This window comes from Paraperlucidibaca wandonensis (assembly GCF_042677145.1).
Classification (GTDB): Bacteria; Pseudomonadota; Gammaproteobacteria; order Pseudomonadales; family Moraxellaceae; genus Perlucidibaca; species Perlucidibaca wandonensis.
This window is the reverse complement of record NZ_JBHTIT010000001.1, coordinates 1,149,848-1,265,190: the sequence shown is the minus strand read 5'-3', so window position 1 is coordinate 1,265,190 and position 115,343 is coordinate 1,149,848. Positions and strand designations below refer to the sequence as shown.

The 115,343-nt window shown below is 52.2% G+C and carries 103 protein-coding genes and 1 pseudogene (2 of these 104 running past the window's edge); 53 read left to right on the top strand and 51 right to left on the bottom strand.

The features are described 5' to 3' along the window. From ACFQ0F_RS05865 to ACFQ0F_RS05830, 8 genes are all read left to right on the top strand, one after another. Positions 1–395, top strand: partial view of a bifunctional transcriptional activator/DNA repair enzyme AdaA gene (locus ACFQ0F_RS05865; RefSeq protein WP_379070074.1) — the final stretch only. 448 nt of this gene lie to the left of the window's left edge; only the last 395 of its 843 coding nucleotides appear in the window; its start codon lies off the left edge, out of view; the stop codon is at positions 393–395. A gap of 69 nt (positions 396–464) precedes the next feature. Further along, entirely contained in the window at positions 465–905 is a 441-nt protein-coding gene (locus ACFQ0F_RS05860; protein WP_379070071.1) for a GNAT family N-acetyltransferase, read from the top strand. A gap of 99 nt (positions 906–1,004) precedes the next feature. Next, positions 1,005–1,523, top strand: coding sequence for a hypothetical protein (locus ACFQ0F_RS05855; protein WP_379070068.1), 519 nt, complete (start codon positions 1,005–1,007; stop codon positions 1,521–1,523). A gap of 485 nt (positions 1,524–2,008) precedes the next feature. Continuing rightward, entirely contained in the window at positions 2,009–3,679 is a 1,671-nt protein-coding gene (locus tag ACFQ0F_RS05850; protein ID WP_379070065.1) for a hypothetical protein, read from the top strand. A 552-nt stretch (positions 3,680–4,231) separates the two neighbouring features. Then, on the top strand, positions 4,232–5,536 hold the full coding sequence (locus tag ACFQ0F_RS05845; protein ID WP_379070062.1) for an OmpA family protein: 1,305 nt from the start codon (positions 4,232–4,234) through the stop codon (positions 5,534–5,536). A gap of 15 nt (positions 5,537–5,551) precedes the next feature. After that, positions 5,552–7,138, top strand: a complete 1,587-nt coding sequence (locus ACFQ0F_RS05840) for a hypothetical protein (RefSeq protein WP_379070059.1) — start codon at positions 5,552–5,554, stop codon at positions 7,136–7,138. Further along, a complete protein-coding gene (locus ACFQ0F_RS05835; RefSeq protein WP_379070056.1) occupies positions 7,139–7,969 on the top strand; it encodes a hypothetical protein in 831 nt (276 codons plus the stop codon). Between the two features lie 166 nt (positions 7,970–8,135). After that, a complete protein-coding gene (locus ACFQ0F_RS05830; RefSeq protein ID WP_379070053.1) occupies positions 8,136–8,423 on the top strand; it encodes a hypothetical protein in 288 nt (95 codons plus the stop codon). 80 nt (positions 8,424–8,503) lie between these two features. Here the strand turns inward: ACFQ0F_RS05830 and ACFQ0F_RS05825 are convergent, their stop codons facing one another. From ACFQ0F_RS05825 to ACFQ0F_RS05815, 3 genes are all read right to left on the bottom strand, one after another. Then, positions 8,504–8,911, bottom strand: coding sequence for a hypothetical protein (locus ACFQ0F_RS05825; RefSeq protein WP_379070050.1), 408 nt, complete (start codon positions 8,909–8,911; stop codon positions 8,504–8,506). 40 nt (positions 8,912–8,951) lie between these two features. Beyond that, a complete protein-coding gene (locus ACFQ0F_RS05820; RefSeq protein ID WP_379070047.1) occupies positions 8,952–10,226 on the bottom strand; it encodes a hypothetical protein in 1,275 nt (424 codons plus the stop codon). A gap of 915 nt (positions 10,227–11,141) precedes the next feature. After that, entirely contained in the window at positions 11,142–11,552 is a 411-nt protein-coding gene (locus tag ACFQ0F_RS05815) for a hypothetical protein (RefSeq protein ID WP_379070044.1), read from the bottom strand. A gap of 151 nt (positions 11,553–11,703) precedes the next feature. Here ACFQ0F_RS05815 and ACFQ0F_RS05810 point away from each other — a divergent pair, with 151 nt between their 5' ends. Continuing rightward, positions 11,704–12,870, top strand: a complete 1,167-nt coding sequence (locus ACFQ0F_RS05810; RefSeq protein ID WP_379070042.1) for a hypothetical protein — start codon at positions 11,704–11,706, stop codon at positions 12,868–12,870. Positions 12,871–12,934: 64 nt separating this feature from the next. Here ACFQ0F_RS05810 and metE read toward each other — a convergent pair whose 3' ends face one another. Then, positions 12,935–15,226: a 5-methyltetrahydropteroyltriglutamate--homocysteine S-methyltransferase gene (gene metE, locus ACFQ0F_RS05805; protein WP_379070040.1), complete on the bottom strand. Its 2,292-nt coding sequence runs from the start codon at positions 15,224–15,226 to the stop codon at positions 12,935–12,937. Positions 15,227–15,335: 109 nt separating this feature from the next. On the opposite strand from metE, the gene ACFQ0F_RS05800 reads away from it, so the two are divergent. Next, the gene (locus ACFQ0F_RS05800) at positions 15,336–16,217 is read left to right on the top strand and encodes a LysR family transcriptional regulator (protein ID WP_379070037.1); all 882 of its coding nucleotides are present in this window, start codon (positions 15,336–15,338) and stop codon (positions 16,215–16,217) included. A gap of 92 nt (positions 16,218–16,309) precedes the next feature. On the opposite strand, the gene gdhA is transcribed toward ACFQ0F_RS05800, so the two are convergent. Then, on the bottom strand, positions 16,310–17,653 hold the full coding sequence (gdhA, locus tag ACFQ0F_RS05795; RefSeq protein WP_379070034.1) for an NADP-specific glutamate dehydrogenase: 1,344 nt from the start codon (positions 17,651–17,653) through the stop codon (positions 16,310–16,312). A 332-nt stretch (positions 17,654–17,985) separates the two neighbouring features. Here gdhA and katG point away from each other — a divergent pair, with 332 nt between their 5' ends. After that, positions 17,986–20,145 carry a catalase/peroxidase HPI gene (katG, locus tag ACFQ0F_RS05790; RefSeq protein WP_379070031.1) on the top strand — a complete coding sequence of 720 codons (2,160 nt, stop codon included), beginning with the start codon at positions 17,986–17,988 and terminating at the stop codon, positions 20,143–20,145. 10 nt (positions 20,146–20,155) lie between these two features. Here katG and ACFQ0F_RS05785 read toward each other — a convergent pair whose 3' ends face one another. Further along, positions 20,156–20,800, bottom strand: coding sequence for a response regulator (locus ACFQ0F_RS05785; protein WP_379070029.1), 645 nt, complete (start codon positions 20,798–20,800; stop codon positions 20,156–20,158). Between the two features lie 151 nt (positions 20,801–20,951). On the opposite strand from ACFQ0F_RS05785, the gene ACFQ0F_RS05780 reads away from it, so the two are divergent. From ACFQ0F_RS05780 to arsC, 4 genes are all read left to right on the top strand, one after another. Continuing rightward, positions 20,952–22,988, top strand: a complete 2,037-nt coding sequence (locus ACFQ0F_RS05780) for an ATP-binding protein (RefSeq protein WP_379070026.1) — start codon at positions 20,952–20,954, stop codon at positions 22,986–22,988. Positions 22,989–23,092: 104 nt separating this feature from the next. Further along, complete coding sequence (locus ACFQ0F_RS05775) at positions 23,093–25,033, top strand: CocE/NonD family hydrolase (RefSeq protein WP_379070024.1); 1,941 nt, start codon at positions 23,093–23,095, stop codon at positions 25,031–25,033. A 111-nt stretch (positions 25,034–25,144) separates the two neighbouring features. Continuing rightward, positions 25,145–27,205: a CocE/NonD family hydrolase gene (locus ACFQ0F_RS05770; protein WP_379070021.1), complete on the top strand. Its 2,061-nt coding sequence runs from the start codon at positions 25,145–25,147 to the stop codon at positions 27,203–27,205. A gap of 15 nt (positions 27,206–27,220) precedes the next feature. Further along, the gene (arsC, locus tag ACFQ0F_RS05765; RefSeq protein ID WP_379070018.1) at positions 27,221–27,625 is read left to right on the top strand and encodes an arsenate reductase (glutaredoxin); all 405 of its coding nucleotides are present in this window, start codon (positions 27,221–27,223) and stop codon (positions 27,623–27,625) included. Positions 27,626–27,627: 2 nt separating this feature from the next. Here arsC and ACFQ0F_RS05760 read toward each other — a convergent pair whose 3' ends face one another. From ACFQ0F_RS05760 to ACFQ0F_RS05750, 3 genes are all read right to left on the bottom strand, one after another. After that, the gene (locus tag ACFQ0F_RS05760; protein ID WP_379070015.1) at positions 27,628–28,611 is read right to left on the bottom strand and encodes an AraC family transcriptional regulator; all 984 of its coding nucleotides are present in this window, start codon (positions 28,609–28,611) and stop codon (positions 27,628–27,630) included. A gap of 44 nt (positions 28,612–28,655) precedes the next feature. Then, positions 28,656–29,750, bottom strand: coding sequence for a fatty acid desaturase family protein (locus ACFQ0F_RS05755; RefSeq protein WP_379070012.1), 1,095 nt, complete (start codon positions 29,748–29,750; stop codon positions 28,656–28,658). 105 nt (positions 29,751–29,855) lie between these two features. Beyond that, positions 29,856–30,890 (bottom strand): flavin reductase family protein, encoded by a 1,035-nt coding sequence (locus ACFQ0F_RS05750; protein ID WP_379070009.1) that lies wholly within the window; start codon positions 30,888–30,890, stop codon positions 29,856–29,858. 164 nt (positions 30,891–31,054) lie between these two features. Between ACFQ0F_RS05750 and fabR the strand changes: the two genes are divergently transcribed. After that, the gene (gene fabR / locus ACFQ0F_RS05745) at positions 31,055–31,696 is read left to right on the top strand and encodes an HTH-type transcriptional repressor FabR (protein ID WP_340674536.1); all 642 of its coding nucleotides are present in this window, start codon (positions 31,055–31,057) and stop codon (positions 31,694–31,696) included. Between the two features lie 14 nt (positions 31,697–31,710). Next, entirely contained in the window at positions 31,711–33,411 is a 1,701-nt protein-coding gene (locus ACFQ0F_RS05740) for a cation:proton antiporter domain-containing protein (protein WP_379070005.1), read from the top strand. Between the two features lie 99 nt (positions 33,412–33,510). Here the strand turns inward: ACFQ0F_RS05740 and ACFQ0F_RS05735 are convergent, their stop codons facing one another. The 13 genes from ACFQ0F_RS05735 to ACFQ0F_RS05675 all read right to left on the bottom strand — a co-directional run bounded on the left by ACFQ0F_RS05735 (position 33,511) and on the right by ACFQ0F_RS05675 (position 46,638). Continuing rightward, positions 33,511–34,695, bottom strand: a complete 1,185-nt coding sequence (locus ACFQ0F_RS05735; protein WP_340674534.1) for a pyridoxal phosphate-dependent aminotransferase — start codon at positions 34,693–34,695, stop codon at positions 33,511–33,513. A gap of 65 nt (positions 34,696–34,760) precedes the next feature. Further along, on the bottom strand, positions 34,761–35,693 hold the full coding sequence (locus ACFQ0F_RS05730) for an MBL fold metallo-hydrolase (RefSeq protein WP_379070002.1): 933 nt from the start codon (positions 35,691–35,693) through the stop codon (positions 34,761–34,763). Between the two features lie 33 nt (positions 35,694–35,726). Continuing rightward, the gene (locus ACFQ0F_RS05725) at positions 35,727–36,539 is read right to left on the bottom strand and encodes a phosphate ABC transporter ATP-binding protein (RefSeq protein ID WP_379069999.1); all 813 of its coding nucleotides are present in this window, start codon (positions 36,537–36,539) and stop codon (positions 35,727–35,729) included. After that, positions 36,536–37,411 (bottom strand): phosphate ABC transporter permease PstA, encoded by an 876-nt coding sequence (gene pstA, locus ACFQ0F_RS05720; RefSeq protein ID WP_379069996.1) that lies wholly within the window; start codon positions 37,409–37,411, stop codon positions 36,536–36,538. Before pstA ends, ACFQ0F_RS05725 begins: the two co-directional genes overlap by 4 nt. Then, positions 37,401–38,261, bottom strand: a complete 861-nt coding sequence (gene pstC / locus ACFQ0F_RS05715; RefSeq protein ID WP_340674530.1) for a phosphate ABC transporter permease subunit PstC — start codon at positions 38,259–38,261, stop codon at positions 37,401–37,403. Before pstC ends, pstA begins: the two co-directional genes overlap by 11 nt. Next, positions 38,242–39,048 carry a phosphate ABC transporter substrate-binding protein gene (locus ACFQ0F_RS05710; RefSeq protein ID WP_379069992.1) on the bottom strand — a complete coding sequence of 269 codons (807 nt, stop codon included), beginning with the start codon at positions 39,046–39,048 and terminating at the stop codon, positions 38,242–38,244. The genes pstC and ACFQ0F_RS05710 overlap by 20 nt, the downstream gene beginning before the upstream one ends. 49 nt (positions 39,049–39,097) lie before the next feature. After that, on the bottom strand, positions 39,098–40,168 hold the full coding sequence (locus ACFQ0F_RS05705) for a methyltransferase domain-containing protein (protein ID WP_379069989.1): 1,071 nt from the start codon (positions 40,166–40,168) through the stop codon (positions 39,098–39,100). Positions 40,169–40,181: 13 nt separating this feature from the next. Further along, the gene (locus ACFQ0F_RS05700; RefSeq protein ID WP_379069986.1) at positions 40,182–40,925 is read right to left on the bottom strand and encodes a DUF3047 domain-containing protein; all 744 of its coding nucleotides are present in this window, start codon (positions 40,923–40,925) and stop codon (positions 40,182–40,184) included. Positions 40,926–40,937: 12 nt separating this feature from the next. Then, positions 40,938–41,555, bottom strand: coding sequence for a TIGR04282 family arsenosugar biosynthesis glycosyltransferase (locus ACFQ0F_RS05695; protein WP_379069983.1), 618 nt, complete (start codon positions 41,553–41,555; stop codon positions 40,938–40,940). Continuing rightward, entirely contained in the window at positions 41,552–42,283 is a 732-nt protein-coding gene (locus ACFQ0F_RS05690) for a TIGR04283 family arsenosugar biosynthesis glycosyltransferase (RefSeq protein ID WP_379069980.1), read from the bottom strand. Before ACFQ0F_RS05690 ends, ACFQ0F_RS05695 begins: the two co-directional genes overlap by 4 nt. Next, complete coding sequence (locus tag ACFQ0F_RS05685; RefSeq protein ID WP_379069977.1) at positions 42,283–44,427, bottom strand: FAD-dependent oxidoreductase; 2,145 nt, start codon at positions 44,425–44,427, stop codon at positions 42,283–42,285. The genes ACFQ0F_RS05690 and ACFQ0F_RS05685 overlap by 1 nt, the downstream gene beginning before the upstream one ends. Before the next feature lie 60 nt (positions 44,428–44,487). Next, a complete protein-coding gene (arsS, locus tag ACFQ0F_RS05680) occupies positions 44,488–45,450 on the bottom strand; it encodes an arsenosugar biosynthesis radical SAM (seleno)protein ArsS (protein ID WP_379069974.1) in 963 nt (320 codons plus the stop codon). A gap of 90 nt (positions 45,451–45,540) precedes the next feature. After that, positions 45,541–46,638, bottom strand: coding sequence for an FAD-dependent oxidoreductase (locus ACFQ0F_RS05675; RefSeq protein WP_379069971.1), 1,098 nt, complete (start codon positions 46,636–46,638; stop codon positions 45,541–45,543). A gap of 110 nt (positions 46,639–46,748) precedes the next feature. Here ACFQ0F_RS05675 and mtnP point away from each other — a divergent pair, with 110 nt between their 5' ends. Next, on the top strand, positions 46,749–47,621 hold the full coding sequence (gene mtnP / locus ACFQ0F_RS05670; protein ID WP_379069968.1) for an S-methyl-5'-thioadenosine phosphorylase: 873 nt from the start codon (positions 46,749–46,751) through the stop codon (positions 47,619–47,621). Here the strand turns inward: mtnP and msrA are convergent. Together msrA and msrB are read right to left on the bottom strand one after the other, a co-directional pair. Next, positions 47,601–48,263, bottom strand: coding sequence for a peptide-methionine (S)-S-oxide reductase MsrA (gene msrA, locus ACFQ0F_RS05665; RefSeq protein ID WP_379069965.1), 663 nt, complete (start codon positions 48,261–48,263; stop codon positions 47,601–47,603). The genes mtnP and msrA overlap by 21 nt on opposite strands. Then, positions 48,263–48,799 (bottom strand): peptide-methionine (R)-S-oxide reductase MsrB, encoded by a 537-nt coding sequence (gene msrB, locus ACFQ0F_RS05660; RefSeq protein WP_379069962.1) that lies wholly within the window; start codon positions 48,797–48,799, stop codon positions 48,263–48,265. Before msrB ends, msrA begins: the two co-directional genes overlap by 1 nt. A 168-nt stretch (positions 48,800–48,967) precedes the next feature. On the opposite strand from msrB, the gene uvrB reads away from it, so the two are divergent. Next, positions 48,968–50,995, top strand: a complete 2,028-nt coding sequence (uvrB, locus tag ACFQ0F_RS05655) for an excinuclease ABC subunit UvrB (RefSeq protein ID WP_340674542.1) — start codon at positions 48,968–48,970, stop codon at positions 50,993–50,995. Positions 50,996–51,293: 298 nt separating this feature from the next. On the opposite strand, the gene ACFQ0F_RS05650 is transcribed toward uvrB, so the two are convergent. The 6 genes from ACFQ0F_RS05650 to ACFQ0F_RS05625 all read right to left on the bottom strand — a co-directional run bounded on the left by ACFQ0F_RS05650 (position 51,294) and on the right by ACFQ0F_RS05625 (position 57,178). Then, on the bottom strand, positions 51,294–52,400 hold the full coding sequence (locus ACFQ0F_RS05650; RefSeq protein ID WP_379069959.1) for an SMP-30/gluconolactonase/LRE family protein: 1,107 nt from the start codon (positions 52,398–52,400) through the stop codon (positions 51,294–51,296). Positions 52,401–52,494: 94 nt separating this feature from the next. Then, positions 52,495–53,238 (bottom strand): SDR family oxidoreductase, encoded by a 744-nt coding sequence (locus ACFQ0F_RS05645; RefSeq protein WP_379069956.1) that lies wholly within the window; start codon positions 53,236–53,238, stop codon positions 52,495–52,497. A gap of 14 nt (positions 53,239–53,252) precedes the next feature. After that, positions 53,253–53,945 (bottom strand): histidine phosphatase family protein, encoded by a 693-nt coding sequence (locus ACFQ0F_RS05640; protein WP_379069953.1) that lies wholly within the window; start codon positions 53,943–53,945, stop codon positions 53,253–53,255. Further along, positions 53,945–55,012, bottom strand: a complete 1,068-nt coding sequence (locus ACFQ0F_RS05635) for a phosphotransferase family protein (protein WP_340674515.1) — start codon at positions 55,010–55,012, stop codon at positions 53,945–53,947. Before ACFQ0F_RS05635 ends, ACFQ0F_RS05640 begins: the two co-directional genes overlap by 1 nt. 16 nt (positions 55,013–55,028) lie before the next feature. Beyond that, the gene (locus ACFQ0F_RS05630; protein ID WP_379069950.1) at positions 55,029–55,871 is read right to left on the bottom strand and encodes an SDR family oxidoreductase; all 843 of its coding nucleotides are present in this window, start codon (positions 55,869–55,871) and stop codon (positions 55,029–55,031) included. A gap of 74 nt (positions 55,872–55,945) precedes the next feature. Continuing rightward, positions 55,946–57,178 carry an acyl-CoA dehydrogenase family protein gene (locus ACFQ0F_RS05625; RefSeq protein WP_379069947.1) on the bottom strand — a complete coding sequence of 411 codons (1,233 nt, stop codon included), beginning with the start codon at positions 57,176–57,178 and terminating at the stop codon, positions 55,946–55,948. A gap of 78 nt (positions 57,179–57,256) precedes the next feature. Between ACFQ0F_RS05625 and ACFQ0F_RS05620 the strand changes: the two genes are divergently transcribed. Then, the gene (locus ACFQ0F_RS05620) at positions 57,257–58,186 is read left to right on the top strand and encodes a LysR family transcriptional regulator (RefSeq protein WP_379069944.1); all 930 of its coding nucleotides are present in this window, start codon (positions 57,257–57,259) and stop codon (positions 58,184–58,186) included. 31 nt (positions 58,187–58,217) lie between these two features. Here the strand turns inward: ACFQ0F_RS05620 and chrA are convergent, their stop codons facing one another. Beyond that, a complete protein-coding gene (gene chrA / locus ACFQ0F_RS05615; RefSeq protein ID WP_379069941.1) occupies positions 58,218–59,447 on the bottom strand; it encodes a chromate efflux transporter in 1,230 nt (409 codons plus the stop codon). Between the two features lie 78 nt (positions 59,448–59,525). Between chrA and ACFQ0F_RS05610 the strand changes: the two genes are divergently transcribed. Then, complete coding sequence (locus ACFQ0F_RS05610) at positions 59,526–60,647, top strand: aminotransferase class V-fold PLP-dependent enzyme (protein ID WP_379069938.1); 1,122 nt, start codon at positions 59,526–59,528, stop codon at positions 60,645–60,647. Positions 60,648–60,655: 8 nt separating this feature from the next. Next, the gene (gene gorA, locus ACFQ0F_RS05605; RefSeq protein WP_379069935.1) at positions 60,656–62,050 is read left to right on the top strand and encodes a glutathione-disulfide reductase; all 1,395 of its coding nucleotides are present in this window, start codon (positions 60,656–60,658) and stop codon (positions 62,048–62,050) included. A 59-nt stretch (positions 62,051–62,109) separates the two neighbouring features. On the opposite strand, the gene ACFQ0F_RS05600 is transcribed toward gorA, so the two are convergent. The 4 genes from ACFQ0F_RS05600 to ACFQ0F_RS05585 are packed head-to-tail and all read right to left on the bottom strand — an operon-like array spanning position 62,110 to position 65,877. Beyond that, complete coding sequence (locus ACFQ0F_RS05600) at positions 62,110–63,429, bottom strand: NADH:flavin oxidoreductase/NADH oxidase family protein (protein WP_379069933.1); 1,320 nt, start codon at positions 63,427–63,429, stop codon at positions 62,110–62,112. Positions 63,430–63,440: 11 nt separating this feature from the next. Next, the gene (locus ACFQ0F_RS05595) at positions 63,441–64,100 is read right to left on the bottom strand and encodes a DUF6989 domain-containing protein (protein ID WP_379069930.1); all 660 of its coding nucleotides are present in this window, start codon (positions 64,098–64,100) and stop codon (positions 63,441–63,443) included. 2 nt (positions 64,101–64,102) lie between these two features. Continuing rightward, positions 64,103–65,119, bottom strand: coding sequence for an NAD-dependent epimerase/dehydratase family protein (locus tag ACFQ0F_RS05590; protein WP_379069927.1), 1,017 nt, complete (start codon positions 65,117–65,119; stop codon positions 64,103–64,105). Then, positions 65,116–65,877 carry a TetR/AcrR family transcriptional regulator gene (locus ACFQ0F_RS05585; protein WP_340674505.1) on the bottom strand — a complete coding sequence of 254 codons (762 nt, stop codon included), beginning with the start codon at positions 65,875–65,877 and terminating at the stop codon, positions 65,116–65,118. Before ACFQ0F_RS05585 ends, ACFQ0F_RS05590 begins: the two co-directional genes overlap by 4 nt. 82 nt (positions 65,878–65,959) lie before the next feature. Here ACFQ0F_RS05585 and ACFQ0F_RS05580 point away from each other — a divergent pair, with 82 nt between their 5' ends. Continuing rightward, complete coding sequence (locus ACFQ0F_RS05580; RefSeq protein WP_340674504.1) at positions 65,960–67,087, top strand: hypothetical protein; 1,128 nt, start codon at positions 65,960–65,962, stop codon at positions 67,085–67,087. Continuing rightward, the gene (locus ACFQ0F_RS05575; RefSeq protein ID WP_379069923.1) at positions 67,084–67,905 is read left to right on the top strand and encodes an SDR family oxidoreductase; all 822 of its coding nucleotides are present in this window, start codon (positions 67,084–67,086) and stop codon (positions 67,903–67,905) included. The genes ACFQ0F_RS05580 and ACFQ0F_RS05575 overlap by 4 nt, the downstream gene beginning before the upstream one ends. Before the next feature lie 4 nt (positions 67,906–67,909). Here the strand turns inward: ACFQ0F_RS05575 and ACFQ0F_RS05570 are convergent, their stop codons facing one another. From ACFQ0F_RS05570 to ACFQ0F_RS05560, 3 genes are all read right to left on the bottom strand, one after another. After that, on the bottom strand, positions 67,910–69,097 hold the full coding sequence (locus ACFQ0F_RS05570; protein ID WP_379069920.1) for a GGDEF domain-containing protein: 1,188 nt from the start codon (positions 69,095–69,097) through the stop codon (positions 67,910–67,912). Between the two features lie 92 nt (positions 69,098–69,189). Next, the gene (locus ACFQ0F_RS05565) at positions 69,190–71,022 is read right to left on the bottom strand and encodes a long-chain-acyl-CoA synthetase (RefSeq protein ID WP_379069917.1); all 1,833 of its coding nucleotides are present in this window, start codon (positions 71,020–71,022) and stop codon (positions 69,190–69,192) included. A 105-nt stretch (positions 71,023–71,127) separates the two neighbouring features. Beyond that, the gene (locus ACFQ0F_RS05560; protein WP_379069914.1) at positions 71,128–72,285 is read right to left on the bottom strand and encodes an acyl-CoA dehydrogenase family protein; all 1,158 of its coding nucleotides are present in this window, start codon (positions 72,283–72,285) and stop codon (positions 71,128–71,130) included. A 175-nt stretch (positions 72,286–72,460) separates the two neighbouring features. On the opposite strand from ACFQ0F_RS05560, the gene ACFQ0F_RS05555 reads away from it, so the two are divergent. After that, entirely contained in the window at positions 72,461–72,967 is a 507-nt protein-coding gene (locus ACFQ0F_RS05555) for a hypothetical protein (protein ID WP_379069911.1), read from the top strand. Positions 72,968–72,976: 9 nt separating this feature from the next. Here ACFQ0F_RS05555 and ACFQ0F_RS05550 read toward each other — a convergent pair whose 3' ends face one another. Both ACFQ0F_RS05550 and ACFQ0F_RS05545 read right to left on the bottom strand, forming a co-directional pair. Further along, complete coding sequence (locus ACFQ0F_RS05550; RefSeq protein ID WP_379069908.1) at positions 72,977–74,332, bottom strand: ABC1 kinase family protein; 1,356 nt, start codon at positions 74,330–74,332, stop codon at positions 72,977–72,979. 38 nt (positions 74,333–74,370) lie between these two features. Beyond that, on the bottom strand, positions 74,371–75,240 hold the full coding sequence (locus ACFQ0F_RS05545) for an MBL fold metallo-hydrolase (protein WP_379069905.1): 870 nt from the start codon (positions 75,238–75,240) through the stop codon (positions 74,371–74,373). A gap of 107 nt (positions 75,241–75,347) precedes the next feature. Here ACFQ0F_RS05545 and yaaA point away from each other — a divergent pair, with 107 nt between their 5' ends. From yaaA to nqrM, 10 genes are all read left to right on the top strand, one after another. Further along, positions 75,348–76,142, top strand: a complete 795-nt coding sequence (yaaA, locus tag ACFQ0F_RS05540) for a peroxide stress protein YaaA (protein ID WP_340676392.1) — start codon at positions 75,348–75,350, stop codon at positions 76,140–76,142. Positions 76,143–76,257: 115 nt separating this feature from the next. Further along, positions 76,258–77,712, top strand: coding sequence for a glyceraldehyde-3-phosphate dehydrogenase (locus ACFQ0F_RS05535; RefSeq protein ID WP_340676393.1), 1,455 nt, complete (start codon positions 76,258–76,260; stop codon positions 77,710–77,712). Positions 77,713–77,854: 142 nt separating this feature from the next. Further along, a complete protein-coding gene (locus ACFQ0F_RS05530; RefSeq protein ID WP_379069900.1) occupies positions 77,855–79,189 on the top strand; it encodes a Na(+)-translocating NADH-quinone reductase subunit A in 1,335 nt (444 codons plus the stop codon). Positions 79,190–79,192: 3 nt separating this feature from the next. Next, positions 79,193–80,458 carry an NADH:ubiquinone reductase (Na(+)-transporting) subunit B gene (locus ACFQ0F_RS05525; protein WP_379069897.1) on the top strand — a complete coding sequence of 422 codons (1,266 nt, stop codon included), beginning with the start codon at positions 79,193–79,195 and terminating at the stop codon, positions 80,456–80,458. Then, positions 80,451–81,236 carry a Na(+)-translocating NADH-quinone reductase subunit C gene (locus ACFQ0F_RS05520; RefSeq protein ID WP_340676396.1) on the top strand — a complete coding sequence of 262 codons (786 nt, stop codon included), beginning with the start codon at positions 80,451–80,453 and terminating at the stop codon, positions 81,234–81,236. The genes ACFQ0F_RS05525 and ACFQ0F_RS05520 overlap by 8 nt, the downstream gene beginning before the upstream one ends. A gap of 2 nt (positions 81,237–81,238) precedes the next feature. Further along, positions 81,239–81,910, top strand: coding sequence for an NADH:ubiquinone reductase (Na(+)-transporting) subunit D (locus ACFQ0F_RS05515; protein WP_379069894.1), 672 nt, complete (start codon positions 81,239–81,241; stop codon positions 81,908–81,910). Between the two features lie 18 nt (positions 81,911–81,928). Continuing rightward, positions 81,929–82,546: an NADH:ubiquinone reductase (Na(+)-transporting) subunit E gene (nqrE, locus tag ACFQ0F_RS05510; protein ID WP_340676505.1), complete on the top strand. Its 618-nt coding sequence runs from the start codon at positions 81,929–81,931 to the stop codon at positions 82,544–82,546. Positions 82,547–82,558: 12 nt separating this feature from the next. After that, positions 82,559–83,797, top strand: coding sequence for an NADH:ubiquinone reductase (Na(+)-transporting) subunit F (gene nqrF / locus ACFQ0F_RS05505; protein WP_340676398.1), 1,239 nt, complete (start codon positions 82,559–82,561; stop codon positions 83,795–83,797). A gap of 1 nt (position 83,798) precedes the next feature. After that, a complete protein-coding gene (locus ACFQ0F_RS05500; protein WP_379069891.1) occupies positions 83,799–84,905 on the top strand; it encodes an FAD:protein FMN transferase in 1,107 nt (368 codons plus the stop codon). Then, entirely contained in the window at positions 84,906–85,142 is a 237-nt protein-coding gene (nqrM, locus tag ACFQ0F_RS05495; protein WP_340676400.1) for a (Na+)-NQR maturation NqrM, read from the top strand. Here nqrM and ACFQ0F_RS05490 read toward each other — a convergent pair. Further along, positions 85,139–85,447, bottom strand: coding sequence for a DUF962 domain-containing protein (locus ACFQ0F_RS05490; protein ID WP_340676401.1), 309 nt, complete (start codon positions 85,445–85,447; stop codon positions 85,139–85,141). The two genes, nqrM and ACFQ0F_RS05490, sit on opposite strands and share 4 nt — an antisense overlap. 206 nt (positions 85,448–85,653) lie before the next feature. Here ACFQ0F_RS05490 and ACFQ0F_RS05485 point away from each other — a divergent pair, with 206 nt between their 5' ends. From ACFQ0F_RS05485 to ACFQ0F_RS05455, 7 genes are all read left to right on the top strand, one after another. Next, the gene (locus ACFQ0F_RS05485; RefSeq protein ID WP_340676402.1) at positions 85,654–86,865 is read left to right on the top strand and encodes an acetyl-CoA C-acetyltransferase; all 1,212 of its coding nucleotides are present in this window, start codon (positions 85,654–85,656) and stop codon (positions 86,863–86,865) included. Positions 86,866–86,933: 68 nt separating this feature from the next. Further along, a complete protein-coding gene (locus ACFQ0F_RS05480; RefSeq protein ID WP_379069886.1) occupies positions 86,934–89,108 on the top strand; it encodes a 3-hydroxyacyl-CoA dehydrogenase NAD-binding domain-containing protein in 2,175 nt (724 codons plus the stop codon). 160 nt (positions 89,109–89,268) lie between these two features. Further along, positions 89,269–90,084 (top strand): MerR family transcriptional regulator, encoded by an 816-nt coding sequence (locus ACFQ0F_RS05475; protein WP_340676404.1) that lies wholly within the window; start codon positions 89,269–89,271, stop codon positions 90,082–90,084. Between the two features lie 117 nt (positions 90,085–90,201). Beyond that, on the top strand, positions 90,202–91,335 hold the full coding sequence (locus tag ACFQ0F_RS05470) for an OmpA family protein (RefSeq protein ID WP_379069883.1): 1,134 nt from the start codon (positions 90,202–90,204) through the stop codon (positions 91,333–91,335). Between the two features lie 81 nt (positions 91,336–91,416). Then, the gene (locus ACFQ0F_RS05465) at positions 91,417–92,088 is read left to right on the top strand and encodes a TetR/AcrR family transcriptional regulator (RefSeq protein WP_379069880.1); all 672 of its coding nucleotides are present in this window, start codon (positions 91,417–91,419) and stop codon (positions 92,086–92,088) included. Further along, positions 92,082–92,753 (top strand): uracil-DNA glycosylase, encoded by a 672-nt coding sequence (gene ung, locus ACFQ0F_RS05460; RefSeq protein ID WP_340676407.1) that lies wholly within the window; start codon positions 92,082–92,084, stop codon positions 92,751–92,753. Before ACFQ0F_RS05465 ends, ung begins: the two co-directional genes overlap by 7 nt. Positions 92,754–92,766: 13 nt before the next feature. Beyond that, complete coding sequence (locus tag ACFQ0F_RS05455; RefSeq protein ID WP_379069877.1) at positions 92,767–93,864, top strand: enoyl-CoA hydratase/isomerase family protein; 1,098 nt, start codon at positions 92,767–92,769, stop codon at positions 93,862–93,864. Positions 93,865–93,866: 2 nt separating this feature from the next. Here the strand turns inward: ACFQ0F_RS05455 and ygfZ are convergent, their stop codons facing one another. Further along, entirely contained in the window at positions 93,867–94,796 is a 930-nt protein-coding gene (gene ygfZ, locus ACFQ0F_RS05450; RefSeq protein ID WP_379069874.1) for a CAF17-like 4Fe-4S cluster assembly/insertion protein YgfZ, read from the bottom strand. Positions 94,797–94,923: 127 nt separating this feature from the next. Between ygfZ and ACFQ0F_RS05445 the strand changes: the two genes are divergently transcribed. Both ACFQ0F_RS05445 and ACFQ0F_RS05440 read left to right on the top strand, forming a co-directional pair. Next, positions 94,924–95,187: an FAD assembly factor SdhE gene (locus ACFQ0F_RS05445; protein WP_340676410.1), complete on the top strand. Its 264-nt coding sequence runs from the start codon at positions 94,924–94,926 to the stop codon at positions 95,185–95,187. Beyond that, positions 95,084–95,557: pseudogene (locus ACFQ0F_RS05440) on the top strand (hypothetical protein); the annotation flags it as partial. The gene ACFQ0F_RS05445 and the pseudogene ACFQ0F_RS05440, both read left to right, overlap by 104 nt. Before the next feature lie 43 nt (positions 95,558–95,600). Here ACFQ0F_RS05440 and nadB read toward each other — a convergent pair. After that, the gene (gene nadB / locus ACFQ0F_RS05435; protein ID WP_340676411.1) at positions 95,601–97,193 is read right to left on the bottom strand and encodes an L-aspartate oxidase; all 1,593 of its coding nucleotides are present in this window, start codon (positions 97,191–97,193) and stop codon (positions 95,601–95,603) included. A 182-nt stretch (positions 97,194–97,375) separates the two neighbouring features. On the opposite strand from nadB, the gene ACFQ0F_RS05430 reads away from it, so the two are divergent. From ACFQ0F_RS05430 to ACFQ0F_RS05395, 8 genes are all read left to right on the top strand, one after another. After that, a complete protein-coding gene (locus tag ACFQ0F_RS05430; RefSeq protein WP_379069870.1) occupies positions 97,376–98,767 on the top strand; it encodes a DegQ family serine endoprotease in 1,392 nt (463 codons plus the stop codon). A 138-nt stretch (positions 98,768–98,905) separates the two neighbouring features. Beyond that, the gene (lepA, locus tag ACFQ0F_RS05425) at positions 98,906–100,708 is read left to right on the top strand and encodes a translation elongation factor 4 (protein WP_340676413.1); all 1,803 of its coding nucleotides are present in this window, start codon (positions 98,906–98,908) and stop codon (positions 100,706–100,708) included. A 16-nt stretch (positions 100,709–100,724) separates the two neighbouring features. Further along, a complete protein-coding gene (lepB, locus tag ACFQ0F_RS05420) occupies positions 100,725–101,552 on the top strand; it encodes a signal peptidase I (protein WP_379069866.1) in 828 nt (275 codons plus the stop codon). Then, on the top strand, positions 101,525–102,295 hold the full coding sequence (rnc, locus tag ACFQ0F_RS05415; RefSeq protein ID WP_379072113.1) for a ribonuclease III: 771 nt from the start codon (positions 101,525–101,527) through the stop codon (positions 102,293–102,295). The genes lepB and rnc overlap by 28 nt, the downstream gene beginning before the upstream one ends. A 1-nt stretch (position 102,296) precedes the next feature. Further along, positions 102,297–103,250, top strand: coding sequence for a GTPase Era (gene era / locus ACFQ0F_RS05410; protein WP_379069863.1), 954 nt, complete (start codon positions 102,297–102,299; stop codon positions 103,248–103,250). 2 nt (positions 103,251–103,252) lie between these two features. Next, the gene (gene recO, locus ACFQ0F_RS05405; protein ID WP_379069860.1) at positions 103,253–103,987 is read left to right on the top strand and encodes a DNA repair protein RecO; all 735 of its coding nucleotides are present in this window, start codon (positions 103,253–103,255) and stop codon (positions 103,985–103,987) included. Further along, positions 103,984–104,742, top strand: coding sequence for a pyridoxine 5'-phosphate synthase (gene pdxJ, locus ACFQ0F_RS05400; protein ID WP_379069857.1), 759 nt, complete (start codon positions 103,984–103,986; stop codon positions 104,740–104,742). The genes recO and pdxJ overlap by 4 nt, the downstream gene beginning before the upstream one ends. Next, positions 104,739–105,191 (top strand): DUF6882 domain-containing protein, encoded by a 453-nt coding sequence (locus tag ACFQ0F_RS05395; protein WP_379069854.1) that lies wholly within the window; start codon positions 104,739–104,741, stop codon positions 105,189–105,191. Before pdxJ ends, ACFQ0F_RS05395 begins: the two co-directional genes overlap by 4 nt. Before the next feature lie 88 nt (positions 105,192–105,279). Here the strand turns inward: ACFQ0F_RS05395 and ACFQ0F_RS05390 are convergent, their stop codons facing one another. From ACFQ0F_RS05390 to map, 8 genes are all read right to left on the bottom strand, one after another. Then, positions 105,280–105,996 (bottom strand): SIMPL domain-containing protein, encoded by a 717-nt coding sequence (locus ACFQ0F_RS05390; RefSeq protein WP_379069851.1) that lies wholly within the window; start codon positions 105,994–105,996, stop codon positions 105,280–105,282. 93 nt (positions 105,997–106,089) lie between these two features. After that, on the bottom strand, positions 106,090–106,422 hold the full coding sequence (locus tag ACFQ0F_RS05385; protein ID WP_340676420.1) for an ArsC/Spx/MgsR family protein: 333 nt from the start codon (positions 106,420–106,422) through the stop codon (positions 106,090–106,092). Between the two features lie 3 nt (positions 106,423–106,425). Further along, positions 106,426–108,081: a sulfate adenylyltransferase subunit CysN gene (gene cysN / locus ACFQ0F_RS05380; protein WP_379069848.1), complete on the bottom strand. Its 1,656-nt coding sequence runs from the start codon at positions 108,079–108,081 to the stop codon at positions 106,426–106,428. Beyond that, the gene (cysD, locus tag ACFQ0F_RS05375) at positions 108,081–108,995 is read right to left on the bottom strand and encodes a sulfate adenylyltransferase subunit CysD (RefSeq protein ID WP_340676422.1); all 915 of its coding nucleotides are present in this window, start codon (positions 108,993–108,995) and stop codon (positions 108,081–108,083) included. The genes cysN and cysD overlap by 1 nt, the downstream gene beginning before the upstream one ends. Positions 108,996–109,021: 26 nt before the next feature. Further along, a complete protein-coding gene (dapD, locus tag ACFQ0F_RS05370) occupies positions 109,022–109,846 on the bottom strand; it encodes a 2,3,4,5-tetrahydropyridine-2,6-dicarboxylate N-succinyltransferase (RefSeq protein WP_340676423.1) in 825 nt (274 codons plus the stop codon). Between the two features lie 32 nt (positions 109,847–109,878). After that, a complete protein-coding gene (gene dapC / locus ACFQ0F_RS05365) occupies positions 109,879–111,078 on the bottom strand; it encodes a succinyldiaminopimelate transaminase (RefSeq protein ID WP_379069843.1) in 1,200 nt (399 codons plus the stop codon). 39 nt (positions 111,079–111,117) lie between these two features. Further along, complete coding sequence (gene glnD, locus ACFQ0F_RS05360) at positions 111,118–113,742, bottom strand: [protein-PII] uridylyltransferase (protein ID WP_379069840.1); 2,625 nt, start codon at positions 113,740–113,742, stop codon at positions 111,118–111,120. Further along, positions 113,739–114,533, bottom strand: a complete 795-nt coding sequence (map, locus tag ACFQ0F_RS05355; RefSeq protein ID WP_379069837.1) for a type I methionyl aminopeptidase — start codon at positions 114,531–114,533, stop codon at positions 113,739–113,741. Before map ends, glnD begins: the two co-directional genes overlap by 4 nt. 255 nt (positions 114,534–114,788) lie before the next feature. Between map and rpsB the strand changes: the two genes are divergently transcribed. Further along, on the top strand, positions 114,789–115,343 hold the 5' portion of the coding sequence (gene rpsB, locus ACFQ0F_RS05350) for a 30S ribosomal protein S2 (protein ID WP_340676427.1). It continues 186 nt past the right edge of the window; 555 of the gene's 741 nt are visible here — the first part of the coding sequence; its start codon is at positions 114,789–114,791; its stop codon lies beyond the right edge, outside the window.

Here is a 115,343-nt window from a genome sequence, read left to right as displayed (position 1 = left end):
TGTATAACGATTGGCCTCTCAGTTCGATCAGAGAAAATTTGGCATCTACGCGACACGCTATTGATGCCTTTTTTAGCAGTGACACAGCTTCCGGGCAAGGTCCGCTGTCGCTCCATGTGACAGGGACAAATTTCCAGATCGCCGTGTGGCGTGCTTTGTTGAAAATACCACCGGGCGCTGTGGCCAGCTATGCCGAAGTAGCCAGATCACTAGGCGCACCCAGGTCTGCAAGGGCTGTTGGTAACGCTATTGGAGCAAATCCAGTTGCTTTGCTGATCCCCTGTCACCGGGTTATACAGCAGAGTGGCGCGCTGGGGGGGTATCGCTGGGGGCCAACCAAGAAGCTTATGGTACAAACATGGGAAAAAATGCGTGATGAACCGGTTGCGCTATAACAATGCCATGCAACCGACGCTCGTATCTCGCGCGGCTGATGGCTGGCGTTAAGTGTTTAGGAGGGTTCAGTGATTGAGGAAGTATCTGAGAAAAATATAGAGGAAGTGTTACCTCTAATTAGAGCCTATCAAGAGTTTTACAAGGTGGCTGATATATCTGATCTGAAGAATAAAGAGTTTTTCTCTCAGTTTGGCTCTAGTAATTCATCGGGCTGCCAATTTCTATACAGAGATAATTCAGAAGCTGTTGGCTTTGCTACAGTATATTTTTCATATACATCAACGATTACAGCTAAGGTCGCCATACTAAACGATTTATACACTTCGCCAAAAATGCGAGGTAAAGGTATAGGTAAAAAACTTATTGAGCATTGTAGGGAGTTTGCAGCACAAAATCATGCCGCAAGACTTCAGTGGGTCACAGCTCTAGATAATGAGCAGGCACAAAAGTTATATGACTCACTGGATACCAAAAAGAGTACCTGGCACTTTTATGCATACAACACTTAACAAGCAGCGGCACAATTGCCCGCAAAAACCGCGGGCAGGACTTCGCTTCGCTCGCCCGTGCGCTGGGCGTTATGCGCTAGGCGTTCTTGGAGGTTTCTGATGGGAATGACACCAACCGAGTTCTTCGAATCATTCGTAGAAGGGAACGCGTATGACTGCAACGAATCGCCCGGCTGCGTTCGTCGAGCATTCAATGCGTCGGTGTCAGCGTCCCATCTAGCCGACCACTACTTTGAATTCAACCACCGCCATAATCCTGCTTTGGTGAGTGGATTCTCGGATATCGGAAAGTACGCAGCTCATTTGTCTAAAGAAACTGCCGGCGCGTTCAAAGATATTCGCAGCATAGCCAATGCATACAAACACTTATACACAGATTCGAGCAAAGGGCCTTCCGTTCACTCCACCGTAAACTCTTCCGGCTCAATTGAATCAGTCCTCATCTCCGACGATGAGGCTCTGTCTGGCCTAGATGAAGAGTATTTCCATGCTTCAAGCGAGGCTCCGGCTAGATCTGCTGTTGTCTTTAGAAGAAAGGACGGATCTCAGTCTGAGTTTTTGCCAGCGTTGAATGTAACCATCGATTATTGGCGCAACGTAATTTACGGTCGCGCATAACAAGTGGTTCAAATCACTCGCTCCGCTCGTTGGGACGGGCTAAAGCCCGCCTCTTAACCAAACGTTATGTTTTCCAAGCCCCGAAGGATACTATGGCATATCTTGTAAAAATCATTTATTCAACAGCTTAGCCATTAGCTTTTTCATTATCTGCTACATGCTAAATGAGCAGGTAGTATTGCTCGCTGGAAGAGTGTCCAAGGTTAGTTGATCACTACACAGGCTTTTTATCGGTTAAAGATGAGGCTCAAGCTCGCGCAATCGAAAACGCAATTAAGTCACAAGATCTAAAAGTGCAGAGAATGACTTATATGCAAATTACTGCGAGTGAGCGAAGGTTTCACGACCAGATTATGCATGCGCATATTGATTTAACTCATCAAGTGACGAAGAAAAGTTGGATGCCTTTGATTTGTAGAGTCCAGCACTTGTAAATATTTCGTTTGGCCTTAATCTAGATGCTATTCATTGAAAGGGAATTCATTATGAAGCTAAGTAAATTTGTTAGCGCCGTATCTGTTGCTATTGTGTTGAACGCTTGCGGTGGCGGTAGTTCTTCGGCAAAAACGGTCGTTGATGGTTCACCCACTACGCCCACCAATCCAACAACGCCTGAAACTCCAACTGAGCCTACGAAAGTTACTCCAGCTCCGGATGTGTCTGACGGCACTCCGGCAGGTTCTTTAACGAGAACGGCGGCTATGTCGAATTGCCAACTGACTCAAGCTACGGGAGGCTTTCCAGACCGTCAGCTGAGCATTACGGCAACGCGATTTGTGCAGGTCGTTGAGCAGGACATGACTGACCCTGCTAGTCAGCTAGCGGCTGAGAAATCAGTGCTCGTTCGCGTTGATGTAGTAAGCCCACAAGATGTGACATTACCCGCAAAGGCAGTCCTACAGATTGGTAATAGCTCAGGTAGCTGTGCTAGTTACGACTTAATCGCTGCTAACCAAACTGCTCCGACTGTTCGTGATGCCACGACATTGTCCAAAAGCTATGTAGCCCGTATTTCCTCTGTGGACGTAAGCAGTAGCTGGGCCGATTACCAAGTAGTGGTCGATCCATTACGCCAGTCCACGGCGTCTGCGGCTAACGCACTGTATGCGGCTGGGCCATTGCGCGTGCGACCTGCTGTTTCCGATAAATATGTTTACATGCCGATTAGCTTTGAGGGGCAAGTCGGTCAGTTTGCGACAGTAAATGAACTTGAAGGCCTTATTAAGCGTGTGTTTCCACAAAGCTCCGTAACCACTGTGACTGAGCCAGCACGTACGCTAGATGCCTTAGATAAAAATAAAGCGCTGCGTGTAGAGGGTGGTGTGTATGTTTTTGACTCCAAGATCATGGAGAAAGCCCTATTTGAGGCCGAGTTTGATTGTCTCTCTGACCACAATGTCGGAATTGAGCAGTTTCGGTTTGCAACCAAATGCTTAGCGGCATTTCCAAGCAATATTCGCTTTGTTTCAGGCTCAGCTAGTGTGCTTGGTGTGGCAACCGGGGTAGCGATGTTTTCAGAAAGCTTCACTGTCGTGGATAACAACGCAATCTCAGGTCCGTACAATGGATATTGGCTAAGTCGTGGGTCTGAAACTTTTATTCATGAGATGGGTCATGTGCAGTCGCTCGGTCATGCTAATTGCGGTGGCGTCGACCAAGTGGATAATGATCTTTATGCCGATGGCAAATTGGGGCCTATTGGTGTGGGCTATGACTCCGGGCGTGACTTCTACTTTCAGTCATCACGCGGTAGTTTTTTTGACATGATGTCCTACTGCAATAATGGATGGATGTCTGATAAGGGTTATCGCAAAGTCATTTCATTTAAGTCGGGTGACAATGATGAGCAAAGAGCTAGTGCACGCAGCACTAGTGGCGCCAGTGAAAGCTCGCCTCGAATGGTGTATTTAGCGAAGGTGAATGGTCAGTGGCGAGCACTGAGCTTTCCAGTGCCGCATGAGTTGAAGGCACTATTGCCAGTCCAGGTAAAGGCCTTGCTACCCACCGTCTTAAACGGCCTTGAGGTGAGTGTCTACAACACGGATACAGGCCCGATGCTTGATGGCCCATACTTCCTGAGCGCTACACCTGAAGTGTTGAGTAAGCTAAGGTTGCTAGGTCTGACTGATAGTGATTTAAGGCAGTTGGTGCGTTAGCGAAATGATAGGGCGCTATACGCCTAATTCTTACATTGGCGTCTGCAGTCACAAGCAGGTCTAGTGAGTCGCCTGATGTTGCTAGCCATCCAAAAATTTGTGACCCGTGAACTCATGCCATATAGAGGCTCATTTGCCCCCGAGCATCAGCGAATGACTGACGAGGTATGGCATGAGCAATTAAGAGGGGAGCGATGGCAAATACTTGCAGTGACTGGGTCGCGCACCTTTTTGATTTAATTGAATTGCCATCACCATTGTGATAAAAGTAAAATTCATCGCAAAATAATAATTACAGATGCTTCATGGACGAACATTTGGGCTTATGCCCATTTTGCTTTGCTCTGAGGTGCTCGCCATTCCTCAGGAGCGCTAGACTTGCCCCCATCCTCGCATACCCGATACTCGAAAGTATTTCGTACGACAGCCCTGGCTCTGGCCATTAGTTTAACTACTAGCAGCTGCGCCACGATCGAGAACTTCGCCAAGAACAACAGCAGCAACATAAACTGCATAGCCGGTGGCGCAGCGGGCGCTGCTTTAGGTGTAGCAATGGCTATGCTGACCAATCAAAACAATCAAGTCATTATTGGCAGCGCGTTAACTGGTGCTGTCACCGGCTGCGGTTTGGCATTGGTGTATAAAAGTCGTTTGAACAAGTTGGAGGAACTAGCGCGCGAAGAAAACCTCAATATGCAGCTGGAAACTTTGCAGACTGTAGGCAGTACGCCAGGTGCTGCTGCTGAAGACGCGGGTATTGTTGCGCAGATCGAAGACCAAGGTATGTTCTCGGTTGGCAGCGCCACACTCAGCGACAATGGTCGACGCCAAGTACGCAAGTTGGCTAGTGCATTTGCACCACAACCTAATCAGCCTAACTCCTCAGCTATTCTGGTTGTTGGCCACACCGATGCCACCGGTAGTGCGCAAGGCAATCAACAGCTATCTGAGCGCCGAGCTCGTGCGGTCGCTAGTATTTTGGCTGAGCAGGGCATCGCTCGTGATCGTATGTACTTTCAGGGGGCTGGAGCGTCTAGGCCTATTGCTGACAATAGTGACAGCCAGCTGCGTGGTAAAAACCGTCGCGTAGAGATTGTCGAGGTCAATGACCGCAGTACTCTGGTTAAGCGGGTCAATGCCGAGCAGAACAATCCTAAGTATCTGGCTCATGGCACGTCCACCAAGGCTGCCACTGTTACGCCGAAAAGATCTACAGAAACCACCAAGATATCAAGCGCCAAAACCCCTGAAAGCAAAATCGCACAGCCTCTATACGCAGGCAAGGTGATCGATTTTGCTGGTCAGCCTGCCATTGCTAGTAGTTGGACGCTGGGCCAAGCCATTGCCCCGAAAAACGGTGGCTTCACCCTTATAAGTAAGGCCAATGCGGCAGATATCCCGATGAGTAGTTGTGAGAGCGATAAGCCGCGGCAGGGTGGTGAGGTATTTAACTTAGCCAGTGGTCAGGCTCTGCAAACTCGTGCCACAACTGATTATCTTCCTGGCTACAACAACCGTGTCTGGGCGCAAAAAGTGAATGGCCACCTGGTGCTAATTTCTCCCGTATCCATCCTCCGCGATGATGCTGCAGTGGGTCGGCAACCTTTCGTGGAAGTGGTGCAGGACTATGCTGGCGGCAATCGTAAGGCGCAGATCAAGGTCAAAGCCATCGCTAACACCTACGAAGGTGAGGACCGCGTGCTCTATCGCGTGTTCATAACCGATCAGCAAGCACCCGTGTCCTGCATGGATGTTGTGTTCAGCAAAGGTAATTCGCAGGCAATAGACGGCATGTTGTTTTATCCGAGTAGTAATGGCGAAGCCTACAGCGCTAAATTTATCCCGGTTCGAACCTAATTTAAGGAGTTTAAAATGGAAGACTTTAGCTTCAGTGCGCTGATGGCCTTAGCTTGGGCCAATAAGTTGCTAACCAGCGCGGTGATTGCCACTCTGCTTTCGGCAATCCTTATTAAAGTGTACTGGGACACGGTTGGCTATTTTCTGATGCGCGTATGGCACGGCACCCCATTGATCGGCACCGTCGCGCGCCTAGCCAATGGTAGTACCAGTACCGATCAGAAGAAATGGCTACTTAGTGAAGCCTCACTGTGCAACAACTACTACGATTACTATCAGGATGTTGGGGTAAAAAATGCCGATTTCTACAATAAGTGCGGGTCCTATCTAGCTACTATCGGTGAGATTGGCCGGCGCGAGAGGCCAATCTGGGTAATGGTGCTAATTTTTCTACTGATCCTCTTTGAGGCGGTCGGCTTTGCCTATGTGCTAGTGCCCTTTATTAACCAGAATCTGTCATCCAATGATCAGGCTTATCTAGGTTGGATGGCTGCGTTTCTGCTGTCGATTATCTCCGCCGGCTTTGCTGAGGCCGCAGGACGAGCCATTCACCATAATTCGCTGGTCGCCAAAGCACGTCACTGGTGGGAGAGCGACCGGGATGTGAATAAGGTCACCCCATTGAAGCAGCTGCCAACTGTACAAATCGAGGTAAATGAGACGGATGAAGGTGGCAAAGATTACAACCGTATTTTGGCGCGTATCGTTACCAATCAAAGCGTAACTCCACGTTATGGCTGGATCGTTGGCTGCGCCCTAGTGGTTGTGATTATGGCCTGTGCGGCATTCGGTATCCGTGCCTACCAGCTCAAAAGTATCGAAACCGACATGGTTGGTAACCCAAGCGCGTTTGCTGAGCAAAGCTACGAAAGCAGCGCCAGCCCGTTCGAGCTGCCCGCAGACTCCGCTGCGGTAAATCAGGAGGCCAACGACAGCACATTGGCCGATAAAATGAGCGCTATTCGTAGTGCCTCGTTAATTACTTTTGTGGTGCTTTCGGTCATTTATGTCGCTATACAAGCTGTTAGTGTCTGGCTGGCATCGATCTTTGGTTTCGCCGGGGTCGAGTCTAAGCGTGCTTGGCAATACACTCATAAGTTCAACAATGCCGCTGAGCTTGAGCGATGGATGAGGAATCAGCGGGGTAGGATTGCTGCGCAAGCTGATCACAAGTTGCGCATGCTGCAGATGAAACTATCTAAACGAACCACGACTGACAGCGACGTACAATCTGCTCTTAAAGACGCCCACGGCCGCGACTTTAATGCTTATGTGTTACGTATGCAGGCAGAAGATGGCATTCATTGCTCGCAGCCCCAACCAAGCGCGTCGAGGGTTGAACAATCGACATTGAGTATGAGTAGCCTAGCCGTAGCGGTAGCGCCGGCTCTGGCGACGATAGAGGGCCATGAGTCAGCAGCAGGCTCGTCCGCACTCGGCACTGTGGATTACAACGTATTGCGCAGTTTAGATCTCACTAAAAGCAGTCACGAGAGGCTGGTCACTATTTGTGCCAACGGTGGCTACGACTTAGATACTGTCTTAGCGATTCGCGCCGAACAACAAAAACAGCAACTGTTGAAAGACTTTGATGAGGCCTAAATGAAGATCAAGACCCTTTATGCCTTGCTGCTATGCCTACCTGCCATTGGGCAGGCAGGTGAACGCAACGATATCCCTGATTGCTACGGCTATGCCAAGGTCAACGAATACCGCCAAACTAACTCTGGTCGTGAGCTGACAGTGATCGTCGATCAAACCGTTCCCATGCCTGAAAGTATCCAAAAAGCAGCATGGGGGCAGATTAATCGCTTTGTAGCACCAGGCGATAAGATTCGTCTGTATAGCTTTTCAGCCTTTCTGCCGAACCAGTTTATGCAGCTTCGCTTTGCTGGTGAGCTGAATAAACCTCTTGAGGGCAAAAAGCGTGACAGCATCGGTATGCAGTCACTGCGCACCTTCGACAAATGCATTGCGGATCAGCAAGCTTTCTTTCGCAAGAAGTTCGGCCAAACCTTCGTCTCCATCCTGCGCGGAGCATCGGATGATATTCCCCGTAGCGAGATCTTCCACTCACTCCGCGATATAGGTGATGACTTGGCTCGCCAGCCGGCCAATGAGCGCGTGATCTTGCTTATTTCTGACATGTTAGAGAACAGCGACTTCGGTAGCTTTTACGATAATAATCGCATACGTGACCTGCAGCCTCAGGCTGAACTGCAGAGGGTCAGGGATAAACTGCTGTTTGCCAATCTGCAAGGTGCGCGTGTGTATGTGGCAGGCGCTGGCTTGGTCACCAAAGATATTAAACAGGCCTATCGTTCCGGTAAGACCATGGAGCTGTTGCAGGACTTTTGGAAAGGCTATTTTGAAGGTTCTAACGCTAGCCTGATCGCATTTGGTTCGCCAAGCCTGAATGTCGATTTGAATTAATGGTTCTGACAAGTTGATTCGTTGGTTGGGATAGTTTGTCAATGTGGCGGCCTAATCTTCGACGCAGTATTAATTTTTTCTTCCGCTATTGCCGATTGTTGTGATAAGAACTATTAAAAGCACTCAACAAATATAATCTTATATACTTTATGTAAAGGAAATATAAATGAAAAATGAAATGCCACTTCCACAATATTATGATTTAGTGAGAACCATTGCACAAATTGGCGCTGTTATGGGTTGCTTAGCCGGTTTGGCGGCGATACTTGGTGGATTGGCATCCTTTCAATATGGGTTTATGCCAGGCATTAGCGCGCTCTTTGGCGGCGCTGTAACAATAATTTTTTCTTTGGCTGGTTTGGGCGTTACATATTCCTTCTTGTCAGTTGTTAAGGCTCAGATCGAGACAAGAAATGCAATTGTGAACTATACGTTACAAAAGCAAGACAGCTAGTAGGTAGAGAGATGTTGCCCTGCCGTTGGTACTGACAAATTAACTCGCTGATTTAGATTATTTGCCAGTACCAGCTGAGCCTACTCAGCAACTTGCCAACCATTTTCAGTCTTATTAAAACTGATTTTCTCCTCTTTAGATACTTTGTGACCTGCTTCAAAGCTACCAAACTGCATTTTAAGAGCCATAACGCCGAGCTCTGCTCCCATCCTGCCAAATGGTGATTCCTGTGACTCTTGCTTTAATTGCTGGGCCACCTCATGTAAACTTTTTTTGAATACCAACTCATATTTGACATCAGCTATATAAGTTTTAGAGTCCTTTTCGAAGCCATTTGTCTTTTCAAAGTTCTCAATTCGAAATATTTCATCCCCGCCGTTACTCAGTAGATTTCCTACAATCTGCTCTTCAATTTCATTGTCACTGGGTTTATCTGAGCATCCTATTAGAGCAAATATTAATACGAATAAAAAAGTTAGCTTTTTCATATAAGTCACTCTATTTGGTAGGTATTGGTACTTCACGCCATCAATTCAAACTAGGGTTTTCTTGTTGAGCAACACTTAGTTTGAATTTAGCCAAGGCGTCAGGTATCACATTTGGTGTAATCAACCGTGAAGTTGCGCTAATACGAATAACTCCCTCTGGCGACTGAGATGCCTCAAAGTTTGTGAATGCTAAAATATCTTCAAGCAGTATGGCTTTCTTGCCTGTGGCTAAGTTCGTCATGGTAACTTTGCGGCTACGCTCTTCTTGCGCTATGGCAAATGGACCTTCTGGAGTGTTGAACCAATGAATGCCCCAAAAGTAATGGGTGTGGTTCCTCATGCCACTTGGCTCATAGAGTGCCTCGCGGAAATTCAATGACTCGCACTTCCGCAAGCCGACCGATTTGCTTTGAACGCGACAGTTATTTCCGCCATCAGCCACGTTCTTACCATGTATGCCCTTCACGAATGTTGTGAGACGGCCATCACGCCAGTTCATCAAGGCATAATCGCTGTCTTCGCTAAGAGTAACTGTCTTGGCCAGGCTGCTAGCTAACTGAAAAAGCTGTACTGCAGCATTGTTAGAGCGACTCTCGATCGGGTCTTTTTCCAACAAGATATAACCTGTAGAGGCAATATCACCGTTTTGAAAGTCAGCAATATGATAATCCTTCGGTGTCGCAAAGCTTTTGATCGCACTACCTGGCTCATAAATAAATCCAGAGCTTGACCGAGCCATCACAACGCCTTTCGATGTTGGCAGCAAACTGTTTCCAGATAAGGCTTTCCCCGTAACTGTCTTTACCGACCATGTGCCACGACCTTTAGTTGCCGTTGCTAAGAGAATCGGCTCATGCGTGCTTCCCGCACGAATATATTTAATATCATACACAGCACCGGGCTTGGCCACTAAATAGGTCACATCTCCTGTGGCTTTGTTGGCCGCAAAAGTCACAATCTCGCCTTCGGCATCTAGGTACATTTGTGTGCCAATTTTCAAACCATCACGCTCAAGAGTTATGGCTTGTTTACTTTCAGCCGGAGGAAATTCATTAATCGCTTGAAGTAGCTCAGCCTCGGTTAGGGAGTTGGTTTCTGAGGCAGGGGCTTGAGTAGCAGCCTGGGTAATAGGTTGCCTCATCTGCGCTAGTGCCATATTGCCATTTTGAATTCGTTGCATAAATGCTTGCTGCATTTGCAGAGCCATTGCTTGTTCTTGAGCGGTTGGAGCGCGCTTATTTGTGGCGCACCCGCTGATTGTAAACACCGCTGATAGCGCTACCACGATTGAGATATTTAAGTGACGCACTTTCATAGTCAGTTCCTTCTGATGAGCCTAAAAATAATGAGTAGTAGCGAATTCGTGCTACACCGTCTAAATTTACGAGATGAAGTAGGTCATTATATTCGTTACTATAATATAGTATTTTTAGTGACGCAGGCATGTCAATTTATTAATTTGTTAGTACCTTCAGATGTTACTGAGGGGGGCGTTGTTCTTAATGGTGCTGACAAGTTAATTCGCTGGTTGAGATAAACTGTCTATGTGAATTTACAAGCGATGTCGCTTTCACCTTAGCGTCATCAGCTATACAGATCTGGATCTACTACCGCTTCAATTTGATCTTTCGTGTTATTAAAGATTTACCAACAGAGTAGGGGATCTCTGTTAATAAGAGAGGGTGATATGAAAATAATGATCGTGGCATTAGCACTTATCGTGTCTAGTAGCGTCGCGTTAGCGCATGGTGGTGGCTGCCGCAAAAGCTCGCCCCCGGGGCAATGTTGCCATATGGATAATAAGGCAGGGAGTGTTCACTGCCACTAGCTTTTAGGTAGGAGGCAAGATCCGTATCACATGCGAGCTTACGAAGTTTGTCGGCAGGCTTCGTATAAAAATGAGAGAGACAGCCGCCATTCCATTTTTCGACCCATGAGGTGGCGGTATTGACGCTGAGGCCTAGTAAGTACCGGCCCGTGATGCTTGATCTATCTTCCAGCATTTCAGTGATTAATATCCCTGATACTTCCCTGTTAGCAGGGAAATAGGGCGCAGACGAGTTCGTTCAAGACTGTGCCCACCGCTAAATGATTTAAATTAAGGCTATTTCCTGAGTTATAACAATGACTTGAATGGAGTGGCCTTTTTTATGAGCCTGTTTTGGCTGATTTATGGCGTGTCTGCTACACACAACCAAGGGTAAAGCCTTGGTTGTGTGAGTATTTACGACTAATTCGACGTTGGTATAAAAACCATTTCGCGCTTAACGAAACCTAAGCGATAGGTTGTAGTTTGGGACTTCTTAATTTCAACGGAGGTTACTATCGCAGGTGCTGCACAATTTTTATTTGGATACGCGTGGAGTGAGTGTCGCCCGGCAGGCACGTGCAGCTCAAGCTTTTGTCCCACATTGATCGGCGCAACATGATCTCCATTTAGCGAAATCAAAGGAATACAGGAAGACCCTCTCATGCCGGTATCACGCTTAATAATTAACAGCCCTGTGTCTACGCCAGGCGCATTAAATTTTTCAGTTCTAAAAGTGTGTTTTTGCACCGATGTGGCGTTTTGGGTTGGAGCTGTGCTGGTGATACAGGCGGACAGCATCGCAGCTGCGGAAAGGACGGCAAGTACTCTCATTTATTAACTCTCTAAATTTACTGAAATGTATTTTGGCTACTCAAGTCATCGCATTGATTCTGCGACACCTAATCAAAATCAAATGCGACTGTCAATTTTATGTCCACATGGGTGCCGGCTAATTCAGCCAAATTCTGACGCGAGAAAGGGCTTGTTAAATTTGACCTTGCTTAGTGATGACGATAGGTTTGCCTCGTTTTCAGCAAACGAAAGGCTCATCATGCAAAGAGTAGTGCCCTCAATTCTTCAAGTATTGTTGCTTTTAACATTTCTCTTTGCATGGCCGACTAATGCCGTAGCGGCTGATAAAAGCGAACTGCATCGCCTATCGAAAGAGCTAGTCCGTGTGCAGCACGAGTTAGACAAGTTGGAGTCTCGACAGATCGATAAAAGCCTTCTTGCGCAGTTCCAAGACTACATAAACACATTAGCCGATGAGCAAGTGGTGGGCTTAGTTGAGCAATACAAAGACAGCATTGCCAATATGCAGGCAAGGATCAAAGCAATAAAAGCTCCACCACCGGTAAGAAGTAAGGCATTACTAGGTGAGTTAGGCGATTTGCGAGATGAATATAAAGCTCTGCTTCGGAAATATGAGGCTGAGCTTTCACGAAATAAGCGATTAAAACCAATCTTTGTAACGAGCCCATATCAACAATTTGACGAGCAGTACGAACTCGATGCTGATGATCTCCCTCCCGAAGGTAAGGGGTTAGAGGTGTATCGCCTCACCATAGGTGAGTTGAAAATGCTTCATGAGCAGATCAATAGCATCAGCGCAAAAGATATAAGCAATGTGCTGAAAAATGTAGGCAGTAGTTGGCGGTTGCACGAGTTGGCGACTGCTCACACTGCATTAAATAAGGATGCGATGCCGCTGGTTGAGAGGCTAGAGCGCTATAAGCGCGAAGCAGAAAATAATATAGATGACGCACGTATGAATTGTAGCGCAGAGCGTCCAGATTTTGATTGCGCTTCACGCTGTGAGCAAAGTGTGCGCGATCCAATTTTTGGTACTTATCGCATGGAGCCAAACTTTAGCTGCTTGAGAAGTTGCCAATCACGTGAGCAGCGAGCAATGAACTCCTTAAGTAGTAAGGTGAGCGATTGTGTTGAAGCTAGAGATGAGGCACGAGAAGTAGTACGCGACGCAAAAGAAAATTATGAAGCAACACATCCAAATTTGGTACGTATGCAAGAGAGGCTTAATGGCTTGAGAGCAGAAGCTGAAGAGGTGGTGGGTATTAGGAATGATGTGATGAAACTGCATGATCGCCTACACGGCGCAATTAGAAGCTCATTAGTGAAAACATATTAATATCGATCAGTATTAAAGCACTCAGGTCAAACCTAGACATTACTAGGCTTGACCTTGCATTCGCTTAAGCTCGCAACGTTTTCGCCGCTGCCACCATATTGCGCAGGGCGGGTAAAACTTCAGGCCATTGCCGCGTTTTCAAACCACAGTCAGGGTTCACCCACAGGCGTTCGGCTGGGATGCGCTCAGCGGCTTTCTGCATTAGCTGCACCATGTGAGCTTCGGTCGGGATATTCGGCGAGTGAATATCGTAGACGCCTGGGCCTATCTGGTTCGGGTAGTTGAAGTGATCGAATACGTCTAGCAGCTCCATATCAGAGCGTGAAGTTTCGATGGTGATGACATCGGCATCCATCTCGGCGATAGAAGCGATGATGTCGTTGAACTCCGAGTAGCACATGTGGGTATGAATCTGCGTAGCGTCACCGACGCCATTGGCGCTGATGCGAAACGATTCAACTGCCCAATCCAGATACGCCTGCCATTGTGACTGACGTAGCGGCAAGCCTTCGCGCAATGCGGCTTCATCGATCTGAATGACCTGCACGCCGGCTTTTTCGAGATCTAAAACCTCTGCACGAATAGCCAAGGCTAGTTGGTAGCACGAAACAGAGCGCGGCTGGTCATCGCGCACAAACGACCAATTCAAAATGGTCACAGGGCCAGTTAGCATGCCCTTCATGGGCTTTGCTGTGAGCGACTGCGCAAACGTAGTCCATGCCACGGTCATTGCATTGGGGCGACTGATATCGCCAAACAAAATTGGCGGTTTCACACAGCGTGAACCATACGATTGCACCCAACCAAAGCGGCTGAACACATATCCATCGAGTTGCTCGCCGAAGTACTCCACCATGTCATTGCGCTCGGCCTCGCCATGCACCAAGACATCCAGACCTAATGCTTCTTGCTCACGCACACTACGTTCGATTTCGGCTTTCATGGCCGCTGTGTAGGCGGTGTCATCGATTTGGCCGGCCTTAAATTGGCTGCGCGCTTGGCGAATTTCGGCCGTTTGCGGAAACGAACCGATGGTCGTCGTTGGATATTTAGGCAGTTGCAGTAGCGCGGTCTGTTTGTCCGCACGTGCGGTGTATGCGCTTCGGCGTTGGCCCAATTCTGGCGTGATCGTGGCCAATGCTGCTTTTACGGCAGGGTTATTGACGCGAGGCGATAGGCGGCGAGCCTCAATGGCTTCGCGGTTGGCGCTGAGTTCGGCGCTTACGCTGTCGCGGCCGTGGTTAAGCGCAGTGGCGATGATTTCTAGCTCGTCGAGCTTTTGCAGCGCGAAGGCTAGCCAAGGCTTCACTTCGGCATCAAAGCTAAGTTCGCTGTTTAAATCTACCGGCACATGCAAAAGCGAGCAGGAAGGGGCAATCCACAGACGATCACCGAGCTGCTTAGCTACAGGTTCGAGCCAATCGAGCAGGGTGTTTAAGTCGGTTTTCCAGATATTACGGCCATTGATCACGCCTAATGACAGCACGCGATCTTGAGGTAGCTGAGCTTGCAACGTGGCCACTTCGGCTTGGGCATTAATGGCGTCGAGATGAAAGCCATGCACGGGCAGCTCGCAGGCCAGTGCTATGTTTTCTTGCAGTTGGCCGAAGTAGGTGGCCAGCAATAATTTAACTTTGGTTTTGCTTAGAGCGGCGTAGGCGGTGCGGAAAGCATCTTGCCATTCGCTGCTGAGTTCGGTGACCAAAATCGGCTCATCGATTTGTACCCATTCCACACCTGCGGCGGCTAAGGCCGTGAGCAAGTCGGCATAGACTGGTAGTAGTTGCTCGAGCAGAGCCAACTTGTTTGAGTTGTCTTTGGCCTTGCCAATGGCCAAGTAAGTAACGGGGCCAACAATGACTGGTTTAGCCTTAATGCCTTGAGCTTTGGCCTCGGCAACTTGCGCTAGCAGGCGGCTGGCATCGAGCGAAAACGCGGTAGCCGCTGTGAACTCGGGCACGATGTAATGGTAGTTGGTGTCGAACCATTTGGTCATTTCACCTGCCGCCACGCCGCCACAGCAAGCCGCATGATCTTCAGCGCCAGCCGCCGAACGGCCACGGGCAACGCGGAAGTAGTTATCTAGGGTATCACCATGAAAGCTTTGGACGCGCTCGGGTAAGTTGCCTAGCGTGAAGCTTAAATCAAGCACTTGGTCATAGAAGGAAAAGTCGCCAACGGGCACCAAGTCCAATTTGGCTTGATGCGCCCAATGGCGCTGGCGGAGTTCAGCACCCACGGAGGTTAGTTGATCTTTCGATGACTCACCGCGCCAATAGGATTCGAGCGCAAACTTCAGTTCGCGTTTCGCACCGATGCGCGGAAAGCCAAGGTTGTGGGTAGTTATGTTTGACATGATTAATTCTCGGTCTGTGTAGATGAAGCGACGTCGAGGATAGTAGGCAGAGCAATATATGAAGTAAAATGGTGATAATTCACCTACCCATGAGATAAATTAATCAATCATGATTGAGCGCAGCCACTTAAACATCATTCGCGAGGTCGAAAAGCAGGGCTCGCTGACCGCCGCAGCCGGCAGCTTGTGTCTAACGCAGTCGGCCTTGAGTCATGCCATGAAAAAGCTGGAAATGCAGTTAGGCACGGACGTTTGGTTGCGAGAAGGGCGCAGCCTGAGGCTCACGCAAGCAGGGCGCTATTTGCTTGGGCTGGCCAATCGCCTATTGCCGCAACTTGAGCATGCCGAAGAGCGTATGCGGCAGTTTGCCGAGGGTGAGCGTGGCACTTTGCGCATCGGCATGGAGTGCCATCCCTGCTATCAGTGGTTGCTGAAGGTGGTGGCGCCGTATTTGGCCGCTTGGCCTAGTGTTGATGTCGATGTGAAGCAGAAGTTTCAATTCGGTGGCATTGGCGCCTTGTTTAGCTATGACATCGATTTATTGGTCACACCGGATCCAATACTGAAGCCTGGCCTGCAGTTTGAGCCAGTGTTTGATTATGAGCAGGTGTTGGTGGTGCCGCGCGATCATGCCTTGGCAAAACAGGCATTTGTTAAGCCTGAGCAAATGAGTTATGAGGTGCTGATTACCTATCCGGTGGCCATTGAGCGTTTGGATGTTTACAGCCAGTTTATGCTGCCGGCAGGCGTCATGCCGAAGCGACATAAGACCATTGAGACTACCGATATTATGTTGCAGATGGTGGCGAGTGGTCGTGGTGTGGCGGCATTGCCGCGTTGGCTGGCGCAAGAATATGCCGCAAGCATGGCGGTGGTGCCGGTGCGCTTAGGTGCAGAGGGCATTGCCAAACAAATTTATTTGGGTGCGCGCGAGGGCGATTTAAGCGTTGATTATTTGCGCGCGTTTATCGAGTTAGCGCGAAGCTTATGACTTAGCAAAGCGGCATTAATCTATTTTTTGCCACAAAAAAAGGCTGCCTCTAGCAATAGGGGCGGCCTTTTTTAGTTCAGCAATGGCTAGGCTTAAACGACGCCTTGAGCGAGCATGGCCTCAGCGACTTTGACAAAGCCGGCGATATTCGCGCCATCAACATAGCTGATTGAACCATTATCGCGACGACCGTATTTCACGCAGGCATCGTGAATGCCTTGCATGATTTCTTGCAGACGGGTATCGACCTCTTCCTGAGTCCACGATAAACGCATGGCGTTTTGGCTCATTTCCAAGCCCGATGTGGCGACGCCGCCGGCGTTGCTGGCTTTGCCAGGCGCGAAAAGGATGTGGTTATCTTCAAACAAGGTCACCGCCTCTAGCGTCGAAGGCATGTTGGCGCCTTCAGCAACGCAGACAACGTTGTTTTTGATCAATGCTTTCGCATCATCGCCATCGAGTTCGTTTTGGGTTGCGCAGGGCAGGGCAACATCGACAGGCACATGCCAAGGGCGAACATTTGCCTCAAAGCGTGCACCAATACGGGTGGCATAGTCGCTAACGCGGCCATATTCGACGTTTTTGATTTGCTTCAGTAGCTCTAGTTTCTCAGTGGTAAAGCCATCTTCATCGATAACGGTACCTGAGGAGTCAGATGCAGTGATGACTTTCGCGCCTAAAGCTAGGGCCTTTTCGATGGCGAACTGAGCGACGTTTCCCGAGCCTGACACCGACACGCGTAAGCCGTCGAAGGTCATATTTTTTTCAGCCAGCATATGCTTGGCAAAATACACAGTGCCGTAGCCTGTGGCCTCTGGGCGAATTAACGAGCCGCCAAAGCTGATGCCTTTGCCGGTAAAGACGCAGTCGGCTTGATTGGTGAGTTTTTTATACATGCCGGCCATATAGCCAACTTCACGACCACCAACGCCAATGTCGCCAGCTGGCACATCGGTGTTGGAGCCGATGTGGCGATACAACTCAGTGATAAAGGCTTGGCAGAAGCGCATGACTTCTTGCTGGCTTTTACCTTTAGGGTTGAAGTCGGAGCCGCCTTTACCACCGCCAATTGGCAGAGTGGTTAAAGAGTTTTTCAGTGTTTGCTCGAAGGCTAGAAACTTTAAAATTGCGAGATTCACCGATGGGTGAAAGCGCAAACCACCTTTATAAGGACCAAGGGCTGAGTTGTGCTGCACGCGATAGCCGCGATTGACTTGTACTTGGCCAGCGTCATCGATCCATGACACGCGAAATATCACCACACGTTCGGGCTCAACCAAGCGATCCAGTAAGCTCAGTTCAGTGAAGCGCGGATTGGCTTTAAGGAATGGCCAAACGCTTTCAATAACCTCAGTGATGGCTTGAATGAATTCAGGTTGGTCTGGGTTGCGCTTGGTAACGGCACTGATGAAGTCATGACTGGTTTGGTACTGCATGTGGCGAACTCGCTTTACTAAAATGGTGCGCGATATCAATACTTAATCGCTAGATCGCACATTTTAGGTGCAAAACTTCCTATTTGGTAGAAATGCACCAAAATAATCGTGATGTTTTAATTATGTGCACTATTTTGGTGTCACTGGTTGTGCTTAATCAGCTCAGCATGCTCGGTAATAGTAGTGTTACGCTGAGAGAGTCAGGAGTGTTAGGGCGTAGTCTGCTTCTTTATGTATTTTAACTATCGAAAATACATAAAGTACTCATTAGCCACTATCCATGCTTGCCGCTTAATCTGTTGTTTCATTGATAAGAAACGAGGATAAAAAACATGTCAAACACAGGAAAATGCCCCGTTATGCACGGTGCTAACACGACTACAGCTAGCTCGAATGCTGCGTGGTGGCCGAAAGCCTTGAATCTCGACATCCTGCATCAGCACGATGCGAAAACGAATCCCATGGACATCGGTTTTAACTATCGTGAAGCGCTTAAGTCGCTAGATATCGATGCACTGAAAAAAGACCTACATGCCTTTATGACCGATAGCCAAGATTGGTGGCCGGCTGACTGGGGCCATTACGGTGGCTTGATGATTCGTATGTCATGGCACGCTGCTGGCACGTATCGTATTGCCGATGGTCGCGGTGGTGCCGCCTCAGGCAATCAGCGTTTTGCACCGCTGAACTCATGGCCAGACAACGTTAACCTCGATAAAGCTCGACGCCTACTGTGGCCTATCAAAAAGAAATACGGCAATGCACTGAGTTGGGCCGACTTAATCGCTCTAGCCGGCACCATTGCCTATGAATCCATGGGTCTTAAAACCTATGGCTTTGCCTTTGGCCGCGAAGATATTTGGCATCCTGAGAAAGACATTTACTGGGGGCCAGAGACCGAATGGTTGGCCGCTAGCGATAATGAAAATAGCCGCTATTCGGGCGAACGCGATTTGGTAAACCCGTTAGCCGCCGTGATGATGGGCCTGATTTACGTCAATCCAGAAGGCGTTGATGGCAAGCCTGATCCATTACGAACTGCTCGGGACGTGCGCGAAACCTTTGCCCGTATGGCAATGGACGATGAAGAGACGGTCGCGCTAACGGCTGGTGGTCACACCGTGGGTAAATGCCACGGCAATGGCAGCGCTGCAAACTTGGGCGAAGCGCCTGAAGGTGCGGAGTTGCAAGAGCAGGGCTTAGGCTGGATGAATCACAGCACGCGTGCCATTGGCCGCGATACTGTGTCCAGCGGCTTGGAAGGCGCTTGGACTACCAATCCAACGAAATGGGATAACGGCTACTTCTATTTGCTCTTCACCTATGACTGGGAGCTGAAAAAGAGCTCGGCCGGTGCATGGCAATGGGAGCCAATTAACATCAAAAAGGAAGATAAGCCTGTTGATGTTGAGGATGCCTCGATTCGTCACAACCCCATTATGACTGATGCCGATATGGCGCTGAAAATGGATCCGGCGTATCGCAAAATTTCTGAGCGCTTCTACAACGACCCTGCGTATTTCTCGGATGTCTTTGCACGAGCTTGGTTCAAGCTGACGCATCGTGATTTAGGCCCAAAAGCGCGTTATATCGGCCCCGATACGCCGACTGAAGAGTTGATTTGGCAAGATCCCGTGCCAGCAGGTAAACGCGATATCGATGTTGCCGCTATCAAGGCAAAAATTGCGGCCAGTGGCTTGTCAGTGAGTGATTTGGTGAGCACCGCTTGGGATAGCGCTCGCACTTATCGTGACTCAGATAAACGCGGCGGTGCTAATGGCGCGCGCATTCGTTTGAGCCCACAGAAAGACTGGGCGGGCAATGAGCCTGAGCGCTTGGCAAAAGTCTTGGCTGTGATCGAGCGTATCGCTGCTGAGACTGGCGCCAGTGTTGCCGACGTGATTGTGCTTGCCGGCAATGTCGGTATTGAACAAGCGGCGAAGGCCGGCGGCGTCGATGTCCGCGTGCCATTTACACCAGGCCGTGGCGACGCAACAGCAGAGATGACCGATGAAGAGTCATTTGAGCCGCTCGAGCCTGTCCACGATGGTTTCCGCAATTGGCTGAAGCAAGATTTTTCGGTCAGCGCCGAAGAGCTTTTACTCGATCGTAGCCAACTCTTGGGCTTAACAGCGCATGAAATGACGGTTCTGATTGGTGGTTTCCGCGTTCTCGGCTGCAACTATGGTGGCAGTCAAAAGGGTGTGTTCACTGATCGTGTTGGCGTATTGAGCAATGACTTTTTCGTCAATCTCACCGACATGGCCTATGAGTGGAAACCAACTGGCCGCAACAGCTATGACATCGTGAAGCGCGCGACTGGCAAAACCCAATGGACAGCATCGCGTGTGGACTTGGTATTTGGCTCAAACTCGGTGCTGCGCGCCTATGCCGAGGTCTATGCTCAAGATGATAATCAGCAGAAATTTATTGCCGATTTTGTCTCTGCATGGGTCAAGGTGATGAATGCTGATCGCTTCGATATAGCGTAAGGCTGAGCTATTAGCTGTGCCGAATCACACCCATGCGAATAGCCTTCGCAGTGGCTTCGGCACGGCTATTGATGTGTAGTTTTTGATACATCGTTTTGATGTAACCAGAGGCCGTGTGAGGTGAGATGGATAGCATCTCTGCGGCCTCTTTTACGCTCAGGCCCTTAGCAATTGCGCAAAGCATATCGGTTTCGCGAGCGGTTAAGGGTTGATCTTCTGGCGATGTTTGCGGTCGAAACTGCTGCAACATCATCTGTGCGATAGAGGCTGAGAGCGGCGGCTTGCCGGCTAAAATGCCAACAATGCCGGCGGTGAACTCTTCGCGGCTATCATCCTTGAGCAAGTAGCCATCGGCGCCTGCGTGCAGGGCAGGGAAGAGATGCTCAGCGTCATCGAAAATCGTCGTGACTATGCATGAGGCGTTTGGCTGAGTTTGTTTAATCAGTGAGATGAGGTCAGTGCCATCGCCATCTGGCAGGCCAAGATCGACGAGGAAAACATCAAACTTTTCAGCGCATATGCCGGCCTTGGCATCGGCAAAACAGGCGTGATGAGTCAGCGAGCGTGTATTTAGCGCTGCTTCGACCAATGGAATTAGCCACTCGGCTACGACCAGATGGTCCTCAATAAGCATGACACGTGGTTGTGATAGCACTCGCTCTTCCTGATTTATCGCAATAACGATGACTTGCTACTTTAGTCGTACAGGTGACCTAGGCCATGGAAATCATACGCGATAAGATCGCGCCATGATTCCAATAAAAATAAAACTCGCCTTTGGGCTTCTAATCTCAATTGCGTTAGTCATGCTCAGCATTGTTATTGCGCGTGGCCTACCCACTACTAATGCCACATTTACTAGCAATGGCACAGTGCTGAGCGCGCACTACGATGGCAAAAGTCATACGTTAAGTCATTTCTTAATAGGCACGGATAGCCTCGCGGCGACTAGTCACCTCGCTATAGAAGAGCCTGATACATTGCCCACTTATGCCGATATGAATCGACTATTTCAGCAGTCAACAAAGCTGACTCAGGCATTAGAAAATAAGCGGCTGAGCATGGCGACAACTTCGGGCGAGCTTATTCAGTTAATACCTAAGCAGAGGCATATTTCTGACTTGCCAGGCCTATTTTGGCTGCAAATTATTTGCGGCTTGGCGGGCATGGTGGTGTGTTTGCTGGCTTGGATTCCGGCGAAAAATTCCATAGCAATTTTAGCGTTTAGTGGCACAGGTGTTGGCTACTTTTTAGCTTCGGTGTCGGCGGCTATTTACAGTACGCGAGAGCTATTTATCGACGGCTGGCTGTTTCAAGCGCTATCGACGATTAACCATATAGGCACCATGACGTTTGCCACATCGCTGGCTTTATTTCTTTGGAACTACCCCGTTAAAAACACTAGCCGGCGTTGGAATTGGCTGATTGTATTGACCCTTCCTGTTGGTTTGAGTTGTGACTTATTACAACTAAACGAGAGTATTGCGCTGAGCTTTTATGCGTTAATTCTGGTCATGTTACTGCTGTCGCTAACAGGCCTCTATGTGCAATGGCGTCGAACTAGCCATATGCCAGCCGACCGTTTGGCGTTGCGCTGGATTTTACTATCCGTGATTTTCGGCACCTTTGTGTTTGCCGGCGCCATCATCCTGCCCATTGTGTTTAAGTTCGCTGATCCAGCACCGCAGGGCGTTATTCTCGCCACATTTTTAATGATGTATGCCGGCATGATGCTGGCGATTGTGCGCTACCGCTTATTCGATCTTGAGCTCTGGTCTTTTAGTATATGGGCATGGGTTTTGGGCGGTTTGGCGGTCTTGGTTATGGACATGATCTTAGCCTCGGTATTGTCCTTCTCTGACCCGGCTGCATTAACCACTGCGCTGGCCTTGGTAGGTTGGTTGTACTTTCCAGTACGCCAGCTTATATGGCGTTATTTCTTCGACAGGCGCAGCTCAGGTCTTGAGGAGTGGATGGCGCAGTCGCTGCCGGTTATGTTGACCGCGCATCGTATCGGCGATGGCGATCAAGCTATTCAGCTAGCGCTAGATTCAGTTTTTTCGCCATTGGCTAGTGGTCTAGAGAAGTCCGCGGTGACTGATGCGTCCATTAAAGAGAATGGTGAGTCCTTGGTCGTGCCATTGCCCGATAGTCAGTATGTTTTACGCCTGCACAATGCTGAGCAAGGTCGGCGTCTGTTTAGTCGTAAAGACCTGAAAATAGCCAAACTTGTCATCGACTTAAATGAAATATTGCGCGAGTCAGTCGTGGCAAAGGCCGCTGGCGCACAGCAAGAGCGTCAGCGTATTCGCCAAGATCTGCACGATGACTTGGGCGCAAAGTTGCTGACTTTATTGCACCGTAGCGACGATCAATCACGCCCTATCGTGAAGGAAGCCATTTCCGATTTACGCACGATTTTATCGAAGCAAGTGGCTGCCGGCATTGGCTTAAAGGATGCTTGTCATCAATGGCATGACGAAGCGATTTTACGTTGCGCCGAGCGTGGCATTACCTTGCATTGGCATTGCGTGGAGAAGGACGCCTTGCTCACTCCCAATGAGTATGGCCATTTAAGCCGAATGCTGCGTGAAAGCCTGACTAATGCCATAAAGCATGCTCGGCCCAGCGCTATTACTATAAGACTCAGTGCCGAAGATGCACTGCGTATTGAAGTCGTAAACGATGGTGTTGATGGTGCGCGCGAGACCACGGCTGGCCATGGCTCTGAGAGTCTACGCCAGCGCGCGGCTGAGCTGGCGGGCGAGTGCCAGCAATGGCAAGAGGAGGGGCGTTGGCATGTGCTTATTACGGTGCAGCTAGCGGGTCTTGTTAAGCCCTAGACTTACGCTTCGCCAAGAATCCGTCGCTTACTTTGTAATGCTTGTTAGTCTGACAGCGTATGTTGTTAAATGTGCGCCTATTATAAAAATATCAGGACATTGACATGGTCATTCGCTCCATTTTAGCCATATCTATCACGAGCTTAATGCTCAGTGCCTGTGGCGGCTCAAGCTCATCAAGTGATAGCACATCGCCTGTTGCAGAGCGTCAGGTTCCAGTAATGAAGTTGGGTACTCGCAGCGCCGAAAGTGAGACTTACGGCAGCGCCGCACCGGCAGCTGATAGCGCGTGGTCTGACTATGATCCAGCGCCGACCTTCAGTTCGTCGAAAGAGATTCCTCTGCAATTCATCACCATGGATGACGGCGTTAAGCTCGCAGTAAAAGTGACTCTGCCGAGCAATGCTGCGAACTTCAATGAAGGCCCGTTTCCGATAATTTTAGTTCAAACCTCCTACAACACTTCGCTGGGCAGCTTTACTCCGGCCATTGGTGGTGCGGACCCATTAATGACTTCTCACGGTTACGCCACGGTGGTAGTCGATGTGCGCGGCACCGGCAACTCTCAGGGCGAATGGGAAGCCTTTGGCGAGCGCGAGCAAAAAGACTATTCACAAGTAGTGGAGTGGGCAGCTACACAGTCGTGGTCAGATGGCCGAATTGGCCTGTTTGGTGTCTCGTACTTGGGCATTACCACTATGCTCACTGCTCAGCAGCAACATCCTGCCGTTAAAGCGGCTTTCCCCATCGTGCCTCTTGGTGATGCTTACCGCGATATCGTATTCACTGGTGGGCAGGTTAATCCAACCTTTATCCCGCTCTGGATAACGTTAGTTACAGGCCTTGGCGCCTTACCTTTGGAAGGTATTGCTGCTGATCCTGCAACCGGCATTACGGCATTGCTTAGCCACATCACAGGCGCAGTAACAAACTTCCAAGTACCGACAATTTTGAAAGCTTTATTGGGTGATCAAGGCACCGCGGCTGATGGTGATTTTTGGGCAAAGCGTTCACCTTTGGAAAATGCTGACAAAATCAAAGTGCCGACGTTCGTGGTTGGTGGTTTATTTGACCTTTTTCAACGCAGCGAGCCGCTCTGGTTTGAGCGCCTAAAAGGTTCGGTGCCTACCAAATTGCTTCTTGGCCCTTGGACGCATATTGAAGCGGCTGGTGTGCCTTCGAATGGCTTGCCTCAAGATGGTGTGCCCGAGCTGAATAAAATTCAGCTGCGCTGGTTTGATCAATATGTGAAAGGCTTACCAGTCGGCGCCGACCGCATGCCGAATGTCACGCAATATGTGTTGGGTGAGGAGCGCTACGTCACCAGCAGTGATTGGCCTCACGCGCAAATGAAGCCGCAGCAATACTTTTTCCAGGCCGACAAATCATTGCTGAAAGATCAGCCTAGCGAAAAAGCATCGCAGTCGATTGCCTTGCAAGCGCCGATTTTTGGCCTGTGTTCGCAAAGTCTTTCGCAATGGACAGCTGGTATAGCCGGCTTGCTGCCTTTGCCATGCTTCGATGACGACAGCATTAACCAAAAATCATCGGTCGTATTTTCTACACCAGCCTTGGAAGATGATCTGTATATCAATGGCCCCATGCAGGCCAATGTGTGGATGACGACAACGACGCAAGAAACTAGCGTGTCGGTGCGCATCTCAGACTTTGATCCAGCGACAGGCAAGTCCCGACCACTGAGCAATGGCCTATTAAGTGCCTCGTTTCGCGCAGTGGATGAAAGCCGTAGCCGCATCATCGACGGCGTGATGATTCAGCCATGGCATCCATTCACTACTGAGTCTGTTCTACCAGTTAAGCCAAATGAGCCCATGCTCATGCAAGTGGAAATTTTCCCAACTAGCGCAAAAATTGCTAAAGGCCATTCGCTGAAAGTGTCATTGAGCACGAGTAATTTGGCGCAAGGCTTGCAGCCTGTATTGTCGTCGCTGATCAAGGGGCCATTGGGCTTAGCAACGTTCTTAGTCGGCCCCGAGCATCCATCAAGTGTGGTGTTACCAGTGGTGCCTAATAGCGCGTTATAAGCGTATAAAAGCCGAAAGCAAGAATTACAATAGTTTACTCTGTAATTCTTGCTGGCTCTAAATTTAGTGTGCTTAATATAAGGAAATTATAATTACAGTAAGGATACTGTTGTGAAAATATATCGCTATTCTTTTATTGCCTTAGTCGCTATTTTGATCTCCGCCTGTGGTGGGTCAGAAAAAAATATTAAATATAATAAGTTCTCTGAGCTAAACTCTCAGCAAGAAGTTGAAGATAGTTTAAATAATAATCCTGAAGATACAGATACAGATACAGATACAGATACAGATACAGATACAGATACAGATACAGATACAGATACAACAGAAAGCCTAACGCCCATTATGACTACTTTGGGATCGCGGCATGAGCTAAGTGAGGTTTATGGAAACCCTGCTGTTGAGTCCGATACTGCCTGGTCAAGCTACGATCCAGCACCAACATTTGAAAGATCTAAAAGCCTTCCGTTACAATTTATTAAAATGGATGATGGTGTAAAGCTTGCGGTTAAAGTTACGTTGCCAAGTAATAGTCGATCGGTTAATGAAGGGCCGTTCCCAGTTATTTTAATTCAAACCTCATATAATACATCTGTCGGTAGTGTAGTGCCTGCCTTGGGAGGCGCTAACCCTTATATGACTTCTCATGGCTATGCGACGGTTGTAGTAGATGTTCGCGGGACTGGCAATTCCCAAGGGCACTGGGAGGCATTTGGGGAGCGAGAGCAAAACGATTACTCACAAGTTGTGGATTGGGTAGTTAAGCAGTCATGGTCAAATGGCAATATTGGTCTTTACGGCGAGTCTTATTTAGGTATTACAGCTATTCTTACCGCACAACAAAATCAACCCGCTGTTAAAGCAGTATTTCCAGTTGTACCTATTGGGGATGGATATCGCGATGTTGCTTTTACCGGTGGTCAGTTGAGTCCCGTGTTCCTTCCATTTTGGATGCTTATAGTTACTGGGCTAGGGGCTGTTCCTTTAGAGGCTATTTTAGTAAATCCAATTAATGGTGTTACTGCGTTGCTAAACCATGTACTTGGAGCCGTGGCTAATTTCCAAGTGCCAGTTATTTTAAAAGGCCTTTTAGGTGAGGCAAACACGACAACCGATGGGGCTTTTTGGGCTGCACGCTCTCCACTTGAGGGAGCTTATAAAATTGAAGTTCCTACGTTTATCGTTGGCGGTCTCTTTGATTTATTTCAACGAAGTGAGCCGCTGTGGTTTGAGCGTATTAAAGATACTGTAACTACTAAAGTTTTGATTGGTCCGTGGACGCATATTGAAGCCATTGGTTCAAGTGGCTTACCACGTGATGGTGTGCCACCACTTAATCAAATTCAATTGCGCTGGTTTGATCAGTACGTAAAAGGCTTGCCAGTTGGAGCCGAGCGTTTACCTAATGTTACACAGTATGTGCTGGGTGAAGAGCGCTATGTTACTAGTAATGATTGGCCTCACGCACAAATGCGGCCTGAACAATACTTTTTTCAAGCCAACAAATCGTTATTGAAAGATATGCCAAGTCAGTTCGTTGCCAAGTGGCCAGCACTACAAGCGCCAATCTTTGGGCTGTGCTCGCAAAGCTTGTCGCAATGGACATTCGGTGCAGCGAGTGCATTGCCATTACCATGCTTCGATAATGATCACATTAACCAAAAGTCCTCGGTCGTGTTTTCAACGCCTGCTTTGGAGGATGATCTCTACATCAATGGCCCCATTCAGGCTAATGTATGGATGAAGACCACTGCGCTAGAAAGCAGTGTTTCGGTACGCATCTCAGATTATGATCCAGCGACAGGCAAGTCCCGACCACTGAGTAATGGCCTATTAAGCGCCTCGTTCCGTGCAGTCGATGAAAATCGGAGTCGCGTTATTGATGGCATAATGATTCAGCCTTGGCACCCATTTACTACCGAGTCTGTGCTGCCAGTTAAGCCAAATGAGCCCATGCTTATGCAAGTGGAGATCTTTCCAACTAGCGCAAAAATTGCTAAAGGTCACTCGTTACAGGTCTCGCTGAGTACGAGCAATTTAGCCCAGGGCCTGCAACCAGTACTGTCTTCGCTTCTCAAGGGTGTACTTGGCTTAGCAACGTTCTTAGTCGGCCCCGAGCATCCATCAAGTGTGGTGTTACCAGTGGTGCCTAATAGCGCGCTGGCACAGTAACTAGTAGAGAGAGTTATGAGTTCAAAGATTTATCACAACCCAAGCTGCGGCACTTCGCGCAACACCTTGGCCATCATGCGGGCCTCGGGCGAGGAGCCGGAGGTTATTGAGTATATGAAGATGCCTTTGTCGCGTGAGCAGTTAGTTGCATTGCTAGCGGCATTGGCTGTGCCTGCGCGTGAATTAATGCGCGCCAAAGGCGATCTTTATGACGAGTTAGGCTTGGCCGATCTTACGCTCAGCAACGATGCTTTGATCGACGCGATGAGCGAGCATCCTATCTTGATGAATCGGCCGGTTGTGGTCACTGAGCGCGGTACGCGGTTATGCCGGCCATCGGAGTTGGTGTTGGACTTACTAGCCAATCCGGTGCGTGAATACACTAAGGAAGATGGTGAGGTCATACGGTTTAGCGACTGAACTTAGTCGCTGTTCCAACGATTTTTAGCGCGAATGAAGTTGCTTGCATCGGTAAAGCCGAGACGCTTGGCAATAACTGACTGCTTAAGTCCCTCGGCTTCCCACAAGCGAACCTTCTCAATGAGCAAGTCGGAAAACAAGGCCTTATAGCTCATGCCTTCTTCCTTCAGTTTGCGATGCAAGCTGCGCTCGCTGATATTTAAATCGTTGGCAACCACTTTGGCCGATGGGCGGCTAGTGATGTGAGAGATAATGCTCTGACGGACAGCCTCAAGCAGGTTTGTTGAGCGATTTAAATTTTGCATTAGCTGATCACAGGCAGCTAATGCTTCTTCCAGAGCAAATGGATTGGTTGTTATAAATTGAGTTGCTAGTTGGGCATTATCAATTCGGACTGTAGTCGCTGCTTCATCCCAACGCACAGATTGGCTTAATACATGCTGGCAGAATAGTTGTGAGGTCGCGCTAAGACTGAAGTCAAAGTTAATGTTAATAGCGAGCTCGTCATTGCAACATAGGCGCCAAAATGTCCTTAGACCCGTAATGATTTCTAGTACTAAGAACTCATAAACGCGTTGATTAAAGCCATCTTTGTTGGCGACTGTGACCAATACACCATGCTCGTCCTGGGTAGCGTTAAACTCAATTAAAGAGCCAGCAATGGCGCTATAGCGTGCGCCTAGCTCCAAGCTTTCGCCAATATTCGCAACCGACATCATGGCCAGGCCTAAGAGGCCGTAGGTTGAGTGCTGATAGCGCTGGCCAACAGCGACCCCAAGCAGGTCATCGTCAAAGTAATCAACGGCTGCTTGGACAAAGTTAATGGCCATGGCGTAGCTAATGAGTCGTGATTTGTTAGCGCGCTTAAACAGTTGGGCAAGCTCGAGGCCCGCCCACGTTTCAATGCTTACTCCGCGACTATTGGCATAATTTTCTATGGCAAAAATACTGTAGAAGTAGCCGTAGTTATGTTCTGTTGGGGCCATTGCGGCACCTATCTCTGAGCATTATTGATGCTCATATCATAACGCTATAAAGCTTGGCTTGTGCGCTCTAGCTGTATCGATGATTTCTGCACTGAAGAGGGCAGAGCATGCCGCATAATGCGCCATAGCACTTGGCTAAACTGGCTGGTAAAGCTACCTTCGTTGTAAGGAATGCCCACGCGCTTGCAGGTTGCTTTCACTTCTACGGCCATATCGGCGTATCGGTGCGCTGGCACGTCGGGGAATAAATGATGCTCAATTTGATGGCTTAAGTTGCCGGTCATTAGATTGAAAAACTTGCCACCGCGTAGGTTCGATGAGCCCAAGATTTGGCGGTAATACCAGTGGCCGCGAGCCTCATTTTTCAGCACGCTTTTCGGGAAAATCTCGGCATCTTTGGTGAAGTGGCCGCAGAAAATCACGATAAAGGTCCAGACATTACGAATGCCATTGGCGACAAAATTACCGGCGAATACCGACAAGAACATCGGGCCAGCGAGCAGTGGAAACACCACATAGTCTTTCAACAGCTGTTTCAGCATTTTACGCTTTGCTGGTTGCCACTGCTTTTGAAACTCAGCTTTCGGGGTTTTGCCGGCAAAAAGGCGGCCTAAACGCAGCTCTTGAATGGCAATGCCCCATTGAAACAGCAGCGCGAAAATCACTGTGTAGATTGGTTGCAATAAATAGTGCGGCTTCCAGCGTTGCTCTGGAAACAGGCGCAAAATGCCATAGCCCACGTCGTCATCGACACCTTTGATATTGGTGTAGGTGTGGTGCATGACGTTATGCGATTGGCGCCAGTTATCACTGGTGCCGGCAATGTCCCATTCGTAGGTCTGGCCTTTGAGCTTGGGGTCATTCATCCAGTCGTACTGTCCGTGCATGACGTTGTGCGCGACTTCCATGTTTTCCATGATTTTCGACACCGCCAAAAGCAGTGTGCCGATTACCCAAAATACTGGGAAGAAGCTTAAGAATAAGCAGGCGCGACCAAGAAATCCGGTGTAGCGCACGGTGGCGAGTACGCGACGGATATATCGGGCATCGTTTTCGCCGACATCTGCCAAGGCTTTTTTATGCATGGCATCGAAGGTGGTTTCAAGTTCAGTCAGTTGAGCCTGAGTCAGTGTTTTCATTTGATGTTCCTCGTCGGAGCGAGTGGTGAATGCAGTCGGCACGTATGATTTTTAGACACGTGACGGTGGTGTTTATTACAAAATGAGCAGTTACAGATCGCGTAATTACAGATCAAGGGTGAGGTCGGAGCGCGCGCTGCTGATGCACAGACGTAAGCCCGGGTTGTCACCGTCATCGCGCATTTGCGTAATGATGTTTTCGCTAATGCCTTGGCGCTTACTGCAAGCGCAGGTGTTGCAAATACCGCGACGGCAGCCTGAGGCCAGTGCTATGCCCTGTGCTTCTAAGGCCGGCAATAAGGCTGCGCCAGAGGCGATTTGCACGACTTTACCGCTACGAGCCAGTGTGATGCTGACCATCTGCGTGGCATCGCTGACGATCATTGGCAGGGAGAATGCTTCGCTTTGCAGGGCTAATGATCGCTCGCTGGCTAGAGCGGTCGCTGTGGCAATAAAGCCAGCTGGGCCGCAAGCCATGATTTCAGTATTGGCATCACAATCAGTCAAATGTGAGGCGTTTAAGCGCTCGCCGATTTGCGTGCTATGTAAGGTGAAATGAAAGTTTGGCTCGTGAGCTTGCAGTGCCAATAGCTCATCTAAATGGCAGGCATCCTCTGGCGTTTTTACCCAATATTGCAGGCTAGTATTGCGCTGTAACGGCGTGCTTTGCAGCAGGCTTAAAAATGGTGTGATGCCACTGCCAGCGGCGAGCATCATCACGGCTGCGTTATTTTCAGGCAGTGCTAGGTCGCCATAGGCGTCGCTTAATTTTAGCCAATCGCCAATGCTCGCGGCATCATGCGCCCACTGACTAAAGCGGCCATTTGCTACGCGCTGCACGGTAATCTGAAAGGCTCCGCTTGTTGCGCCTGACACCAAGCGCGGGCTATAGCTGCGTGCGACCCAAGCACCATTTACGCGTGTTGAAATGGTGATGTGTTGGCCGGCACGAAAGCCAGTAAAGGCGCGATTCGGCTCAATAGTTAGCGTGATTGCTCGTGCTGATGCCGGTGTAATGGCGATCAAGCGGCCACGTGGCTCGGCACTTTTCATTGGCGCTAAATGGTCTTGCCAAAATGCGGCGACATCGCTGGGAATTACGGCGTTAGTAAGTGCGCGGATGATTTGTTGAGCGGCCATGTGTGAGCCCTCGATAGTCATGGAATACGCAAATTATACAGTTGTATAGACGATTGTCTATCCATATGTATAGACATTTGTGATTGAGCGCTTAGCCGTTACACTAAGCGCTTGAATTAAACGAAAAAAATATGTCAGCTCAGTGACATCACAGGATGAAGCAAATGAATGCTGAGGAATTAGCACCTGCCGTGCGTAAAGGCAGCATTAGCCAAGATGACTTAATTCAGGCGGCAATGTCCTTGATTGGCCCGACACGCAGCATGGCGACCTTGAGCTTGCGCGAAGTGGCACGCACGGCCGGCATCGCACCGAATAGTTTTTATCGGCATTTTCGCGATGTCGATGAGCTCGGTATCGCCTTAATAGCATTGGCAGGTAGTAGCTTGCGTCATGTCTTTAGCGAGGCTCGGCAGCGCATCAGTGCTGGTAGCAGTGTGGTGCAAACATCTTTGAACGTGTTTTATGAGCAACTTAATGCCAAAGAGCGTTATTTAGAGCTATTACTCTGCGAAGGTCGTGTTGGCTCATTGGCGTATCAGGCCGAAGTCGACCGGCAGTTGCAATTTTTTGAGCATGAATTAACCAGTGATTTGATTCGCCTAGAAGCACAAAACGCCAATAAACTGCATGAGCCGACTATTGTGGCGAAGGCGATAACGCGTTTGGTGTTTAGTATGGGTGCGCAGGCTGTTGCTAAGTCGCCCGAGCAACAGCAGGAGTTACTCGAGCAAACCGCGACCATGGTGTATATGATTTTGGCTGGCGCGCGTGCATTGGCAGCTCCAACCGAACCCACAGTTTAAGGAAATACGTATTGATGGCTGAAAACTTCGCCCAAATCTTAGTGCTGCTGTCGGTCTCGGTCAGTGTCATTGTTATATTTCAACGCCTACATATACCTACGAGTCTGGGTTACTTGCTGGTGGGCATTATTCTTAGTCCGCACACCATTGGCCCAGCTTTGGACGTGCCTGAAATTAAAGGGCTTGCTGAGTTTGGCGTGGTGTTCTTGTTGTTCACCATTGGTTTGAACTATTCCTTGCCGCAATTGCATGCTTTGCGTGGCCAAGTCTTAGGCTTAGGTACTGCGCAGGTAGCGCTAGGCACCGCAGTCGTCATGGGTTTAGCCATGCTGGCGGGTATGCCCACGGCTGCTGCCTTCGTTATAGGCGCTGTGTTTGCACAATCGTCGAGCACGATCATCGGTAGTCAGCTCACTGAGCAGGCCGAGCAAAACACGCCACATGGTCGTCTCGGCCTAGCAGTCTCGGTGTTTCAAGATGTCACTGCTGTGCCATTTTTGGTTGTCATTCCAGTACTTGGCATGGCGGTTTCTGCTGACGCGCTGGCGGGTATTTTAGGTCTGGCCATGGCCAAAGCTGCTTTAGCGTTTGCCTTGGTATTTTTTGTTGGCAAATGGCTGTTTCGCCCACTCTTTCATATTGTCACCAAGCAGCAGTCACTGGAGGCATTGACTCTGGCGGTGCTGCTTGTGGTTCTTCTGGCTGCTTGGTCAACAAATCAACTCGGGTTATCACTGGCGTTTGGCGCGTTTTTGGCCGGTATGATGCTGGGTGAAACCGAGTTTAGGCATCAAGTTGAGTCCAGTATTAGGCCTTTTCGTGATGTGTTATTAGGGCTATTTTTTATTGGCGTGGGCATGTTGTTAAACCCGGCCTCGCTGCCAGACATATGGCCTCAGGCGTTGCTTGGCATGGTGGTTTTACTGCTTAGCAAAATCATTATTGTGCTCACGGTGGTACGTCGCAGTGGCTTTGACTGGGAATCTTCTTTGCGCACGGCCTTGATTGTTTCAGTTGGCGGTGAGTTTGGCTTGGCGCTGTTGGCGTTGGCACTAGATGCTCAAGTTGTAGATATACGCTTGGGCCAAGTTATTCTGACTTCGGTGTTGTTTTCCATGGTTGTTGGCGCCATGTTGATTCGCTTTAATGGCCCGATTGCACGACTGTTGACCTCTCGCCGAAAAGCCACCAAGGCTAATCCTGCGGCGATTGAAGTGCCTGCACAATCGGTCTTGATTGGTGGCTATGGCCGCGTTGGCCATACCTTGGCAGTACTGCTACAAACAAATGGCATTCCCTATATTGCCTTTGATAGTGATCCCAAGCGGGTTGAGCAGGGGCGTATTGATGGTCACCATGTATTCTTGGGTGATATTTCTGATCCTGAGCTGCTGGCATCGATCCAGTTAGAAAAGATCTCTCTCGCCATTCTGACTACATACGAGTCTGATATGGGTCTGCGTGCAACTAGTTTGCTGCACAAGCGTTGCCCGTATGTGCCGATCATTGCACGTGCCGAAGATTTGCAGATGTCATCACAGCTGATAGCAGCTGGCGCAACGCATGCCTATCCAGAAGCAATTGAGGCCAGCCTGCGCTTAGCGGCTACGGCGATGACTATGTTGAATATGCCTAGCACTGAAGTGGACGCCATCATGCAGGGCATTCGCGACTGGGATTACCAACCAGTGTTGGAAGAGGATGCGACGAAGTAGTTTTTAGTTGTTTTCGAGATAGAAGACTTCGCGTCAAGCGCGCATAAAAAAGCCGAGACTCATCACTGAGCTCGGCTTTTTTATAGCAGGTGAAGGCGATTAGCCTTCGATAGCTTTTTTGATACGACCTAATGCATCTTCAAGCACGCTGGGCGCTGTGGCGTAGGAAATACGCATATGGCCATCGAGACCAAAAGCCGAACCTGGCACCACGGCAACACCAACGGTGTTGAGCAGATGCTCAGAGAAGGCGAGGTCGTTTTCTAAGCCGAGCTTGGCGATTGCGCCTTCAACATTAGCAAAGGCGTAGAACGCACCATCGGCTGCTGAGCAGGAGATGCCTTCAATCTTGTTCAACGTCTCTACCACATAGTCGTGGCGTTCTTTGAAGGCTTTAACCATGGGCACTAAAACGTCTTGTGGGCCATTGAGTGCAGCTTCGGCGGCGGCTTGTGAAATTGATGCCGGGTTTGATGTTGACTGTGACTGCACTTTTTTCATGGCGCCAATCAGTTTGGCGGGGCCAGCGGCGTAACCGATACGCCAGCCAGTCATGGCATAGGCTTTCGACACGCCATTAAGCACGATGGTTCGGTCATACATATCGGGTGCGACGGTCACGATGTTTTCGTATTTTTCAGTCGTCCAGATGATGTGTTCGTACATATCATCGGTGGCTACGAGAATGCTTGGGTGTTTGCGTAGTACTTCGACCAAGGCTAACAACTCAGCTTTGGTATAGACCATGCCAGTTGGGTTGGATGGTGAGTTTAGTACGAGTAAGCGAGTTTTCGGCGTGATGGCTGCTTCGAGTTGCGCGGCAGTGATTTTATAGCCTTGTGACTGCGGGCACTCAACGATGACAGGCTTGCCATCGGCGACTAACACCATGTCGGGGTAGCTCACCCAATATGGCGCAGGAATGATGACTTCATCGCCAGCATTCAATAGCGCCAAAGTCATATTGAAGAAACTTTGTTTACCACCACTAGACACCAAAATTTGATTCAGCTCGTAATCTAGGCCTTGATCGCGTTTGAATTTAGCAATGATGGCTTTTTTCAAACCTGGCGTGCCGTCAACCGCTGTGTATTTGGTTTTGCCTTGAGCAATAGCTTCGACTGCCGCTGCTTTTACGTGATCTGGGGTGTCGAAATCTGGCTCGCCAGCACCTAAGCCAATAATGTCTTTACCCGCTGCTTTTAGCTCAGCGGCTTTATTGGTAACCGCGAGAGTTGGCGAGGGTTTGATGCTGAGTACACGATTCGATAGTTGGATATCCACTGACGACTCCTTGGCCTTTTGGGCATGGTCTAATAGGGCAAAAAACGGCTCATATCTTACCTGATTCAGGTCGTAGTGAATACCTGAGTGCCGAGCATGGGTGTCAGTAATGGCGTGGCGCCGGCTTCGCGTATCTCGTCTAAAAAGCCGAGTAGGTCGACGCCGGGGAGTAAGTCGGGCTCCGCTTCAAGCGGCGTTACCATGGTGTCCCAATGACAGGGAATGACCCAGCGTGGGCGCAGTAGGCTAATGGCATCGCGGACATAATTTGGTCGTGCTTGGCGGCCAATAGCGCATAGACACAGAATGTCGCAGCGCTGGCCTTGTAACTGCTCATTGATAAAGTCGGCGGAGTCGATGTGCATTACTTTTAAAGAGCCGGTGTCGACCAGCCAATTCAGCACTAAGCCATGACGCAATTCATGCATGCGCGGCGGCCACGGCGGTGGGGTGCTGAGATCTCCGGGGAATGGGATACGACCCATTATCTTGCCGTGCAGTGAGGGTAGGCCGCGCACAGTCCATGGCCCAGAGGCGATGTCTTCATTGCCATCGGTAGCGAGTAGTTGTGACTCGGGCAGGCCTGCGGCAAGGCCGACTTGGCGCGTGGCTTGTGAGCCGATTAAGCGCGCGCCAGTTTGTTTGCAGAGATCAGGACCATCGAGAATATGGTCGTGATGGGCGTGGCCGATGAGCACGTCATCGGCGTGTGGGATATGTTTTTTTATTAGCTCGGCGTTGGGTATTAAGCGTTGTGTGAGCGAGGCAATGATGCCGGGGCGGGTCAGGTACGGGTCGAGCACGATGGTGCGATCGCGGTGGCTGATGACGAAGCCGGCGGTGCCTAGGTAGCGGATGCTGAGGGCATCCGAGTTGTGTGCATCCGCGGCGTTAACAAGGCTGCCTTCAGCCTCGGCTAGCGCGTGCGGCTGCTCAGAGATGACATAGGGCAGCGGCTGGCGTGGTGCCAATCCGATGAGTTTCTTCCAAGCTGCCATGACCATCTCCTGTTTTTTTAACCACCGTTTATTTTAGCCGCTGCGCCCAGCCACATACGCCGCAGTCAACGCATCTTGCGGTTGCTCAAAGACCTGCTGGCAAGCGCCGAACTCGATTAAGCGGCCTTGCTGTTCGCGTGTCCAGAAAAATGCCGTGTAGTTAGCAATGCGCCGCGCCTGCGCCAGATTATGCGTGACAATGATGACGGTATAGCGACCACTTAAGCGCTTAATTAGCTCTTCCACCACGCTCGCCGAGAGCGGGTCGAGTGCGCTGCAGGGCTCATCCATGAGTAAGATTTCGGGCTCCAACACCAGCGCGCGAGCAATGCACAGGCGTTGTTGTTGACCGCCGGATAAGCGCAGGGCGGGGCTATGCAAGCGCTCGGCGATTTCATCCCAGAGACCGACATCGCGCAGGGCTATTTCAATGCGGCGCTCGCGTTCGGCTTTATCGCGCACGCCATGCTCGCGTAAGGGCAAATCGAGATTGCGATGAATGCTGAAAGGAAAGGGGTTGGGACGCTGGAAAATCATGCCAATGCGGCGGCGCAAATTCAGTGCATCGATGCTGGCAATATTCAGTCCATCTAGCAAGATTTCACCGCCAACTTGGCAGTCAGGCAGATGTTCACTGAGGCGATTGAGACTGCACAGCAAGCTGGTTTTACCGCAGCCCGAGGGGCCAATCAGCGCCGTGATGCAGCCGCGTGGAATATCCAAGCTGACCTGTGAAAGCACAGTGTCTGCGCCATAACGCACACTGACATTGCTCAGGCTGAGATGCGCTTTCGGCTCGCAGCAGGCCTGCGTCTCAATGAGATCACCGAGGCTGGTGGCGTTCATATGCGTATGCTCCCGCGTAACCATCGGGTGCCGACCAGCGTTGCTGCGCCATTGACCAGCAGCAGCACGCTAATAAGCACTAAGGCGGTGGCGTAGGCATTGGCATCGCCACCGGTGACATTCATCGATAAATCATAGATATGCAGCGCCATGACGCGACCAGAGTCGAACATCGATTCCGGGTAGCGATCGACATAGCCACTGGTAAACAGCAGCACGGCGGTCTCGGCTAAGATGCGTCCGATGCTGAGCATGAGGCCCGCGAGTATGGCCGGCATGGCCACGGGCAGCAGCACGCAGCGCAAGGCGGCGGTGCGCGATAAGCCAAGTGCTAGCGCGCCGCGTTGCCAGTCGGCAGGGACGGCGGCCAAGCCCATCTCGGTGGTGCGAATGAGCAGCGGCAAAATCATGCAGGCCAGCGTGAGGCCGCCGGAAAGGATGGAAAACCCCATGCCCATCCAGATGCAAAAACACGCGGCACCAAAGAGGCCGAAAACGATGGAAGGCACGCCGGCAAGAATGTCGAGCAAAACTCTCACGGTGCGTAATAAACGCCCGCCGCCGGCGGTGAAACTGTGCAGCCAGAGTGCGCTGCCAAGGCCCAGCGGCAGCGCCACAGTGAGTGCGATGGCCAGCACCCAAAGCGTGGAGACGATGATCGGCGCGATGCCGCCTGAGCGGCCAGCGCGTGTGGGTTCGCTGAGCAGGAAATCGAGGCTGAGATGAGCGAGGCCTAGGCGTAAAATATCGATAAGTATCCACGCAAAAATACCGGTGACAAGTGCGGCGCAGAGCCAGAGTAGCGCCGAGATTAACTGGCTGCTGAACACTGTGCGCGGGTTTGCCATTAGGCTCATGCGCTTACTGTGCATAGGTGACTCCGCGCGCGCTATGGCGATGCGCCCACCAGGCCAATACGGCAACTAAGGCCATGAGCACGACGCCGGTAACAAATAAGCTGGCGCGATGATTGCCGGTGGCATAGGCCATCTCTAGAGCCATATTGGCGGTGAGTACGCGCACGGAATCAAACACGCTGCCGGGGATTTGCACCACGTTGCCAGCGACCATGAGTACGGCCATGGTCTCGCCGAGCGCGCGGCCCATCGCCAACAAAGCTCCACTGGCGATACCGGCACGGGCGGCGGGCACGACCACGCGCCATTCGCTGCTGGCGCGACTCAAGCCCAGTGCGAAGGCGCCGTGAGCATAGTGCACTGGTACGGCAGCGATGGCGGCTTCGCTGGTCAGCGCCACGGTGGGCAGAATCATCAGCGCTAAAATTAAGATGGCAGCAAGCAGGCTCGCACCCGGCGGGGCGATTTGCGCAATCAGCGGCACCATCACGGTAAGGCCCCAGAGGCCAAACACCACTGATGGAATGCCGGCGAGCAGCACAATGAGGCGGCGGTAGCCATTGGCAATTGGTGTGGGCGCGTGAAAGCAGAGAAAGACGGCGGAGGCGATGCCGAGTGGTAGAGCAAGCAGCATCGCGCCGAGGCTGGCGGCTAAGGTCGCCACCAACATGGGCCAGAGATTGAATTGGCCGGATGATGGATACCAGCCATCGCTAGTGAAAAAGGCTTGCCAATGGCCGTTGACGAGCACGGGCCAGGCCTCGCGCAAGAGAAAAGCGGCGATGAAAATTACCAGCGCCGCTGACCACAGCGCCAGTAGGCGAGTGCTGAAGGCTAGCGCGGCATCAGCGCGCCACGGGAACAAAATACTGATCCTTGACGATGTCATGCACCGCAGCGGATTGCGCGAAATCGATAAAGCGCTTGGCTAAACCGCTAGGCTTAGGTGTGGTCACGAGGTTCAGCGGTCGCGCCAGCGGAAAAGTTTCGTTGCTGACATTGGCTACCAGCGCTTTCACGCCATCGAGCGCGAGTAGGCGAATCGGCGTGCCGACTTCGGCTTCGTATTCGGCGGTGCCAATGGAGACATAGCCGATAGCACCCGGGTTACCTGCGACAGTTTTAATGCCTTGTTGGTTATCGCCAATAATTACTTGCGCGCGGATTTGCTCATTCTTCAGACCGAAGAACTGCGTAAATAACTCCAGCGTTGAGCGTCCTTCGGCTTTATTGACCACGGTGATGGCTTGGTCGCGCCCGCCTAGTGTTTTCCAATTGGTGATCTTGCCAGTGTAGATCGCGATAATTTGCGCCTTGCTCAGCACCTTCACAGGATTGCTGGCATGGGTGATGACGGTGACGCCATCGCGCGCGATGAGGTGGGCTTTGAGGTCGGCCTCCTCAGGCTTTAAGGCGCGCGAGACCATGCCGATGTCGGCGAGACCGGAGCGGGCATCGCTAATGCCGCGCGATGAACCGCCAGACTGCACATCAATACGCACGCCCGGATTAAGTGACTCAAAGCGGCGGCCAATCTCTAAGGCCAAGGGCGCGATGGTGCTGGAGCCGGTGAGCACGAGCTTGGTGTCGGCAGCAAAACTGCTGGTGCTAAGAGCCATCAAAGCGAGTGCGGCGAGGGTGCGCAAGTTCATCTGTCGCTCCAAAAGTTGATGCGCTTAAGCGTCATGTTTTGCTAGGCAATTAGCAGCAACTGGCGCCATCGTTACTGCCTGCATTTATCGTCGCGTCAAACGGCACGCTGCCGCCGCAATCGGCGAACAAACCATAGTGCGTTTTGAAGTTGCCGATGAACTCGAAGTGCTCGCGAAAGCGCGTGTCGGCGAGCATGGCCCAGGTGTTGCCGCAGACCGGGAAGACTTTGCCGGCCTCGATGTAATGGTGTTTATCGAGCACAAAAGCATGGGCGTTATCGGGCACGCTGCCACGATAAATCACAGCCTGACCATAGTCTTCGCAAGCGGGTTCTAGGCCATCGAGCTTAAACAAGCGGTAAGTCGCCGAGAAGAAGCGCAGCGTGCCGGTCACGGCGGCAATGGCGGGGTCGGTAATCGCCAATGGCCGATCTTCGACCAAGCGTGGGTCGGCAAAGCCGTGGCGCTTAGACAGCGAGACGAAATCATTCCAATACAGTGCGCCACCGAGGCATTCACCATAGATGACGGGATCGGCGCGTACGGCCTCGGGCACTCGGCGATCGGCATAAACATCGCTGAAATAAAACTCGCCGCCGGGCTTGAGTAGGCGCTGAATCTCGCGCAGTACGGCGTCTTTATCGGGCGAGAGATTGATCACGCAATTCGACACGATGACATCGAAGCTGGCGTCTTCTAGGCCGAGCTCATCGAGTTTTTCAATATAGCCTTTGATAAAGCGCACATTGTCGAAGCCAAATTGCTCGGCATGCCAGGCGCGATGATTCTCTGCTACGGCCAGTTGCTCATCGGTCATATCGACGCCGATGACTTCGCCGCTGGCACCGACCAATTGCGCCAGTGCATAGACATCGCGCCCAGTGCCGCTGCCAAGATCGAGCACGCGGCAGCCTTCGAGCAAGGGCGGGCAGACCAAGCCGCAGCCGTAATAGCGCGACAATACTTCAGGATGGATATTGCTGAGCAGCGGCTTTAGCCAGTTCGGCATGGAGGAGAAATCGCAGCAGGCCGTGGTTTTTAAATCGGCGCTGGATTGCAGCTGGCGGCCGTAATAATCCTGCACGCTATCGAGTGTGGCCTGATTTGTTGATGTGGTCATTTTGAGGCTCCTATTACTGGCATGTGTCATCGCGCGTGGTGAGACGGAAATCGGCGAAATAGGCATGGGCTTTTTCACCGGTATTGTCGGTGTCTGAAGCCACGGCGAGCAGCGCGGGTTTTGCTGCTTGATCAGGGAAGTATTTTTGGATGTCCGCACTTAAATCGCGACGCACGCTGACCCATTGCCCAGCTTTCGCAGGACCGGAATTGACCACGATCATGCGAGTGAGATCGGTGTAGGCGTTGGCCATGGATGTGCCGACGGGGTAGCGGTTATCCCAGACGTAGTTCAGTGCGCCGTCGGGCACTTGGCTGCCAAAGATGGCGCGGCCAATCTTGAGTTTAGCGCGTGTGACAAAGCTCATTTTTTCTGCTGGGATGCTGAGTGCGACATAGACGCGGGCGGTGTAATCGTCACCCGCTTTGGTTTTCATATTGGCATTTTTCAATGGTGCATCGATGCGCCAACTCCAGCACAGCACCGGCGTTTTTGCCAGGTCAACGCTCACAGCTCGGCCCATGAGCGCCATGCTGTTATCGGCTGTGGCCTCGATGCCGGTGATGCCATCGACGGTGCTGACGCGATACTCGGTGGGCTTGAGTTTGCTGCTGATGAGTGCGCGCTGCCATGGTGCCGGTACGTTGGCGGCAGGTTCGGTAAAGCGGCTCAGCGCAATGGGATCGGCGCTGACTGAGGTGCTAATGAGTGCGCTGCTTATCACGGCAGTGAGTAGTAAAAATGAGTGTGTTTTCATGATGAGCTCGGCTTAGCGAATCATTGGCAAAGGCCAATGATCGGGCAGGTAAATAAGGTCTTCCGGTGTATCGATATCGTGGCTGAGTGCGCGGATTTGATAGTTCCAGCCCAGCGCATCGAGGCGCTCATAGGTGATTTTCGCCACCGCTTCTGTGCTCCACGGCAGCGCGTTAAACAAGCTGTTATGACTCTTGCGTAGACCGAGCAGAGTGTAGCCGCCGTCCTCACTGGGGTGGATGACAGCATCGTGTTCGGCGAGCGCTGCACTGGCCTCGCGCAACCAGTCGCTGCTGAGTTCAACGCAGTCAGTGCCGACCAAAATCACGGCTTGATGATCGGCTAAGGCAGCCTCGGCAGCTCGCTGCATGCGCGCGCCTAAATCGCCATCGCCCTGCGCTACGCAAGTGATGTTTTCAGGCAGGTTCTGAACTTGCCACGCGACATCATCAGGTGCTGGATCGCTACATAAGATGATCTCGGCAAAGCCTGCTTCTTGCGCAAATTCGAGGGTGGTGGCGAGCATGCGTGCGGCTAAGTCGGCGGCGCCATGCTCGCCAAGTGCTGGACTCAGACGTGTTTTACAGCGGCCTGGTGTTGGCGCTTTGGCAAAAATAATTAAAGCGGTCATGCGTATTCCTGAGCAATAGTCTCGGCGGAAGCACCGCGCCAATAGCGCCAACGTAGCCGCCACATCAGCCAAATCGTTGGCCATAAACCGTCGCGCTGCCAGCGTCTACCCGATGTCGTTACGCGCTGACGCAGACACACCGGCGCGCTTAACTGGCGCAGCTTTTTGCTGAGTTCGACATCCTCCATGATGACTTGTTTAGGCACGCCACCGGCGGCGGTCAGTGCTGCTCGCGTCATAAATATGGCTTGGTCGCCGGTGGCAATGCCGGTGAGGCGCGAGCGCCAATTCATCATGAAGGCGACCATGTTTAGGCCGCGTACGGTGCCAGCAATTTGCACATCGAAGCGGCCCCAGCAGGCACTGCCAGTCGCGAGTGCTTGTTCGATTAGGCTCAAGGCATTGCTAGGCAGCACGGTGTCGGCATGCAAAAACAGTAAGTTGTCATGTGTGGCAAGCGTTGAGCCAAGCGCAAGCTGATAACCTCGGCCACGCTGTGGGCAGCGCAGCACGGTAAAGCCCGCGCCTTCGAGGTGTTCGGTAGTGGCATCTGTGCTTTGGCCATCGACAATGATTATCTCAGCATCGAGTTCGCGCAAATGCTTGAGGCGGCCAATCAGTTCATCGATTAGCTCGGCCTCATTGAGTACCGGCACGATAATTGAGATGCCAGCAGCATGGCGGCTTTCAGCGCTAACTGCTTGGTCTCTCGAGTTGCTTGTGGGCATTAATCACCACCTCGCATCCAGCGGTGATAGCGCTCAACCCAACGCAACACACCTTGTGGCGCATGCGCACGTTTCCACTCGCCAGCCGCGTATTTATTCGCCTCAGCCCAGGTTGGGTAGGTATGAATCGTGCCCAAAATCTTATTTAGCCCAAGGCCATGCTTCATTGCCAAGACATATTCGGCGAGCAAGTCGCCAGCGTGTTCACCGACAATGGTCACGCCCAAAATCGTATCTTTGCCTGGCGCCGTGAGTACTTTCACAAAGCCATGGGCGGCGCTGTCGGCAATGGCGCGATCAAGATCATCAATACCATAGCGCGTAACTTCGACAGCGATGCCTTGCTCTGCCGCTTCTTGCTCGCTCAAGCCCACGCGTGCGACTTCTGGGTCAATAAACGTGGTCCAAGGAATCACGCGGTAATCGACTTTGAAGCGCTTAAATTGGCCAAATAGAGCGTTGACTGCGGCATACCAGGCTTGATGAGCGGCGACGTGAGTAAATTGATAGGGTCCAGAGACATCGCCAGCAGCATAAATATTGGGATAGAGCGTTTCCAGATAATCGTTGGTGGTGACCGTGCGCGCAGTGGGGATGCCTAACTCTTCTAGGCCATAGCCACTGAGGCGCGGTGAGCGGCCAACGGCGCAAATGATTTCATCAAAGACAATGCGCTGTTCGCTGCCTTCATGCTCAATAACTAAGGTATTGCCATCTTCGACGCGCAAGGCTTTGTGTTGTGTCAGCACGTTTACGCCATCGTGAACTAGGCTTTCTAGGGCGTAGGCAGAAACGTCGATATCTTCGCGAGCGAGTAGGCGATCGCCCATTTCCACTTGCGTCACATTGGCGCCGAGGCGGGCAAAACTTTGTGCTAATTCGCAGCCAATCGGCCCGCCGCCAAGCACAACCAAACGTGCTGGCACTTGGTCTAGTTCGGCAAATTTAGCCCACAGTGTATCGCTGGTGACGCAGACATCGGCTAAGCCCGGCAGCGGTGGTACAAACGGTGCAGCACCGGCGGCAATAATGATGCTGCGCGCGGTCAGGCGCTCACTCTGGCCATCGGGTTGAGTGATTTCCACGGTCCATGGATCGATGAGTTTGGCGTAGCCTTGGCGGACATCGACACCGAGGTTGGTGTAGCGCTCAACGCTGTCATGCGGCTCGATGGCGGCGATGACAGCATGGATGCGGGCCATCACGGCACGAAAGCTAAAGCGCGCAGTGTGTGATTCCAGACCATAGTCTTCGCCATGGCGCATTTGCTTGGCGAGCTTGGCGCTGCGAATCAAGGCCTTGCTCGGCACACAGCCATAGTTCAGGCAGTCGCCGCCCATTTTATGTGCCTCGATCAAGGTCACTTTTGCCTTCACGGCGGCGGCGATATAGGCGCTGACCAAACCAGCGGCACCGGCACCGATAACGATGAGGTTGCGATCGAAAGTCTTAGACTTCTGCCAGCGTGCATAGACTTTACGGCGTTGCAGCCAGCTGGTGATGGCTTTGGCAATAAACGGAAAGATGGCGAGTAGGGCGAATGAGAGCAGCATCGCAGGTGAAATAATGCCCTTTAATGAATCTAGCTGCGCCAGCTGTGTGCCAGCATTTACATAGACCACGGTGCCGGCAAACATGCCGATCTGACTAACCCAGGCATAGGTCCAGACGCGAATTGGCGTGAGGCCCATGAGTAAGTTGACGAGAAAAAACGGGAACACGGGTGCTAGTCGTAGCGTGAATAAGTACAGCGCGCCATCGCGAGCGATACCGTCGTTGATGGGCTTGAGGCGGGCACTGAACTTTTCTTGCACGCTGTCGCGGAATAAATAGCGCGATAATAGGAAGGCTAGCGTCGCGCCAAGCGTGGAGGCAAAGGAGACCAAAATGGTGCCTTGCACGAGGCCAAATAAAGCACCTGCGGCGAGCGTTAAAATAGCGGCGCCCGGCAGTGATAGAGCCGTGGCGACCACGTAGATGGCGAAGAAGCTACCAGCAAATAGCAGTGGTTGCTCAGCTTGCCATTGTGCCCACTGGGCTTGACCTTCGCGCAGGCCGTCAAGGCTAAGGACATTGAGCACGCCGGATTGTTGCAGGGTAACGATGGCCGTAATGACGACGGCGGCGATTAGCCATTTTTTCATAAAGCGATACTCGAAGCGGGCGAAGTGTTGAAAATAAACCGATAAAGCGAATCAGTGACCTTAGTCATGCAGCGCACCACCACAGCTGCTGCCTTGGCCGGCGGTACAGCCATAGCAATGATCTGCGATATGAATCGGATTATTGTCGTAATTGCTGTGGAGTAAATCGCGCAGATTGGGCGCAGCATTCTCTGTATCAGGCAGGCGCAAGCCTAGCTGCTGGTTAAAGTCGCAGTCATACAACGAGCCTTCGTAATCCACGCTAATGGTGCTGCGGCACATCAGCTCGGCAAGGTTGCCGGCGGCATAATTAGCCTTGAGCAAATCCATATAGTCGTGAAACTGGCCTTTAGAAATCAGCATGCTGCCAAAGCGCTGAATGGGCATATTGGCAAGCGTAAACAACTGATTAAAGCGAATGCCAAAATGCGCCATCAGTTCGCGTTTGTAGTCGATCTCTAGCGCGTGTTGGTCGGGCGGCAGGCTTGGGCCTTGCGGGTTGTAGACTAAGTTCAATGTGAGCTTTGGGTCGCTGCCATAGCCCAGAGCATTGAGCTGCTGCAGGCCTTTAATGCTTTTATCGAAGACGCCATCGCCACGCTGCTTATCAACATTTATTGCGCTATAGCAGGGCATCGAGGCCACGACGGTGACGTTATGTTCAGCAAGAAAAGCAGCGGTATCTTCATGGCCAGGTTCAAACAAAATCGTCAGATTGCAACGATCAATCACTTGCACGCCCAACGCATGAGCCGCACGCACGACATCACGAAAGCGATGATGAATTTCTGGCGCGCCACCGGTTAAGTCGAGCTGGCGAATATTATGTCGCTTGAGAATCTCAGGGATGAGATCGATCATCTCATCGCTCATCATTTCGGTGCGCGTAGGGCCGGCGTTAACGTGGCAATGCAAACAGCGCTGGTTACACTTATAGCCAAGGTTGATTTGCAGCGTCTCAATGGCGCGACGGCGAATCGCGGGGAAGTCGGTGGCTTCAAGTAGTGGCAGCGTGGCTAGCATAGGAGTCTCTAGTCTTAATAGGTGTTGGTAATGAATAGACGCATGCTGCGGCCTGTTCGTTACAGGCGCAATTGCGCAGAGTGGGAATACTTATAAATCGGCTAAACGGTAGCGCTCGACAAAGCGTGTATCGATCCAACGTTTCAGCCACCAGAGCCAACGGCCGCTAAGTACTAGTGGCCCCCACGATAAAATCGCGTGCTCAGGGCCGGTGGCCAGTAAAAACAGCGAAACAGGCTTTGGCCGGTAGGGCAGCAATTGCCAGCGTGCTTGGCAGTGATGGTTTAGGGCATGCCGTAGATTTTTTGCCAATACAGGGCCGGCCATCACCGCGTGAACTCCTGCTCTTGTAATGGCAAGGTGTTCGGGAGCGCTGACATCGCCAATGGCAAATACGCTCGGGTGTGATTGGCTTTGCAGGGTGTCATTGATGGCGATAAAGCCATTTTTGCTGCGGCGCAAATCGCTTTCTGCGATCCATTCGGGGGCACTAGCTCCGGTGGCAACAATGACTAAATTAGCGGCCAACTCATGCCCAGAATCTAAGCTCACGCCGATGGGGCATAGCTGCGCGCGACCGCTGCGTATTTTTATCCCGCGTTTTTTCAACCAATGCGCGGTGGTTCTTGCTACTCGGCGATGATGGCCGGGAAGCAATGTAGTGCCGCTGACTAAGCTCACTTCTGCACCGCGATGAGCGTAGGCAAACGCCAGCTCAATGCCGCCTGCACCTGCGCCAACGACGACGACTTTGTTAGGGCATTTAGCTGTTAGCAGGCCATTTAATGGGCGCACCGACAACACCTCTGTTTCAGCGCTAGCAATGCCTGAAAGCTTGGCGGTAACGCTGCCGGTGTCTAGCGAGAGCAAGTCATAGTGCACGGTTTTGCCGCTGGCGAGCTGGCAGCATTGCCGTTCGGCATCAAGGCTAATGAGCGTATCGAGCACCACGGTAGCTCCGGCCGCTTTAGCATAGTCGGCCACGGCAATTTGGCATTGCTCCAAGCGCACATGGCCGGCGAGATAAGCGGGCAGCAGGCCTGAGTAAGTCAGCATGGGATCGGGCGTCACCAGCGTTACGCGTGCTGGGAAAGGATGCTGGCGCATAGCTTCAAGTACCGCCAAATGGCCGTGGCCGCCGCCAATCAGGACTAAGTGTTTTGGCTCGGGCGTGGTGTCTATAGTCAATGCTAAGTGACCTCACTGGATTGAGTTAATGCAGAATAGTGGCTTGACCTTAGCATGTCAGGGCATGGTAAAAGTTCAGCTCGTATTCATTTGTGAAAAGGCAGGGCAAGATGGCAAAGCCACGAATTGGCGTAATTGGCGGTAGTGGACTCTATCAAATGGCAGCCATCACCAATGTGCAAGAGCAAGTGGTGGAGACGCCGTTTGGCATGCCATCGGATGTGATTGTCACTGGCGAGTTGAGTGGTGTACCGGTAGCGTTTTTAACCCGCCATGGCCGTGGTCACCGCTTTCTGCCCAGCGAAGTACCGTATCGCGCCAATATCTATGCACTGAAATCTTTGGGCGTGGATTATGTCATCGCGGTGTCGGCCGTGGGTTCGTTGCAAGAGCATATGAAACCGCTGGATATGGTGCTGCCGAGCCAGTTTATCGATCTCACCAAGCAGCGCGCGCAGAGCTTTTTCGGTCAAGGCGCCATTGCTCATGTCTCGCTAGCGGAGCCGGTGTGTTTGGCGCTGCAATCGGTATTGGCTGAGGCCGTGCGTGAGGTGAAGCCTGTCGATGTTGAGCTGCACGTTGGCGCGACTTATGTCTGCATTGAGGGCCCGCAGTTTTCTACGCAGTCCGAATCGCATTGGTATCGCTCCATGCAAGCCGACATTATCGGCATGACCAATATGCCGGAAGCACGCTTGGCGCGTGAGGCCGAGATGGCCTATGCCACGCTGGCACTGGTCACCGATTTCGACTGCTGGCACCCGAAAGAGGCACATGTGAGTGCCAATATGGCGATTATGAATTTGATGCGTAATGCCGAGCAGGCGCAGGCGGTGGTGGCAAAAGCTATTGAGCTGCTGGCGGCAAGCTGGCCAGCATCGATTGCGCATAACGCGCTCGATGCTGGCTTGATTACTTCGCCTGCCGATATGGCTCCTGAGGTGCGCGAGCGCCTAGCCGCTTTAATTGCGCGCCGGCTTTAAATCGGCTTTAAGAGCATCAATTCGACTATCGCGGCCGCAAGACAGCCGGTAGTAGTTGTAGCGCACGGGGTTGGTTTTGTAATAGTTCTGGTGATAATCCTCGGCAGCATAAAACGTGCTGGCGGGGACGATTTTGGTGGCAATTTTAGCTTTAACGCGCTGCTGAAATGCCGCTAGGCTGCGTTTGGCAATGTTTAGTTGCTTCGCGTCTTGCGGGAAAATAGCTGGTGCATATTGCGAGCCACGATCGCAAAACTGACCGCCGTTATCTAGATAGTCGTGATGCGACCAGAAGTAGTTCACCAGTGTGTCGTAACTGACCACGGATGGGTCGTAGAAAACCTCCACAGCTTCGTAATGCCCGGTGCCACCAGCAGACACTTCCTGATAACTAGGGTTTTTCGATTTGCCACCGATATAGCCTGAGACAACTTCTGTCACGCCTTTCAGTTTTTCGTAGTCAGACTCGCTGCACCAAAAGCAGCCACCGGCAAAAATGGCGCTAGCCGTTTCAGGCTTTGCGCTAGCAGTTGTTGATGCAGTGCTTGTTGAGCTGGTGCTGGCTGCGGCCAACGCTATTGCGGCAGTGCAAGCCAATGCCGCGCTTACTACACCGGCTTTTATCCAAGAGATTTTCATCATTAACCTCGCAGCGCAGGCAGTTCAGTGCCTTCATCGACAAAGGCCAGTGCTAAGCCATTATTGCAATAGCGTAAGCCGGTTGGCGCTGGGCCATCTTTAAACACATGACCTTGATGGCCGCCGCAACGGGCGCAATGATATTCCGTGCGCAACATGAATAAGCTGCGATCGTCTTTGGTGCCAACCGCTTTCGGGATGACATCGAAAAAGCTTGGCCAGCCGGTGCCGCTTTCAAACTTTTGAGCGCTTTTAAATAAAGGCTGATAGCAGGCCGCACAAACAAAAGTGCCGAGCTTTTTATTGGCATTTAAAGGGCTGGAGTTTGGTCGTTCAGTATTTTCTTCAAACAGCACTGCCCAGGCTTTCTCGCTGACTTTATCGCGCCAAAAGCTTGCCGGCTTCGCCAGAGTGCCGAATGCCTTGCTGTCATCGTGAAAAAATCCGCTGGCATGCGCTAATGGTTTCGAGGCCCAGGCGCCAGCAGCGACAATGGCCGTGCCTAAAAAGGTATTTTTTAATGCAGTGCGACGATTCATTAGAGTGCTCCTAAGGCAGCCATGTGTGGTGCCTGTGTTTTAGACACGAGCAAGGCCTTCAGCGTTACACTGTGGCCCTAAATTGAGAGGTTGCCAATGTCACAAGCAGGGTCAAAAGCCGCGCCGAGTGCAAAAATTTCAGCTGATCAGAGCGTGAAGGCCAGCGTTATGCCTGAGGCCGAAGGCGAATTTCAGCTGGTATCGCGCTATCAGCCGGCAGGCGATCAGCCAACGGCCATTGCTGGCTTGGTTGAAGGTTTGCGCGATGGCTTAAGCCATCAAACGCTGCTGGGTGTCACTGGCTCAGGCAAGACTTTCACCATGGCCAATGTCATTGCGCAGATGCAGCGACCAGCGATCATTATGGCGCCAAATAAAACCTTGGCGGCACAGCTATACGGTGAATTTAAAGAGTTTTTCCCGAACAACTCGGTGGAATACTTCGTGTCTTATTACGATTACTACCAGCCTGAGGCTTACGTACCGTCTTCAGATACCTTCATCGAGAAAGATGCGGCGATTAACGAGCATATCGAACAGATGCGGTTATCGGCGACCCGTGCTTTATTGGAGCGTAGAGACTCCATCATTGTAGCCACGGTATCGGCGATTTACGGCTTGGGCGATCCACAGTCATATATGAAAATGCTGCTGCATATTGCTCGCGGTGATCGCATCGACCAACGTGGCATTTTGCGGCGTTTGGCTGAGTTGCAATACAAGCGCAATGACATCGAGTTTTTTCGCGGCTGTTATCGCGTACGCGGCGACATCATCGATGTGTATCCAGCTGAGTCTGATGCACAGGCAGTGCGCATTGAACTATTCGATGAAGAAGTGGAGTCGATTTACTGGTTCGACCCGCTAACCGGTGAAGCACGCCAGCGCGTTGCCCGCGTGACGATTTACCCAAAAACGCACTATGTGACGCCGCAGGAACGCATTCATGCGGCTATCGAGTCAGTTCAGATCGAGCTTAAAGAGCGAATCGAGTGGTATCGCGCCAATGACAAGCTGCTTGAAGCTCAGCGTATTGAGCAGCGCACAAAGTTTGATTTAGAGATGCTGCAACAGCTCGGTTATTGCCAAGGCATAGAAAACTATTCGCGCTATTTATCGGGCCGTGAGCCGGGCTCAGCACCGCCCACTTTGTTTGATTATGTGCCAGCTGAAGCGTTGTTATTTATTGATGAGTCGCACGTCACTGTGCCGCAAATTGGCGGCATGTATAACGGCGACCGTTCGCGTAAAGATAATCTAGTGACTTACGGTTTTCGTCTGCCATCGGCAATGGATAACCGGCCGATGAAGTTCACCGAATTCGAACGTATATCGCCGCAAACTATTTTTGTCTCGGCCACGCCTGGCGCATATGAGGCCGAGAAAGCTGAGGCGATCGTGGAGCAATTGGTACGCCCGACCGGCTTGGTTGATCCTGAAATTGAGATACGCCCAGCTAGTACACAGGTCGATGATCTGCTCTCGCAAATTCACACACGTGTTGCTGTTAATGAGCGGGTCTTGGTGACGACGCTAACTAAGCGCATGTCGGAAGATTTGAGCGAATATCTTAATGAGCATGGCGTGAAAGTGCGCTATCTGCATTCCGACATCGACACTGTTGAGCGCGTCGAAATCATTCGTGATTTACGTTTGGGCGTATTTGATGTGCTGGTTGGCATTAACTTATTGCGCGAAGGTTTGGACATGCCCGAAGTGTCCTTGGTGGCTATTTTAGACGCCGATAAAGAAGGATTTTTGCGCTCCGAGCGAGCCTTGATTCAGACCATTGGCCGTGCTGCACGCCACTTAAATGGTAAGGCAATTTTATATGCCGATCGCATCACAGGCTCAATGGAACGCGCCATTGCCGAGACTGATCGACGCCGCGACAAGCAAATAGCATTTAACCTTGAGCATGGCATCACACCCAAAGGCGTTATGCGCCCAGTCAGTGATATTTTGGAAACTTATGCCGGGGCAGCAGCAGCGAATGGTGGCGGCAAGCGTAGTAAACGTGGCGGCGATCGCACGGGCAGCTTGGTGAATTTGCGCGATCCGAAGGCTATTGCCGCTGAAATTACCGTATTGGAGAAGGCCATGATGGCTAGTGCGCGTAATTTGGAGTTTGAGGAAGCTGGGCGCATCCGTGATCACATCTCACAGCTACGGTCTCAGTTGTTAGTGGCAGGGTAATGAGGTTTTTGCCGTATTTTTAGGCATTTACAGCGTGCAATGCACGAATGTTGTGCACATGTCACTAGGGTGGCTGTGCATTTGCTGAGCGAATGCTAACTTAGCCGACGAAAAACTGTACAAACAGGCTAAGTCATTGATTTTAATCGATGATAAGTATTCGTTGAAAAAAGCGCCAAACGGTCAGAGGCCGCTTGTAGTGCGGACCCCGGCCGTTATCCTCGGACTTGCCCACAAAGTTATCCACAGCAATTGGGGATAACCTGCGAGCAGACTGTTTTGCGAGATAAGTCCTTGATTATTGCGAAGCAGCGGGTGTTTTATCAGCACTAGGCAGGCCTACAAGTGACCAGCGGGCCAAACTCTTTTGCTTGAGCGAACCCAAGTACAACCAGCCATCGTATTCGCGCACGGTAGTAATCGGTGCGTAGCTATCGGAGCTGCTATTTTGCAGGTTAGCAACAACCTTGCCATCGCTATCTAGGCCAATAATCATGGCGCGATGAGCAATCGGCGCAGGTAAAACCTGCATGGCGCGGACTAGCATTTTGCGCACGTAGGGGTAGTCGGAAAATGCATCGAGCAGTGGGTTGCGCGGCGTGTAAAGCGCTACCCAAAAGCGGTCTGTGCCATTGAAGCTTAGGTTGTCGGGTAGGCCGGGAAGATTGTCGATAAAGACATCGTGTTGGCCGGCTTTGTCACCGCTCAAATAGACACGGCTGATTCGGTAAGCGCCGGTTTCATTGACCAGCACATAGTCTTCGTTAGGGCCGAGTGCGACGCCGTTGGCGAACTCTAGGCCATCGAGTAATACCGTGGTTTCGCCATTGGCGAAGTCGTAGCGTAGTAAGCGGCCATCGCCGGCATGTTCCATGATGGCGGTGCCATCTTCGCCATAGCCCCAGCGGCTAGAGGCGTCACTGAAGTAGGCGTAACGGCCAGCTTTATCGATGGCAACATCATCGACAAATTTGAAGGCTCGGTCGCCAGCTTTCGTGCTGAGCACTTTGATCTCGCCATCGTCGCTGACTGAAATGAGGCCGCGAATTGCATCGGCAATAATGAGGTGGCCATCGGGGTGGCGAGCTAGGCCGAGTGGTCGGCCGCCGGTGTTGGCAATGACTTTCAAGCTATTGCCATCGAGGCTGGTGCGAATGATGCGGCCATCGGCTAGGCCGGTGATGAGAAAGCCTTCGTCATCGAGAAGAAGCGCTTCTGGGCCGCGAATGTCGAGGTCGCCGATGCGTTGAATATTGCGTAAATCATCGTTGCTTTTAAATACGCCAGATTTCTGCGAAGGCGCTTCGGGTGGCTGCCAACTGACGGGCTCAACGGTGGTGGGAGCTAGCGTTAGCCAGCCCAAAATAACGACCGGTACGGCCAGTAAAAAGGGGCGAGCGCTCATGAGGCTTCCTTATTTTTATATCGCACTACAGTAGTGGCAAATTATTGTTTTGAAATGACACGCTGCTGGAGGTTACCAGCAGCAGCGCACTTGTTTAGCTTAATTTACTAACCAAACGCAAGGGCAGGTGTTGCATAAGAAAGCCCATGGCCGCCCATGGCCAGGCTGGAACTGAGCAATTTCCAGGCTCGCGGTTGATGGCTTTCACCAAGGCGCGGGCACCAACTTCGGCGCTAACCTCAAAGGGCAGTTTGCCCGCACCATCATTGAGTTCGGTACGAATATAGCCGGGGAATACCGTAGTCACCTTTATCGGCGTATCGAGTAGTTCTGCGCGGATGCCTTCGCTTAAATGTGCAAGGCCGGCTTTACTAGCGGCATAAGTAGTGAGGTGTTTTGGCAGGCCTCGGCGTGCACTCATCGATGAGATGGTGACGAGATGGCCCGCATTTTGCCGACGAAAGATGCCAACAGCAGCTTCACATTGCGCCAAAGCGGCAACGAAATTGGTCTCGGCGGTGGCGCGGTTAATGGCGAAATGACCTTTGCCAATGCGCCGGCCATTGCCAATGCCGGCATTGACGATGACGCGATCGATTTGGCCAAACTCGCTGGCGAAATCTTCAAACACATCAAACACGCTATCGTAGTCATTCACATCTAAGGCGCGGATGCTGACTTTGACGCCATGGGCTTGCGTGAGCTCATCACGTAAGGAGGCCAAGCGCTCCAAGCGACGTGCGCAGAGAGCAAGGTCGCAGCCTTGTGCAGCAAATTCACGAGCCATGCCAGCGCCAATACCAGAGCTGGCGCCGGTGATTAAAATTGTTTTACGCATAATAAGTTCCTAAATTATCGGTAAGTCAGTAGCTCGCGATGGCGGCCAGTGAAGTGTCCGTGTTCATTGAGACTGATGAGTTGGCGAGTGCCGCGGCCTTGGCTGAGTTGCGTGAGACCGCCGTTGGCCAGCGTCCAGTTCACTTTTAGCGCGGCTGAATCGCTGAGCTCTAACAGTGCTTGTGCAACTACCGAGATACAGCCGCCAGAGGTAAAGACCCAGGCGCTGTCACCGCTGCCGAGCTTGCTAAAGACTTCTGCCACAGTGTCATTGCAGCGAGCTTGAAAGGTGCTCCACGATTCATCGTAATCGCTGTCATATTGGCCATCGACCCAACGCAACAGGGCATTGCGAAATAATGCAGCGAAGCTTTTGTGCGGGTTTTCATAGCTCGCGAGCAGCTTGGCGAAGTCGGCGCGATCGGCAAAGCGCGGCTCGAAGCGCTCAAGCACTTGTTCGTGATTAAACTCGTTAAAGCCATCTAGGCAAATAAGCTCAGCTTTTAAACCAGCCGCATTGAGGCAGGCTTCAGCAGTTTGTTTATGCCTTAGCATGCCGCCAATAAATACATGAGTCGGGGCTTCCTCGCGCTCTGCAAAGGCCTGACCTAAGCGCTCGCCTTGGCTGTAGCCTAATGTTGATAACTGGTCGTAATTGGCGGCGCCGAATGAAGCTTGGCCGTGACGAATTAAGGTGAGTGCCGGCATTAGTGGCCATCCTCGCGAATGACTTGGCGGCAGCGCTGCCAGATTGCCCAGTTAACTAACCAGAAGCTTTTGAAGGCGGGGTTATCGGTTTGCTTGTGGTAATAGCGGTAGTAGATTTGCTGCAAAATCGCGGCAACGCGGAACAGACCAAAGACTTCGTAAAACGCCCAATGTTCAATGCTAATACCAGTTTTTGCTTGGTAGTAAGCCACCACTTCACGGCGAGTGAGCATGCCATCGAGATGGGTTGGTTGGCGTCGAGTTTTGCGCAAAATGCCGCCATCAGTGGGCTCAATCCAATACGCTAAAACGTTGCCAAGCTCCATCAATGGGTCGCCTAGCGTGGCCATTTCCCAATCTAAGACACCGATAACTTGCGTTGGGTTGGAAGGGTCGAGCACGACGTTATCGAAGCGCCAGTCGTTATGTACGATGCAGGTTTTGACGTCAGCTGGCGTGTGTTTTTTCAGCCATGCGCGAATGGCTTTGTAGCGAGGCACATTCCAAGTTTGTGCTTTTTCGTAGCGGTCGCACCAGCCATCGACTTGGCGCTTGCAATAGCCATCGCCTTTGCCGAGTTGTTCAAGACCGACAGCACGATAATCAACTTCATGCAGTGCAATCAGCTGGTCTAGGGTGTTGGTGCAAAGCTCGCGTACTTGCTCGCGACTGAGGCTTAATTCTTTCGGTAAGTTTGCGCGCGGGATAATGCCTTCGATGCGATGCATGACGTAAAAATCGCAGCCAATGATTTCGGCGTCTTGGCAGAGCGCCACCATTTTCGCCACCACCGGATAGGCATCAGCCAAAGCTGCCTGCACACGATATTCACGCACCATGTCATGCGCCGATTTCGCTTTTGTGCCCGCTGGTGGGCGGCGTAAAATCAAATCGTGATTGGCGTATTGCAGGCGATAAGTCCAGTTTGAGGCGCCGCCGCTGTACTGCGTAACCTCGGGCAGACCTGCGCTCAAGTCATTTAAATGCTCGCGTAGCCAGCGATCGATTGCCGCTGTGTCTAAGTCTTCACCGGCGCGAATGGCGCCGCCTACATCAATCAATGCCATTTTTATATCTCGTGGTTTAGCGCTTATTTCGCGGCTTCATGCGCTGAATGCTGCGCTGGAAAACATAGCGATACATGCCTTGTGGCAGATAGCGCTTCAGTAGCCATAAACGCTCGCCAGACTCATGCGGCAGGATGTGTTGCTGGCCTTTTTTTACGCCGGCGATGATGCGCTCGGCCACTTCATCGGCACTGAGTTTGCCGCTGGCCAAAAGCTTATTCATCATTTTTTTCAGACCAGGATCTGTCGAACGCATAGTGTCTTCAAGGTTGGTCGGGAAAAATGACGGGCACACCACGCTAACTCCAATGCCAGCGTCCATCAGCTCATGGGTGAGGGTGCCGGAGAGCGCAACTACGGCAGCCTTAGTGACGTTGTATGAGGCCATGCGTGGCACATCCAAGAGGCCTGCCATGGAGGCGATATTAACAATGTGACCACTGCCTTGGCGTTTAAAGCCTGGCGTGAAAATCTTGCAGCCACGCACCACGCCGAGCAGATTGATATTCACAATCCATTCCCAGTCGCTCAGCGACACATCTTCAATGGCACCAGCCTGAGCTACGCCGGCGTTGTTATAGAGCACGTCGATGCCTTGCCAATCGGCCTCCAGTGCATCGGCAATAGCTTGTAGCTCAGCCTCACAGGTTACGTCGGCATGAAAATAGCGCGGGACAAAACGTGCAGCGGTGCCTGCCTGCTTTGCCAGCTCACTGAGCTCTTTTAAGGTTTCAGCACCACGGCCATCATGCACGTCGGCAATGGCCACAGCCCAGCCGGCGCGGGCGTATTGAATTGCCAAGGCTCGGCCTAAGCCGCTAGCGCCGCCGGTAATAAACACACGTTGTACATCGCTCATAGGGGTGACTGCTCGGTCAAGTTATTCTGGAGTCTAGCGGCTAAACCACAAGACTTAACATCTATGGATGAAAATTAGCCTTTGAAGTCGCGTTTGGCGATTTCGATTTTCGCAATCACGCCTTTATGGACTTCATCAGGGCCATCGGCCAAGCGCAAGCTGCGCGCTTGCGCAAAAAACGCCGTTAGTGGTGTGTCGCGGGAGACGCCAGCACCACCGTGGATTTGAATCGCCATGTCGACCACTTGCTGCAAGACATTGGGCGCTACCACTTTGATGGCCGAGATTTCGGTCATCGCCGCAAAGGTGCCGACGGCGTCCATTTTCCAAGCTGCGTAGAGCGTCAGTAGGCGGGCTTGATCGATGGCAATGCGTGCCTCGGCAATACGCTCGCGGTTGCCACCCAAGTTCAGCAGCGGCTTACCAAATGCCGTGCGCGATAAACCGCGATCGATCATCAACTCAAGGGCTTTTTCGGCGGCGCCAATGCAGCGCATGCAATGGTGAATGCGGCCTGGGCCTAAGCGACCTTGCGCGATGGAGAAACCTTGGCCGGGGCCGCCAATAAAGTTCGCCACGGGCACGCGCACATTGGTGAATGTGACCTCGCCATGACCATGCGGGGCGTCGAAATCGCCGAACACCGGCAGCATGCGCTCGATTTCAACGCCGGGCGTGTCTAGCGGCACTAAGACCATGGAGTGCTGACCGTGACGGCTGGCCTCCGCGTTCGGTGTATGTGCCATGAAAATAGCAATTTTGCAGTGTGGATCGCCAATGCCGCTAGACCACCATTTGCGGCCATTGAGCACAATTTCATCGCCTTCAACAATGGCGGTGGCCTGCATATTGGTGGCATCGCTAGAGGCGACTTCCGGTTCGGTCATGCAAAAAACCGAGCGAATTTCACCGGCGAGCAGGGGCGTTAGCCATTGGGCTTTTTGCGCCTCGTTGCCATAGCGCCAGAGCACTTCCATATTGCCGGTGTCGGGTGCGTTGCAGTTAAACACCGTTGGCGCGATGAGGCTGCGGCCGGTTTGCTCGGCAATATGCGCGTATTCAGCAATGCTCAAGCCGGCGCCTAGTTCGGCATCGGGCATCCACAAGTTCCATAAGCCCTGTGCTTTGGCCTTAGCTTTTAGCGTTTCTAATATCGGTGGGTGTTGCCAGTTACGCCAGTTGCCATCTGGATTTAGAGTCTGCACGTCGCGCCAAAACTCAGCCTCGATGGGCTCGATGTGTTCGCACATAAAGGTTTTTACGCGGGCCAAATAGTCCTGACCGCGTTCGCTGAGTTCAAAATGCATACGTCACCTCCGTTTTCGATGCATTGATGCTAGACCACGGCATATAATGCATCGAGTGAATATTTGTCATAGTGAGTCATGAATAATATGAATGATCTACGCCAGATCGATTTGAATCTTTATCGTGTCTTTGCCGTTGTTTATCGCGAGCGCAGTCTTACGCGCGCGGCTGAGATACTGTGCCTGAGTCAGTCGGCAGTGAGCCATGCCATTGGTCGGTTACGCCAGTCTTTGGATGACCCATTGTTTGTGCGCGAAGGGCAGGGCGTGATGCCAACGGTGGTGGCCGATAAGCTGTGGCCAGATATTGATGCTGCGCTGAATTTGTTGCGCCTAGCCGCTGCGCGTAGCCATGATTTTGATCCGCAGCGCGATATTACCCAAGTTACCATTGCCATGAATGATGAGCTGGAGCCGAGCTTGCTGCCGCCCTTGGTCGCGCATTTGCGTGAGCAGTTTTTGCACGCGCCGGATTCAGACGCCACGCTTTCAAATACGACAGCGGTGCCAATTTCCAGCGTGCGCTTGGACCGCAGCAACCTACGCGCCGACTTAGCTGCAAGGCGTTTAGATATCGCCATCGATGTCGCGCAACAAGTATCGCCAGATATTGCTCATGCCGCCTTAGCTAGCGATGACTTCGTGGTGGTCGCGCGCCAGCCCATGAAGCTCACGCGCGAGCGTTATTTTGCTGCTCAACATGTCATTGTTTCGTCGCGCCGAACTGGTCGTGCCGTGGAAGATATGGCCATGGCCAAACTCGGTTTTGAGCGCCAAGTGGTGCTGCGCTGCCAGCATTATGAGGCGGCCTGCAAAGTGGTTGCCGCCAGTGATTGCTTGTTGACGATGCCACGCCGACAAGTACGTCTGAGCTCAGGCCTTGCCGTGATGGCGATGCCCTTGGCGCTGCCTGATTTAGAGTTGCATGCTTATTGGCATCGTCAACGCGAAACCGAGCCGGCGTTAATTTGGCTACGTGAGCAGCTGTTTCAAGCGCTACAGACGTAATAACGCTTAATGCGGTGCGTGTGTTTCGTCGTCACACCATCGCGAGTGCAAAGCCGGCCGCTGTGCTCAACAACACCACCAACCACGCTGGCCATTTTGCCCACTGCAGAGCAGTGCTGGCAGCAATTGTTAGTGCCACGCCACGCCAATCTGTCCACGCATGCGGAACTATGCTCACCAGCCAGGTTGCCAGCAGCAAACCCACTACTGCTGCATTGAGGCCAATAACTGCCGCACGTACTCGCAAATGGCGTTGCCAATGCGCCCAAAACGGCAGCAGACCGATGACCAAAAGTAGCCCTGGCAGAAACACTGCGATGAGCATAATGCTTGCGCCAAGCAGAGGTGAAGCCAGTGCCGGCACGCTAGCGCCCAAATAAGCCGCAAGCGTAAACAGTGGCCCTGGCACTGCCTGCGCCAAGCCATAACCGGTGTAGAAAGTGTCGGCACTCAGCCATCCAGGCGTGACCAGCTCGGCCTGCAGTAATGGCAGCACGACATGGCCACCGCCAAAAACCAAGGCGCCAGCGCGATAGAAGCTATCGGTCAGCGCTAGCCACGGCGAGAGCGTGCTTAGTAGCGGCAAGACAAAGAGTAAAGACAAAGCTAAGCACAACAGCAGTATGCCAATTGGGAAGCTTGGTGCGCGCAGGGCCGCTGTTTGCGTGTCGGAGCTTGTAGGGCGAAAGCTTATTGCGCCAATAAGTCCTGCCAAGATCAGTACAAGAACGGTGGCTTGTGCCGAGCTAAACACGCACAAAACAGCGGCGGCCAAGAGCATGACAATAAGTCGTCCACCGCCTGCGCTATGCTGCTTTGCCATCTCCCAAATGGCTTGCGCGACGACAGCTACAGCCACCGCCAATAAGCCCTGCAAGATGCCCGTGGGCAAGCCCTGTGTTGCCAAAACACCCACTGCTGCGAGCGTCAACAGCAGTGCCGAGGGCAGCGTGAAGCCCAGCCATGCTGCAAGTGCGCCACGCCAGCCGCCGGCGTGATAGCCCAGCGCAAAGCCGACCTGGCTACTGGATGGTCCTGGCAAAAACTGGCACATGGCTACCAGCTCGCTGTACTGTGCTTCGGATAGCCAGTGGCGTTTGGCCACGAAGGCCTCGCGAAAATAGGCGAGATGCGCAATCGGGCCGCCAAAGGCGGTGAAGCCAAGCTGGAGGAAGCACAGAAAGATTTGTGCGGTGCTAATAGTACTTAGTGGCTGCACTATTTTGCGGCCTTCAGCACGACGAGTATTGGGCTTTGTCATTGTATTTTGGCTTGCGTCTAGCATTGGGCAAAGGGTATACGAGGTAGGTCTTTTTAGCGCAATTAGTGTGAGGAATGTGTGAACAATCGATTACAGGCACCGAAGCCCGGGCTGCATGAATATTCAGTGGTTTTTACCGATCGCGCCCTCAACCATATGTCACCTGAGTTTCAGGCCTGCATGCGCGATATTTCTGACATGCTCAAGCGTGTCTATAGCGCTGATTCAGCAGTAATTATACCTGGTGGTGGTAGCGTTGGCATGGAAGCTGTGGCTCGCCAATTTGCCAATGACGTGCACTGTTTAATTATTCGCAATGGCTGGTTTAGCTTTCGCTGGACGCAAATTTTAGAGACTGGACGCATTGCCGCAAGCACAACGGTGTTGTCGGCCAGCACTGGCCCAGATGAGCATCAAGCGGCATTTTCACCTGCGTCAATCGAGGATGTGGTCGCCGCCATCCAAGCAGAAAAGCCCGCCGTGGTGTTTGCGCCGCACGTTGAAACCGCCTCTGGCATCGTCTTGCCAAATGATTATATTCGCGCTGTCGCCGAGGCCGTGCATGCCTATGGCGGGTTGTTTGTGCTCGATTGTGTGGCCTCAGGCACGCTCTGGGTCAATATGCGTGAGCTCGGCGTCGATGTACTGATTAGCGCACCGCAAAAGGGCTGGTCAGCCACACCATGCGCGGCACTGATCATGCTCAGTGAACGCGCCTTGCTGCGCTTGAACGAAACGCAGAGCACATCCTTTGCTCTCGATTTGAAGAAGTGGCATCAGATCATGCTGGCCTATGAAAATGGCGGTCATGCCTACCACGCGACCATGCCCACCGATGCGCTGATCTATTTGCGCGATGCCATGCGCGAGACTGAAGCTGCTGGTTTCGATGCCATGTGCCAAGCACAAGTGACGCTAGGCCGTGAAGTTCGTTCCTTACTCGCCGAGCATGGCTTTCGCAGTGTCGCTGCTGTCGGCTTTGAAGCTCCGGGCGTGGTGGTTTGCTATACCGATGATGACGCTATTCACACCGGCAAGCGTTTCATTGAGCTAGGCCTGCAATGTGCGGCTGGTGTGCCACTGCAATGTAATGAGCCTGCTAGCTTCAAGACTTTCCGACTCGGGCTTTTTGGTCTCGATAAGCTACAAAATATTGAACGCACAGTGGCGCGCTTACGCACGGCACTTGAGGCGTTATAGGAGTTTGTATGTCGTTTGATGTGGATTTATTTGTCATTGGCGCCGGTTCTGGCGGCGTTCGTGCCGCGCGTTTTGCCGCCGGTTTCGGTGCTCGAGTAGCCGTCGCGGAAAGCCGCTATTTGGGTGGTACCTGCGTAAACGTGGGTTGCGTGCCAAAGAAGCTTTTGGTCTATGGCGCAAGCTATCAAGACAGCTTGGCGCATGCAGCAGATTTTGGCTGGCAGGTCGGCAAATCGGTGTTTGATTGGTCAACATTAATTGCCAATAAAAACACCGAAATCAGCCGTCTCAATGGCATCTATAAAAATCTACTGAGCAATAGCGGCGTGACTTTGCACGAAGGTCATGCGCGTTTACTTGATGCTAATACCGTCGAGATTAATGGCCAGAAAATTAGCGCAGCGCATATTTTGATTGCCACTGGTGGCTGGCCATCGGTGCCAAAATTTCCAGGAAGCGAGCTGGCCATTACCTCAAATGACGCCTTCTTTTTAGAGCAGCTGCCTAAGCGTGTTTTGGTGATTGGCGGCGGCTATATTGCGGTGGAGTTCGCCTCGATTTTTCAGGGCTTAGGTGCCGAGACTTCGCTGCTATATCGCGGCGATTTATTCCTGCGTGGATTTGATCAGAGTGTGCGAGAGCATGTGCGTGATCAGCTTGAAGTCAGTGGCTTAGACCTGCAGTTCAAAACCGACATTGAGTCTTTAGCTAAGACCGATGATGGTCGCATTAAAGCCAGCTTAAAAGATGGCCGCGAGCTCATTGTCGACAGCGTGTTTTACGGCACTGGCCGTCGCCCCATGCTCGATAACTTAGGCTTGGAAAACACCGGCGTGCGCTTGACCAAGCAAGGTTATATCGCTGTCGATGAGCACTATGTGACGGCCGAGGCGAGTATCTCTGCAATCGGCGATGTTATTGGCGATGATTTTGGTGGTGAGGTAGCCACTGCGCGCCTGCAACTGACACCGGTAGCTCTAGCTGAAGGCATGGCAGTAGCACGGCGTTTATTTAAGCCTGATGAGTATCGTGCGGTAAATTATCAGCTCATTCCAACGGCGGTATTTTGCTTGCCGAATATCGGCACTGTGGGCATTAGTGAGGAGGATGCGGTAGCGAGCGGTCATCGCGTCAATATTTATGAGTCACGCTTTAAGCCGATGAAGCTGTCGTTATCGGGCAGTCAGGAACGCTCATTAATGAAGCTGATTGTCGATGCCGACAGTGATGTTGTGCTCGGCTGCCATGTGGTTGGGCCCGATGCCGGCGAGCTGGTGCAGGGCATTGCCGTGGCAATGAAAGCTGGTGCCACCAAAGCGATTTTTGATGACACCATCGGCATTCATCCGACTTCAGCAGAAGAGTTGGTCACGCTACGTTCGGTGACTCGCACTGTGGGCTAGGGCTATTAATAACACTGGCGCATCGACTAAAAATCTTCGATGCGCCAGTGTTGTTAGTTTTAGCGCTTAGCCGCTTTCTTCACACGCCGAGCCGTGGTGATCTCATCCCAATAATAAGCACTAAACGCCTTCAAAATGCCCATCTTGGTGTCAGCAGGTTTGCCATCGGCAAGATGGAAAATCTGCTGGTAATACCAGGCCTGACCACCGAGCACATTGAGCAGCTTCAACGGCAGCACGCTACTGGTCGGCGAAAACAAGCCACTATCGGCAAGCTTCAACTGATGCTCGAAATTCACCGCGCGCGTGATGCGACCGCTAAGTAAATCATTCGGTGTATCTGGGTGGCTGCACAGAGGGCGGCCCAAACCGATGACATCGCAAACTCCTTCTTGCAGCGCCTCTTCCATGACTTCTACGCTACGAAAACCGCCAGTGACCATCAAAGGCATAGTGGCGATTTTGCGGATGGCGCGCGCGTAATTTAAGAAATAGGCCTCACGCTGTTTAGTAGACTCACGTTGCGGCGCTTCGCTGACAGCGGTGTCGGCACTGCCAGTGTGGCCGAGCAATTTTGGTTGCTCATAGGTGCCGCCAGAGATTTCTAATAAATCCACGGTCTCGGCATTGAGCATTTTCACTACGACCAAGCAGTCTTCGTGGCTAAAACCACCTTTGCGGAAATCATCAGAGTTGAGCTTCACCGCAATTGGGAAATCTGCACCAACGGCTTTGCGTGTGGCGCGAATGGCCTCAATCAAGAAGCGTGCGCGATTTTCCAGCGAGCCGCCCCATTGGTCTTTGCGCTGGTTGGTGATCGGCGACAAAAATGAGGACAGTAAATAGCCATGCGCCGAGTGGATTTGTACGCCAGTAAAGCCAGCGTCTTTGGCAATGCGTGCGACACGGGCGAAGCGCCCAATAAAGTCGAAAATCTCAGCTTCTGTTAAGGCGCGTGGTGCGCCGTAATTGCCCAGTAGCTTCAGCTGCACGGGTGAGGGCGCCATCGGCTCACTGGTGACATAGCGTGGTGATTGGCGGCCAGCATGAGAAATTTGCATCCATAGCTGATTGCCATTAGCGGTGCCAGCAGCGGCCCAGGCTTTTAGCTGTGCCATGCCCTCGGCATCGCCATGTTCTGGCGCGGGGTCGATGGCGACGTTGCCGGGGCGTTCCAATACGCGACGGTCGATTTGCACATTACCGGTGAGCAGCAAGCCTGCACCGCCATCACTCCAGCGCTTGTAGAGTGTGGCGTGGCGAGCGGTGGCATGCAAATAATCATCGGCTACACCTTCGGTCATCGCGGCTTTGCAGAGACGGTTTGGCAGCGTGACGCCACAAGGAAGGGTGAAGGGTTGGTTAATTAAGTTGCTCATATGAGTCTCCTTTAGCCTATCCATAGCAATGATAATGACAGCGCACCGGCGTAAAATACCGCCACGGAAAGTGCGCCAGCGAGTTGTGAAAGCCACGGCCGGTTGCGCTGGATTTGCCACATCCATAACGCGCCGGCGCCAAGCAGCATTTCAGGAATTAAGGGGTAGAGCGCAAAACCCTCAAATTGACGGACATCGAGCGCGTGCCATAGCTCCATGGGGCGCGCGGCCCATTCCCAAGTGGTGAAAGCAATTAGCGCCATGATGGCGGCATTAAACAGTGGAAAGCGTGCGTAGGCGTTGATCCAGCACAGCGGCCACAGCAGCATCAGCCACATACCCATAAAGTAGATAGGCACAGCGCCGCCCAAGCGCGGCGCGCCATGATCGGGGAAATGCAGCGTGCCCATTTTCTGCACCAACATCCAGTCAGCACAGGGCAGAGCCATCGATAGCGGCAGCAAAAACCACCACAGCGCCACCCAGTCGCGATGTTTACGCAGCAGGCCGACCAACGGCAGTGCGACAACATAGCCAGCGACTAAATACATCAGTAAATCGCCCAGATTTAAGCTGACTAAGCTGGGTTTGAGCGCGAGCGGAATGGCAATAGCAAAAAAGGCCAAATGAAACAGTAGAGCATCACGGATGCGTGGAGCGAATAGCGCCATGGTTAATATCCTTTCAGATTTGGTTTTGGTTTTTGTTGGTTTTTTTTGGGGTTGAGCGTGGTGTCGGCGAGCAGGTCAGCCATACCTTCACTAAGACGAATGCGTGGTGCATAGCCAAGTAAGCGTTGTGCTTTGGCGATGGAGTAGCGATTTTTTCGCAGTAGGAATTTCATCGCCTCAGGGCTGGCGGGCGGTTTTTTGCCGAGCGCACGATAGGCTGGGCCTAGCGCCGAGAGTAAAGCCTTGAGCACCCAAGTTGGCGCTGTTGGTAAGCGTGTGCCAGCAATCAGTGCATGGGTTTTGAAAAACACGCGTGATGGTGTGGCGAGGCCATCGGTAATGGTGAAAGCTTCACCGCAAGCGTCATGCTGAATGGCGAGCAAAACACCATCGATAAGATTTTCGACATGGACATGATTGATCACACCACGGCCATTATCGGGCAGCATAAATACGCCTTGTCTGAGCAGTTCGATGGGGCGAATAACCCACGGTACGCTACCTGGGCCATAGACATCGCCAGGTCTAATAACGATGACGCCAAAGCCATGCTCGGGGTCATTAAAGCTCATTGCCACGCGCTCACTGGCGAGTTTGCTGTCGTTATAGACATTACCTTGGCCATCGAGCGGGCCGTCTTCGCTAATCTCAGGCAGATAGTCAAAGCCAAAAACCATCACCGATGAGAGGTGCACAACACGCTTAACGCCGACGGTACGTGCAGCTTCACAGACCGTGCGTGTGCCCTCAACATTGACGCGCTCATAGTCTTCGCGGGCACCATCCTCTTCAACAATGGCGGCGGTGTGAAAAACGACGTCGGCATTACTGGCAGCGCTGCTCACGGCATCGACATCGTTGATATCGCCCACTACCACACGAATGCCTAAGGCTCTGGCGCGTGCAGCCGCTGGCTCAGAGATATCCATACCTTGAACTTGCCAGCCTAGGCTGAGTGCGCGTTTGGCCATGGCGAGGCCAATAAAGCCACCGATGCCGGTGATGCAAAGAGTTGTCATACGGAGTTCTCAGGTGAGGGCAGATGATGGCTGCCATGCATTAAAGCGGTTAAAAAATAAATAATTTCATTGCTCAATTCAGCCACGCTTGGTGGCTCGACGATTGTTAACCAGTCCGCCATTAGCTCATTCATGCCGCCGACAATAGCAATGCTGGTGAGGTGATAGTCGCGGTCAGGCAAGTCACCTTGCGCTGCGAGCTGCTTCATATACAGCGCGATTAGTTTTGCCATGTCGTGAATGGCTGCGCGGCGTAGACGCTCCATCTCTGGGCTAACACCAACGACTTCCAGCACGCCGATGCGGGCGCGCCGATTATCTGCGAGGTAATGTTCGACTAATGCGCGAACCGCTAGCGGTAACTGCTCGGCAATATTTGCTTGCGGCTGTGATAAGGCGCTGAGTAGCGCACCACCTAAGTCTTGCATGAGCTTGGCGTAGAGTGCTTGCAGCAAACCTTCGCGGCTGCCAAAAAGCTGATAGAAGTGCCGTGCGGTGACTTTTGCCTCGGCACAGAGCTGTTCAATCGGGGTGCGCGCATAGCCTTGTTCGGCAAATAGCGTGAGCGCGGTGTCGAGCAGGCGCTGGCGACGCTCGGCCTCACGCTCTTCGGCACTAGCTCCGCGATAAGCACGTGTGGCAACAGGGCGTTGGCTGCTCTCAGTTGCTACTGCCGCGCAGGCCTTTTTAGCACGCGAAGATGGTTTCTCCGTTGTGTTGGCTGCTGCGTTGCTAATGATTTTATGCGTTGTCGCCATGGCTTTTGTTGTTTTGACAAGATATCTTGTCCGAAATATAGTGGCATCGAAATCAATAAGCAAATCCCTTGGGGGCAGCGCAATGAAAATAATGACGGACATCAAACATTTCGATGGTAGCCGAAGGGCTTTGCAGCCAATGACGCGCGTTGGCGATACACGGGCGGCGGCAGGAGATTTTCGTCGCGATATGCTGACGAAGCCGAAAGCGCGCTATTACGAGTCGTTCGAGCTTGTTCGTGTGCCGTATCCGGCCAAATTTGCCTACCTCAATGCGTTCACAATGCCGACGCCATTTGTGCATTTGTGCAATCGCTTATTCGTTATTCAATTCGATAGCGCCGAGGGCCTGAAGACTCTGTTGGTTAGCCCATCAGATTGGGAGCATCAGCGCGAGACGCCATTTTTTGCACAACTCGACGCCAAGGCCGGAGCGTTCACCGGTGTCATGGATAGCCTGATTGTGCGCACCACCAATACCGTGCTTGGTGTGCTCGCAAATATCGGTTTAAAGCCGGAAGACGTCGACTACATCACCTATGACCACCTGCATACGCAGAATGTTACGCGTTGGCTAGGCAGTGCTGAGCGCCCAGGTTTATTGCCTAATGCCAAGTTGCTCATCATGCGTGAAGAGTGGGAAAGCGCTAAAGGCCTGTTGCCTTGGCATAACCAATGGTATTGCCCTGGTGGCATCGCCGATGTGCCAGAAGATAAAGTTATTTTGCTTGATGAAAGCACTTATTTGGGTGATGGCTCAGTGGCACTGATAAAAACCAAAGGCCACACTGAAGGTAATCATTCCATCGTTGCGCACACCGATGGCGGCTTGTTTGTTACCAGCGAAAACGGCGTTAGTCTCGATGCTTATGAGCCGAAGTTGTCGCGTATTCCAGGCTTGGCGGCATACGCCAAGCAGACGGGGGCGGAAATCATCATTAATGGTAATACCCAGGAATATGCGGTCGATCAGTACATTTCGATGGTGGCGGAAAAAACGATAGCAGGCCCCAGTATTCACGACCGACGCTTTCCGAATATGGCGCCATCGTCTGAGGCTAGTGGCTTTTGGTTATGCCCCGGCACGACACCAACGATCACCGTGGGCGATCTGAAGTATGGTTGCCTGACTAATTCTGCGGACATCAGCGCTCTCAAAACTACAGCTAAAACACGGCAATCAACATCCTCCAAGCAGGTGACGAAATGAACGTCGTCGTTACCGGTGCAGCATCGGGTATTGGCTTTGCGCTAGCGCGGAGACTGCTTGGCCAAGGCCATCAAGTCTGTGCCTGTGACATCAATCTCGATGCCATGAGCGCTTTAAATAGCTTCACTGCCAGCCAAAACCAACTACTGATCAAGTCGCTAGATGTGCGTGATGCCGCTGCGTGGCAGACGTTAATGGCCGATGTTGCTGCGCAGTGGGGCAGTGTCGATGTCTTGGCCAATGTCGCCGGTGTCTTGCGTGATGGCTGGGCGCATGAAGCTACTGCCGATGATGTGCATTGGCAGATCGATATTAACGTTAAGGGCGTGATCTTCGGCTGCCAAGCCGTGCTGCCGCATATGCTGGCAAACGGTAGCGGCCACATTATCAATATCGCTTCATTGGCGGGCTTAACGCCGGTGCCGGGTTTGGGTATCTATAGCGCGAGCAAGTTTGCTGTACGTGGTTACACGCTGGGCATTGCCATGGAGCTTGCCGATAAAGGCATTGCGGTCACTGCCGTCTGCCCCGACGCCGTACAAACACCCATGCTAGATATTCAAAAAGGCCGTGAACAAGCAGCGCTAACTTTCTCTGGGCCGCGTGCCTTGAGTGCAGAGGAAGTGGTGGATGCGATTGTTGGGCCGGTTTGGCATAAGCGCCCGATGGAAGTCACTTTGCCACCTTGGCGTGGTGCTACGGCACAGGTAGCGAGCTTATTTCCTGAGACTAGCGCGAAAGCTCTGGGGATGTTTCGCAAAGCTGGCTTGAAGCGTCAAGCTGAGATTAAGGTCGGACAAGACAGCACGCAAAAATAAGCCTTTATCTTCGGTTTTTGCTAAAGGCATCGCTGGGCACGGTGCCAGAACTAGCCAGCAAAATCTCGACACGGTTACGGCCATTGCCCTTGGCCTGATACAGCGCCTCATCAGCTCGAGCGATGGCAGCATCCATTGAGCCATCACTCGAGCTCAGCAGCGTTAAGCCGAAGCTGGCACTGATGGCGACAGGCTCACCCTGATCATTGACCACGATGAGTGCCTTGATGGCCGCACGACAGCGCTCAGCAATAGCATGAGCCTCGGTCGCATCGGTATTTGGCAAGATGATTAAAAACTCTTCCCCACCATAACGCCCAACACTATCGCCAGCACGCACCATGGCGGTTAAACACTCAGCGGTGGCTTTTAAGACACGATCGCCGGTGGCATGGCCGTGGCTATCATTCACGCGTTTGAAATGGTCTAGATCGAGTAGCACGCAGGCTAATGGGCTGCTGTCTCGTGACGCACTAGCGGCGGCGTTGGCTTCGCTGAAAATATGCCGGCGATTGGCCAAGCCGGTTAAACCATCACTGCGGCTAAGCACGCGAATATGATCTTCGCGGGCGCGCCACCAGGTCAGCATTTGGTCTGCCATGAAGGTGATCAAAATTAGGAATGGTGCCGCGAAAAATACTTCGCTGAGCATCCAAAAGCTAAAGGCGTGGGCCGATGCTGGTGTGACCTTGCTTGGCGCGTAAGGAATATAGCCCGCTACAGCGGCGTAATTAAGCGTAAACAGCAACACCACAGATGATAATACCGCCGACCATACTGCCCAGCGGTCGAGCAGAATAAAACCAAAGATTGGTGCGCCAAGCAAAACAATGCCGACAGGAAACGATAAGGTGCCGATGGAGTAGCTCATCAGCACCAAGCTGAGCGAGTAGTACTGCAGCGTGGCGTGTTGGAAGGGTAGGAAGTTTGGTCGTCGCTTGCGTAGAAATAGGCCAGCGCCGCTAATCATCAAGCCGACTGCAATGAGCAGTAGCTCAACCTCCATGACGCGTCGAATAACATCGACATGCACGAGTAGGTCCCGATCAGGGCGGTTAATAACGTAAAGCGACCAGCACAGATACTGCAAATACAGTGGGATGGCCACGGCCATCAGGATCAGGCCTTTGTCGACAGCACTCCACTCTAATGCGGCGGCGATGCGCTTACGCCAAACAGTCAGTTGTTTCACGCATCACCTCAGGTCGTTGCTTAGAGCGCTATCTCAGCACAGCTGAGATAGCCGTGGGTAGCTCGTTTGTCGCTTTATTGTGCTTTCCTGCGTTAGAAGCGATAAGCGCCAGCTTCGATTTCTGCATACATCTCTGCCGTTAGCAGCACATATTCTTGTGTGCCAGGCAGCAAGACATAGACTGCTTCGTTGCCGGTTTTGGCGGGGTCGAAACCTTCGTTTTTCAAACCAGACTTTTGATACTTGAAGGTGCCGGTAGTTTCCATGGCCATTTTCACGCGTAAAAACAGTGGCACTGCATAGGCGGGAAGCTCGGCTTTGACATGAGCTAACAGAGTGCCGAAATTCACTTCGTGGCCTTCATGCGGCGTGATGGCGGCCATGCCAGCACGGCCGTTGGTGTTGGCGATTTCTACGCCATAGACCACGGCTTCAGCCAAATCGACATGCGCAGTCATGATGTTTTCGACTTCAGTGGTGGAGACGTTTTCGCCTTTCCAGCGGAAGGTATCGCCAGTGCGATCAACAAATTGAGCGTGACGGAAGCCAATTTCGCGCATCAAGTCACCGGTATTGAAGTACTTATCACCTTTCTTGAAGACATCGGTAAACAAGCTGCCGGCGTTTTTAACGCTGTCGGTATAACCATCGAATGGTGTTTTATCGGTGATCTCACCAATCAGCAGGCCGATCTCGCCGCGCTTGACTTTGATCATCGAGCCTTTGCTGTCGCGGACTGGTGCTTCGGCTTCTTTGTCGTATTTGACCATGGCGTAGGGCATGGGTGAGAAGCCCACGGTATTGTCGAAATTGAAAATATTGGTGAAGCCGACATTACCTTCGGATGAGGCGTATAGCTCAGCCACCTCCTCAACGCCAAAGCGAGTTTTGAACTCGCCCCAAATCGATGGGCGCAAGCCGTTGCCGACCATTTTTGTAGCGCGGTGTTGGCTGTCAGTTTCGCTTGCAGGTTTTTCTAATAAGTAGCGGCAAAGTTCACCGACATAGCCAAAGGCACTGGCGTTGTAGCGACGAATGTCATCCCAAAACTCACTCGCAGAAAACTTACGGCGAATGGCGATGCCGGCGTTGCCAGCTAGCACCGAGCTCCAGCACACCACCATGGCGGTAGCGTGATAGAACGGCAGTGTGGCGTAGAGCACATCGTCGGCATTGAGGTTGAAAGTGTAGCCAAAGCCGCCATAGGCCTTCATCCAGCGGCCATTGTTAAATACGGCAGCTTTTGGCAGGCCGGTAGTGCCAGAGGTGTAGACGTAAAACAGGCCATCGGGGCGGAAGTTTTTCTGTGTGCTTGGCGGATTGTAGTTGGGGCAGTCGGCAATTTCTTTAGCCAAGCTGCGCCAGCCTTTCGGCGCACGGCCGGGTTTTTCCAATGTTGGCGCATCAGCTAGCCAGTAGCGTTGCGCGCTATCGAGTGTTAGCTCGGCTTCAACATCGGTGACAGCTTGAACGCATTCGGCGCCCACAATAATGGCTTTTGGTTCTACCAAGTTGATGCTGTGTGTGAGCACTTTTCCGGTTTGGGAAGTGTTCACCAGTGCTGACACTACACCGATTTTTGCCAAGCCTAATACCGTAACTAATAGCTCAGGGCGGTTTTCAATCAGTACGACTGCCACATCACCTTTTTTTAGGCCTTGGGCTAGAAAGTGGTGAGCAATGCGGTTGGCCCATTGGTTGAATTGCGAATAGCTAAACTGTTGGTCTTGGTAATACAGCGCGATACCGTGCGGATGCTCTTGTGTCGACTTTTCAAATGCCCATGCCAGCCCTAACGGTGTGTTGGTGTCGGTACTGTTGGCCATCATCAGGCCTTTGATCATGCGCGGTGCTTTGCGCAGCAGACCGGGGATTTTACGCGCCACATCGAGTGGGCTAATGACATCGGCATGAGGTGTAGACATACGAATTCTCTGCAAAATAATGGAAGTTAGCTAAAACAAAGCCGCCTGAAGTGGCGGCTAAGTTAACGGCGAAGCTCAGGTCTCGCAAGTTTTTATGCGAATGGCTTAGCGTTTTTTGGTGGGTAGAGTGCCCATAGTTTTACAAATAATGCCGAGCATGACTTCATCGGCACCGCCGCCGATCGAGCCTAGGCGGCCATCGCGGTAGGCGCGCGCAATGGGGTTATCCCAAGTAAAGCCTTGGCCGCCCCAGTATTGTAAGCAGCTATCAGTGACTTCACGCATCAGGCGACCAGCTTTGAGCTTGGCCATTGAGGCGAGCATGGTGACGTTCTCACCAGCAATGTGTTGTTCGCAGACTGAATGTGTCAGGCCACGAAGTGCCTCGATCTCAGTCATTAGCTCGGCTAAGCGAAAATGCACTACTTGCTGATCGAGTAAGGGCTTGCCGTAGATCATCCGTGAGCGTGCGTAATCTACGGTGAGCTCAACACATTTGGTCATACCACCTAGGGCGCTGGCGGCGCAGAAAATACGCTCTTCTTGGAACTGCAGCATTTGCATCATAAAGCCCATGCCTTCAGTGCCGATCAAATTGGCCTGTGGCACGCGCACGTCATCAAAGAAAACCTGAGCGGTATCTGAGCTGCGCTGGCCTAGTTTATCAATGGGCTTGGAGAAGGAGATGCCGGGTGTTTTTGATGGCACAACAATCAATGATTTGTTGTTGTAAGGGCCATCATCGCTGGTATTGGCGAGCAAGCAGAAGAAGTCGGCTTGTAAGCTGTTGGTGATCCACATTTTGCTGCCATTGATGACGTAATCGTCGCCATCTTTCACCGCTTTAGTTTTGATTGCGGCGACATCAGAGCCGGCATGCACTTCACTGACGGCAATCGCGGCCACCATTTCGCCGGCAATGGCAGGGCGCAGAAACTTATCTTTCAAGTAGTCTGAGCCAAAACGCGCAATCGCTGGCGTTGCCATGTCGGTTTGCACGCCAATGGCCATAGGAATACCGCCACAGGCGATGCGGCCTAGCTCTTCAACAACGACCATATTGTAGGAGTAGTCGAGGCCAGAGCCGCCAAACTCAACAGGCTTGTGCACGCCAAGTAGGCCGAGGTCGCCCATTTTTTTGAATAAGTCATGGGCAGGAAAGCGGCCTGCTTCTTCCCAAGTATCAACGTGTGGATTGATGTTGTTTTCGACAAATTGGCGTGTTGTGCGGCGTAGAGCTTCGTGTTCTTCGGTAAAGCGCATGATGCTGTCCTCAAAAAAGGTTAGGCTCGCTAGCGGTAAGTGACGCTGGCGGTTAAGCGCGGTCGTCAGTGAAAAAAAATAGCTGCTAGGAAGTGTTCGACTAGATAGTCACGCGCTAACATAATGCGCAATATGACGCTTTGCAAAACTTTTTGCGAAATAAAGGTAATAAGACATGCTGAATACAGATTTTCCAGTGCTGAGCCAGCTCTTTGCTCAAGCAGAGTTACAAATGAGTAGCATCAGTTTGGCGCTATTGGCCGCTGCTGGCTTGCTTATGACTGGTTTGTTGACGGGCCTATGGAAGTATTTAGCGATAGCGATGAGCCCTCAGTCGCGCGCGCCGTATTATGTTGATATCGCGCATAGATCATCGCTGATGTATTCGTTTTCGGCACTTTTGGTAGCATCTTTGGCGACATTGAGTCCATTTTCGCCGACGATTACTTGGTGGGCTACCGCTGGGCCGCTATTCTTTTTTGCTAGCGCTGTAGTGACTTACATGATTCATGGCTGGCTAAACGACACGCGCAACCAACTCGCCAAGCCCTATGTGCTCGGTAAGAGCCATTTGCCTGGCGTGTTGGTTCACAGCTTTATGGGTGTTTTGGCACTGGTTGAAATAGCTGGTGTGGCTGTTTTGGCAGTGGGTGCCTGCAAAACCTTGTGGCCGTTGTTATAACAGCACTCGCTAGAGGTATTTCGCTAGTAGGCTACGGCCATCAAGCTGGGCGTTCATCACCGTCATAAAGGTGTAGGCGCCCATCAATTTGCGGCTCAAAAACATAAACTCTTTTGGCGGCACGCTAAAGTGGCGGCTTGCCGCTGAGCGCGCGGCTTGGGTTGCCGCACGTTTATGCAACATGCTTTTTGCCCAGCAATAATGGCCGTCGGCGTTGAGGATTTCAGCTGGCACAAACTCATTGGCTGCAAAAGGCTCGAAGGCCAGTAGCGCTAGGTCAAGAAAGCCTTCGCGGACATTGGGCTGTAAGTTGTCGAGGAAGCGGAAACCCGTCATGGCCGCCATCATGGCTTGGCGATCACGATTAAAGCAGGCGCGGGTTAGGTTGCGCGCCAATGACAGCAACTCTTCAGGGAAGTCGCGGACGGCACCAAAATCTAGCAGGACGATTTGATCATGCTCGCCGTCATCGCTCAATTTGACTAAGTAGTTGCCGAAGTTGGGATCGGTTTGTAGTCGGCCCCAAACGAAGACTTCGCGGCAGCAAATTTCCAATGCGGCGAGCGAGATGGCATCGCGGCGAGCTTGTGGCAGCGCCATCACGATGCTGCTATTGACTGGTACGCCGGTTTCAAACGACATCACAATGAGCTTGTCGCCACAGTATTCGGGATAGATTTTCGGCACGATAAAGCGCGGATCATCTTTTAGGTAATCGCCGAATAACTGCGTGGTTTCGGCTTCCAGCGGGTAGTTGACCTCGCGATGCATCATCATCCGAACTTCATCGAGCCAGTCTTCAAACTCGCGCGTTTGTGGCACGGCGCGAGTGAGTTTGAGCATGCTGGTGACAAGGTTTAAGTCGCTATCGATGGCGTCGGCAACGCCGGGATACTGAATTTTCAGCACCATTTCTGCGCCATCGCTACGACGTTTGGCGCGATGCACTTGCGCTAAAGATGCAGCACCTAATGGTTCGGGGTTAATGATTAAGTCGTCGAAACGATCGCCGAGTTGCTCACGCACGATGGGTTCGAGAGTCGCCCATTCCAAAGAGGCGGTGGAGTCATTGAGCTTGTGCAGGGCAGAGGTGATTTCTTCGGGTAAAAAGTGCTCGCCATAGAGTGCCATCATTTGGCCAATTTTCACCACGCTGCCTTTGAGCTGGCCAAGTTCGCCAACGAGGTATTCGGCCTGTTCAGCTAAGGCTTGGCGGCGGGCAGAGGCGCGATTTTCAGGTGCTGAGAAAAATGAGCCTGCGGCAGAGGCGGCCATGCGCGAGCCAGCGACAAATGAGGCTTTAGCGATGGAAAAGCGGCGCTCAAAGGCACCGGTTTTTAAGCGTTTTAGGCGATCATCGACCATGAATTAACGATCCTTGCGGTTACTTTATGCGCGCGAGTTTAACGCACTTGCTGCCAAATGCCGTCGATCTCTGTGACTACGCCGTCTTCAGCAAGCTTGAGTAAGTGCGCCCAGAGGCTGAAACGCGCAATGGGGTGCAAATGCGGTGAGACATCGTCATAAACAATGGGCACCCAGTCGGCGAGGCTGGCTGGCGGGTGTTTTGCCAGCGCAGCTATGACTTTGTTTTCGCGCTGTAGGCGGTGCGCTACGGTGCCTGCGACTACAGCTTCGGCATTGGCCATCACGGTGCCATGCCCAGGTAGCAAGTACTCAATGCCGCGATCTAAAAGCTTATTCAGTGAGCGAACATAATCGCCAAGGCGGCCATGTGGCGGAATGATGACCACGGTTGAGCCTTGGATAATATGGTCACCAGTAATCACCCATTGCTCATCGGGGCAGTGAAAGCAGAGATGATTTTCGACATGCCCAGGCGTATGGATGACCTCTAGCGGCCAGCCCAGCTCCTGAAAGCGATAGCCGTCGGCCCAAATCTCTTCAATCACGGTATCGCGATCTTGGCTGGGGTCTTCGGCTAAAGGCGGCATGCCACACACTCGCGCGCCAGTAGCGGCGACCAGCGCCTGCGTGCCCGGCGAATGGTCGCGATGCGTGTGGGTGAGCAAGATATGCGTCAGCGCCAAGCCGGCCTCGGCGATGGCTGCCAGCATGGCTGTTAAATGCGCGTCATCGGCAGGGCCTGGATCAACCATGGCTACGCAGCTTTGGCCAATCAGCAGATAAGTATTGGTGCCAGGCCCAGTCATGATGCTTGGATTGGCCGCAGTAATACGCCACACGCGAGCACTCAGGCGTTGATGACTATCGGCAATAATAGGCAGGGTGGTGGCGTCGGCTAAAACCATAAACGTCTCTTTACTGTCTAATGCAGACAATCATTTGTACGATTGCCCGCTGGAGTTGAGGGCGTGACTATACTATGCCCATGCTATTTCGCTATGTAGGAGCTCTCATGCTGATTATCGTGTCGCCGGCCAAAACCTTGGACTATGAAACGCCACTGCCAGCCTTTGTCGCGCCGACTCAGCCGCAATACGTTAGCGAAGCTGCCGAGCTTATCGATGTGCTGAAAGAAAAAACGCCCGCTGAAATCGCCAGCTTAATGAGCCTATCCGACAAGCTCGCCAGCTTAAATGTCGCGCGCTACAACGAATGGCAGCCTTTATTTAGTGCGCCAGAAGCACGCCCTGCGTTATTTGCCTTCAAAGGTGATGTTTATACCGGCCTTGATGTCTCACGCTTTAGCGCCGATGACTTAATTCAGGCCCAGCAGCATTTGCGCATACTTTCAGGGCTTTATGGCCTATTGCGTCCGCTCGACTATATGCGCCCATATCGCTTGGAAATGGGCACTGACTTGAATAACCCTCGCGGCAAAAATCTCTACGAGTTTTGGGGCGATCAGCTCACCGAGGCGGTAAACACCGCCGTAGCTGAGCAGGGCGACGAAGTTTTGGTGAATCTGGCATCGCAGGAATACTTTCGCGCCATCCAGCCGAAAAAGCTGCAGGGGCGCTTAATTACGCCGCAATTTCGTGATGAAAAAAACGGTCAATTCAAAATCATTAGCTTTTTTGCCAAAAAAGCTCGTGGCCGAATGGCTGCGTGGCTAATCCAAGAGCGCATTAGTACACCTGAGGCACTGCTAGATTTCGATATTGATGGCTATCGCTACGATGCCGCGCTGTCGCGGCCCGAGTCGCCGGTATTTACTCGATCCGAGGCCGATAAAGACGCCGCTGCCTAAGACTTTTGTCTACCGTTTATCCACATTTGACGCACTAAGTATGACAACACTGGTCGGAGCTGGTGTAAAACCGTAAACTTCGCCCCATCTAAAATGCCCCGTGAGGTTCTCTATCGTGTCTGTCGATACCATTAAAGCACTGCAAGCCGACCATTTTGGTCGTTGGAAAAACCGTGAAGCCATTGCCGAATCGATGATTCCGCAGATTGGTAATTTACACCGTGAAAACAACGTCATCGTTACGGTATTTGGTCGCGCTTTAGTGAATCGCTCGGTGATTCAAATCCTCAAGTATCACCGTCGCGTGCGCATGATTGCTGGCGATTTGTCGGTGGTCGACACTTTCCCTATCTTGGAAATGGTAAAAAGCCTTGGTCTCGGTGCCTGCCAAGTTGATATTGGCAAAATCGCTATCGACTTCCGCGAACATGGCGCTGGTCAAGACCTGCGCGCCTTTGTTGAGAAAGCCGTTGCACCAGGCGTTGGCCTGAAGTCCTTAGGTGAGCCACGCGATGTCGTGCTTTATGGCTTTGGCCGTATCGGTCGTATTTTGGCGCGCTTGCTCATCGAGAAAGCCGGCAACGAAGGCGGCCTGCGTCTGCGTGCCATCGTGGTGCGTAAAACTACCGATGGCGACCTACAAAAACGTGCGTCCTTGCTGCGCCGTGATTCTATTCACGGCCCATTCGAAGGCACGATTTCGGTCGATGAAGAAAACGAAGCGATCATCGCCAACGGCAACTTCATTAAAGTCATCTATGGCAGCAACCCAGAAGATATCGATTACGCAGCTTATGGCATCAACAATGCCTTGCTCATTGATAACACTGGCAAGTTAAAGGACAGCGAAGGCCTTGGCCGTCACTTGAAATGCCCAGGCGTTGCTCGCGTGGTTCTTACCGCGCCAGCCAAAGGCGACATCAAAAACATCGTTTATGGCGTAAACAGCGACAGCATTACTGATGCCGACACCATTTTGTCTGCGGCTTCATGCACTACCAACGCCATCACACCGATATTGAAAGTGATGAACGATCAGTACGGCATTTCGTCTGGTCACGTTGAAACCGTGCACTCATTCACTAATGACCAAAACCTGATCGACAACTACCACCCGGCGGATCGTCGTGGTCGTTCGGCAGTATTGAACATGGTTATTACCGAAACTGGTGCCGCGAAAGCCGTTGCTAAAGCCTTGCCTGAGTTGCTGGGCAAGCTCACTGGCAATTCGATTCGCGTACCAACACCGAATGTGTCCATGGCTATTTTGAGCCTGACCTTAGATACAGCAGCAAGCCGCGAAGAGCTCAATGAGTTCTTGCGCAATGTCTCGCTGCATTCGAGCCTGCAAGAGCAAATCGACTTCACCAACTCAACCGAAGTCGTTTCGACCGACTTTATCGGTTCACGTTCGGCCGGTGTTTTTGATGCCCAAGCCACCATCGTTAACGGCAACCACGCCAATCTCTATGTCTGGTATGACAACGAGATGGGCTATAGCTGCCAGGTCATGCGCATTGCCGAGCAAATTGCTGGCGCGCACTACCTAACGTTGCCGCTAGAAGGTTAATCTAGTCGGACTGAGTGGAGGCATATACCTCCACTCAGCGTTTTATAAGGCCTTGCGCCTGTTGCTTTAGAACAATAAGTATCGGACCGTGCCACGCAAGGCGTGACGGTGAAGATTAGTCTTAGACGCGCTGGAATCCACCATGATTAAAATCAAACGAGGCCTCGACTTGCCTCTGTCTGGAGCGCCCAAGCAAGCCATTAGCCGTTCGCCTGCCGTTCGCTCAGTGGCCATTGTTGGTGCCGACTACCCTGGCTTACAGCCCACGATGCAAGTCGCCGAAGGCGATAGCGTTCGTTGTGGCCAAATTCTTTTCAGTGACAAAAAGAACGCTCAGGTCGTATTTACTGCCCCTGCCAGCGGTCGTGTGCGCGCAGTGAACCGCGGTGCTCGGCGTGTATTTTTATCACTGGTTATCGATATCGATCCAACAATCGATGATGTCGAAAAATTCACGGCGCACAGTGTTGATGCCTTGTCCTCATTGAGCGCGGAAGCTGTCACCGAGCAGCTGCGTGTTTCCGGCTTATGGACTGCGCTACGCACGCGACCATTCAGCAAGGTGCCAGTGCCAGGCACTACGCCATCGGCGCTATTTGTTAATGCCATGGATACCAACCCACATGCCGTACAGCCAGCGCTGGTCATCGCTGAAGATGAACCTGCCTTTGTTAATGGTCTGGCGGTGTTGGCTCGCTTAGGCGCACCAGTCATTGTTGCGAAAGCGCCGACAGATACTTTCAGCACCGGTAATGCCCGTGCTGAAACTTTCAGTGGTCCACACCCAGCAGGCCTAGTCGGCACGCATATGCACTTCGTTGCGCCAGTATCAGCGCAACGCCAAGCCTGGCATTTGAATTATCAAGATGTGATGGCGATTGGCCGTTTATTTGTCACGGGTTGCCTCGATAGCCAGCGCGTAATTGCTGTTGCCGGGCCAGTAGTGAAAGAGCCGCGCCTAATTCGCACCGTCGTTGGTGCCAACATCACTGAGATGCTCGATGGCGAACTCGTTGCTGGCGAAAACCGTAGCATTTCGGGCTCGGTATTGTCGGGTCGTCAGGTGCGTGGGGCTGAGGCTTACCTAGGTCGCTACCACTTGCAAGTGTCTGCATTAGAAGAAGGCCACGATCGTGAGCTGCTGCACTATGTGCGCCCCGGCACTCACCGCAGCTCAGTGCTGAACTTGTACCTAGGTAAGTTCTTAAAACGCGAATTTGCCTTCACCACGAGTACTAATGGCTCCGAGCGCGCCATGGTGCCAGTAGGCACCTATGAGGCACTAATGCCTTTGGATATTCTGCCAACTCAGCTTTTACGTAGTCTGATTGTTGGTGATGATGACCAAGCTATCGCCCTTGGCGCTCTCGAGCTAGATGAAGAAGACTTGGCGCTGTGCACCTATGCATGCCCAGGAAAATACGAATACGGTCCCATCCTTCGTGATGTTTTGACCCGCATTGAGAAGGAGGGTTAAGCCGTGAGTTGGGTAAAAAATAAACTCGAACAAATGGCGCCAGATTTCCAAAAAGGCGGCAAACACGAAAATTGGGCGGCGCTATTTGAGGCCGTAGACACCTTCTTTTATAGCCCGAAGCAAGTCACCCATTCAGCAGCGCACGTGCGCGACTCTATCGACTTGAAGCGCATCATGATTTTGGTGTGGATGGCAACATTCCCAGCCATGATCATCGGCATGTGGAATATCGGCAACCAGTCATTAACCGTACTTGGCAATGTGCCTGGCGGCACCCCTGATATGGCCGTTGATGCTTGGCGTGTCTGGTTGATCTCGCTGCTAGCGGGCTTCGATGCCACCAATCTCTGGCACTGCTTTATTTATGGCGCCACTTTCTTTGTGCCAATTTATCTGACCACATTCATTGTCGGCGGCTTCTGGGAAGTGTTGTTTGCGCAAAAGCGTGGCCATGAAGTCAACGAGGGTTTCTTCGTTACGTCCATCCTGTTTGCGCTGGTTTGCCCGCCGACTGTACCGCTCTGGCAAGTTGCTCTCGGCATCACCTTTGGTGTGGTTATTGCCAAAGAAGTCTTTGGTGGCACTGGCAAAAACTTCGTTAACCCGGCCTTGTCTGGTCGCGCATTCTTGTTCTTTGCTTATCCAGCGCAAATGTCTGGCGACACCGTCTGGACTGCTGTGAATCCAGCGCTTTGGGGGCAGGCTATCGATGGTTGGACTGGCGCTACTGCACTGGGTCAAGCCAAAGCTGCGGGCATTGAGGCGATTCAGCGCGTAGGTGATGGCGGCTTGCAAGCTATTACGTGGATCGATGCTTTCATCGGCAATATCCCCGGCTCCATGGGTGAAGTGTCGACCTTGGGCATCGCTATTGGCGCGGCGATTTTGCTGGCCACGCGAGTTGCCTCATTCCGCATCATGGGCGGTGTAATGATCGGCATGATCGCCACCACCTCGCTATTTAACGCTATTGGCTCCGATACCAACCCGATGTTTGCCGTGCCGTGGTACTGGCATTTAGTCCTCGGCGGCTTTGCTTTCGGTATGGTGTTTATGGCTACCGATCCGGTATCGGCGGCAATGACACATAAGGGCCGTTGGATTTTCGGCATTGTCGTTGGCGTCATGGTGGCACTGATTCGCATCGTCAACCCGGCCTATCCCGAGGGCATGATGTTGGCGATTCTGTTTGCTAATTTGACCGCTCCGCTGATCGATTATTTTGTAATGCAGTCCAATATTAAGCGGAGGATCGCGCGCAATGGCTAATGAATCTCAGCTAAAAACCATCACCGTCGCGATCGTGTTGTCGGTGGTTTGTTCGGTGGCGCTAGCGGCAGCAGTGACCTTGCTCAAGCCCATCCAGCTTAAAAACCAAGCGCTCGATAAGCAACGCAAGATTTTGGCCGCTGCTGGTGTCTTGGCCGAGGGTCAAGGCGATGCCGCCGAAGTCGGTACGGAGTTTAAAAAGTTCGAGCGCTATCTAGTCGACCTGAATACTGGCGCCTACAGTCGTATTGAGCTCGATGACCGCTACGACCAGCGCAAAGCAACTAAGCAGCCTGAAAGCTCAATGCAGTTAGTCGGTGAGCAAGATGTGGCAGATATTAAGCGTCGTGCTGAAAAAGCCGACGTCTATGTGCTGCGTGATGAGCAAGGCCAGCTTCAGCGTTTAATACTACCAGTCTCAGGCTATGGCCTGTGGTCGACTATGTATGGCTATTTGGTGCTTGAAAAAGACGCCAATACGGTTGCAGGCATTACCTTTACTGATCAAGCCGAAACACCGGGCCTTGGCGGCGAAATTGATAATCCGAAGTGGCAGGCTCAATGGGTCGGCAAGCATGTTTATGGGCCTGAAGGGCAACCACGCTTACATCTGAAAAAAGGCGGAGTAGATCCCGCCAAGCCAGGTGCTGAGTACCAAATTGATGCTTTGTCTGGTGCCACGCTGACCAGTAATGGCGTTAGCAATATGGTGGAATTTTGGATGGGCGACTTAGGTTTTAAAGCGTTCCTAAGTAAAGTCCGCGAGTCAGGAGTGTAATCATGTCCGATCAAGTCCCGGTCAAATCGATTTTATTAGGCCCTATCCTCAATACCAACCCGGTGATTTTTCAGGTGTTGGGCATCTGCTCGGCGCTAGCAGTTACTTCCAATATGAACACCGCTTTAGCGATGTCGATTGGTCTAACGGCAGTGGCCGCGTTTTCTAGCCTTTTTGTCTCGATGATCCGCAGTGTCATTCCAAACTCCATTCGCATTATTGTGCAGATGGTGATTGTTGCGACCTTGGTGATTATTGTGGATCAAGTTTTGCGCGCCTTTGCTCCCGGCATTGCCAAGCAAATGTCGGTGTTTGTTGGTTTGATTATCACCAACTGCATCGTCATGGGTCGCCTAGAAGCCTTCGCCATGAAAAACCCACCCACGTTGAGCTTTATCGACGGCATAGGTAACGGTCTAGGCTATTCCGCGCTACTCATGCTGGTGGCCTTGATTCGTGAAGTTTTGGGCTCAGGCACATTCTTCGGTCTCACCGTGCTGCCAACAGTAAGCAATGGTGGCTGGTATGTCCCCAATGGCTTGCTATTACTGCCGCCATCGGCATTTTTCTTGATCGGCTTGATCATCTGGGCGCTGCGCTCCTGGAAAACTGAGCAACAAGAAAGCACCGAATTCCGTATCGCGCCCAATACGCGCGCGACGCCGACACACTAAGGTAGGAGAGAGATTATGTTGGAGCATTACCTTAGTCTGTTTGTGCGTGCAGTGTTCATTGAGAACATGGCGCTGGCATTTTTCCTGGGCATGTGTACTTTTTTAGCGATATCGAAAAAAGTTACTACAGCGTTCTCTTTAGGCATGGCTGTGGTGGTGGTGCAAACCATCACTGTGCCAGTCAACAACTTGATGTGGCAGTACTTTCTGAAAGAAGGCGGGCTGCAGTGGACAGGTCTAGAAGGCGCCAGTGCTATTGATTTGAGCTTCTTATCGCTGCTCACGTATATCTGCACGATCGCTGCCATGGTTCAGGTCATTGAGATGGCGTGCGATAAATATCTGCCGGCGCTGTACAACGCGCTTGGCATTTATCTGCCATTGATTACAGTGAACTGCGCCATTTTAGGTGGCTCTTTGTTCATGCAAGAGCGTGACTATAACCTACCGGAATCGGTGGTTTATGGTGTTGGCTCGGGCGTGTCATGGGCGTTGGCCATTGTGCTATTGGCGGCAATTCGCGAAAAGCTCAAATACAGCGATGTGCCCGGCGGCATGCAAGGCCTTGGCATCACCTTCATCTCGGTAGGACTAATGGCTCTTGGCTTTATGTCCTTCTCCGGCATTCAACTTTAAGGAGGCAGCATTATGTCCACACCAATGGTCATTGTCCTCTCGATGGTGATGTTCACCGGCACAGTCTTGCTGCTGGTGCTATTTATTTTGGCTGCGCGCTCGCGCTTGGTATCGACCGGCGCAGTGTCTATCGACATTAATGAAGACCCTGAAAAGCGCTTAGAGGTTAATAGCGGCAACAAGCTTTTACAGGCATTGGCGGATCAGAAGATTTTCTTATCCTCAGCCTGCGGCGGTGGTGGCACTTGTGGCCAGTGTCGCGTGCGCGTGAAGTCTGGCGGTGGCGATATTTTGCCAACAGAAGAGCCACATTTTACCAAAGGCGAGATTAAAGAAGGCTGGCGCTTGGGCTGCCAGTTACAAATCAAGCAAGATATGGAAATTGAGCTCGACGAAGCTTTCTTCGGTGTTAAGCGCTGGGAATGTGAAGTTGTTTCTAACGATAACGTAGCAACATTTATCAAAGAGTTAGTGCTGAAACTGCCTGAAGGTGAGGATGTAAACTTCCGCGCCGGTGGCTATGTGCAGTTAGAAATCCCACCTTACGAATGCAACTATAGCGACATGGATATTTCTGATGAGTACCGCGCTGATTGGGAGAAATTTGGTCTGCTTAAAGTGAAGTCGAAAGTCGAAGACACGACCATTCGCGCTTACTCGATGGCGAACTACCCCGATGAGAAAGGCGTTCTGAAGTTCAATATTCGAATTGCTACGCCGCCATTGCGCCAGCTCGATGAAATCCCTGCAGGTAAAATGTCGTCCTATGTGTTCTCACGCAAACCTGGCGATAAAATCACTGTATTTGGGCCGTTCGGCGAGTTCTACGCGAAGAAAACCGAAGCTGAGATGATCTTTATTGGTGGCGGTGCCGGCATGGCGCCGATGCGCTCGCATTTATTTGATCAACTTAAGCGCTTAAACAGCCAGCGTAAAATTAGCTTCTGGTATGGTGCGCGCTCCTTACGTGAAACATTCTATGTCGATGAATACGACAAGCTGGCGGCAGAAAACCCCAATTTCGAATGGCATTTGGCTCTTTCTGAACCACAGCCAGAAGATAACTGGACAGGGTATTCAGGCTTTATCCATCAGGTCTTGCTTGAGAACTACCTGAAGGATCATCCAGCGCCAGAAGATTGCGAATTTTACATGTGTGGCCCACCCATGATGAACGCCGCCGTGATCAAAATGCTCGAAGACTTAGGTGTCGATCGAGAAAATATCTTGCTCGACGACTTCGGAGGTTAATGTGCAGCAGGCTCATCGCGCGCTATTTATTGGGATGAGCCTTGCGCTCAGCATGACGTTGGCTGCTTGCCAGCCGGCAGCTGCGCCAGAATCGAGTGTTAAAGAGGCCATGGCATCGACCATTCGTGTCTCTGGCGTTGCTTATCGCTCAATGGCCTGGCAGGTCAGCTTAGCGGCATTACCGGCGAACATGAGCAATGAGCAACTTCAAGCTGCTTTGCAAAAGCGCTTAGATGCGGTCAATGATGTGCTTTCGACTTATCAGCCAACAACTGAGCTTATGCGTTTTAACCGTGCCAGCGTTGGCAGCTGGCACGATATCAGCCCACCTTTGCAGCATGCGCTAAGCCGTGCGCTGCAAGTTAGCGCGCAGATGACATCGCTTTCAGCGGCAGCTAATGCCTACGATATTACGGTTGCGCCTTTAGTGAACCTCTGGGGTTTCGGTGCGGCAGGTAAAGCAACGACTGTGCCGTCAGATGCAGCCATTGCCCAAGCTAGAGCCAATGTTGGTTGGCAGTTTGTGCAGCTTGAGAGCAAGCTTAATCGCGCGCAAAAGCTCAAAGCCGTCAGTATCGATTTATCATCGGTAGGTGAGGGTGCTGCTGTCGATGAACTCAGCGCCGCCTTGCAAGAGCTTGGCATAAGTGATTACCTGATCAGTGTTGCTGGTACGCTCAAAGCCCGTGGTCAGCGCGCAGATGGCTCGGCTTGGCGCATTGCCATTGAGCGCCCCGATGGCAGCGGTAATGCTGAGCAGCTGGTTACTTTAGGTGATGGTTCGCTGTCGACTTCGGGCTCTTATCGCAACTTTTTCGAGCGTAATAGCGTGCGCTACTCGCACACTATTGATGCCCGTACAGGTAAGCCAATTACCCATAGCGGTGTGTCAGTAACGGTGATTTCGCCAGTGGCCACCGATGCCACTTTGGCTGATGCTTGGGCCACTGCGCTTAATGTATTGGCACCCGATGTTGCTCTGTCAGTCGCTGACACTTTAGGTTTAGCAATCTATGTTATTGAGCGCAAGGGTGACAGTTTTGTTGCTCGCCACTCGGCAGCATTCAAAGAGTATTTGCCGGTCGCGAGTGGCACTGGAGACGAATAAATGTTGAGCTTATTTTTGATTAGTTTTGTCGTTATTGTGCTGGTTGTGGTCGGTATGGCCGTTGGCGTGATGGGCGGTCGCGAACCCATTAAGGGCTCGTGTGGCGGCTTAAACCGTTTGGGCATGCGCGATGGCGAGTGCCCAATATGCGGCGATAACCCTGCTCTGTGTGAGACTGAGCCCGCCGCGCGCACTATCACTAAGACTGCTGCTGAGCTAGGCCGTCCGGCGCGCTAAATGCTCAGCCGGCCTAGCCAAATATCCTTGTACATCACGAAGTCGCCCATAAAGCTGTAGAACGGATACTTAAAAGTCGCGGGGCGATTTTTCTCGTAAACGTAGTGGCCGACCCAGGCAAAGCCATAGCCAATCACTGGAAATGCCCAAAGCCATACCCAATTGCCAGTAATCAGCACTGCAACCAGCAAAGCAAGCACTAGCGATGTGCCAATAAAGTGCAGGCGGCGGCAAGTCTTATTGCTATGTTCTTGTAAATAAAACGGATAAAACTCGCGAAAGCTAGTGAACCGTGCCTCACTCATGTTCCATCTCCTCGTTGATTACTAACGCTGTTGTAACCCACGCAACTTGCCTTGCCAAGCCAAATAAGCCTGCGATGACTGTTTTCGTCAGCGAAAATGTCGTCTTCCGTCATTGCATGCAAGTCCAAAGCGTCCGACAGTCGGTATCACGCCAATGACTATGAAGTCATTGGGTGTTTTTTTTCATACAACGAGGACATTCCACCATGACGGAAGCCCTGATTTTTGATGCCGTACGCACTCCGCGTGGCAAAGGTAAGAAAGACGGTTCATTACACACGACCAAGCCAGTCGACCTAGTCGTTGGTTTGATGAAAGCCTTGGAAGCCCGTAACGGCGCCGAATTTGTAAACTATGTCGATGACGTAGTGCTCGGTTGCGTAACACCCGTTGGCGATCAAGGTGCCGACGTTGCAAAAACATCAGCATTGGCCGCACATTGGCCGCACGAAACAGCCGGCGTACAGCTCAATCGTTTCTGTGCTTCAGGTCTTGAAGCAGTAAACATCGGTGCGATGAAAGTGCGCTCGGGCTTTGAAGATCTAGTCGTCGTTGGCGGTGTTGAGTGCATGTCACGCATCCCCATGGGTTCTGATGGCGGCGCCTGGGCGATGGATCCAGCGATCAACTTAGAAACTGGTTTCGTGCCACAGGGCATTGGCGCCGACTTGATCGCCACACTCGAAGGCTTTAGCCGTACTGATATCGACACATTTGCTGTCGAATCACAAAAGCGTGCGGCGAATGCTCGTGCAAAGGGCTATTTTAAAGGCTCCGTAGTGCCAGTTAAAGACATGAACGGCCTCGATATTTTGGTCGAAGATGAGTTCATCAAGCCTGACTCCACAGTAGAGAAACTGGCCGGCCTGCAACCATCATTCATGATGATGGGCGAAATGGGCGGCTTCAACGCCGTGGCATTGCAGAAGTACCACTGGGTCGAAAAAATCGATCACGTGCACACTGCAGCCAATTCATCAGGCATTGTCGATGGCGCAGCCCTCATGCTCATTGGCAACGAAGCCACTGGCAAAAAGCTTGGTTTGACTCCACGTGCACGCATTATCGCAACAGCGGTTAGCGGCGCCGACCCCACCATTATGCTTACTGGTCCAGCACCAGCTGCACGCAAAGCCTTGGCGAAAGCTGGCTTAACGGCTGCAGACATCGATCTGTGGGAAATCAACGAAGCTTTCGCGGCCGTTGCCATGCGCTTTATGAAAGACATGGACATTTCGCACGACATCACCAACGTCAATGGCGGCGCGATTGCCATGGGTCACCCACTGGGTGCAACCGGCTGCATGATCGTTAGCACTTTGCTAGATGAGCTGGAGCGTCGTGGTCTGAAGCGCGGCTTGGCCACGCTTTGCGTCGGCGGCGGCATGGGTATTGCCACCATCATCGAGCGCGTGTAATCCACGGTCTATGACTTTTAGCGCGCCGATATTTAGCCGGCCCGCCACACATTATTGAGAGAACGATTATGAGCCAGAGCTCCATTCGCTGGGAAAAAGATGCCGACAATATTGTCATCTTGACCATGGACGACCCTAACCAGTCGGCCAACACCATGAACGCCCTGTACCAAAAATCCATGGGTGAAGCTGTCGATCGCCTGATCGCTGAGAAAGCCGACATCGCTGGCGTTATTTTAACTTCAGCGAAAAAAACCTTTTTCGCCGGCGGTGACTTACGCCTTCTAATTCAAGCCACACCAGCTGATGCGCCCAAGCTTGCGGCTGAGTTGAAAGAAATGCATCGTCAACTACGCGGCCTAGAAACTTTAGGTAAGCCTGTTGTCGCAGCAATGAACGGCACAGCATTGGGCGGCGGTTTAGAAATCGCTTTGGCATGTCACCATCGCGTAGCGATCGGTGGCACTAAAGCAGAGTTCGGCTTGCCAGAAGTATCGCTAGGCCTATTGCCTGGTGGCGGTGGTCTAACACGCGTCACACGCATGCTTGGCATCCAAAACGCCTTAATGAGCGTGCTCATGCAAGGTCCACGCATGAAGGCTGAGAAAGCTCAATCGACTGGCCTGATCGATGAGTTGGCAAGCGATGCCGATGACATGCTGGCAAAAGCACGTGCCTGGATTAAAGCTAATCCAAGTGCGCAACAGCCTTGGGACAAATCGGGCTACAAAATGCCCGGCGGTACGCCTTCAACGCCTGCTTTGGCAATGAACTTACCTGCCTTCCCAGCAAACCTGCGTAAGCAAACCAAAAATGCTAACTACCCAGCCCCGAAAGCCATCATGTCGGCCGTGGTTGAAGGCGCACAAGTTGATTTTGACAACGCTCTGAAAATTGAGTCGCGTTATTTCATCAAGCTCGCTACTGGCAAACAAGCGAAGAACCAGATCAAAGCCTTCTTCTTCGACTTACAGAAGATCAATGGTGGCGGTTCACGTCCAAGCAAAGAAACTTATCCTGTCTGGAAGGCCAAGAAAGTCGGTATTTTGGGCGCTGGCATGATGGGTCAGGGCATTGCTTATGTTTCAGCAATGGTCGGCATTGAAGTGGTGTTGTTAGACCAAACTTCGGAAGCGGCTGAGCGCGGCAAAGCCTACACCAAGGGTTTGCTCGACAAACGTGTTAGCAAAGGCCGTATGACTGCCGAGAAAGCAGCAGCAACACTAGCCTTGATCAGCACCACCGATAGCCACACCGATCTCGCCGGCTGCGACATCGTCGTTGAAGCTGTGTTTGAAGATCGTGCCATCAAAGCCAAGGCTACTGAGTTGGCCGAAGCCAATGCGCTGCCTGACTTCCTGATGTGCTCGAACACCTCAACATTGCCCATCACCGGTTTGGCGAAAGCCTCGAAAAAGCCAGCCAATTATATTGGTCTGCACTTCTTCTCGCCGGTCGACAAAATGCCATTGGTGGAAATCATCCGTGGTGATGAAACTTCCGATGCCGCTTTGGCCAAAGCCTTCGATTTCGTTCTGCAAATTCGCAAAACACCAATCGTGGTTAATGACTCACGCGGCTTCTTCACCTCACGCGTGTTCGGTACTTTCATCATGGAAGGTATCGCCATGCTCGGCGAAGGCTATCACCCAATCAGCATCGAGCAAGCCGCTGCACAAGCCGGCATGCCTGTTGGTCCTTTGGCCATCACCGATGAAGTCAGCTTGGACCTAGGTCGCAAAGTGCGCACTCAGACCATCAAAGACTTGGCGGAAGAGGGCAAAACATTGCCAGATCATCCGGCCGATCCGATTAACGATCGCATGATGGATGAGTTCGGCCGCTTCGGTAAGAAAGCCGGTAAAGGCTTCTACGACTACCCAGAAGGCGGCAAAAAAGTTATCTGGCCAGGCTTGGTTGAGCACTTCACTAAGGCAGACAAAATCGCCATTGGTGACGTTGAGTTCGAAGAGCTGCAAGCACGTCTACTCTATCGCCAAGCCATTGAGTCGGCTCGCTGCTTCGAAGAAGGTGTATTGACATCAGTTGCTGACGCTAACATCGGCTCGGTGTTCGGTATCGGCATGGCGCCATGGACTGGTGGCGTGTTGCAGTACATCAACTACGTTGGTGTGGCTGAGTTTGTTGAGCGTGCAGATGCGTTTGCGGCCAAGTTTGGCGAGCGCTTTACACCACCGCAATTGCTGCGCGACATGGCCGCTAGCGGCAAAACATTCGAGTAATTTACTCGCGGTGTTAAAAGTGTGAAGTTTGAGCATTCACGCTGAATGAAAAAGACCCGGTGCCTTCAAAGCTCGGGTCTTTTTCTTTGTCCGCGCGATGGCTTTGGCGTAAGCTAGGACACTTGAATAACAAGACGACTTGCCCGCTGAGCAGAGGCCGATGACCGATTCGCAGAAGACAACATCATTAAGTGAGGCAATCCCAGTCATTGCCCCAGCACGCGAATTCACTATCGATGAGCTATCGCAGACGGCTGGTATGACCGTGCGTAATGTTCGCGCGTATCAAGACAAAGGCTTGATTCCACCGCCTGAGATTCGCGGCCGCACCGGTATTTACAGCGATGCGCATTTAGCACGACTACGTGTAATTGGCCCTTTATTAGCTCGAGGCTATAGCCTCGGCAATATTGCCGAGCTGATCGACGCATGGGAAAAAGGTCATGATCTACGCCAGCTGCTAGGCCTAGAGCAGGCAATCACCTCGCCATGGTCTGAAGATGTGCCGGCGTATTACGAGCTTAGCGAGTTAATGGCGTTTTTCCCTCGCCAAATGAGCCCAGAAGCGCTAGCCAAAGCAGCCAGCTTAAAACTCATCATGATCGATGGGCCACGCTTTAAAGTGCCCAGTCCTCGCCTATTTAATGCCGGTGTTGAGTTGGCTAAACTAGGCGTGCCTTTGATGGACTTGCTAGATATTTTGGCCGGCGTGCGCGCCAATGTGGAGCAGGTCGCCAACGCTTTACTGCAGCTTGTGGTGCGTCATGTCTTTGAGCCGCAAGGTAATAAAGCCATGCCCGCAGCCAGCGAAATACCGCATATGGCTGATGTGATTTGGCGATTGCGGCCAATCGCCGACATGGCTGTAGCAGCAGAAGTTTCTGCCGCCATGGAAAAAGCCACGCAACGCTATTTAGGCGAGCGTATGGATGCCTTACTCGCCACATTGAAAGATAGCGAGAAACGAAAAGGCTGACCAATGACCTTGGGTTTTTTGTTGTTATGTTGTAAACCGTATGTATACCGCGTGATGAGTTTCGGCTAATCTTGCGCCAGAATTTTGTATTTACCTGATTTTCCATGAGGATTCGCCATGACTACATCGTTTAAATCTGCATATCTTGTGCGTGGTGCGATTGCCGCCGCCGTTTTGGCTGCGACAGGCACTGCCTTTGCTGCTGAAGAAGAAACAGGCAGCTCTTACGATAATTACGTCTACTTTGGTGGCTTCTACCTCAGCGCAGACAAAGATCGCACAAACACGAAAAAGTCCGGCGACAGCTTCGGTTATCAAGCAGGTGTTGGTCAGCGCTTAACAGACAACTTGTGGGTTGAAGGTCAGTTCTTCGGTGACACCATCGAAACAGGTACCAGTAATGGTACTGATTACTATCAAACTGGCTTAGGTGTTGATCTTCAATACGCCTTTGGCCAACGCTCTGAGTTCACTCCTTACCTGTTGGCAGGTATTGGTGGCGTTTATAACGACGTGCCAGGCCGCGACAAAATTACCCCATACGTCAACGTTGGTGCTGGTTTTACCAAAAGCCTATTTGGCCTAGATGCACTGCGTCTTCGTGGCGAATTGCGCGCTGTGTATGACGATTACAGCGAAGGCAGCACTAGCACAGACGGCAAAATCGATTACCGCGCTGGCCTAGGTCTTGAAATGGCCATTGGCAACCGCGAACCAGAAGTTGTTATCAAAGAAGTGCCAGTTGAGAAGATTGTTATCAAAGAAGTGCCAGTTGAGCGCGTTGTTATTCAAGAAGTGGCTCCTGAGCCAGTTAGTGTTGATGACGATGGCGATGGCGTGATCAATTCTTCCGATAAGTGCCCTAACACACCTGCTGGCGCTAAAGTTGATGGCAATGGCTGCGTTGTTGAGCAAACCTTGGTGATGCGCGATATCACGTTTGAATTTGACTCTGCTCGTTTGACTACAAACGCTCAGCGCTTGATGGAAAATGCCGTTGCATTCTTGCGCTCAGATAGCTCCGCTCGCATCACTGTTGCTGGTCACACCGACAGCCGCGGTAGCGATTCTTACAACCTGAAATTGTCACGTGATCGTGCCAATGAAGTGCGTGATTACTTAGTTGGCTATGGTATCGAAGCTAACCGTCTGCAAGCAGTTGGCTACGGCGAAACTCGCCCAGTTGCTAGCAACGACAATGAGTCCGGCCGTGAGCTGAACCGCCGTGTAGAGTTCCGCATCCAAAAGTAAGGGTGTCACTCGCAAAATAAGAAAGGGTCCTTCGGGGCCCTTTCTTGTTTCTGCGTGCAAGTTCTTATACTTTAGCGCGCTATGACTACATCACAGACTGCAACAGATAATTCTGACGTGCCCGAGCCGGTGGCAGTACATCGCCAAGCGCGCGGTGAAGAGCGCCGCACCACCATTTTACGTGCCACTTGGCAGGTTGTATTGGCCGATGGCGTGCGCGGTGTTAAGCATCGTGCGGTGGCCAAAGCAGCAGGCGTGCCACTGGCCTCCACGACGTATTACTTCAAAGATATCCAAGAGCTGCTTATCCAGTCGTTTCAGCTTTTTGCTGAAGAGTCGTTGGCGCAATTTACTCGGCCATTTTGGCAGCGGGCCTATGAGCAAATGGCTGCGCTACCAGATGATGCTGACCGGGATGCACTTGAAGCGATTTTGATTGATCTCGCAGCAGAGTTTATTGAGCTAAGGCTGAATGAGCATCGCGAACATTTAGTCATGGAGTACGCATTTTGGTATGCCGCATTGCACGATGATGAGCTGCAAGCGGCAGTACGGCATATGGCATTGGAGTGGCTTAAGTTACTGCAGCCTTGCCTGGCGCGCGTTAGCCTGTCCAATCAAGAGCAGGCGGCAAAGTCCTTATTAGCAACGGTGCGCCGAATTGAATACGAGGGCTTGATTCACAGCTCAGCAAGTCATCGTGACGGTTGGATACGTGAGGCCTTGGCGTATCAAGTGCATGGCTTATGGTAGCGGCTCTGCCGACTTGCTGGCAGGCACACTTAGGTGTGGAGTTTGATCAGCCTTATATGCAGCAGTTGCAGCTGTTTCTAGAGGCTGAGCGCGAAGCTGGCCAGCAAATTTACCCGCCTAACCAATTACGTTTTGCCGCTTTTCAGGCCACGTTATTTGCCGATGTGCGCGTGGTGATTATTGGCCAAGACCCCTATCACGGCGATGGCCAAGCTCAAGGTCTGAGTTTTTCTGTGCCGGAAGGGCAGACTCTTCCTCCGTCACTGCGAAATATCTTCCGAGAAATAAGCTCGGATTTAAATGTTTCTGCACCAGATTCAGGTGATTTATCGCGCTGGGCTGAGCAGGGTGTGTTGCTACTCAATAGCGTGCTGACAGTGCGCGCAGGCGAGGCTGCATCACATCAAAAGCAAGGCTGGGAGAAGTTCACTGATGCGGCCATTAGCGCGCTCAATGATCAGCGCGAGGGCATCGTGTTTTTACTATGGGGCGCCTATGCCCAGCGCAAAGGCCGCTTAATCGATCGCCAACGCCATCATGTATTAACGGCGGCGCATCCCTCGCCATTAGCCGCAAATCGCGGCGGCTGGTTTGGCTGCCGACATTTCTCACAAACCAATACATTTTTACGAGCTCACAAAAGCTCAGCCATTCATTGGGCATAAATAAGGAGTTGTTATGACGACATCCCCAGTAGCATTTGAAACTTTAGCAATGGTCAATGGCCGTCAAATCGGTGTCGCTACATTAGATAGTGAGCGCAGCCTGAATGCTTTAACGCTGGCCATGGTTGAGGCTTTATTGCCGCAGCTTGAGCAATGGGCAGCCGATGAGCAGGTCGCCATGGTGATTTTGCGTGGTCGTGGCGAGCGTGCATTTTGCGCTGGTGGCGATGTTCGCGATTTGACGCAAGCGGCGCGTACGGGCGAGGGTGACCCACTTGCTCCGGCGGAGTTTTTCGCGCGTGAATACCGTTTGGATTATCTGATCCATCAATACGCCAAGCCATTGCTAGTGTGGGGCACGGGTGTGGTAATGGGCGGTGGCATTGGCTTATTTGCTGGCGCGTGTTATCGCGTGGTGACGGAAACTTCACGTTTGGCGATGCCAGAGATTGGTATTGGCCTATATCCAGATGTTGGCGGCAGCTATTTCCTTTCGCGCTTAAGTGGGCGCATTGGTCTATTTTTGGGTTTAGGCGCTAGCCAACTCAACGCTGCCGATGCGTTATATCTTGGCATGGCTACGCACGCAGTGGCATCTAGCCAATGGCAGGCGTTGTTAGATGACTTACAAGCGATAGGCAGCAGCGAACTACAGAATGGCATTGATGCCGTGCTAGGTAACTTAGCGCTCACAGAGCTGCCTGAGGCGCAGGTTGAGCCACGGGCAGAGGCTATTGAGGCCTTATGTGCGCATGATGATTTGAGCGCCCTAGACGTCGTCTGGCGCACGCAAGAGCTGCCTGATGATGCATGGCTAGCGAAGGCGATTAAAACTTACCGTAGAGGCTCACCGACTAGTGCAGCGTTGGTTTGGAAACAGTGGCATGAGAGCAAAACCATGAGCTTGGCCGATGTTTTCCGCCAAGAATGGATTATCTCAACGCAATGCGCTTTTCACGCTGATTTCCCTGAGGGTGTGCGCGCGCTTTTGGTCGATAAAGACTTATCGCCGCGATGGCAGCCAGCAACTTTGGCCGAGGTCAGCGTCAGCTTTATTGCAGAGCATTACGCTCTGCCAGAGGGCATGACGCATCCATTGGCGGATTTGTAGCCTTAAGCTTGGCGAATGAAGTCGTGGCGCGTTAAAGCCACGACGTCGCCATTGGGCAGATGCCACTGCAGATTTTCTGCGACTAAGCGCACGCTGGCCAACAGCCACAGCTTCTGTTCATCTGGCCAAGCCAGCGCAATAACTCGGCCCACAGCCTTATCATCAGCCATGATTGGCCAATCTAAGGAGGCATCGACAGCCTCTGACCATGGCGCGCGCAACCAGCACAGGCCGGTTTTCAGTTGGCCACGAAAGTACAGTCTAGCCACAATTTCTTGGCCCATATAGCAGCCTTTTTGATAACTGACGCCATTCAGACTGTGATAGTCGAGCTCTTGCGGCTGCCATTGATCGACTAGCGCTTGGTCAATGGTGACCTCACCGCTAGCAACGGCTTCGGCCTGCCATGCGGCTAAAGCTGAAGCATCAGCATTCACAGCTAAGGCAGCAGCCTCGCTAATTTTAAGTGCACGCGTGAGACCTGGCAGACGAACATAGTGAGCGTCGGCTTCAATTAACGTTGCATATGATGTTTCAGCCAATGCTTTGGGCAGCGCTTCAGCACCCATTAAGCCGACAATTTCTTGCGTGCCCTGAGCAATACTCACTTTCGAAAATGCGCCGTACTTAGCCAAGCGTGCTTTCACTGCGGCGATTTGTGCCTGCGGCATCAGCAGCGCATAGCCGCCATCAATGCTGACCACCACGACACTCGCTTCAATGCGGCCTTTCAGGTTGAGTAAGCAGCCAAGGCTGGCTTGCTCTGCCGTGACTAATTTCATATCGCAGGATAATTGACCCTGCAAAAAGGTTAGCGCATCGGCACCGGTGAGTGTTAGAGCGGCCCATGCCAGCGGCACTGAGAGATTGGCACTGGCGCGCGCATTAGCAATGGCATGGCGCTGATCGAGCGTGGGGCAGGCGATGGTCATGATCGAAGCACTCCGTAAGCTATCAAAATAAAAAATGTTACGCGGGCATTGGCATTTTAGCCGTCGCGTTGCTATCTCTTAGGCTTATATAATGCCGCGCTTATACGCCAGTTTGCAGAGGTTTTCCATGACGCGGCCATTTACTGAAGAAGAGCGCCGATTGCATTGGCAGTGTCGGCGCGGCTTAAAAGAATTAGATGTGATCTTTGAGCCGTATATGGAGGAGCATTATCGTGATGCGCCCATTAGCGATCAGCAAGTATTTCAGCGCATCTTGGCTGAAGAGGATGTCGATCTCCTCGCCTGGTTTATGCAATACACAGTGCCTGATGATGCCGAATATCGCCAGCTCATTGCCACCATCTTGGCTAAGTTGGCGCACACCTTGTGAGCTCCTGCCTTCGCGGCGCGAGGGCTACTTTCGCTGGCTAATGCTCGTCGCCGTGGCGCTGGCTCCTTGGGCGGGTTTCGTGCCGTTGCAGTACCTCTTGCCGGCTTATGCAGTATTTGTCGGGCAGGCGATTTTACTGCTACGCCGCGCCAGCACTAGCGCACCTATCAGCGTGTTGCAGAAAACTGCCAATGGCTGGCGCTTAACCGATGAGCTCGGCGAGATTTATTTAGCCGAACTTGATGGCCCTGTACGCGATTGGCCGGGCTTGCTCTGCCTAAGTTTTCGTCAACGCGCCGATGATGCGCTTGAGACTTCTAGTACTCATCCCGCAGCAGAAAAAAAGCGCAAGCACTGGCGACTTGCCATTTGGTCAGACCAACTCAGTACCACGCAATGGCGGCGCTTAAGGGTTAATGTCTTGTGGCGGCGGCGTCAGGTACCAAGATCGTATCTTCAGCCTGTGCCAAGCGCTCAGGATAATCCAAGGTGTAATGCAGGCCGCGCGACTCGCGACGGGCCAAGGAGCTGCGAATCATCAGCTCAGACACCATAACCAAGTTGCGCAGCTCGAGTAAGTTCGAGGACACGCGGTAATTGCTGTAGTACTCGTTGATCTCATTTTGCAGCAGCTCGACTCGGTGCAGGGCGCGCTCTAGGCGCTTGGTGGTGCGGACAATGCCCACGTAGTCCCACATAAAGCGGCGCAGCTCATCCCAGTTGTGCAAAATCACTACGTCTTCATCGGGGTTGCGAACTTGGCTAGCATCCCAAGCGGGGCTAGTTTTAGGCAGTGGCGTGTCGAGTAAGGCATGAATGCGCTTTGCGGCTGACATGGCAAAAACGAAGCATTCTAAAAGTGAGTTACTGGCCATGCGGTTAGCGCCATGCAGGCCAGTAAATGAGGTCTCGCCAATGGCAAACAAATGCGCGATATCGGTTTCGCTATGCAGGTCGACCATGACGCCGCCGCAAGTGAAGTGCGCGGTCGGTACCACTGGGATCCAATCTTTAGTGATGTCGATGCCCTGCGCTAAGCAGGTGTTGTAGATATTAGGAAAATGGCTGGTAACAAACTCTGGGTCTTTATGAGTGATGTCGAGCCAGACATGGCGTAGGCCGAGGCGCTTCATTTCAAAATCAATTGCGCGTGCGACGATATCGCGTGGTGCCAGTTCGGCGCGTTCATCGAAGCGCGTCATAAAGCGCTCACCATCAGGCAGTCTTAATATCGCACCTTCGCCGCGCATAGCTTCGGTAATTAAGAAGTTTTTTGCGCTGGGGTGGTAAAGGCTGGTCGGATGGAATTGGTTGAATTCCATATTGGCGACACGGCAACCGGCGCGCCAAGCCATGGCGATGCCGTCGCCGGTGGCAACATCGGGGTTGCAAGTGTATTGATAGGCCTTGCTAGCGCCGCCAGTGGCGAGAGCAACAAAGCGAGCGTTGTAGGTTTCGACTTCGCCGCTGTCTTTATTCAGCACATAGGCGCCAGCCGCGTGGGCTTGCTCAGCGCTGCCATTGATAATTAAGTCGACGGCAATGCGCGATTCCAACAGATGAATATTCGAACGCGCCTGTACGCACTCAACTAAGGTTTTCGAAATCGCTCGGCCGGTGGTGTCGGCGGCATGGATAATGCGGCGATGAGAATGTCCACCTTCGCGCGTTAAATGCAGATGATCGCTTTCATCGAGGGTGAACTTCACACCTTGTTCGATTAGCCACTCAATGGCTTCAGGGCCGTGCTCGACGGTATGGGTGACGACATCTTCATGGCAAAGGTCTGCACCAGCGATCAAGGTGTCGCTCACGTGGCTGTCGACGGAGTCAGAGGCATCGACTGCGGCTGCCACGCCGCCTTGGGCATAATAGGTGCTAGCTTCGGTGAGCGCGGCTTTGGAAATCATGGCAATGCGCAATGACGAGTCAAGATTGAGCGCCAATGTTAAGCCGGCGGCTCCACCACCAATGATAAGTACGTCATAGGAAAAAGAGGTTGCCATGGCTTAGTCGCTGAAAAAAAGTGCTTGGATGATGCCACAGTCTGTGCGGATGTAACGGCTAAACGGCATTGAATAATTGCGAAAAGCATCATGTCTATATAGCGTGTCAGCGAATTATAGTATTTTGCGTTATCGGCCCATGCTAGCTTTTAGCGCGCGACCTTGCGAGGAGAGTACACCTGATGCGATCGACGAAACCCCTAACAGTCTGGCTGTTTGCAGTCATGACAGCGCTGAGCGCGAACGTCAGTTTTGCCGACACGGCCCCTGATTTTGCCGACATCGTGGCGGATGTGAGCCCGTCGGTGGTGAACATCAGCTCAACCATTAAGACCAAGCGCTCGCAGGCCAGCGGCAACGAAGACATTCAGGAATTGCTGCGCCGCTTCTATGGCCTAGAGTCGCAGCCGACACAGCCGCGCGTGCAGCAGTCGTTTGGCTCTGGTTTTATTATCAGCAGCGATGGCTATGTGCTGACCAATAATCATGTCATCGATGGCGCCGACAAAGTCATTGTGCGTTTGAGTGATCGCCGCGAAATCGAAGCTAAGGTTATCGGCACCGACCCGCGCACCGATATTGCGCTCATCAAAATCGCCGCCAAAGACTTGCCGACGGTGCGCATTGGTAAGCCAGCAGACTTACGCGTTGGCGATTGGGTGCTAGCTATTGGCTCACCATTTGGTTTCGATTACTCGGCGACTTCAGGCATTGTCAGCGCGAAGGCACGAGCCTTGCCTAGCGAAGCCTACGTGCCCTTTATCCAAACCGACGTTGCCATCAACCCAGGTAACTCTGGCGGGCCATTATTTAATAGCCAAGGTGAAGTAGTCGGCATCAACTCGCAAATTTACAGCCGCTCCGGTGGCTTCATGGGCTTGTCGTTCTCTATTCCCATGGATGTTGCAATGGAAGTTGTGCAGCAGCTGCGCGACAAGGGCAAAGTTAGCCGTGGTTGGCTAGGTGTGGCCATCCAAGAAGTAACTAAAGATCTTGCCGATGCCTATGGCCTACCACGTCCGGCAGGTGCCTTGATCGCCAGTGTTGAGCCTAAGTCACCAGCCGATAAAGCCGGTCTGAAAGCGGGCGATATCGTTACTCAATTCAATGGTAAAGACATTAATTTATCAGCTGAACTGCCACAGGCGATTGGTCGTGCAACGGTAGGTGAAACCTATACGATGACCTTGTTCCGTGAGCGCAAAGCACAAACCGTCAGCATTATGATGGAGGCTTTGCCGGAGGAAGATGTCGCGGCAGAATCAGCGGATCAGCCTGATTTATCTCGCCTAGGTATGCGCTTGCGCGACTTGCAGCCTATCGAGAAGCAGCAGTTAAAAGTCACTGGTGGCGCGCTGATTGTGCAAGTAGTTGAAGGTTCTGGTGCTGAGGCCGGTTTGCGCCCAGGTGATGTCATTACTCAGGTCGGCAGCACAGCAATTGACGGTGCTCGTGACTTTGTGGCGGCAGTACGCAAGCTAAAGCCTGGCAGTACCGTACCACTGCGGGTTACACGCCAAGGTAATACGCAAATTGTGGCTCTGAAAATCGAAGCCGCTGAACCCAATAAGTAAGTTTGTTGGCCGCAATGATTGCCCCTAATCATTGCGGCCAAATCTATCCCGCGTTTAAGCAGCGCTATCTTTGGTCGGCGTCGAGCGAATCAGCTACACTACGCCCTCATTTTTCAGCCCCTCAATGGGTGAGTGTTCGTGTCCGATATCCAGCATATTCGTAATTTCTCCATCATCGCGCACATCGACCATGGCAAGTCGACCCTCGCTGACCGCTTTATTCAAATCTGCGGCGGCTTAACTGAGCGTGAAATGCAATCGCAAGTTCTTGATTCTATGGATCTTGAACGCGAGCGCGGCATCACCATTAAGGCTCACTCGGTAACGCTGTATTACACCAGTCAGGTCGATGGCATTCGCTACCAACTCAACTTCATTGATACCCCAGGCCACGTCGACTTCTCCTATGAAGTCAGTCGTTCGCTGGCGGCCTGTGAAGGCGCGCTGCTAGTAGTTGATGCCGCGCAAGGTGTTGAAGCGCAGTCGGTAGCCAATTGCTATACCGCGCTTGAGCAAGGCCTTGAGGTCATGCCGGTGCTGAATAAAATCGATTTACCGCAAGCCGATCCCGATCGTGTCTGTGAGGAAATCGAAGAGATTATTGGTGTTGAGGCGCTTGATTCTCCGCAATGTAGTGCGAAAACAGGCTTAGGCGTTGTTGAAGTGCTCGAAGCACTGATCGCGCGTATTCCGCCGCCAGTTGGCGATCGTGAAGCTCCATTACAGGCACTGATCATCGACTCTTGGTTCGACAACTATCTGGGTGTGGTGTCATTGGTTCGTGTCAAAAATGGCAAAGTGAAAAAGGGCGATAAGATTCTGGTGAAGAGTACTGGCCAGCATCATATCGTCTCCAGCGTTGGTGTTTTCAACCCCAAGCATTCTGAAACCGATGGCTTGTATGCCGGCGAAGTTGGCTTTGTCATTGCCGGCATTAAGAATATTTTTGGCGCCCCTGTGGGCGACACCTTAACGCTCAACACCACGCCAAATGTCGACATATTGCCCGGCTTTAAAAAGGTTAAGCCGCAGGTCTACGCCGGCTTATTTCCGATTTCTTCAGATGACTATGAGCCATTTCGCGATGCGCTATCGAAGCTAACGCTAAATGACTCGGCGCTATTTTTTGAGCCTGAATCATCCGATGCGCTAGGCTTTGGCTTCCGCTGCGGCTTCTTAGGCATGCTGCACATGGAGATCGTGCAGGAGCGCCTAGAGCGTGAATATAATCTTGACTTGCTGACGACGGCACCAACCGTGGTCTATGAAATTGAGACCAAAAAAGGCGACGTGCTCTACATCGATAACCCATCAAGACTGCCTGATACTGGCTCTATCGAAGACTTCCGCGAGCCGATTGCTGAGTGCCATATTTTGGTGCCGCCAGACTATGTTGGCGATGTCATCAAGCTCTGCCAAGAGCGGCGTGGCGTGCAAAAAAGCTTGCTCTTTCATGGCAAGCAAGTCGCGTTAACTTACGATGTGCCGATGGGTGAAGTCGTGCTCGATTTCTTCGATAAGTTGAAGTCATGTTCGCGCGGTTATGCCTCGCTTGACTACACTTTTGTACGTTTTGAATCGACTCGCTTGGCGCGTATCGACATCCTCATTAATGGCGAACGCGTCGATGCCTTGGCGATGATTTGCCACGTCGATAACGCGCGTTATCGCGGCGGTGCCATTGTTGAGAAAATGAAAGAGTTGATTCCACGGCAGATGTTTGATGTTGCGATTCAGGCCGCCATTGGCACGCAGATTGTTGCTCGCCAAACCGTGAAAGCCATGCGTAAAGACGTGTTGGCGAAATGCTACGGCGGTGATGTTAGCCGTAAGCGCAAGCTCCTCGATAAGCAGAAGCAGGGCAAAAAGCGCATGAAACAAGTCGGTAATGTTGAGATTCCGCAGGAAGCGTTCTTGGCCGTGTTGAAGGTCGATAAATAACCCTGAGGTAGCGTCTGTGGATATTGATTTTTCGCTTGTACTAACGCTTGCCGTGATGATTAGCGGTGCGCTTTGGGCCTTCGATGCCGTACTGCTGAGGCCAGGCCGTCGTGAGCGCCTACAGGCTGCTGAGCAGCAGGCGGCTAATGGTGGGCAAACATTGCCAGCATCAGCCGCTACCGAAATCATGCGCGAGCCTTGGTTGTTTGAGACCGCGCATGGCTTTTTCCCCGTATTGGCCGTGGTGTGGGTGCTGCGCTCGTTTATCGCAGAGCCGTTCACTATTCCTTCAGGCTCGATGATTCCGACTCTGCAAGTTGGTGATTATGTGCTGGTCAATAAGTTCGCTTACGGCCTACGCCTGCCAGTTTTGGGCACTGAGATTTTGCCCGTCGCTGAGCCCAAGCGCGGCGATGTGATGGTCTTTAAATTCCCAGCCAAGCCATCGATAAATTACATCAAGCGCGTTATCGGCCTTCCCGGCGATGTCATAGAAAGCCGCAATGAAGTGTTATTTATCAATGGTGTAGAGGCATCTCGTGAGCTGCAATCAGCCTTGCCAGAAGCTGAGTTAGGCGAAGAGATTTATCTGGAAAACTTAAACGGTGTCAGCCATTTCACTCGTGAAGAGGCGGGCATGCAACCTGCTGGACCAATGTGGTCATACACAGTGCCAAAAGGTGAATACTTCATGATGGGCGACAACCGTGACAACTCCAATGACAGTCGTTTTTGGGGCCCTGTTGCCGAAAATCTCATCGTTGGTCGCGCATTTTATATTTGGATGCATAAGCAACCCGGCCTGCACCTACCGATATTTTCGCGCAATGGCAGCATTCAGTGAGTGATGCACTCGCGCGTCTACAACGCACCATCGGATACACATTTCGTGATCTAGAGTGGTTACGTTTAGCGCTCACACATCGCAGTGTGTCTGGTCGCCGCAACAATGAGCGGCTTGAGTTTCTCGGCGATGGCCTGCTGAACTTTGTCGTTGCCGACTGCTTATATTTGCAGTTTCCCGAAGAGGATGAAGGCCGATTATCGCGCTTGCGAGCGACCTTGGTTAGACAAGATAGCCTAGCCATCATTGCCCGCGAATGGTCGCTTGGCGATTATTTGATGATGGGCTCTGGTGAGCTAAAAAGCGGTGGTTATCGCCGCGAATCAATCTTGTCAGATACCGTAGAAGCGGTCATCGGCGCTATGTATCGCGACGGCGAAAGCATGCCGGCGATGACTGAGCATCTCCGCCGTTGGCTTGGCGAGCGCTTGAGCGGTATCGTGGTTGGCGATAGCTTAAAAGATCCGAAAAGCCGTCTGCAGGAATGGTTGCAGGCGCGCCGCTTGGAGCTGCCGCAATACGAAGTTTTGCTAGTCACTGGCGAGGCTCATGATCAGTTTTTTCAAGTGCGTTGTGATGTGCCGCATGTCAGTGCCTCGCAACCGGCATTTAGCACGGAAGGCAGTGGCGTGAGCCGTCGTTTTGCTGAGCAGGAAGCGGCGAATGTCGCTTTGCAAAAACTCTTACCGCCCCCGAAATTGGGCTTACGTACCGGGCCATCAAAGCCCACATCAGGACAGTAATATGGCCAATGACGATGTCATTAATGCCTTTTTTGGCGGCGGCGAAAGCTCAAAAGAATTCTCCAGCGATTATCGCTGTGGCTATGTCTCTATTGTGGGGCGGCCCAATGTCGGCAAATCGACTTTGCTCAACCATATTTTGGGGCAAAAACTTTCTATTACCTCGCGTAAGCCGCAGACCACTCGCCATCGCATTTTAGGCATTGTTAGCCGCGACAATGTGCAGGTGATTTACGTCGACACACCAGGCATTCATGGTGAAGAACGCAAAGCCATTAACCGCTATATGAACCGTGCGGCGACCTCAGCTCTGCGTGATGTCGATGTGGTGCTATTTGTCATCGATGCGCTGAAGTGGACTACCGATGATGAGCTGGTGTTGGAAAAGCTGAAAACATCGAAGCTGCCAGTGATTTTGGTGATCAACAAAGTCGATACGGTGGATGACAAAGCCGCGATCTTGCCTTTGATTGAGAAGCTCTCGCAGCGCATGGAATTCGTCGATGTGCTGCCAGTATCGGCGCTACGCGGTCATAACTTAGAAGAGCTGCACTCGGCGGTTGGCAAGCGCCTGCCATTGTCGCCACCATTTTTTGATGAAGGCCAAATCACCGATCGTTCGCAGCGCTTTTTAGCGGCGGAAATGGTGCGTGAAAAAATCATGCGCCAACTCGGTGAAGAGATTCCTTACGAGCTCACGGTAGAAATCGAAGAGTTCAAAAAGGAAGGCAAACTGCTGCGTATTTCGGCATGTATTTTGGTCGAGCGCGAAGGCCAAAAGAAAATCGTCATTGGCGATGGCGGCAGTCGTTTAAAGCTTATTGGCACCGAAGCTCGTTTAGACATGGTGAAAATGTTCGATAGCAAAATCATGTTATCGCTGTGGGTGAAAGTGAAAGGCGGTTGGTCCGATGATGAGCGCGCACTGAAGAGCTTAGGCTATAGCAGCGACTGATCATGAATGAAAAGACCTGGTATCCAGCGTATGTCTTGCATGCGCGCGCGTATCGCGAAACCAGTGTCTTGGCGGATTTATTTCTGCCAGAGTTTGGCCGTATCACCGCCATTGCGCGCGGTGCACGGCGCAAAGGCCAGCAAGTTCCCAGTGTTTTTCAGCCCTATTTTATTCAGCTAGCAGGCCAGAGTGAGTTGCGCGCTGTGGCAGCGCTAGAGGCGACATCGCAGGCTTTATCGTTGCAGGGCGGGGCGCTGTTTTCGGGGCTTTATTTGAATGAGCTACTGGTGCGTTTATTACCGCGCGAGCTAGCCCAACCTGAACTCTTTGTTGCCTATGCCGGCGCTTTGGGTGCGCTCAGTGAGCTTGAGATAGCCGATGCTGAGACCATTGCGCCGATTTTACGTCGCTTTGAGCGTCAGTTGCTCGAAAGCATGGGGCAATGGGCAAGTAATACCAGCGAGGCCGAGAGCGGCGAGCCACTGCAAGCGCAGCAATATTACCAGTACTATCCTGAACACGGCTGGTTGCAGGCGCGTGAGGGCCAGCGCGGCGCTTGTTTGGGCGAAGATATTTTAGCGGTGCATGCTGAGGATTTATCTACACTTAGCCGTCTGCGCTTGGCTAAGGCCTTGTATCGTAGTGCCTTAGCGCCATTGCTAGGCGACAAGCCATTGAAAAGTAGAGATTTATTTGCTGCACTGCAAGCCAGTGCGAAGCCGGAGATGCCAACATGAGCGACGTATTATTGGGCGTGAATATTGATCACGTGGCAACGCTGCGCCAAGCCCGTGGCACGCGTTATCCTGAGCCGGTCTATGCCGCCTTGGTGGCCGAAGAGCATGGCGCCGATGGCATCACCGTGCATCCACGCGAAGATGGTCGTCACATTCAGCTACGTGATGTGCGTTTGCTATCGCAGCTTTTACAAACGCGGATGAACTTAGAAATGGCCGTGACTGAGGCCATGCTCAGCTTCGCGGAAGAGATTAAACCAGCCAATATTTGTCTAGTGCCAGAAAAGCGCGAAGAGCTGACTACCGAAGGTGGCTTGGACATCATCGCCGGCTTTGACCGTGTGCAGGCCGCCTGCCAGCGCTTAGGGCGTCAGGGCATGGATGTGTCGCTGTTTATCGATCCGGAGCCGGCACAAATCGATGCTGCCATTCGTGCTGGTGCGCCAACGATTGAACTGCACACCGGTGCTTATGCCGATGCGCAAACGCCGGAGCAAGTGGCTTTTGAGCTCAAGCGTATTCGTGATGCGGCAGAGTACGCAGCTGGTAAATTAGTGGTTAATGCGGGTCATGGTTTGCACTATCACAACACTCAAGCTATTGCGGCAATCTCTGTTTTTCATGAGCTTAATATTGGCCACGCACTGATTTCGCATGCGCTGTTTAGCGGCCTGGGCAATGCCGTCAAAGAGATGAAAACCTTAATGCAAAACGCTCGCCGCGACGCGCTCTTAGCGGAGCTTGCGGCGCGATGAATGACGAGCAGTTTGAAGCCTATTTAGCCAACTGCACTCAGGCGCTTGCCGCTAAGCAAGCCACTATCGTTGCTGAACATGCAGACTTCGCTGAGCTGAGCTGGCAGCTCGATGCGGCAGTCACGAAAATTCGTTTTAATGATGGCTCAGGTGAGCGCCTGTGTTTTGGTGTGACGGCCATCGGCACTTTTGCTGCGGCGCAAGAAACCTGGAAATGGTCATGGGCCAATAGCAAACTGCCGCAAGCCGCACGCGACAGCGCTGAGGTGTTAAAAAATCTGCAAGCTGTGACCGATTACGATTGCTTCGCAGACACGGAAGCCTTTGCTGTGGATGACGCGATGGCCTGGGAGTTAGCCGCGGCATCAGTGGCGTATCTCGAGGCTGATGGCTGTTTTCGAGCGCGCAACCGGGACACCTGGTTATTTTTGGCGCTGCATCGCTATTGATTTAGCAGGCATGAAACTCACACGTTCAGCGCCAAAAAAAACGGCTCGATGCAAACCATCGGGCCGTTTTTTATTGCATCAATTTAGCTTAGCGCTGGAGCTCGATGCTGCCATTGACCGTGATACGCACACGGCTTTCGCCGCCGGCCATATCTTGTGTCGGCACGCTATCTGACTCTACCTTCATTGCCATCGCGCGCATCATCATCGGTGGGCGATAGTCATTGCCAGTCGAACCTATGCTCATTTGCACTAAGTCGTAGCGCTTAGCACCCCAAGACTTAGTCACCAACGCGGCTTTGTCGCGGAAGGCAGCAATGGCCTCCTGCGTGAGCGTGTCTTCCAATGCACGGCGTGTACTTTCGGCCACGGTGAAATCTATGCTGCGCAGCTGCAAATGGCTTTGTAGCTTGGCGATCAGTTCGCTGGCCGCTTTAAAGTCGGTGGACTCAAGTTCTAATGTGGCTTGGCCGCGCCAGCCTTCAATTTTCTGTGCACGGGTATAGACCGGATAGCTGCTTTGGTTGCCAGTGCTGACTTTCACGGTTTTATAAAGCTTTGCTTTCGCTAAGCTTAAGTTCATTGCTTCAGTCAAAGCTTTTGCCAAAGACACGGGGTCTTTGTCATTTGCTTCGATGGTCAGTTTGGCGCTGAGCAGATCATTGGCCAAGACGCGAGAGACCTCAGTTTGAAAGTCCACACGTTGCATGGGCAGCTTGTCGTCAGCCCAGCTCGGGAGCGAGACAGTTGCCATCAGCAGAACAAGACCGATAGGTTTTAAACGTGTGGCGGCGAACGAGGCCATAGAGCTCTCCAAGATTATTAGATCTACAAGAAGACGGTTTCGACTCGGAAACGATGACACGGCGCTAGATAAATCGCCAGCGCGCCTTAGCAACTAGGGGAGAAGTGGGCTTTCGAGGCCTACGCTGGCTTGTTCGCCATCATCGAGTAGTGGGCGTTTGATCAAGCTGGGATTGGCTACGATTAGCTCGGCAATGCCTTCGGTGCTGGCAGCTAGTGCTTGGCGCTCAGCATCGAGTTTACGCCAGCTAGTGCCGCGCTTATTGAGCAGAGGCTCGCCAACAAGCGCGTACCAGCGCAGCACTTCATCATGGCTAGGCGGCTGCTTTTTCAGATCACGAAAATTGTAGGCCGTGGTGCTCGCGTCTAGACGCACCACGGCTTTTTTCATGCTGTCACAGGCCTTAATGCCAATCAGCGTGAGCATGGCTTAACCCAGCAGCTGCTGTTCGCGCAGCAGTGCAACAATCTGCGCGGCGGCAGCGGCGTTGCTAACAGCTAGCTGTTGTGGGGCAATGCTGGTGCCGGCATCACGCACGCGCACACTGCGCTCGCCAACGACTTCTTCCGGCACGATTACGATCACACCAGCGCCTTGTAGAGCGTGAACAACGCCACTTTCGCTGGCAATGGCCGGTAGTGCACCTGCTTGGAACAGCGCCGATTCAAGCTGCTCAGCTAGGGCCTGAGCGCCACTCGCCTCAATAACGATGCGCACAGCGGCTTGGCCTAAGCGACGGGCGCGATCGCCAGCGGTGACCGGCACTAGCGTATCGTTGTCATCACCAGCATCAAGGCGGGCGCTGATCATGCCGGCACCGACTGTGATGTTGTTTAGGCGATCGATGATGATGAGGCTGCCGGTGGCATGGCAGTCTTTATAGGCATCGAAGGCGACAGCGCGAGTGAATTGCACGCGGCATAGGGCGATGCCATTGAGCGTTAATTGCTCGGCAGGGCTAGTGGCCAGCGTGTTGACATCGATCTGATGAATGATCTCCGTAACACGGCCACTGGTAAAGGTGGTGCCGAGCTTGAAGTCGTAGGTTTTACCGACTTGCATGGCCTGCTCGTGCATCCACACCACGTGCGCTTCAAAGCCATGCGCCATTGTCAATGTGTCATCGGCGGCAACAATCATATCGCCGCGAGAGATATCAATTTCGTCATTGAGCGTGAGTGTGATGGCTTGACCGACATGCGCCTCTGCCAGCTCACCTTCCCAGACCACAATCGATTTTACCGTGGAGGTTTTACCGGATGGCAGCGCTTTAATCGCCATGCCCGGCGTCACCGTGCCAGCAGCAATAGTGCCGCAGAAGCCACGGAAGTTAAGGTTAGGTCGGTTCACGTATTGCACGGGCAGACGCAGTGTATCGAGCGCGGTGTCACGCTGCAGCGGCAACGAGTCTAAGAGCGCAAGCATCGCTTGGCCGTCATACCATGGCATTTTTGTGCTGGCATTAACGACGTTTTCGCCTAGCAGCGCCGACATCGGCACGTAGTGAATATCGGGCACATTCAGCGGCGCGACAAAGGCTTCGTATTCCGCTTTGATCTCATCAAAACGAGCTTGGCTATAGTCGACCAAGTCCATTTTATTGATGGCCACAACAAAATGCTTGATGCCGAGCAGCGAGCAAATAAAGCTATGGCGACGAGTTTGTACTTGCACGCCATAGCGGGCATCGATAAGCAAAATAGCAACATCGGCGGTTGAGGCACCGGTGGCCATATTACGTGTGTACTGCTCATGGCCTGGAGTATCGGCAATGATGTATTTGCGGTTATCGGTGGCGAAGAAGCGGTAAGCGACATCGATGGTGATGCCTTGCTCACGCTCGGATTGTAGACCATCAACCAGTAGCGCTAAATCAACGACTTCACCGGTGGTGCCATGTTTAACGCTGTCACGCGTGATGGCGGCAAGCTGATCTTCGAAGATCATTTTTGAGTCATGCAACAGACGGCCGATTAAGGTCGATTTGCCATCATCAACACTGCCGCAGGTGATAAAGCGCAGCATGTCTTTGTGTTCGTGCTGGTGCAGGTAATCCTGAATATTGTCGATACTTTCAATGATCATTAGAAATAGCCTTCGCGTTTTTTCTTTTCCATCGAACCCGATTCATCGTGGTCGATGGCACGGCCAGAGCGTTCCGAGGTGCGGGTAACCAGCATCTCTTGAATGATCTCGGGCAGTGTGGCGGCATCAGATTCAACTGCGCCGGTTAATGGGTAGCAGCCCAGCGTGCGGAAGCGCACATTTTTGATCATCGGAACTTCGCCTTCGCGCAGCGGCAGGCGTTCGTCATCGACCATGATCAACATACCGTCGCGCTCTACGACAGGGCGTGGTGCTGACAAATACAGTGGCACGATTTCAATTTGCTCGAGATATAGGTATTGCCAAATGTCGAGCTCAGTCCAGTTCGACAAAGGGAAAACACGAATTGACTCACCCTTGTTGATGCGGCCGTTGTAGAGGTTCCACAATTCAGGACGCTGCACTTTAGGATCCCAGCGATGGTTCTTGTCGCGGAAGGAGTACACACGCTCTTTCGCACGTGATTTCTCTTCATCGCGGCGCGCACCGCCAAAAGCGGCATCGAAGCCGTGCATGTTCAGCGCCTGTTTTAAGGCCTGAGTTTTCATAATATCGGTGTATTTCGAGCTGCCGTGATCGAATGGGTTGATGTTCGCTGCCACGCCTTCTTGGTTGGTATGCGAGATCAATTCCATGCCAGCCTCTTTGGCCATGCGGTCGCGAAACTCGATCATTTCCTTGAACTTCCACGTGGTATTCACGTGCATCAAGGGAAATGGCGGCTTGCCGGGTGCAAAGGCTTTACGCGCGAGGTGCAACATCACCGTCGAATCTTTGCCGATGGAGTAAAGCATCACGGGGTTGTCGAACTCGGCGGCAACCTCACGAATGATATGAATAGACTCGGCCTCAAGTGCCTTGAGGTGAGTCATGCGATGTGCTGAAAGCGTCATGCGCGAATATTCCTCTAAAAAGACTCTTAATCTACTAAACGGAGCAGGTCGTTAATGCTGGTTTTGCTGCGCGTTTGCGCGTCGACTTTTTTCACAATGACGGCGCAGGTCAGGCTGTAGCGGCCGTTGTCGCGTGGCAATGAGCCGGGCACGACCACTGAGCCAGCCGGCACGCGACCATAGCTAATTTCGCCAGTTTCGCGATCATAAATTGGGGTCGATTGGCCAATGAAAACGCCCATCGAAAGCACTGAGCCTTCACCGATAATCACGCCTTCAACGACTTCTGAGCGAGCGCCGATGAAGCAGTTATCTTCGATGATGGTGGGGTTGGCTTGCAGTGGTTCGAGCACGCCGCCAATGCCAACGCCACCGGAGAGGTGAACGTTTTTGCCGATCTGAGCGCATGAGCCGACAGTAGCCCAGGTATCAACCATTGAGCCCTCATCGACGTAAGCGCCGATGTTGACGTAGGAGGGCATGAGTACGGTATTACGCGCGATAAAGCTGCCACGACGGGCGACGGCTGGTGGCACTACGCGGATGCCCGAGGCTTCGAATTGCGCGGCATTCCAGTCGGCAAATTTGGTCGGTACTTTGTCGTAAAACTGCATGCCGCCGCCGGCGGGCACAGGGATATTGTCATTGAGGCGGAACGACAGCAGCACAGCTTTTTTCAGCCATTGATTGACGATCCATTCGCCGTCGACTTTTTCGGCTACGCGTGCGCTGCCATTGTCGAGCATGTCCAAGGCTTGCACGACAGCATCGCGTACTTCTTGTGGTGCGTTGCTTGGGGAAAATTCGGCACGGCGCTCAAAGGCGTCTTCGATCAGTTGGGCTAAGCTCATGGTTATCTCCAAATCAAAAATTGCGACGGCATTTAGCGCGTCATAAAGTCACGAATTCGTTCAGCGGCTTCGATGCATTCGTCGAGGCTCGCCACTAAGGCCATGCGCACATAGCCTTCGCCGGGGTTATGACCGTGTTCATCAGCACGTGCCAAATAGCGGCCGGGCAGCACAGTAACTGCTTGTTGTGCATGCAGTTCGCGAGCAAAGTCTTCATCTGAACCAGGTGTCTTCGCCCAGAAATAAAAGCCAGCGTCTGGCGCATGCAGGGGCAATACCGGGTTGAGAATGTCGAAAACTTGGGCGAACTTGGCGTTGTATCGGGCGCGATTGTCGCGCACATGGGCCTCATCGCGCCAGACCTTTGCAGAAACTTGCTGATGTTGTACTGGCATGGCTGAGCCATGGTAGGTGCGATAGCGCAGAAATGCGCTCATCACGTTGGCATCGCCAGCAACAAAGCCGGAGCGCAGGCCGGGTAAATTTGAGCGTTTCGATAACGAATGAAACACCACGCAGTTGCGGTAATCATCTCGCGCAAGCGATGCACACGCTTGTAGCAGACCTACAGGCGGTACGGCCTCATCGCGATAAATCTCGGAGTAACACTCGTCGGAGGCGATGATGAAGCCGTAGTGATCACTGAGCGCGATGAGCTTTTTTAGGGTCTCCATGCTGAGTAGCGCGCCAGTGGGGTTGCCGGGTGTGCATAGATAAATCAGTTGTGTGCGCTGCCACACGCTTTCAGGTACAGCATCGAAGTCTGGCTGAAAGGCGCTGGCTTCGGTGCAGGAAAGGAAATAGGGCTCGGCTCCAGCAAGCAGCGCCGCGCCTTCATAAATTTGGTAAAACGGATTGGGCATGAGTACCAAAGGCTTGTCGCCACTGACACCACGATCAATCACCGCTTGAGCTAAGGCAAACAGGGCCTCGCGCGTGCCGTTAACGGGTAATACCTGTGTGGCGGGATTAACCTCGTGCAGCTGAAATCGGCCACATAACCATTCAGCAATGGCCTCACGAATGACGGGCAGACCAAGCGTGCTGGGATAGGTCGACAAGCCCGCTAAGCCATCACGCAGCGCTTCAACGGCAAATGCAGGGGCTGGATGGCGCGGCTCGCCAATCGACAGCGCAATCGGCTTAAGGCCGGCCGGCGCACTGTGATTAGCGAAGAGCTTGCTCAGCTTCTCAAACGGGTAGGGATGCAGCAACGCTAAGTCTGGGTTCATGCGGCTCTCATATTCAAAAAGTCTTCACTGGTGCTGGGCTTAGCGTGCGTCGAGCTGAGTGCGCAGCGCATCACATAAGCGCTCGCATAACTCAGGGTCAGAAATCGGCTGTTGCTCACTGTCGGTGAGAAAGAATATATCTTCGGCACGCTCGCCTAAGGTGGCGATGCGGGCATTTTGTAGATTGACCTTATGCTCCATGAAAATGCGGCCAATATGCGCCAGCAGGCCGGGGCGATCGAGCGCGACAATTTCAACTACGGTGTGTTGGTTGGCTAAGTCATTGCTTAGGCGGACATCGGTGCGCACGTCGAAATGCTTGAGCTGGCGCGGCAGGCGGCGTTGCACCAAGGTTGGAAACTCATCGGGTTCCGCCAGTGCCTCGCGCAGATGCGCACCTAGGTGTTTGAGGCGCACGGGATCATTAATGGGCTGGCCATTTTCATCGAGCACAACATAGCTATCGAGTGAATAGCGGCTGGTCGAGGTGATAATGCGCGCGTCCATAACGGTGAGGTTGAGCTGGTCGAGCTCAGCCACGGTGGCAGCAAATAGGTTTGGCATATCGCGCGTATAAACAAATATCTGCGTCGCGCCATCGTATTGGCCGTTATGGTTTTCGCGCACCAGCACCAAAGGGCCGGCCTCGTGTGAGTGGGCAAGCATGGCTTCGGTGTGCCAGGCAATATCTTCTGCCGCCTCGTGCAGGAAGTAGTCATCGCCCAAATGTTCCCAGAGCGAATTGACGGCATCGGCCTTAACGCCTTGGGCAAGCAAAATATCCAGCGCATTGGCGCGTGCTTGCGTGACCCATTCCGGCTTAGCAATGGGGTTGATTAAGCCGCGGCGCAAAGCTTGCTTGGTTTGCATATAGAGCTGGCGTAAAAGCGAGGCGCGCCAAGAGTTCCACAGCGTTGGGTTGGTCGCACAAATATCGGCAACGGTGAGCGAATAGAGATAATCCAAATGCACGACATCGCCAACTTTTTGCGCAAACTCGTTAATCACATCGGGGTCGGAAACGTCTTTTTTCTGCGCCGTCACCGACATCACCAAATGGTTTAGCGCCAGCCACGACACTAGGCCGGCATCCCACTTGCCTAGACCATGATTAATGCAGAAATCGTAAGCGTCGACTGCGCCTAATTCAGAGTGATCGCCGCCGCGGCCTTTGGCGATGTCATGAAACAAGCCTGCCAAATACAGCAGTTCAATCTTCGGCAGATTGTTGGCCACTTGCGCAACAACAGGGAAACGCTCCTCCATTTCGGCGTAGCGAAAGCGCCGCATATTTTTCAGCACCAATAAAGTGTGCGCATCGACCGTGTAGATGTGGAAAAGGTCGTACTGCATCTTGCCAATAATGGCGCCGAAGGCCGGAATATAAAGCCCTAGTACGCCATAGCGCTTCATTTTCCGCAGCGATGAAAATAGCGCCGTGCGGCAGCGCATCAGTTCCATAAACAATGACTTATTGCGAATGTCATTGCGGAACTTATCGTCGATAAGTGGCAGGTGCTGCATGATCAAACGGATGGTGCTGGCGCGTACTTTGTGCACTTCCGCGCGCTCACCGAGCAATACGAAAACCTCTAGAAGTGCCGATGGCGTACGGCGAAATACATCTTCACTGGTGACTTGAATAGCGCCATCACGAATCTGAAAGCGATTGTTGATGGGGATGATTTCATCATCTTCGGCGTGACCTAAAATAGCCTCCTCGAAGTATTGCAGCAGCAACTCATTGAGCATGGAGATGCGCGTAGCGGCGCGATAATAATCCTGCATCAGCTGTTCAACACCACGGTTGGCTACGGTGTCGGTATAGCCAAAAAGTTCGGCAATATGGCGCTGATAATCAAATAAAATACGGGTTTCGTTGCGATGGCTAATCTTGTTGAGAGCAAAACGAAAACGCCAAAGCACGCATTGGCAGGCATCAATTTCATCGAACTCGGCTTCCGTTAAAAAACCGTGAGCGATGAGGCCGCGCAAGGTGTCGGCGCCGAAATGGCGCTTGGCAACCCAGCCAATTGTTTGGATATCGCGAAGGCCGCCTGGTGCGTTTTTAAGGTCGGGCTCAAGGTTGTATTCGGTATTGTTGTGCTTGCCGTGGCGAGCGATTTGCTCATCGCGCTTAGCAATAAAAAAAGCTTTTCCTGGCCAAAGCTGGTCTGGCCCAGTAACGCGCAGCATGTCGTCGCGCAGTGTAGCTTCACCAACTAAGGTGCGTGACTCCATGAGGTTTGTCGCGATGGTGATGTCGTCGGTGGCAAGGCGAACGCAGTCGCTGAGCGAGCGCACGCTAGAGCCGACATCGAGACCTAAATCCCACAAATAGGTGATGAATGCACTTACTGCGGCTTGCAGCGTCTCATCTAGGTTGTCTTCTCGATGCAACACTAAGACATCGACATCGGATTGCGGTAGTAGCTCGGCGCGGCCATAGCCGCCGACGGCCAGCAGGCTCAAGTCATGAGCTTTATCTAGGCTTAGCGCCAACCACGCATCGCGCAACACTTCATCGATAGCGGCGGCCCATTCGCGCACCAATAAGCGCACGTCGCGGCCTTGGTCAAAGCGCTCAAAAAGCTGAGCCAAGGCAGCTTTTAATTGTGCCTTGTCATGCGTGGCATTTAGTGTCGCCGCCGAAATGGCGCTCATGCGGCGGTATCGGCAAGAAAGCTTAAGTCTTCATCTGCACGAGCGGTGAGTACTTCCACACCGGTCTCGGTGACTAAAAGTGTGTGCTCCCATTGCGCCGATAATTTGTGGTCTTTAGTGACCACGGTCCAGCCATCGGGCAGCAACTTGGTGTGGTGCGTGCCGGCGTTGATCATCGGCTCGATGGTAAAGGTCATGCCAGCTTGCAGCGCCATACCAGTGTTGGGCTTGCCGTAGTGCAAAATTTGCGGCTCTTCGTGAAACACCGCACCGATGCCATGGCCGCAATATTCGCGCACCACAGAGAAGCGTTGGCCTTGCGCATGTTGCTGAATGACGTGGCCAATATCGCCCAGTGTGCAGCCGGGCTTCACCAGCGCTAGCGCTTTATACAGACACTCTTGCGTGACCTTCACCAAGCGCTCGGCTAGCACCGAGGAGTTGCCGACAAAAAACATTTTGCTGGTATCGCCGTGATAGCCATCTTTGATCACCGTGACATCGATATTGATGATGTCGCCGTCTTTCAACACTTTCTTTTCGGCCGGAATGCCGTGGCAAATAACGTGATTTACCGAGGTGCAGACGCTTTTTGGAAAGCCGCGATAGTTTAGCGGGGCAGGGATCGCCTGCTGCACATTAACAATATAGTCATGGCAGATCTGGTTGATCTCATCGGTGGTTACGCCCGGCTTTACGTATGGACCAATCATCATGAGTACATCGGCGGCTAAGCGCCCAGCGATGCGCATTTTGGCAATTTCGTCGGCAGTTTTAATCAGCGTGGTCATAGTCTTTCCAATTGCGCCTAGCGAATTTACGCGTGGCGGTTGAGAGCAAGAGGCGGCTATGGTATAAAGCGCGCCGCTTTTGAGCAAATTGCACAGGTGTTGCTGTAGGCCGCATAGGGTACAGCCCCAGCGCAAAATGGTTAAGAGCGAAATCCAAATAAGCACATCGGCCGACACAGCTACCGGGTGCCCACTGAGAAAAGTGGGTCGGTATTCTGGGGTCGATGGAAGTTAAACCCAATGGAGTCACACCTCATGGCACAAGTTTCCATGCGCGAACTGCTACAAGCAGGCGCACACTTTGGTCACCAGACCCGTTTCTGGAACCCCAAAATGGCACCGTACATCTTCGGTGCACGTAACAAAATTCACATCATCAACTTAGAGCACACCGTTCCTGCACTGAACGATGCCTTGAATTTCGTCAACCGTTTGGCCAGCCAGAAAAACAAAGTATTGTTTGTTGGCACCAAGCGCGCTGCAGCCCCGATCATTGCTGAACAAGCAGCTCGCGCTGGCATGCCTTATGTAAACCACCGTTGGTTAGGCGGCATGCTGACTAACTGGAAAACCATTCGCCAGTCCATCAAGCGTCTGAAAGATATCGAAGCGCAAATCGCTGACGGTACTTTCGCCAAGCTGACCAAGCGTGAAGCGCTTGAACGCACCCGCGAAATGGTAAAACTAGAAAAATCACTCGGTGGCATTAAAGACATGGGCGGCTTGCCCGATGCCATGTTCGTCATCGACGTTGATCACGAAGCCACAGCGATTGCTGAAGCCCGCAAGCTTGGCATTCCAGTCATTGGC

Coding starts and splice junctions, on each gene's coding strand:
- map (WP_379069837.1), bottom strand. CDS start 114,533: ATGACCACGCTGATTAAAACTGCCGACGAAATTGCCAAAATGCGCATC.
- chrA (WP_379069941.1), bottom strand. CDS start 59,447: ATGACAAAGCCCAATACTCGTCGTGCTGAAGGCCGCAAAATAGTGCAG.
- ACFQ0F_RS05390 (WP_379069851.1), bottom strand. CDS start 105,996: ATGGCCTCGTTCGCCGCCACACGTTTAAAACCTATCGGTCTTGTTCTG.
- ACFQ0F_RS05815 (WP_379070044.1), bottom strand. CDS start 11,552: ATGAGAGTACTTGCCGTCCTTTCCGCAGCTGCGATGCTGTCCGCCTGT.
- nqrF (WP_340676398.1), top strand. CDS start 82,559: ATGTCCACACCAATGGTCATTGTCCTCTCGATGGTGATGTTCACCGGC.
- metE (WP_379070040.1), bottom strand. CDS start 15,226: ATGTCAAACATAACTACCCACAACCTTGGCTTTCCGCGCATCGGTGCG.
- gdhA (WP_379070034.1), bottom strand. CDS start 17,653: ATGCAGTACCAAACCAGTCATGACTTCATCAGTGCCGTTACCAAGCGC.
- nadB (WP_340676411.1), bottom strand. CDS start 97,193: ATGGCAACCTCTTTTTCCTATGACGTACTTATCATTGGTGGTGGAGCC.
- ACFQ0F_RS05800 (WP_379070037.1), top strand. CDS start 15,336: ATGATTGAGCGCAGCCACTTAAACATCATTCGCGAGGTCGAAAAGCAG.
- ACFQ0F_RS05780 (WP_379070026.1), top strand. CDS start 20,952: ATGCTCAGCATTGTTATTGCGCGTGGCCTACCCACTACTAATGCCACA.
- ACFQ0F_RS05480 (WP_379069886.1), top strand. CDS start 86,934: ATGAGCCAGAGCTCCATTCGCTGGGAAAAAGATGCCGACAATATTGTC.
- mtnP (WP_379069968.1), top strand. CDS start 46,749: ATGGCAAAGCCACGAATTGGCGTAATTGGCGGTAGTGGACTCTATCAA.
- ACFQ0F_RS05740 (WP_379070005.1), top strand. CDS start 31,711: ATGGCTGAAAACTTCGCCCAAATCTTAGTGCTGCTGTCGGTCTCGGTC.
- ACFQ0F_RS05840 (WP_379070059.1), top strand. CDS start 5,552: ATGGAAGACTTTAGCTTCAGTGCGCTGATGGCCTTAGCTTGGGCCAAT.
- ACFQ0F_RS05600 (WP_379069933.1), bottom strand. CDS start 63,429: ATGAGCAACTTAATTAACCAACCCTTCACCCTTCCTTGTGGCGTCACG.
- ACFQ0F_RS05560 (WP_379069914.1), bottom strand. CDS start 72,285: ATGCGCTTTACCGAAGAACACGAAGCTCTACGCCGCACAACACGCCAA.
- arsS (WP_379069974.1), bottom strand. CDS start 45,450: ATGCTAGCCACGCTGCCACTACTTGAAGCCACCGACTTCCCCGCGATT.
- msrA (WP_379069965.1), bottom strand. CDS start 48,263: ATGATGAAAATCTCTTGGATAAAAGCCGGTGTAGTAAGCGCGGCATTG.
- ACFQ0F_RS05465 (WP_379069880.1), top strand. CDS start 91,417: ATGACTACATCACAGACTGCAACAGATAATTCTGACGTGCCCGAGCCG.
- ACFQ0F_RS05830 (WP_379070053.1), top strand. CDS start 8,136: ATGAAAAATGAAATGCCACTTCCACAATATTATGATTTAGTGAGAACC.
- ACFQ0F_RS05825 (WP_379070050.1), bottom strand. CDS start 8,911: ATGAAAAAGCTAACTTTTTTATTCGTATTAATATTTGCTCTAATAGGA.
- ACFQ0F_RS05545 (WP_379069905.1), bottom strand. CDS start 75,240: ATGGTTTTAGCCGACGCCACCACCCTGCCTATTATTGCCGATAGTCAT.
- ACFQ0F_RS05755 (WP_379070012.1), bottom strand. CDS start 29,750: ATGAAAACACTGACTCAGGCTCAACTGACTGAACTTGAAACCACCTTC.
- ACFQ0F_RS05585 (WP_340674505.1), bottom strand. CDS start 65,877: ATGGCGACAACGCATAAAATCATTAGCAACGCAGCAGCCAACACAACG.
- pdxJ (WP_379069857.1), top strand. CDS start 103,984: ATGAGCGACGTATTATTGGGCGTGAATATTGATCACGTGGCAACGCTG.
- ACFQ0F_RS05635 (WP_340674515.1), bottom strand. CDS start 55,012: ATGGCATTGATTGATGTAGGCGGCGCCATTCGCGCCGGTGAAGACTTA.
- arsC (WP_379070018.1), top strand. CDS start 27,221: ATGAGTTCAAAGATTTATCACAACCCAAGCTGCGGCACTTCGCGCAAC.
- ACFQ0F_RS05695 (WP_379069983.1), bottom strand. CDS start 41,555: ATGACCGCTTTAATTATTTTTGCCAAAGCGCCAACACCAGGCCGCTGT.
- ACFQ0F_RS05730 (WP_379070002.1), bottom strand. CDS start 35,693: ATGGCAGCTTGGAAGAAACTCATCGGATTGGCACCACGCCAGCCGCTG.
- ACFQ0F_RS05645 (WP_379069956.1), bottom strand. CDS start 53,238: ATGCGTAAAACAATTTTAATCACCGGCGCCAGCTCTGGTATTGGCGCT.
- ACFQ0F_RS05625 (WP_379069947.1), bottom strand. CDS start 57,178: ATGCATTTTGAACTCAGCGAACGCGGTCAGGACTATTTGGCCCGCGTA.
- ACFQ0F_RS05550 (WP_379069908.1), bottom strand. CDS start 74,332: ATGGTCGATGATCGCCTAAAACGCTTAAAAACCGGTGCCTTTGAGCGC.
- ACFQ0F_RS05555 (WP_379069911.1), top strand. CDS start 72,461: ATGCTGAATACAGATTTTCCAGTGCTGAGCCAGCTCTTTGCTCAAGCA.
- dapD (WP_340676423.1), bottom strand. CDS start 109,846: ATGAGCTTAGCCCAACTGATCGAAGACGCCTTTGAGCGCCGTGCCGAA.
- ACFQ0F_RS05630 (WP_379069950.1), bottom strand. CDS start 55,871: ATGAGCGATGTACAACGTGTGTTTATTACCGGCGGCGCTAGCGGCTTA.
- cysD (WP_340676422.1), bottom strand. CDS start 108,995: ATGACGCTTTCAGCACATCGCATGACTCACCTCAAGGCACTTGAGGCC.
- ACFQ0F_RS05475 (WP_340676404.1), top strand. CDS start 89,269: ATGACCGATTCGCAGAAGACAACATCATTAAGTGAGGCAATCCCAGTC.
- ACFQ0F_RS05565 (WP_379069917.1), bottom strand. CDS start 71,022: ATGTCTACACCTCATGCCGATGTCATTAGCCCACTCGATGTGGCGCGT.
- ACFQ0F_RS05620 (WP_379069944.1), top strand. CDS start 57,257: ATGAATAATATGAATGATCTACGCCAGATCGATTTGAATCTTTATCGT.
- ACFQ0F_RS05385 (WP_340676420.1), bottom strand. CDS start 106,422: ATGCTCACGCTGATTGGCATTAAGGCCTGTGACAGCATGAAAAAAGCC.
- ACFQ0F_RS05470 (WP_379069883.1), top strand. CDS start 90,202: ATGACTACATCGTTTAAATCTGCATATCTTGTGCGTGGTGCGATTGCC.
- ACFQ0F_RS05575 (WP_379069923.1), top strand. CDS start 67,084: ATGAACGTCGTCGTTACCGGTGCAGCATCGGGTATTGGCTTTGCGCTA.
- cysN (WP_379069848.1), bottom strand. CDS start 108,081: ATGATCATTGAAAGTATCGACAATATTCAGGATTACCTGCACCAGCAC.
- ACFQ0F_RS05850 (WP_379070065.1), top strand. CDS start 2,009: ATGAAGCTAAGTAAATTTGTTAGCGCCGTATCTGTTGCTATTGTGTTG.
- ACFQ0F_RS05445 (WP_340676410.1), top strand. CDS start 94,924: ATGACGCGGCCATTTACTGAAGAAGAGCGCCGATTGCATTGGCAGTGT.
- ACFQ0F_RS05455 (WP_379069877.1), top strand. CDS start 92,767: ATGACGACATCCCCAGTAGCATTTGAAACTTTAGCAATGGTCAATGGC.
- yaaA (WP_340676392.1), top strand. CDS start 75,348: ATGCTGATTATCGTGTCGCCGGCCAAAACCTTGGACTATGAAACGCCA.
- glnD (WP_379069840.1), bottom strand. CDS start 113,742: ATGAGCGCCATTTCGGCGGCGACACTAAATGCCACGCATGACAAGGCA.
- ung (WP_340676407.1), top strand. CDS start 92,082: ATGGTAGCGGCTCTGCCGACTTGCTGGCAGGCACACTTAGGTGTGGAG.
- ACFQ0F_RS05490 (WP_340676401.1), bottom strand. CDS start 85,447: ATGAGTGAGGCACGGTTCACTAGCTTTCGCGAGTTTTATCCGTTTTAT.
- ACFQ0F_RS05640 (WP_379069953.1), bottom strand. CDS start 53,945: ATGCCGGCACTCACCTTAATTCGTCACGGCCAAGCTTCATTCGGCGCC.
- ACFQ0F_RS05690 (WP_379069980.1), bottom strand. CDS start 42,283: ATGCCCACAAGCAACTCGAGAGACCAAGCAGTTAGCGCTGAAAGCCGC.
- ACFQ0F_RS05700 (WP_379069986.1), bottom strand. CDS start 40,925: ATGAAAACACACTCATTTTTACTACTCACTGCCGTGATAAGCAGCGCA.
- ACFQ0F_RS05845 (WP_379070062.1), top strand. CDS start 4,232: ATGGCTATGCTGACCAATCAAAACAATCAAGTCATTATTGGCAGCGCG.
- gorA (WP_379069935.1), top strand. CDS start 60,656: ATGTCGTTTGATGTGGATTTATTTGTCATTGGCGCCGGTTCTGGCGGC.
- ACFQ0F_RS05395 (WP_379069854.1), top strand. CDS start 104,739: ATGAATGACGAGCAGTTTGAAGCCTATTTAGCCAACTGCACTCAGGCG.
- ACFQ0F_RS05775 (WP_379070024.1), top strand. CDS start 23,093: ATGGTCATTCGCTCCATTTTAGCCATATCTATCACGAGCTTAATGCTC.
- recO (WP_379069860.1), top strand. CDS start 103,253: ATGAATGAAAAGACCTGGTATCCAGCGTATGTCTTGCATGCGCGCGCG.
- pstA (WP_379069996.1), bottom strand. CDS start 37,411: ATGCACAGTAAGCGCATGAGCCTAATGGCAAACCCGCGCACAGTGTTC.
- katG (WP_379070031.1), top strand. CDS start 17,986: ATGTCAAACACAGGAAAATGCCCCGTTATGCACGGTGCTAACACGACT.
- ACFQ0F_RS05650 (WP_379069959.1), bottom strand. CDS start 52,400: ATGAGCGCTCGCCCCTTTTTACTGGCCGTACCGGTCGTTATTTTGGGC.
- ACFQ0F_RS05760 (WP_379070015.1), bottom strand. CDS start 28,611: ATGGCCCCAACAGAACATAACTACGGCTACTTCTACAGTATTTTTGCC.
- fabR (WP_340674536.1), top strand. CDS start 31,055: ATGAATGCTGAGGAATTAGCACCTGCCGTGCGTAAAGGCAGCATTAGC.
- ACFQ0F_RS05820 (WP_379070047.1), bottom strand. CDS start 10,226: ATGAAAGTGCGTCACTTAAATATCTCAATCGTGGTAGCGCTATCAGCG.
- era (WP_379069863.1), top strand. CDS start 102,297: ATGGCCAATGACGATGTCATTAATGCCTTTTTTGGCGGCGGCGAAAGC.
- dapC (WP_379069843.1), bottom strand. CDS start 111,078: ATGAACCCAGACTTAGCGTTGCTGCATCCCTACCCGTTTGAGAAGCTG.
- ACFQ0F_RS05725 (WP_379069999.1), bottom strand. CDS start 36,539: ATGAACGCCACCAGCCTCGGTGATCTCATTGAGACGCAGGCCTGCTGC.
- ACFQ0F_RS05855 (WP_379070068.1), top strand. CDS start 1,005: ATGGGAATGACACCAACCGAGTTCTTCGAATCATTCGTAGAAGGGAAC.
- ACFQ0F_RS05835 (WP_379070056.1), top strand. CDS start 7,139: ATGAAGATCAAGACCCTTTATGCCTTGCTGCTATGCCTACCTGCCATT.
- ACFQ0F_RS05530 (WP_379069900.1), top strand. CDS start 77,855: ATGATTAAAATCAAACGAGGCCTCGACTTGCCTCTGTCTGGAGCGCCC.
- nqrM (WP_340676400.1), top strand. CDS start 84,906: ATGTTGAGCTTATTTTTGATTAGTTTTGTCGTTATTGTGCTGGTTGTG.
- msrB (WP_379069962.1), bottom strand. CDS start 48,799: ATGAATCGTCGCACTGCATTAAAAAATACCTTTTTAGGCACGGCCATT.
- ACFQ0F_RS05580 (WP_340674504.1), top strand. CDS start 65,960: ATGAAAATAATGACGGACATCAAACATTTCGATGGTAGCCGAAGGGCT.
- uvrB (WP_340674542.1), top strand. CDS start 48,968: ATGCCTGAGGCCGAAGGCGAATTTCAGCTGGTATCGCGCTATCAGCCG.
- ACFQ0F_RS05595 (WP_379069930.1), bottom strand. CDS start 64,100: ATGGCGCTATTCGCTCCACGCATCCGTGATGCTCTACTGTTTCATTTG.
- ACFQ0F_RS05515 (WP_379069894.1), top strand. CDS start 81,239: ATGTCCGATCAAGTCCCGGTCAAATCGATTTTATTAGGCCCTATCCTC.
- ACFQ0F_RS05750 (WP_379070009.1), bottom strand. CDS start 30,890: ATGGCCGCTCAACAAATCATCCGCGCACTTACTAACGCCGTAATTCCC.
- ACFQ0F_RS05430 (WP_379069870.1), top strand. CDS start 97,376: ATGCGATCGACGAAACCCCTAACAGTCTGGCTGTTTGCAGTCATGACA.
- ACFQ0F_RS05485 (WP_340676402.1), top strand. CDS start 85,654: ATGACGGAAGCCCTGATTTTTGATGCCGTACGCACTCCGCGTGGCAAA.
- ACFQ0F_RS05685 (WP_379069977.1), bottom strand. CDS start 44,427: ATGAAAAAATGGCTAATCGCCGCCGTCGTCATTACGGCCATCGTTACC.
- ACFQ0F_RS05590 (WP_379069927.1), bottom strand. CDS start 65,119: ATGACAACTCTTTGCATCACCGGCATCGGTGGCTTTATTGGCCTCGCC.
- ACFQ0F_RS05520 (WP_340676396.1), top strand. CDS start 80,451: ATGGCTAATGAATCTCAGCTAAAAACCATCACCGTCGCGATCGTGTTG.
- ACFQ0F_RS05705 (WP_379069989.1), bottom strand. CDS start 40,168: ATGACCACATCAACAAATCAGGCCACACTCGATAGCGTGCAGGATTAT.
- ACFQ0F_RS05710 (WP_379069992.1), bottom strand. CDS start 39,048: ATGAACTTGCGCACCCTCGCCGCACTCGCTTTGATGGCTCTTAGCACC.
- ygfZ (WP_379069874.1), bottom strand. CDS start 94,796: ATGACCATCGCCTGCCCCACGCTCGATCAGCGCCATGCCATTGCTAAT.